Source organism: Gluconobacter sp. Dm-73, from assembly GCF_018256215.1.
Classification (GTDB): domain Bacteria; phylum Pseudomonadota; class Alphaproteobacteria; order Acetobacterales; family Acetobacteraceae; genus Gluconobacter; species Gluconobacter cadivus.
Genome location: NZ_JAERLW010000007.1, coordinates 56904 through 172246, shown reverse-complemented (window position 1 = coordinate 172246; position 115343 = coordinate 56904). Strand labels below are relative to the sequence as shown.

The following is a 115343-nucleotide window of genomic DNA, read 5'->3' as shown; positions in this document are numbered from 1 at the left end:
GAGGCCGAACTTTGGTGCACGCGATCTGTTCGCGGGTGAAGCGGATTTCAGAATTCCAAAGCAGGGTTGCACCCAGTGGATGGAAGCTGGTTTTGCGTGTGCTTATTTGGGGCTGCCATCGGCAGGTTCAGGCGAAAATGATATCTCGCTTGCAGGTGCGGGGGGCGCTCCGTCCTTTGCGACACATATCGCTATTGTTCTGGACAGCGAAAGTCTGCCTGCGACGACATATTACATTGGCGAATTCGGGGGTTCCGTCTTCTGATTTTTTTTGTTACAAAACCGAGATGAGCTTAAAAAAGTGACTACTTTAGAGACTTCATATTTTCCGCCTTTCTGAAGTTCAGTCCGGGTCGGAGGCAGGGAGCGATCAATCGTATCGTCCTCTTTGTCGACGACCCGGCATAGGGCGGCTCATAGGATCACGTTTCCACTGAAATAATATCATTCTACAAACAGCCAACTCATCACACTGGTTTCAGATCGCTTTGTTCAGCGGGAGACGTCGTTTTTCTCGCGGCTTGCTGTATGGCAGCCGCGATGCGTTCGAAATCGCCGGAGAGGTGAGAAATCGAGAAGCGGATATGAGAGGGTGCCAATAAGGAACATTGGTGGCCAGCCGAAACCCGGATGTTTTGCGAAGCAAGAGAAGCACAGGCGGCCTCATCATTCAGAACAGGAATCCAGAAACTGAAACCTTCTCCGGTAGGGATGTCGATGCCATTGTGGCGGAGAGCAGAGGTCATTTCATGGCGTTGTTCCTGATGATGGCGATAGTTTCCGTGGATGGTTTGGTGAGTTTTCTCATTCTCCAGAAGTCGGGCGGCGACAGTCTGCAACAGACGACTGGTCCAGACGGGACCAAAGCTGCGATAGGCTTGGATTTCACGAATAATCATGGATGACGCGTGGACCAAGCCATACTCCAATGCTTTCTGCCAGCACGTCCGAAAACCACGGAAAAGCGTCGTCTTCGATGATCCATGTCGAGGGAGATGTTCTGAGGATCTGGGCAAGTTCGTGCAGGCGCGCGCGCGACATACGCTGACCTGTAATAGCATTGATATTGGGCTGCAGATATAGTGCCGTCGGATTTCTAGCCAGAGCCTGTGCCAACGATGCGGGGAGAATGCCGTCGGTATCACTTTGCAGCGGGAGGATCGAGGTACTCAGGTAATCAAGAATATCGAGAATTCGCATGGGAGCAGGATCCTGAACCGCCACAGTGGATCCTGGAGGAATGAGCGCCTGCATGGTGTCGAACAAAGCGCTGTAGGCACCATTGGTCGCCATGAAATCCTCGGCCGGATAGGGCCAGTGCGCGGCACAGATCGCGCGAAGAGCCGGAGAAATCGTTTCGTCGTTATAAGTATTAAGGTTGGGAATAGAGGTCAGTGCCTCGAACGCATCGGAGAGATGGGGCAGGCGGCCAGGATCTGGCGTATAGGACGTCAGATTGAGGCTGACATTTTCAGAGCTGAGACTTGCCGTGCGCCTGACAGGGCGGGGCGAGAGAAACATATTGCACACATGCATTCCGCGTCGGCCACGCCCGGCAATAATTCCCCTTTTCCGCAGGTCGGTCCAAGCGATGGAGACGGTAGCGGGACTGATACCCAGACCGAAAGCCAGATCCCGGATTGAGGGCAGACGTGTCCCCACCGGCAGTGTTCCACTCTGTATCAGGGCGGAAATCTGCCGTGCGAGACCCCGGGCAGAGCGGTCATGCAGGCGGTTTACAAACCATTCTTGATTAAACTCTTCCATATCGTGATTCCAACAAATAAATGTCCAATAACGTAATATCATTTGCGCCAGAGGAGTGAAGACCCCTTAATCATTTCGTTGCCGACCCTTTTTAGAACACGGATCGAAACGACATGATGAGCATGCCTCCTTCATTCAGGCAGAGACGCCCCCTTTCGGCCGGAGCAGTTTTTCTCTGCGGAACCGCATGTCTCATTTACATGCCGACAGCGTTGGCGGAGACGGCGATCCCGCATACGAAGCGCTTCAAAGCCCATCTTGCGGGCAAAGCTGCTCCACTGGTAGTGCCAAAGAAAAGAACTGCGGTGCAGGCATCTCAGGCCGAAAGCCTTCAGGTGCAGGGACAGCATTTTTTTGCATTTGCCCAAGCGCAGCGTCAGCCTGATTCCAATACACGGATTTCGGCTCAAACCCTGCTGGAGCGCCGGGTTGTGTCCGTGACCGATCTTCAGAATTTGGCACCCAATCTCACGGTACAATCTCTGAAGGGGACGCAGAGCATCAACTATCATCTGCGGGGCGTTGGGATGGATGATTATTATGAGAACAACGTCTCATCCGTCATGGTTTATCTTGATGGAATAGCTTATCCGTTTTCGTCCATGACGGATGGCATGATGTTCGATATCGCAAATGTGGATATTGCGCCGGGCCCGATGGGCTTTACTCATGGCATGCCAGACACGGGTGGTGAGGTCTCGCTACAGTCGAATGATCCCACGTCTGACTGGCACGGGAATATTACCCAGGATATCGCCAGTTATGCGCGTTCGCGGACAAGTGGCTTTGTTTCCGGTCCTCTCGCCAAGAATCTATCGTTCAGAGTTGCAGCACAGACAACACAAGGCGGGGGATGGCAGTATAACCCGTTGAATGGGGCGCATCTCGGCGACCAGAACCAGACCTCGCTTCGCGCCAAACTGAAATGGACCCCTGACGATAAGACGGTCATTGCCTTGGGAGGACACTGGACACGGGATCTGTCTGAACTGGTCAATGGCAATCCGGTTATCAACCTTGCGCCAGCGTGGCAGAAATATCCGAAATTCTCCGGCTACCGCCAGACGGCCTGGGGAATTCAGCCCGGTTTTGCGAAACTTGTTGGGCGTCCCGAGAGTCTGAAACCGTCTGAAGATAACATTTTCTGGGGTGCGGATTTCCGGATCAGCCGGGAATTGGGTTTTGCACGTCTGGAATCCATTTCGGCGTTCGAAACAGAGCGTCAGGGCGAATACTCGGATGAGGATGGTACAGAACTTGCGACTGGCGACGTTTATCGAAATGTGAATGGCGACGTCTTTTCGCAGGAACTGAAACTGGTTTCCACCTTACCAGGAAAACTGCACTGGACAGTAGGCACCTATTACAATCGCTCCCGCATGCAACAGCAGTTTTATAACAATTTTAGCGATTATCAGGGGCGCGGATATATTTCAGAAAGTGCGTACGATCAGAACCAGCAGGCGTTTTCGCAGTATGTGAACGTGAACTACGATCTTACGAAAATCATTACGGTGTTTGGTGGCCTGAACCACATGTCAGACGACCGCCAGCTTCTGAATTTCAAAACGATCAAATACGGTGTGAACACTTTAGACTTCGCCCCTGAAGGGGCGCTAACGAACCAACTGGGTGGGTTACTTGGGATCCAGGCACAGCTGACAGAACATCTGCAAACCTATTTCAAGGTCAGCAAGGGGTTCAAGCCCGGTGGGTTTGCTGCCAACAACACGGTTGCGCAGGCGCAGCTTAAGGCGTTCAAGCCAGAATCCCTCGTGGCTTATGAAGTGGGTTTCAAAAGTGAACCCCTGCCAGGAAAATTGCGCCTCAACGGTGCAGCATTCTATTATGACTACCATAATCAGCAGGTCGTTTCGAGTTTCTTGCTGAACAATTACGGTCCGCTGGGGACGTATGTGAATGTTCCCCATTCGGCAATCTGGGGTATTGAACTCAGTGCCGAGGCGCATCCGGTATCCCACATCTATATCAATGGTAACATGGGATATGAGCGCGGTTCCTACACGTCCTTTTATGCGCTCAATACACCAGCCGTGAACGCCAACCGGGTCGCAACCGGAGTTTATAAGGCGTTTTATACGGATTATCGCGGCGCTGATCTCGGGATTCCGAAACTGACGCTGAGTGGCAGCATCGCCTATCGCGCTAATCTGCCCTACGGCCTGTCTACGGATCTGGGCGTAAATGGTAATTACCGGGATTCACAGGCGATGACGATCGGCGGGACGGGTGCCTACAGACTTCCGCCATATTTCCTGATGGGGACATATGCCACCATCGGGAACAAGAAACAGGGCTGGAATGCCACGATCTACGTCACGAATCTTCTCGACCGGCACTACAGCATCACGTCGTCATCGCAGAGCACGACATATCAGCATGTACCCGGAGCACCGCGTTTTATTGGCGGCCGTCTGAGTTACGGTTTTTAAGAGGGGACTGTGATCATGAAAGTCGCATTGGGACAATTTGCAGTGGCTGCGGACTGGGAAACCAATCAGAAGCAGTGTCTGGAACTGATCAGACGTTCAAAAACGGAAGGCGCCGACCTCCTGCTTCTGCCTGAGGGTATTCTGGCCCGCGATATCAACGATCCGGAAATCATGCCTCGGACCGCCCAGCCCCTTGATGGGCCCTTCATGGAAGGGGTGAAACAGGCAAGCTACGGAATCGCCGTAGCAGGATGCGTGAATGTTCCGGACGGGCAGGGACGTTTTTTCAATACGCATTTCGTTATGAAGGATGGTGCCTTTATTGCGCTGTATCGCAAGCTGCATCTTTACGATGCCTTTAACATGAAAGAGTCCCAAAGAACGTCTCCCGGCGTGGATCTGCCACCGGTTCTGGAAATTGCTGGAATGCGGGTGGGTCTGATGACCTGCTACGATGTCCGCTTCCCCGAGTTGGCCCGCCACTTGGTGCTGGAAGGTGCAGAGGTTCTCCTCCTACCGGCTGCCTGGGTGTGGGGGCCATCCAAGGAGCGTCACTGGGAAGTCATGGCCGTAGCGAGGGCGCTTGAAAATACCTGTTATGTCGTAGCTGTTGGAGAATGTGGTCCGCGCAATATTGGCGCCAGTATGGTGGTAGATCCGCTTGGTGTTGTAACACTGGCTTTGGGTGAGGAACCAGCGCTTGGTTTTGCGACATTGCACCGGGAGCGCATTGCTCATGCGCGTCGTATCCTGCCCGTTTTAGAGAACCTGCGGTTTACGGCGCCTGTACTGGCGCCCGTTTCGGCCGACGCATGACTTCAGAACTGACGTCCAAGCGAGATGGTCTGCGTCCCTGGTTGGCGTTGGTTGGTCTTGTGGTTCCGGTCAACCTGATGATGGCACTCGACAAGAACAGCTTCGCGCTCGCTGCTCCGCGTATCGGACAGACGTTGGGGCTTGATTATGTCCATATTTCTCTGGTGATTTCCGCTCTGTCCTGGAGCTATGCGGTCATGCAACTGCCTAGCGGATGGCTGGTACACCGGCTGGGGCCGCGCCGCGCGCTGGGGATGGCATGTCTGTTGTGGTCCGTAACAACGATGCTTATGCCGCTCTCAGCCGGTTTTGTATCTTTTCTGGTGCTACGCATGGCGATGGGGGCATTCCAGGCGCCGGACTGGAGCGCGAGTGTTGTGGCGGTGCATGACTGGTTTGCTCCTGAGCGGCGATCACGTGGCAATGCCGTATTACTTGGTGCCCTGTATCTGGGGTCCACTCTCGCCGGCCCCCTGACGACCGAAACGACGCTGATGTTCGGCTGGCAGCGGTGCCTGTTCGTTTTCGGATGCTTTGGCGCAGTCCTGAGCGTCGTGTGGCTGTTGCTGTTTCGCGATGGTCCGTACCGTCATCGGGAAGACACGCCAGCACTCCTTCCCGACAAACATATTGTATATCAACTTGCCACATCAGGAGGCTTCTGGGCTATCGGCGGCTTTTATTTGTGCATGCTGGCAGTTCAGTCCTTTTATCATGTGACATTACCTCAATATCTTCTCTCGGCACGTCATCTGTCTTACCGGGAGATGGGCTGGGTATTTAGTTTGCCCTGGTTCTGTCTTTACGGTTCGGTTGTCACCAGTGGCTTTGTCAGCGATCGGATCTATGCGCGAACAGGATCGGTTTTTCAGGCCAGGGTGCTGTTTGGTGCTGCAGGAGCCGTAACAAGTGCGCTGTCTTTGGAAGCTGCGGCCCTCTGTCACGGGACTATCGCCTCGGTAGTGTTGCTTTGCGCCGCGTTGGCAGGTCTTGGTCCGTGTCAGGTGTCGATCTGGACTCTGGCACAGGAACTGACCCGTCATCATGCTGCCGTGGTCGTTGGGTGGGCTGGATTCTGCGGGAATCTCGCTGCGGGTGTTGTGCCAGTTCTGACGGCTCATCTTCTTAAAACTGGGCTGAGCTGGCCCAATGCATTGCTTTTACCGTGTCTACTCGGTGTGCTCGGAGCAGTGTGCTGTCTGCTGACAGGATATTTCGGGCAGATCGATGAATGCCAGAATACATCTTCAAGTAATACTTCACGGGAATCGTATGATGTCTGAAATTTTCAATGGTGTATGGATGATTGAAAATGCCTCTTCTTCATGGAGCGATGGAAAATTTCCTCCTGATATGAGCTTACGCCTTTGGCTCAATTTTCAAGACGGGCGGCTGATTTATCACTCGGAAAACGATACTGACAAAAGCCAGCCTGTCAAAACGCTCGACTATGATACGCCCCTGACCGGAGAAAGCAGCCCATTGCGGGGGAGTGTGCGGTTTGACAGTGTACGTGTTCGCCAGATCTCGGAACGGGAATTCGAAATTTTGGAGATGCTTGGGGACGACGTTGTCGTAGCTGCCTATTGGCGTTTTTCAGACGATGCAAAAAATCTCTGGCGCTGGGGCGTCGGAAAATCTCCGGAAGGGCGCTCTCGATCTTATGAAGAACTGTTCATCCGCCAGAATTAAGCTTTATCGATTGGAGGAAAGATCGCATTTCCCAAAACTATGAAAGCATGCCAGAAAAGCAATTTCATAAGGGTTTGTGGCGCCCGGTAGGCGCGAAAGCGCAAGGATAGTATCAGAGAGCATGAAAAAACAATCTCCCCACGGATATTGCATATCTAATGCCGCTGCAAACGCAGAGTAAAAAGTCATTATCCAGAACCATCCATCAATCCAGTATACCCTAAAATCAGGGACCAAAGACACAATCAACGCTTCTTTAATCTCTTTGATTCAGAATCTTGAAAATTCTGTTATGTTATGAAAATCAAGTGTTTCTCATAAAGGTAATGCATTCACAGCTTCAAAAAGAAGATTTCGGAAAATTAATAAATATTATAGATAAATCGAAAAATAAAATATTTATGAATATGGAGACATCGAATTGATAAAACGCAAAAGAGGGACGTTTTTAATAGCTTCATTAACAATTGTTTTATCAGGATGCGCGACGTCAGAATTGGATACAGCACCCTCCGGTCCTGATCATCCATGGACCCCTAATGTCACGTCTGGAGGGGTCATTATTCCTGGAAAAGAGAAAAGGATCTCCGCTTTATCTCTACCTGGAAAATATATCCTTCCTTCCAATCCAAACGCGGCTATTGAGGGGAGTGCGCCATTAATCAATAACCAGAAAAAAACTCCCTATAATTTAGCGGAATTAATTGATATTTCGCAGTCTTCTAATCCTCAAACGAGGAAAGCATGGAATACCGCACGGGATGCTGCGCTGGCCGTTGGCATCATCAAGAGTACCTATCTTCCAACGTTGACGGCGACTGTTGTAGGAGGTTGGTCTCGGGCAAGAAGTCAGACTACAGAAGCCTCTCTGAATGCGGATGACTATGGATCCATCGGCATTAACGGCACCCCGAGGCGGGGAAGCTCAGGTACAGCTGAAGTACAAACTGTAGGCTTGCGCTGGTTGCTGTTTGACTTTGGTCGAAGAGAGGCATTGATTGGCGCCGCACGCCAAGCCCAGCTGGCCACAAATGTTTTATTCACAGGTGTACATCAAAAAATAATTTATAGTGTTACCACTGCCTTCTATACGCATGCAGCGGCATCCACCCGGGCGCAACTCTTGCAAACTGCTCTCGAAAACGCAGAGCATGTGCAGGCTGCAGCCGAAGCGAGACTGAAGCAGGGGCAGGGAACAATTATGGATGTCACTCAAGCACGGCAGGTTACGGCACAGGTTAATCTCCGTCTTGTGCAAGCTCAAGGTGAAGAACAGAATACCTATCTGGCGTTACTTAATAATATGGGTGTTTCAACAAACTCACACCTCGATCTTGAAGACGTATCGGGTCGTCCTTTATCGTTAGAAGACGTTCGTTTGAGCGATGAAGTGGTTAAGGCCGCGGTTGGACGTCGTCCTGATGTATTGGCTGCTTATGCTGCAACACGTTCTGCCAAAAGCCGAATTTCTGCAGCGCGAGCGGCATTTCTTCCAAGTATTTTTATGACCGGCAATGTGGCATATTCAACGGGAAGAACGAGCCTGACCTCCATCCCGAGTGCCAGCGATAGTGTTTCTCCTACTCTTAATCTTTCAGGAAATCGCTTTAGCACTTTAATTCTTGGCGGTATTAGCGTGCCTATTTTTGACGGCGGTCTGCGCTCTGCCATTGTCAAACGTGCACAAGACCAAGAAGATAGTGCAGAGGCCACTCTTCAGCAGACAGTTAATGGCGCAGTCCAGCAGATCGTTTTGGCGGAAAATGCTCTTCATACCAGCCTTCAGGCCTACGAAGCAGCCTCTAAACTCCGCGTGGCATCGCAAACGAATTTCGATGCAGCTTTATTGTCGTATCGCGCAGGGACAGGATCTGTGACGCAAGCGGAGTTAGCGCAAAATGGACTTCTTGATGCCAATATCAGTCGTTCAGACGCTTATTATGCGGCTCTGATTGCAGCTGCGGGGCTGGCTTTTGGAACAGGCTCGCTGGGCTAGCTCATGTTGACAAAACATCCGACCTAGAGCGCATTCCTGATTGTCTCCATCTGCAGATATGTGTCCGTGCCTTCGAGCGCACTCCGACGAAAGGACGCTGGAAGCCGCCTGAAGGCACTTTAGGCTTTATGACATGGGGAATGGTGGCTGGCCGTTTGATGCGGTCACGCCGCCATCCACGGGCATGATGAGACCTGTGATGTAGGACGCGTCGGCGCTCGCTAAAAATGTAATGGCGGCGGCCATATCTTCTGGTTCTCCCAAGCGCTGTAATGGCACCCGATCTTCCACACTTTTGACGAATCCCTTGTCCTTAACCGCTTCTGCCGTCATGGCCGTACGTGTGACGGAGGGACAGATTGCGTTGACGCGCACACCCTTTTTGCCGTGGTCCATGGCCATGACGCGGGTCAGGTTCACCACGCCTCCTTTTGCGACATCATAATACGCCGTATTCCAATCTCCTCGCATGCCAGAAACCGAAGCGGTGTTGACGATGTTGCCTTTCGCTTTGATCAGCATAGGGAGAAATGTACGGCTAACGTTGAGAGTGCCGGTGAGGGTTGTCGCGCAGACGGTGCTCCAGGTTGCCAAATCGCAATCCAGAACGGTGCCCATAGCAGTCACTCCAGCGTTATTCACCAGAACGTCAAGTGTTCCAAACTGCTTCTCGACAAATTTATAGAGATCCTCAACCTGTTCCGGAGCAGAAATATCCGTCAGGGATGGCACGGCATATTTTGGGTCCAGCACCTTTGTAACGTCATCAAGCTTTGCCTTGTCCCGATCAACGAGGATGACATGAGCGCCCTCGTCAAGAAACCGAAGCGCTGTGGCGTGGCCAATCCCTGAGGCCGCGCCCGTCACGAGAACCTTCTTATCCTTGAAACGCGATAATCCGTGAATAGACATGAATGCTTTCCCTGCACAGTTCAGGAGATAAAGCGCTGTCGTCCCGGATGGTTGCCACAATAAGACACTCGGCCTGCCTGACGACAAACCGTCATCCATCGTGGAGATGTGGTGTTGGCCATTGTCATTCTGACATCGTGCATTACCGTCGCTGCGTGTGTAGGGCTAATGCATGGTGTGGTGGCTGTCATTCGAGCACTGCGCTGGATCATCGCACACGCTTCCTTGTCGTTGGCTGGGCAGGGAGGGTATCGCTTACCTACACCGCAATCCGCTTCTTCAGTCGATCAATTCCACGTTTTCGGCAATCAATATACCTTCCAGCAGCCCCGTCACGCTTTCAGAATGATGATAGCTCTGCGCGTCTTTATTCGCCATGCGAGGCCGCGCATTTTTGCTGCAGTCGCTGCATAGCATCGGGCGACATTGGTGCAACCACCATGGCCCTGTAGCTCATGCAAGCAACCGTTTCCTGCTCTGGAGGCTGACTAGATCCGCCAGAACAGGCATTCAGAACGAAAGCCAGAGAGGCTATAGCGAACAGGCGCAAAACACTTCTCAAACCTGATAAAGTTCCAGAGGAAGACCGTCTGGGTCTGAGAAAAAAGTGAAAAGGCGGCCTGTATACGGATCTGTTCGAACAGGCTCCAATTCCACACCATGACGCTCAAGATGCTGCACCACTGCAGAGATGTCCTGAACACGAAAAGCCAAGTGTCGTAGGCCACAAGCTTCTGGCCGCGATATCCGAGGCGGAGCCGCCGGAAAGGAAAAGAGTTCGATTTGCGCGTCACCAACCTTGAGGTCGCACTTCCAGGAGTCGCGTTCGGCACGAAAATTTTCAGCGAGGACGGGAAAGCCCAGCACGTCAACGTAGAAATGTCGGGAACGCTGATAATCGGACGCTATGATCGCAACATGGTGGAAACCTAAGATGCCTCCTGAAGTCTGCTCCATTTGGTCTGTCCTCCACACAACATGATCAGATCAGTAGTAATGCCACGATCTTTCCATATCTACCATTTAGGCGGCAGTTTACCGGTCCGTGCTCTTCCGTCTAGATCGCGGAGGCCGATGTCACACCTGTCCAGCAAGAAGTCTGAGGACGGGCCGTAATCTCGCCTGCGAAAGCGTATTGATTAGCGGCCGAGTACATCACAAGCTTGGGGCATAGCACATAGTGCAAGTGGTGAAGGCAAGAAGCTGATAAATTCTGCTCACGCCTTCACCTCGGACATACAGGAAACTCACAGTGTTTTCTGCAAGCGCTCACTCGTTGCCAGTCACTATATTGTGGCTCACCCATAAATGCTCCGACTACGGGAATTCCTACAATGCAGCAACGACCACAATATCGAGAAGCATTTGCTCAGCCTATTATCAGTTGATGGCAGACGCCCTCAATCTGGCTGTTCGCACTCAGATAGCCTGGCCGCCGGAAACCTCGATCCGCTGTGCATTGACCCAACGATTGTCTTCGGACAGCAGCGAGGCAATCATCGGGCCGATATCATTCGGCACTCCAGGACGTCCAAGCGCAGTTGCTTCCGCGATATGCCGGGCCACCTCCGGATTGTCCCGTACTACACCGCCTGAAAAATCCGTCTGGATAGCGCCCGGGGCAACTGTATTGACGGCAATACGGCGTGGGCCGAGTTCCTTGGCCATGTAACGTGTCATAACTTCCACCGCCCCTTTCATAGAGGCGTAGGCGATCCGGCCAGGGTAAGAGAAACGGGTCAGCCCGGAAGAGATGTTCACAATCCGACCGCCATCCGCGATCAATGGCAGTAGCGCCTGCGTTAGGAAGAGAGGACCTTTCACGTGAACACGATAAGCGGCGTCAAGATCCTCCTCCGTCACCTCGCCGAACAGACCGTTATGCGACGTCCCTGCCATGTTGATGAGGTAGTCGAAACACTCAGCCCCCCAGTCACCCAACACGCGTTGAATCTCATTGGCAAAAGCCGGAAACGTATGAGCGTCGCCTGTATCGAGTTGTAAGGCCACAGCGCGAACCCCGTTGCGTTCTACGCTGGCGACAACCGTGTCAGCAGCAGCCTTGTTGGCGTGGTAAGTGAAGATCGACGAAACACCACGTCGGGCCAGCGCCTCGACCGTCGAACGCCCGAGGCCTCGGCTTCCGCCGGTGACGAGGGCAATTGTTTTGACTTCAGGCATGGGACTCTCCGTTTGGTGGGAGCCCCATATTGCTCATCCTATCGACCGTTCGATAAGATCGTCCTTTCCGAAAGCATTGTTTTGCATCATGAAACAATCTCATGGACAGGCTTGCCACGCTCGATCTTTTTATCCGTATTGTTGATCGCGGCAGTTTCAGTGCTGCGGCATCCGCCTGTGGTGTTTCGCGGCCGGTCGCGACTGCTGCGATCAAGACGCTGGAGAGCAGGCTTGGCACCCGATTGCTGCAACGTTCGACCCGACACGTCAGGCCCACGGTGGAAGGAACTGCCTATTACCGGCGCTGCATTGCGATCTTGGCCGATCTCGAGGGCGCGGATCGTGAAGCGGCTGGCACTGTTTCTGGGATTTTGCGCGTAGACGTCGTCGGCTACCTCGCGCGCACCATCCTGTTACCTGCGCTACCCGAATTCCTCGCGCGTCATCCTACCCTGACGGTCCATCTCGGGGAGGGCGAACGGTTTGTCGATCTGGTCCGGGAAGGCGTGGATTGCGTCGTGCGGGCCGGCGCTCTTGCCGATAGCGACATGGTGGCCCGCCCCCTGGGGGTGATGGAAGAAGTCACCGTAGCCAGCCCGGACTATCTGGAGCGGCATGGAATGCCCACGACACCGGAGGACCTTCAAGGCCATCAGATGATCGGTTTCGTATCGTCGCGCACCGGCCAGCCCCTGCCGCTGGAGTTCATGCGCGGAGAGGAAGTGATCGAGGTGATGCTGCCGACGCAGTTGTTGGTTAGTGGCGCTGAAACCAGTGCCGCGGCCGCGCGGCAAGGCTTCGGCCTTGTGCAGGCACCACGTTACCGCTTCATTGATGATCTCGCGAATGGCAGGTTGATTGAAGTTTTGCCCGACTTTCCCCCGACACCCACACCGCTCTCGGTGCTCTATCCGAGCAACAAACAGCTTTCTCCGCGTGTGCGTGTCTTCGTTGACTGGTTGGTGGAAATTATCGGCTCGGGGCTCCTTCCGAGCAGGTGAGGTGTGCCGCGAGAAGCCCCGCATTGACAGAAGCAAACCCGTTGTTTTCGAGTAATATTATGGCGGTTCGCTTCTCGGAAACATCAAGCACTGCTCTCCAAAGAGATCAGCCGTCTGTCGATAGGGTTAACTCTCCCCAGTCCGCAATTTCCTTTTCCAGACGAGAGAGACGGTCACGAACCAGTTGCAGAGCATCACCCCCCAAAAGGAGTTGAGGTGGAGGCGTGTCCGACGCGATGAGTTGAAGCACTGCTGCGGCGAGTTTCGCTGGATCGCCCAATTGTCTGCCGTTCTTCTCGTGTCGAGCGGCCCGGATAGGGTCGAACAGAGTATCATAGTCCTCGATCGAGCGCTCAGTCCGCACCATCGAACGCCCGGCCCAGTCTGTGCGGAATGATCCGGGGCACAGTGCGGTGACATGAACGCCAAACGGCGCCATTTCCGCGCGCATGACCTCTGAAATCCCCTGTAAAGCGAATTTGCTACCACAGTAAGACGCCAAGCCCGGCATGGTGATGAGACCACCCATCGATGTCACGTTCACGATATAGCCGCCACGGCGTTTGCGAAAGCGCGGCAGGAAGGCTTTGGCGACTGCAATGGCTCCGAAAACATTCACGTCGAACTGGTGCCGAATTTCCTCTAAAGGGGATTCCTCCAGAATACCTTCATGACCATACCCGGCATTGTTGATGAGCACGTCGATCGGACCGTGATCTTCTTCTGCCTGTGCGACAATGGCGGGAATACGATCGAACTCGGTGACGTCACACTGGACCACGTGAACATCCGGGAGTTGCTCCAGTAACGATGCTCTTGCGGTTGGCGAGCGGACTGTACCAATCACCCGATGACCGGCTTCAAGGGCAGCCCGGGCGATGGCCAACCCGAAGCCTGAATTTGCGCCTGTGATGAAAAAAGTCTGCTTTGTCATGGCGCTGCTCTGTCTGGTTGCATTCACTTCTTGACCAATAATATTGAACCGGCGCGTTATCTATTGCAGTTCCTCTAATATTCTTGCCTGATCCTATGATCCCTCATTCCACACCCTCTGCTCTCTTTGTACTAGCCGCCGCCCTTGCACCGCGCACTGGCTACAACGCCACGCTTTTGCCCGGTATTCGCATCCTGCGTTCCGAGACCGTCCTTGAAGATGTGCCGGTTCTTTATCGCCCTGGTGCGGTCTTTGTATTGCAAGGGGCCAAACAGGGGTTCCTCAATAGCGAGGTCTACCGCTATGACGCCGACCATTATCTTGCGGTTTCAGTCCCCGTACCTTTTCGGATGGCGTCGCAGGCCAGCGCCGACCAACCTCTGCTGGCTCTCTACTTTGATTTTAACCTGCATCTGGCCGCTGAAATTGTGACAGCACTGGAGGGACACATGGGTCATGACGAGGGAGTGCGAGCAAAAAGCATGGTTTCAAGCCGGATGACGCATTCCATTGTGGATGTGCTCCAGCGTCTGCTTCACGCTCTCCATCATCCGCAGGAACTTGCCATTCTTGGCCCGGGGCTACTCCGGGAATTGCATTATCGTGTCCTGATCGGTCCACAGGGGAACGCCCTGATGGCAGCGCTGCGTGGCCACGACACGACAGACAGGATTGTACATAGCCTGACGCTGATCCGCGAACGCTATAATGCTAGACTGTCGGTGCCAGAACTGGCTGCCGAGGCCGGTATGAGCGTTCCGTCCTATCACGCCGACTTTAAGGCCCTCACTGGAACGACCCCGATCCAATACATCAAGGCTTTGCGGCTACACGAAGCCCGGTTGATGGTTTCACGGCGTAAGGGTTCAATGGCCACGATTTCTGCCAAAGTCGGCTATGCCAGTCCCGCCCAGTTCAGCCGGGACTTCAAGCGCCACTTTCATCGCACCCCAAGCGAAGAGGCTAAATGGATGCAAGAACATCTGGGAGAGCCGACCTTACAAGTCGAATTGCTTGTGCCGCCTTGAAAAAGGTCGGGAGCACCGGCAGGCTGCGTAGATAGTCTTCAGATCGAACTGGCCATAAGGACGCTGATGTCAGCCCGCCAGACCCATTTTGACGCTGGCGGTTTCCATACGGGCATGGCGCACAATCTGTGCCCCGCCATGCAGGCCCAGTCCTCCCATGATGAAGGCCACGATGATATCCGGCCATCCCGTACCGGTGCCGAAAACGCCCAATGCCGCCAGTACAACCGCCAGATTGCCGATAGCGTCATTGCGCGAGCAGATCCAGACCGAGCGCATGTTCGCGTCCCCACTGCGGAAGCGGTACAGCATCAGAGCAACACCCCCATTGGCCAGCAGTGCCAGCGCGCCGATCAGGCCCATGGTTTCGGCATGTGGCACAGTGCCTGACCAAGCATGCCACAGCGTATTGCCCAGCACCCAGAGAGCGAAGACCAGCATGGTCACGCCCTTGAGCATTGCTGCTCGGCTACGCCACGCCAGCGCTATACCCGTGACGGTAAGGCTAATGGCGTAATTGGCGGTGTCTCCGAAGAAGTCGAGCGCATCCGCCTGCAGGGAGGCGGAACCCGCCATGACGCCGGCGATAATCTCGGTCAGGAAAAAACCGCCATTGACGATCAGAGCGATCCAGAGTGCTCGGTGCCAGTGGCGGTCATCGTGACCAGTCGAAGGAGAGACGGAACTCGGGCAGCAGGAGTCATGACAGCAGGGCATGGCGACACTCTCGCAAAAAAACGACGAGCACCCCATATCCACCCTGTAGTCACTACAGGGTCAAGAACTTCATGACGCAGACATATACGATCGGGCAGCTTGGCCGCCTGACGGATACGAAGGTCGAAACCGTCCGGTACTATGAACGCATCGGATTGCTGCCGCATCCGCCACGGAGCGCTGGCAATTACCGCGTTTATGATGGCACGGATCTGGCGCGTCTGGGTTTTATTCGTCGGGCACGTGAACTCGGCTTTCCGCTGGATCAGGTGCGGGAGCTGCTGGAATTGTCCGGGCAGGAGGCTCGGTCCTGTGAACAGGTGGACGAACTTGTCCAAGCTCATGTCACGGATATCGAACGCAGGATTCACGATCTGCAGACACTCCGACAGGAACTGACACAACTTCTTGCACAATGTCAGCATGGCAAGATTGCCGAATGCCGGATCATTGAGGCGATTCAGCCTCGTGTAACCGTGTAAACAATGGCCTAACGTCGGGGCTCCTCGTTATCCACGCCAAGCGTGGTTGACCGAACCTCCCTGAGATCGGAGAAGGCCGGTTTGCACGCATGACGCAGTATGGGGCGTAGTCCATAGTCGTACGGAACTGTTTTTCTGTCTCTGTCGTGTGCAAAGCCTGTACGACAAGTCCAGACGGCCCTCTACAGGTCTTACTGATACAAAAATCGCCTTGGTAGCCTGAAAGTGGTGTGTAATACCCGGCTGAGACCGTCCCAAACAGATGATGGAGCACCGGACGTGGTCATCATGCCGGATATCTTTTGAAGAAAAACCACCTAGATCATGGTGGTATGAAGCGAACGGCGGACCTGCCAGTTTGTCCGCCCCCGGTCGTAGGTTTTGCGGATCGTTATACAGACGGTTTCGTGGACACATACCATAGACATGACCGCGCCCAGCTTTCTCTGTTTCTTGGAGGAACGGTCACTGTCAGCGCTCTGGGCCAGAGTTTCGTAATGGGGGCCGGGCAGGGACTGTGGCTTCCCGCCAACACGCTCCATCAGGCGGAGTGCCGCACGGACCTTACATTTCAGGTGGTTTATGTCGATCCGGGTCTGACCGAGGTCACTGATCTTCCCTGCAAGATGTTTGATGTTTCGTCTCTCATGCGCGGGCTCGTGGATGAGATCATTGCCATGCAATACGAATTTGTCATGGATGAGCGCATGACTGCCATCGCACGGCTTCTGGTCGATGAAATCCGCCGCGCCGCTCCCATTATGAACAGGCTGATTTTTCCCGCCGATCAGCGTCTGTTGCGTGTGTGTATGGCCATTGTCGCCCAACCCGGAGACTGTCGGGACATCGACCACTGGGCACGCGAGGCTGGCATGGCCAGACGGACCTTTACACGACTGTTCCATCAGGAAATGGGTATGGGCTTTGCTGCCTGGCGCCGTCGTGTCCGGGTGATCGAGGCAGCATCCCGCATCGCTGCCGGGCAACCTGTCTCCGAAGTGGCATTTGAACTGGGGTACGAGAACGCTGGCAGTTTCAGCACCATGTTTCATCGGACGTTCGGAATGTCTCCCCGGGCCCTGCGGGCGACCACACTGACACCGGTTCCGTAACTTTCAACCGTCCTTCTGGCACCTTCCATTATCGTCGATCAGGCAGATTTTGTTTGCGTTCGGGCCAATGGCTTTCGCATCGGTTGATGACGCCTGCAAATATGACTAGGAGCGCAATTAAGAGTTATTCTCAAAAAAACAGACCGCCGACCCTCTGGGTGCAGAAGCCGGTGACGACACATGGGTGGGGTATGCAGCGTAACAGGATCATCTACACGGGCCTTTTTTTGATCGTCCTGAATGATACGGCTTTCGCAGCCGATCAGGAAAAAAATCCTGATCCAGGTCGGCGTTCAGGAGCAGCCGTAGCTGCGCAGACTTCTCCAAAAACCGCGGAAACACGCGCAAAGGATGTCGAGCAGATCAAGGTTCGCGCTCATCTCGCATCGACCGTCGCTTCATCGGCCACCAAATCGAACACACCGCTTGTCGAGACCGCCCAGTCCGTGACGGTCATCACCCGTGACGAGATGGATGCGCGTGGTGTGCTGAACCTCAATCAGGCCGTCCGCTATGCTGCGGGTGTGACTGCGGATACACGCGGTGGGGAAGGGACGCGCTATGATCTTTTTGATCTTCGCGGATTTACCGTTCCAACCTTCCTGGATGGCTTGAAATTTCAGGACAGTCCGACAGGTTTTGCGGTAGCCCAGACCGATACGTTCCGGCTGGATCGCGTCGAGCTTCTCAAAGGACCGGCCTCCGCACTTTACGGCCAGTCGAGCCCCGGTGGCCTGACGGCCATGTCCAGCAAACTCCCGACGGATCAGCGGTTCTATGGCGGCGTAAATGCGACGGGCGGGATGTTCGATCTTTATCGTGTTGATGCGGATGTGGGTGGTTTTGCGACGAATGACGGGATGGTCCGTTATCGCGTTTACGGGACGGTCAACGGACAGCACACACAGTTGAGCAGGACCGGCAGCCGGCGTTTCAGCATCAGTCCATCCTTTACGTTCGGTGGCGATGGCCCGACGACCCTGACTTTGCTTGGGAACTACCAATATGACCCGGAGAACGGCTCTTATGGTGGCGTTCCACTGATCGGCTCTCTCAAACGGGCCTCCTACGGGTATCTGCCGCGCAATTTCTATGATGGCGATGTATCAGCAGAAAAATTCAATCGTCGTCAGGGCGCCATTACTTACATTCTGAATCATCGCTTCAACGATGACTGGAGCTTCAGCACGCGCGGTCGGTATGATGACATCAGAACGATCTATCGCAGTGTTTATAACAACGGATATTACGATAGTGATGACGGTATCAGCGGCCAGATGCTGTCGCGTTCAGCCTATGGGACGCAGGAACATACCTATAATCTGGCCTTTGACAGTCAGTTCAAGGGGAAAGTCCGTACAGGGCCGTTACGTCATACGCTGATGTTCGGCTTTGACTACATGCAGCAGAAGGCGAACGATACGGAAGCCTCTGGCGATGCACCTGATCTGGACGTACTGCACCCGGACTATCATATGATTATTCCGGATCTGACGCCCTATCTGCACTATGTTACAAAGTCCCATCAGGCGGGCGTTTATGGTCAGGACGAGATCCGCTGGAAACGTCTGATCCTGACGGGCAGTCTCCGTAATGACTGGTACCGGTCAAGACAGGTCGAATATTTCGAGCAGTCGAATACCCGGCAGAGTGCAAGCCAGATCACCTGGCGTGCGTCTGGTCTGTATCATTTCGATTTTGGTCTTTCACCTTATATCAGCTACTCGACATCCTTTCAGCCACAGTCCGGTACGGTGTCGAATGACGGCGGGGCAACACTGCGTCAGGCTCATCCATCCATCGGAAAGCAGCTTGAAGGCGGCCTGAAATACCAGATCCCCGGCACGTCCGTCCTTTTGACTGCGGCGGGTTTTCATATCGAGCAGAGCAACGTGCTCGTCTCCGTTGCCAATACCGGATACAGCCTGCAAAGCGGGCTTGTTCATTCGGACGGTTTCGAATTTGAAGCACATGCCCAGCCATTCCGTAACCTGATGGTTACAGCGGCCGTCAGCTTCCAGAAGGTCAAGGATGATTCTACCGGCAAGCCACTGATCCAGTCCGGCAAGGGGAATGCCTCCCTGTTTGCTTTCTATACGATGCCCTCCGGCCTGCTCAAGGGCTTCGGCTTTGGCGGGGGTATGCGGTATTCGAACAAGGCTTATGGCGGCGAAGCGACCTATGGGAGTGTTTGGCTTCCGCAATATGCTCTTTTCGACGCATCCGTGGCTTATGATCTGAAAAACCTGTCTCACTCCCTGCACGGCTGGAAAGTGTCTGCAAGTGTGAGAAACCTGTTTGATAAAAACTATATTGCGAACTGCTTCGCCTACGGCGCTGATGGGCAATACTGCTACTATGGTGAACGCCGGAATGCTCAGGCCAGTATAGGATACAGCTGGTAAGTTTTATATCACGCTCATACTTTCTCTGGTGCCTGGGAAAATGGCACTTCATCGAATTCAGAGCTGGTCTCTCACGGGGCATGAACTTCAGCTATGGTCGGAATGAATATAGAATTCGACGGGAACGGTCAGGGTGATGGGATCACCCTCGACTGTATCAGGCGGTGGCGGCAAGGGCTGCGCGCGCTTGGGAAGGGCTACAGCTTCCTGATCCAGAAGCGGATGACCCGAACTGCTGGCGAGCGTTACTGAGAGAACATGCCCTTTGCGGTCCATCGAGAAAGTGACCGTCGGGGCGCCTTCTTCGTGATCAGCCATGGCGTCGGCGGGATAGCGTTTGAATTTCTCGAGTTGCGCCAGCAGCGCCCCCTGCCATGTGACAGGATCGTGTGAGGCACGGGACGAGGACGCTCCCGGTGCAGGTGTGGCCTGTGACGGGGCGGGGGGGGCCTCAGAGGAAGGCGGCGCGGTTGTCTGATCCGCTGGCGGTATCTTGTCCGGGATCGGCTTCCGGTGCAGGGCAACCGGGAGATGTTTCTTCACGATCCTGCGGGGTCTTTCCGGCTTGGGCACAGGAACAGGCGGGTGGGGCGCGGGGGATGGGGGCGCGGTAATCTTTGGTGGATCTACGGGTGCCGGATCGGGGATGGACTGTGTCTGCTGTGGACCGGGTGGAACATCCGTAGGCGGTGTCGGGATTGATACCGGTTCAGGAACCATGTCGATGGCAATGGCGGCAGGGGGCGGCGCGGGAACGGCCATAACCGGCGGCGGCAGCCGCATGACGTACCACAGAGTGCCGCTACTGATCGCAAGAACAGCCAGAAAGGACAGCCCCCAGCGGAGCGCGTCTTCGCGATGTTTCAGTCGGAACTGGTCTCGTTGCCATCTGCTGAAAGAGAAAAGATCCTCCGCGCGGTTGTCTAGTTCCCGCGGCCGCCCGGTCATCCCGATCACGGTGTACCTCCAGGAAGGGCAGCCGGGTTTGACGCTGTTTCGCCCCCTTCTTCCTGTCCTTGCAGGTTGACGAGCGCCACCTTGAGGTAGCCGGCCGAACGAAGTCTGTTCATCACTCCCATCAGCGTCCCGTAATCAACCGTCTTGTCTGCCCGCAGGAAGATGCGTTCGTCGTGATTTCCTTTTGTCGCCCGTTCCATCGCCGGGCCCAGTCCGCTGGTTTCCAGAGTGTCTTCTCCCAGAGCCAGAGTGTGATCCGCCTTGATCGTCAGGAATACGGGGTCCTCAGGTCGAGGTGTGGGTTTTTCGCTGGAGGACGGCAGGTCTACCGGCACATTCACGGTGGTCAGGGGGGCGGTCACCATGAAAATCACGAGGAGCACCAGCACCACATCTATGAACGGCGTGACGTTGATTTCACTGGCTTCGTGCGGGCTTTCGTCAGCGTGGCGGATGCGGATCATACGGTTTACTCCGCAGCAAGGGAGCGCGCCTCCCGCGAGACGTCAAAACGGACCACCTGTCCACTCCCGCCAGACGGCTGAATCCGGCTTAGATCACGTGAGACCAGCCGCATGACAAGGGACGTCAGGTCTGCGACCTGCGCCCGGCAGGCAGCGGACTGCCGGGCCAGATGATTGTAGATGACGACAGCCGGAATGGCCGCAACCAGACCCAGCGCTGTCGCCAGAAGGGCTTCGGCGATGCCCGGAGCGACGACGGCGAGACTGGTGGCCTTGCTGGCGGCAATGCCTGTAAACGAGGTCATGATACCCCAGACGGTGCCGAAGAGCCCGACGAACGGTGCCGTAGCTCCAATGGTTGCCAGAAGCCCGGTTCCGCGCATGAGATGCCGGCCTTCAGCCGCTTCCAGCCGTTCGAGATGCAGGACGATCCGTTCTTTCAGGCCATCGCGATCATCAAGGATATCGTGTGAACGCTGGCGCTCGGTTTCAGCCGCAAGAACCAGGACATGAGCGATGGATCTGTTGTCCCGTGTCCATTCCTCTCCCAGATCCAGCGTGTCCGCTTCAGCCAGAGCATTTTCCGCCTTCCGCAGCCTTTGGCGCATACGGAAAAATTCAACCGTTTTGGCGATGAAAACGGTCCATGTCAGTAGGCTGGCAAACGCCAGCAGACCCATCACGCACCGCACGACAGGACCAGCGTTGAGAAACATGTCCCAAGGGGAAAAGGACATCGAAGTGAGATCGGTCACAGGGGACCTCCTTTTGAAGACGGTCTGCCCCAGGCACGCCTCAGGCAGACAGTTATGACGACCAGAGGCATGGACAGGCTGATCCATGAAACGGCGAGCCAGACGCCGTGCTGGCCCAGCAGCGCCGACATAAGGCCGGACAGCGTGAGAGCTCCAAGCGATGCCGGCCATGTCCAGATGGCAGTTGAGGACATGGAGGAAGAAACGGCTTTAGCCTTCATCGCGCCGCATCCCCTGCATCGTGAGAAACGATGAGACCTGTATTGTCGTCGAATTCGTAGCCAAGAGTTCGCAGGCGCGTATCTGCGCTGACCCTGCGTTTTGCAGCCCACAGAACAAGCCCGCTGACCAGAACGCCGATCACCACGAGATCAAGAAGCGCCCAGAGAATGCGCAGCGGCATCCCGCCATAATCGCCGAAATGCAGAGGACGGGAAATTTCCAGAAAGCGGAGATACCAGGGCATAGGGTATGCGCCGGTCAGTTCCCCGGTTCGGGCGTCAACCAGCACCGGCGTGAAGAGACGTGCGCGTAGTGGCGTAGCCCCATGTGTCCAAAGAACGTAGTGAACCGGGCTGCCGAAGGAAGAGCCCGGAAAAGACAGTTCAGTGACCACATTCCCCGGAGCCGCTTTCGCCGCAGTTTCAAAAGCGGCCTGTACGGAAGAGAGATGGTTCTGAGCAGGGACTGCAAGATTGGCATAGGGTTTGAGAATCTGTCGGACATCCGTCACGCGCCACAGGCCGAACAGGGGTGTCTGGAGTTCGTTGATCAGTCCCGTAAATCCGACAACGCTTGCCCAGACAAGTGTCGCTACTCCCAGCAGATTGTGCAGATCCAGCCAGGTGAGGCGCCGCGCACGATCCCGTCGGACGGTCCCGAACGGAAGGCGCTTCATGAATCGGCCATACAGAATGGTCCCTGACACAAGCGACGCAACGAAGATGCCGCCCATCAGTCCCAGAAACAGGCGTCCCGGCAGATAGGCGAACAGGCTGACATGCAACCGGCTGCACGTCCCCATGATGACGCCGGTCCAGGTCCGGGGTGGCGGTGGGGCATCTGCAGGTCGTGACTGCTTTAGGACTCTGGTGGTTCGGGCATCGAATTTGATCCAATGTCCGGAATTCCGGTCCGGGTATTTTTCGTCGTCTTTCAAGGCCTGCCAGCTTGGCGCCATGGACACCAGAACGGCGGGTTCATCATCATCGGGAGCAATGTCCGTGACAATCTGGCCCGGGAACAGGCTGTGTGCCTTTGCCACGATCGTATCCAGACTGGCATTGGACGTTCCGGGAGGGAGTGTTTCGTAAGGAGGATCGTCGTCTCCGACAAAAGTGTCCCAGATCTGTTCGGAAAACAGAAGCGGCAGCCCGGTCACACAAACGATCAGAAGGAACAGGGTACAGATCAGACTTGTCCATTTATGCACCAGAAACCAGCGGCGAAGGGTCCGGGTAGTCATGACTGGCTGACCGTATCCAGAACTCTGATGCATACTATACAATGATACTCATTCGCATCTTCATTCCATGAAAAGAGCCACCTCTGTGTCATCTGAACCTTCTCGTCTTATCCGATAGAGGGTCTGCAATTTCGAGCCCGACCGGGCTGTGATGTTCCCCTGTTCTTTCAGACGTTCGGGCAAGGCATTTTTTCACAACTCAGCATAAAAAATAACGTGGACGTGATATCGCGCTTCCCCAGACAGTCGTGAATGCGGACGGGAGGGGCGCTGTAGCCAGACATCTTGCGAAATGAAGATCTGTGTGTCATCAGAATTGCAAGTCGTTCTCAACTGCCGTCTGTCGGTCTGGCATCGGGAAGCTGTCTCTTGAAGTCTGAATCACTGCCTGTGGATCTGTATGAAACCCATCGCGCGGGGCTGCTGGCGTATGCCAGACGTCTCTCAGGAGACGGCGTGCTGGCTGAAGATATCGTCCATGATGCGTGGCTGCTCTTTTCGCGGCAGCCGAGTGGCAGTGTGTTGTCCCCGGTCAGCTATCTGCGGACTATTATTCGCAATCTCCTGCTGGGCCGTCTGCGTCGTGCCGGGATTGAACGTGTCAGTACGGCTGATTTTGACATGACTGTTGCCGGTATTGTTGACAATACGGTGTCTCCAGAAGAAACCGTAGCCACACGGGAAATCGTCGTCAGGATCATGGACGCCATCGATGCGATGCCGGACCGTCAGGCTCAGGCGATCCGCATGTATCATTTTGAGGGTATGAAACTGCGCGAGGTTGCCAAGGTTCTGGGAGTTTCCGTCCCTCTGGTGCATGCTCTGATTGCTGAAGGTATGGCAATCTGTAATAAAATCCGCAGGGAAGGGCAGTAAGCCGCGGTGTGCACTACGCTTTTCATGAAAAAGACGCGGCCTCGCGCATCCTTCCGGTATGATCTCTCAGTGCGTGCGTTTTTGTCTCCGTCATGGCTGTGGAAGGCTGCGCCTGAGAAACTGTTGTGCGATGGGACCAGAATGGCTCATGGATAACACTCACAACGCTGATAAGGCAGCATCTGGCTGGTATATTGCACTGCGCGAAGACAGTGATGATCCGGAACTGAGAAGTGCTTTTGAGGCGTGGCTGGCACAGGACCCACAGCATCGCCAATCCTGGCAGGATATAAACGCTACAGCGCGAATCATGAAATCCGTTCCTGTCATGCAACGACGGAAAAGGCAGCGCGGTGTCCGGTATGGTGGCTATGTTGCTGCAATGGGCATGCTTGCCGCAGCCTGTCTGGCGACCGTTCTGCTCGTGCCTGATCTGATGCTTCGGCTTCGGGCAGACTATTACGCGCCGCCCGGCATGACGCGCGACATCCGCTTGGCAGACGGCAGCAGGATCGTCCTCGCTCCGCGCACAGCGCTTACGGTGCATGTCACGCCGCGAACACGTCAGATTGAGCTTCTGCGGGGCGAGGCCTATTTCATTGTCAGACATGATGAAGCCCGACCGTTTTTGGTCAATGCAGGTCCTGTTACAACGACGGATATTGGAACGGAATTTGATGCGCGGACGGACGGGTCAAAGACGGAAGTCGTTGTAAAAGAAGGGGAAGTCCATGTTTCAGCGCGGAGCGGGGTTCCTTTTGAAAAGGATCTTCGTGCTGGAAACTGGGCTGAGATAAGCCGAGCGCGCGCTGCAACGGGCAACCAAGGTCCAGACACAATCGCGCTGTGGCGCACAGGGACGCTTGTTGCCCAGGACAATACCATAGGTGAGATGGTGGAAGCCCTTCAGCCCTGGATACATGCACGCATTATGGTGATGCATGGAAGTCTGATGGAGAAGCGCGTGACAGGATCATACGATCTCCATCATCCAGAGGAGTCGCTTGCGCTCATCGTGAGGCCTTACGGTGGAGAGATAGCCTCTTTTTCTCCGTGGCTTGCAGTCGTGACGGGGCATTGAGTCCTATGGGCTTTTTATATCGAAAAAAATAATATTTATTTAAATCAATACCTTATAAGAAAATAGTTTCTGATGGATGTTTTTTTTCGAAAAACGGAAGACGTCAAACATCTCACTGTCATAGGCAAAAGATGCAAATGACTTGCATTATCAAAAAGCCGCAGAGACAGGAAATGCTGCGTCCATGTGTCCATCAGGATTTTTAAAGACCCCCCTTGTTGCATCGGTTCTTATACTTGGTGGCACAACTGCCCTGAGTGCGGCTGTGTGCGGAACGGCTCTGGCGCAGGTTGAAGCAGGGCAATCAAAATCACGTTTCGATATTTCAGCAGGCTCCCTGTCAGATGCGCTGGTTGCTTTCAGTGCGCAATCCCATCTTCAGATCACGTCACAGGCCCCTGCGCTGTCAGAGCATCGCACAAACGGTCTGCATGGCAGTTTTACGCCGGATGAAGCGCTGGGACATCTCCTGTTGGGAAGTGGTCTGTCCTGGCGGCCAGCAGGATCTTCCGCCGTACAGATCATTCCTGCGACTCGGTCGGCTTCGATCACACTGGGCCCCGTCCGGGTTGGAGGGACTGCTGCCCGGATGTCCAATCCTCAGGCAGCTTATGGTCCGGGCGAGGGATTTTTTGTAAGTCACTCGACTGCGGCCACTAAAACCGACACGCCCATCGTCGACATTCCTCAGTCCGTTTACGTGATTGGACGACAACAGATGGATGATCTTCAGCCGCTCAATGTGGCCGAAGTTCTACGTTACATGCCCGGAATTACAGACCCGATGGGAGGGAGCGGAATACCGTCGATCAATTCGCACGATATTTATCAGCGCGGATTTCAAAGTGATACATTCGTGGACGGTTTGATGACGGGCGTGTCGCCTTCTACCGTGGAGCCGTTCATGCTTGATCGGGTGGAAGCCATGAGCGGTCCTGCGTCAGTGATGTACGGTCAGGCAGCGCCGGGCGGGATCATCAATGAAGACCTCAAACGACCAACCGAACAGGCACAACATCAGTTCAATGTGGGTTTCGGTAGTTATGGACGCTATGAAGGTCAGTTTGATACCAGCGGCCCACTGACAAAAGACGGCCAACTCCTTTATCGTATCGTCGCTGTCGGAAATACACAGGGCGATCAGGTTCAGTACGTTAAATATCAGAGAATGGTCGTTCAGCCAGCTTTGACCTGGAATATCGATAAAAATACGAAACTCACACTGATTGGGCAGTATAATTATACACCTTCACTGAGATATGCCGCCGGCGGACCAGCAATCGGGTCTCTTTTTCCCCAGAAATATGGACGATACAGCCCAACGATTGATACTGGCGATCCGGGGTTCGACAGGTCTTATGACAAGAGCCATCTGTTCGAATATATTTTCTCGCATAAGTTCAACCGTCATTTGCAGTTCAGCCAGAATTTTCGGTACGAGTATGACGACAGTTACTTCGCCCAACTCTTCAGTAATGGACTGGTTGCTGGTACGTCCGACATGAAGCGTTATGCGCTCGTTGATCACTTTAAAGGATGGGCCGCTTTACTCGATTCACATCTTCAGGGTGATTATGATACGGGTCCGGTTCATCATACTCTTCTGGTTGGCGTTGATTACAGGGATCAGCCCGACTCAGGAACGTACGCGTTCGATTTTTCCACCGTTCCAACACTAAACCTGCTGAGTCCGAAATATTATCAATATAACTACAGCGATTTTATAAAACAGACTGGCAACAAATGGGATACCGAGAACGACTCCCTATCCCAGATAGGTGTCTATTTTCAGGACCAGATGAAATGGAAAGGCCTCAATGTCATGATTGGTGGCCGTCAGGACTGGGACGATTATTATAGTACGTTCAAGAAGGCTTTTACGTGGCATGTCGGTGTTTCGTACAAGACAGATTTCGGGCTTTCTCCCTATTTCTCTTATGCAACTTCATTCTTCCCACAAACGTCCAACGTCTATGGAAAGGGAATTGCTGATCCCCTTGAAGGCAAGCAGTGGGAGGTAGGTTTGAAATATCAGCCAACCAACACGAAAATGCTGTTCACTGCGGCTGCGTATGATCTGCGGGAAAACAATGTTCTGGAAAGTGATCCAGATCATCAGAACTTTTCTCTTGAAATCGGACAGGTCCGGGCGAGGGGCGTTGAACTTTCAGCAAACGTCAATATTACACAAGGGCTGAATCTGAACGCTAATTATACATATATGTCTATATATAACAGCCGTACGACACTGACTTCAACGGACATCAACGGAAAAACGGTTTCGCTGCAGGGTAAGGCCCCCACCGAACTTCCCCGCAATACCGTTAATCTCTTTGTCGATTATAAATTCCAAAAAAAATCCCTGAACGGCATTTTCGATGGCTTATCGTTGAATGCGGGCATGAGATATGTCGGCTTTTCCATGGGGGACGAAGCCAATTCCTTTCATGTTCCCGCCTACACGGTGTTTGATGGGGGCGTGAGTTACGATTTTGGGACGTTAAGCAGGCGTCTCAAAGGACTTAATATGCGGGCAAGTCTCGTCAATGGTTTCAACAAACAATATGTAGTGGAATGTTCGTCGAGCAAATCCTGTTCATGGGGGCAGCTTCGCCGGGTAACGGGGCAGATCGGATATCGTTGGTAACTCTGTAGTGTTTGAAAGCCCGCCACTCAGAGAGGCGGCGGGCGATAGTTTCAAGGCCAGCAGGGGCGAGGGCGATGGACTACCAACGATATCCTATGAGCCCGAAAATTCGGCGCTGTTCACCGTACTGGCAGGTATCTAAACCACCGCATGATGTATAGGTTTTGTTTGTGGAATTTGTCATACTCAGCCGGACATGCAACCCTTTAAGCGATGGGAATGTCTGGGCGAAATTATAATTCAGACCGCTATCGAATAAGACATAGGCTGGATTGCGGAAGGAGTTGGCTTCGTCGCCCCACGCAGAACCAATATAGCGCACACCGAAATTTATCGACAGCCCCGGTGCAAGAGATGTCGGAAAGCGATAGTCGATGAAGGCTGATGCAGTATGTTTCGGTTGATAAACAAGCGTCCTGTGGAGCAGTGATACTGTCTCACCCCCGATCGTATCAGCTGTCAGGTCTGTTTTTGAGTTGACTGGTCGCGAATAACTATAACTGGCTGTCAGATCCAGCCCTTCGGCCAGATTGGCATTTGCAGTAAGCTCGACACCGCGTGAACGGACCTGTCCGATTTCAAGATCGTAATTCGGAAAATCAGGATCGCTGACCAGAACATTATTTTCTTTTACGTCATAATAAGCCGCAGTGAAAAATGTCTGTATATGAGGGATCTGGTATTTCAGGCCAGCTTCCCATTGATGCCCGTTAAGCGGATCGGCCTGCCTGAGAACCTGATGGTTATAGATAGATCCTGTCTGCGGCATGAAGGATGTCGAATAGTTGAAATATGGTGCCAGGCCGATACTTGAAACATAGTTAATGCCAGCATTCCATGTGAATGGGCGATTAAATATATGTCTTGCTCCATAAGAATTCCAGTCCTGCCGCCCAGCCAGCGTGAGGTAGAATTTGCGCCATTTGATCTGGTCCTGAAAATATATGGCATATTGGGAATACTGATAATGATAATGTGTGAATTTTCCCTGTGTTGCTGAAATATAGTCGCTCATTGTGTATTGATTGTATTTCGGGTCCGTGATGCTGATGGATGGAACATTCCCGAAGGAAAATTTACTTCTCCCGTCTTCAGCCTGTGTCCGGTAGTCCACACCGACAAGCAGGTTGTGCCTTACCTGGCCCGTGGAAATTTTGTAGCTCAGGTTGCTGGTCATCTGGACGGAGCGTCCATTATTATTGTTGTTACAGGTTGCATAGCGACTGATCGTTTTATTTGCGAGATCAACAGTATCCAGCTGAAGATTGCAGTGACTGTCTGCCTGACCATCGTACCGGACAGTACTGTTGAATTGCATATTTTGGGAAAAATCGTGATGTAGGAGAACTTCTCCCAGATATTCTCTGTCCCAATTGCGATCAAAAGATGGGTCGCCATAATATCGGTTAACAGGAATATGTCCTAGAGGACTGCTGAGGGCACTTCCATAAGCAGGAACATAAGCACCAGAAATGGTCTGAGGAGAATAAGCGAACTGTCCAATCAGAGTGATGCTGGTTCTGTCATCGATTTTCCATTCCAGGTCACCCTGAATGGCAACGCGCTTGTAGTGCTGGTAATCGACCTGCGAGCCCTGTGTATTGCCGAGGGCGACAACTCGGTAGAGGACGTTGCGTTTTTTGTTAAGCGGGCCACCGAAATCGAGTTGTCCTTCATAGCGGCCATAATTGCCGAACCCGACATTAACCTCATGGCGGGCCGTGGTCGTCGGGCGTTTCAGGGTCATATTGATAAGACCCCCGGGTGTGGACTGGCCATACATGACTGAAGACGGTCCGCTCAGGGCTTCGATCCGATCGAGGAAAAACGGATCTGTAACGGAAGTACCGTTCAGGAGGCCATCTACGAAGGTATAGGATTCAAATCCGCGCTGATGCACGGGCTGGAATGTATCGCTTGAAGGGGAACTTGAGAGAACGTTCCCCGGAGAGGTAACGACGCCAGGTGTGTAGCGCAGGGCTTCGGCAATACTCTGTGGCTGAAGATCATCCATCTGTTTTCGGGTGACGACATAGATCGATTTTGGAGTTTCGATCATGGCAGTGTCGGTTCGGGTCGCTGATGCGCTTCGGGTTGCGACCAGCCCAACGCCCGGTCCATATGCTGACTGGGGATCAGAATTCCTGGAAACACGGCCGCCAACCCTGACGGGTCCGAGTCTGATGGCGGAAACAGCAGAAGCCTTTTGGATGACGATGGTGTCTTGCTGGGGGCGCCGGTAATTTAATCCACTTGCAGAGAGAAGCTGCTGCAGGGCAGCAGATGCGTCCACTGCCTCCGTAACGGGCTGTGACATTTTTCCGAAAGTCAGAGCAGGATCGTATGTGATCTGAAGCCCCGCTTTTTTACCCAGAACTTCCAGAGCCTTATCCAGAGGCATCGCCGGGATCGTGTATGACTGAGACTGGAAAAGCTGAAGCGGGGCGGCGAGTGTTGCGGTTGATACTCCCAGTGTTCCAGTCACGCCCGCAAATATCAGGATAGATCGGATGGAGAGAGATGAAGATTTTTCGAAACTCCGTTCAGTGAGCGGATTTTCACAGGGCTTCGTCGGTTTCAAGAGTGTGGCGTCCTTGTTAAGAATGCATCGCATTTACAATAAGGACGGATTACGGTAAGAATTTTTAAGAGGACGGCCGGAATTAATTCAGCAAATCATGTGCCGAAGTGGGCACGACAATCATAAAGTGGGTTCCGAGCCTGTGTACGGTTCCCCCTGCTGGCATCAGAACAGCGCGCAGGGCGGAAGGGATATCGTGGAGATTATAAAGCCCTCCAATCCGATGCAGTTTTCGTTCTGGGAACGGTGTAAGAATGAAGCCTGGATAATAGCGTCTCAGGGTGGCGATCACATGATCGCTGGTATCATTTTCAACAACCAGTGTTCCGTCCCGCCATGCCCCGATACGATCGGGATCGACTATTGTACAGGAGATTTTGCCGGTTTGCAGATCAAGCGCCAGTTCATCTCCCGGACCCAGTCGTGTCTCTGGAAGGCTTGGCTCCATTTGCCGGGAAACTCCAACACGTCCGTCCTGAACGTCAACCCGAATTTGTGTAGAATCCATTCGGATATCAAAGCGCGTACCGATGTCGCGGGCCTGCAGGATGCCGGCCTTTACCTGAAAAGGGCGACGAGGATCATGTCGGACATCGAATAAGGCTTCTCCGGCAAGGAGTGTGACATTCCGTCGTTCAGCGCTGTAATGAACGACAATTGCAGAGTGGCCTCCCAGTGTGACGACGCTGCCATCGGATAGAACGATCCGGCTGTTCTGGCCGACTGCTGTCCTATGATCGGCCATGGCCGCGGTCTGGATTGCAGGGAACCCGAGCCAGAGTCCTGCGCAGGCCGCAGCGGCAAGGGCGATGGGCAGGCTTTTGGCCAGCACTCTGCTGCGGTGGATTTTTTTGAGCGGTTTCCGGCTTTTTGCGGGCAGGGAAACGTGAGCAAAAGCTGGTGTGGTCTGTCCCGTCAGGCTCCAGGTGTGGAGTGTTTCGCGCCAGGCTTGGGCGTGAAGGGGGGAGGCCGCATACCAGGCGGCAAAATCCTGTTTCAGGAGGTCATTATCTGGGTCGTCCGTCAGAACAATCGCCCAGAGGTTGGCTTCTGATCTGATTTGCTCAGAAAGAGGGATATCCGGAATCTGTTTCATGGTTCGTCGGCTCTCCTCGTAGCTCGAATGGAAGTTATCGAGCATGGGGAGCGCATATTGATGTCAGTCATTCAGGTGCGGGGATCGGCAGAATCAAGAACATTCTGGCATGCAAGAAGAGCATCGTTGATAAGTTGGGAAGCACGTACAACGGAAATATCGAGTGCTATCGCGATTTCCCTCAGTTTGAGGCCTTCAAATCGCTTCATCTCAAAAGCGCGCCGTGTGCGCGCGGGCAGGGCAGCCAGAGCCTGTTCCACAGCATCCAGTTCTTCTCGTCCTGAAGTATGGAGTTCTGGTGTCAGAGGATCGGCAAGGAGGATTTCCAGCCCCTGATCCGCAATGTCGGAAGTTTTGCGGATATTGCGTTGGCGCATGGTATCGATGGCAAGACGGCGAACAACCTGAAGGAAGTAAGCCAAGGGATGTCGGATCTCCAGCTCCGGTCGGTGGGTCAGCGCAATTTTGACAAAAGCGTCGTGAACAAGATCTTCGGCCTGCGCCCTGCATCCAACAATGGACGCAGCAAGATCTACGGACCGGTGCCTGTAACTGAGATAGACATCTAGGACGCACTTGCTTTCATCTGCCGGCACGACACGGTCTTTCCTGTCCGATCCGCACAAGGCTGCTGATTCGGGTTTTATAGATAATGATAATTATTATCATTCAAAACAGTAAAAGAAAACCCCGTTCTTTTTATAGTGCATAGGTCCTGTTGCTGTGTCGGGTAACTGCTCTGACTGTTGCCGAGCATCGTAAAACATAAGCGATTTTCAACGTTTTCATGATTTTTGTGTTTTTTTCGGTCGGAAAAGAAAAACGGCGATACATCCTAGGAAGACGGCATAATAAACAGAAGCTACGACGTTTCCGGTCATGATATCGGGTTTGGTGAGCCCCAGCAGAAGGACGATGGCAGTTCCGCTGATGCAGCCTGCGGTCCAGCCGGGAGTCAGTCGAGCCAGAATGTTGGTAGGGAGGCTGTCCCGGGAGAGGCCTGCTGCCTTTTCGCGGCGGCGGCGGGCGTCGATCCAGAGCCGGTTGCCGGTATAGAACATGCCGGCCCCTGCAAGACCCAGAACGACATAGCCCCAGCGGATTGCGTTGCCGCCGAAACTGCCAAAATGCAGGGCGAAGAAAACCGTCAGGATGGCAAAGCCGGTTTTTTGATGGCCGGGGAGATAATCCGCAGACAGGATTTTGCCGCTGCGGGGATCGACCGTGGCGAAGCCTGCCGTTGGGCCGCGCATGCTGTAGCGGCTGTCCTGCCCGCTGACACGTAGCATTGTGCCACCATGGCCCTGACTATAGGCCAGTGTGGTGGGGACGAAGCCCCGGGCCTGTGTTCCGAGAGACGTCACGAGTTCGGTCGGGGTGAGGAGCGGTACGTCGGGGTGTTGGTCCGCAGTGATGGGATGAGGCCTTGTATGCGTCGGAAGATGCGGGGAGGCATGGGATGTGGCGAAAACCCGGCTTTGCACTGCGAAAATGGGGTCATGGAACGCGAAGACCACCGAGGTCAGGGCCATGACGATGTGAAAGGGCAGCGAAAAGAAGCCCAGCAGATTGTGCAGGTCCAGCCAGAGTTTGCGGGGCCCCTCGCGGAAGCGGAAGGCGAACAGGTTGCGGGCCAGTGTGGGCAGGAACAGCAGCACGCCTGAGATCAGGGCTATGCCATAGAGCAGCGCGATGATGCCCATGAACGGTCGGCTGATTGCATGGGGCAGGGGGATGCCCAGTTCCTGATGCAGCATGTCGATGAAATGCGCGACCGGGGTGATGGCCTGCTGACGGACGACCAGCGCGCCGTCTGGGGCCAGCGTTGCGACGAACATCGGCCCTGCGTCGTGGCCGTGGGGCGGGTGTACAGGCCATGCCACGCGGCCAGGAATGCTGCGGTCCGGGGCTAGCAGGATTGTGTAGGTCTGCCGCGCCTGCGGATAGGCGCTAAAGATTTTTTCGAGCAGGTCTGGTGTCTTGGACAAAGGCACCGGGGGCGGCATGTCGAGTTGGGGTGAGGTCAGGTTCTGGAGGGGCTGTTCGAACATGCTGATCGCACCGGCGAAGAACGCCACGAACAGAAGCAGTCCGGCACAGATCCCGACCCAGCTATGGACTTCGCGGTAGACGCGCAGGATATCGGAACGGATTTTCATCAGGATAATGCTCTCAGGAGCAAGAAGATGCACCAAAGGGCAACGCACCCCCCGCCCAGCACCCCCCAGGCCCTACGGCCGGTGGGGAACAGGAAGCAGGTTCCCAGAACCAGCACCCATAGAACGGCCGTCAGCCACATCAGGGCCTGAGCGGAGAGGCTTCTGGGGGCGCCATTGGCGCCGATGAGTCGTCCGAGGTCGGCCATGATGGCGAACGTCATTCCGCCGCCCGCAAGGATGGCGGCGGAGACTTTCGCGACCCAGTGCCGGTTGTCGAGGGTTTGGGGCAGCTTCGTCATGGCCGGGATCTGCCAGCGAGAAGAGATGCGCCCAGTGGCAGCAGGCACCAGACGATCATGAGCAGGGTCATGCCCATCAGGCAGGCGGTACAGAAGCTCGTTGTGGTTGTCAGGATGGCCGTTCCGGCAGGCAGAAACCCGACCCCGAGCAGAACCGGAATGTTGCCTTGCAGGGGGTGGTTCAGGAGTTTCTGGTTGGCGGAACATGCATAGAGCAGTGCTCCGCCCCCTGCGATGAACAGGGTTGCGAGAGCGTAGGACAGGGGCGGACTCACCAGCGGTATTCCAGCCGGGCGGTGAGATTTCTGCCCTGTCCGTAATAGCAGGCGGCCACCGCCGTACAGGTTGCGACGAAGCGCTTGTTGGCGACGTTGCGCATGTTGAGCGAGAGCATCAGGCCCTTATAGGCGGGATGGGCATCACCGACATCGTAGCGGAGGAAGGTGTCGAACAGCGTGTAGTCGGGGATGGCCAGTTTGTTGGCCGTGTCGCCGTAGCTTGTGCCGGTGTAGCGCACGCCGCCGCCGACCCCCAGACCGCGGAGAGCGCCGTAGCGGATGCGCTGGTCGATGAAGAGCGAGGCCATCCATTTCGGGGCCTGCGGCAGGTAGTTGCCGATCTGTCCTGCCGTGTTGGACTGCCGGATGCGGGCGTCGCTGCGCGTTCCGGTGAAGATCACGGCCATGTCCCATGGAAGGGTGGCGCGCCCTTCGAGTTCGAGGCCGCGGACGCGACCTTTGCCTGTCTGGATCAGGCAGGTCGCGGTGCCGCAGGTTTCGCCGTCGGGGTCGGGGGTCGTCATGTTTTTCTGGGTGATCTGATAACCGCCGAACGTGACATAGATGCTCTTGCCGTACTGGTAGCGGATGCCGGCTTCGTACTGGTCGCCAGTGGTCGGCTTGAAGGGCAGGCCGTTCTTGGCCGTGGACGGATCAGAGACGGTCGGCTGGAAGGACTGGGCATAGCTGAAATAAGGTGCCAGTCCGTTATCGAACAGATAGACTCCGCCCGCGCGCCAGGTGAAGGCTTGCGAGGGGGTGATGTACCGTTTGCGGGTCAGGATATTGTAGGTGTTGTCATTGGCCCAGTCCTGACGGCCGCCGATCGTAACGCGCAGGCGCTCGAATTTGAGCTGGTCCTGAAAATAGATTCCGTTCTGGCGGCTGACCGTGGACGTATAGACCTGCGGGGACAGGTTGTTTTCGTAGCCCGCGCTGCCGCGGCTGACGGGATCGAAAATGTTAAGAAGCGGCTTGACCAGTGTCGCGCTGACGAGGTCGCGGTCATGGTTCCAGTCCGTATAGAAGTAGTCCGTCCCCGCGAGGAAGAGGTGACGTACGGGGCCGGTGCGGACATGGCCTTCGAGCTGTGTGTCCATGGCGACGCCCTGCGACCGTCCCCGGCCTTCCACGGCACGGCGGTTGACCGTCTCTCCTGCTACGCATCCCGCAACGGTACTGGTGCATTTCGCAAGCGTATCGCCCGAGAGGACCGTGGAGCGGTAGAGCGTGTCGAGATAGGTATAGCGGACGTTGTTCCGTACCGTCAGGAAACGGTTGAAGCGATGTTCCAGAAACGATCCGAATAGTGCCTGATTGCGGTCGAATGTGTTCCAGTCGGGTTCGCCGATATTGGCATCATTGGCGATGTAACGGCCTTTGGAGGCGTAAAGCGTGCCTGTTGCGGGCAGGAACTGGAATGTCGAGCCGCCGACATCGCGCTGGTATTGCGCAAGTAGTGTCCATGTCGAATGGGGGGCGAATTTCCATGTCAGGCTGGGCGAGACGTAATAGCGGCCTGCCGTGACATCATTGACCTGTGTGCCGCCATATTTCGCCAGAGCGACCATCCGGCCCGTGAGACTGCCGCTATGGGTCAGTTTTCCCGACACATCGCCGGAAGCCTGTCCCTGCCAGTTTTCCAGATCTGTATATCCGCTGCTCTGGAGGAAGAACTCCCCTTCGCTTTTTTCCGTCGGACGTTTCGTCACCAGATTGACCACGCCGCCCGGTGCTGTCTGACCGTATAACGCTCCGGAGGGGCCTTTCAGGACATCGATCTGCTGGAGGGCGAACGGATCGAACGATGTGCGCGTCCACTGGCCCCCGGCGGGCAGGCGCAAGCCGTCCACGAAATTGTTGTTCGATGAAAAACCGCCCGCCCCAAAACCACGGACAGACACTTCGTCAACCCGGTTGTCGATGCCTTGCGGTTCGGCTTGGACGCCTGCGGTGTAGGCGAGTGCGTCGGCGATAGTGGGGGAGGAGCGCAGTTCGATTTCGTCGCGGCTGACGATCGAGATTGTCTGAGGGGATTCGATGATGGGTGTGCGGGTTTTGGTCGAGGCTCCGGCCTGCGACAGGCCCGTTGCGGTAACGGTGATGATTTCGGCAGGCGCACCCGTCGCTGCCGGTTTCGCAGACCCCGTGGTTTTCCCGGTGCGTTTGTCCTGCGAGTCAGAGGGGGTTGCGGATGCGATCTGTGCGCTCAGGGCGAGGCAGGACGCCGTACCGCAGATAAGCCGGGAGAAACTCATGGAGCGCCTTCATTAAAACTAAATTTACCCCTTTCTATTTCGATAATGAGAATCATTGTCAACTAGATGGTGTGGATAGATAGGAAAAATACTTATTGTTGCCAGAGGCGACACATACCCGATTAAAGTCCGCAGAGGGCAGGTGCCGCACGTGCAATAACGGAAAAAATGGCTGGATAAATTGACCCGGGAGCGTCGAAGACCGGCTTGTAGCAGTTAGGCTGCCATAGGGAATGTGGCCCATGGCGGCATAGAACTGCTGCACGGTCTTAGCCTACGCTATGTCTCTCAGTGCCACCGCGTGTGCTCAGATATAGGATTATTTTTCCATCAAATGGTGCGCGATGCCACTGAGGGTCTTTCGCCTTGCCTTCTGAGAATATAACGGCGCACCGATCAGGAGTTCATCAGGCCTGTACCGCTCTGCGAAAGCGGAAATGTTTTTTGTGACGTCTTCTGCGGTTCCTACGAAGGTATAACGTAGTGTGCTGTCAAGGAGACGCTGTTCCTGACTATTCCAGGACACTGATCGAGGTGCAGGAAAAGTCGACGGACGTCCCTGACGTAAAGCAACGAAATGCTGCTGTAGAGATGTTGCCGCCTGCTGCGCTTCGGTCTGCGTCTCCCCGATCACTGCGTTGATGCTCAGCATGGCATAAGGTGACTGTAGTCGCTCCGAAGGCTCAAACCGCTCACGGTACAGCGTCAGAGCCTCTTCCATCAGATCAGGAGCGAAATGGCTGGCGAATGCGAATGGCAGTCCCATGATGGCGGCCAGATGAGCGGAGAAGAGAGACGACCCCAGCAGCCAGACCGGTATAGTCAGCCCCGCGCCCGGAACGGCAAAGACTGCCTGACCCTGTTCCGGCTTTTCAAAGTAACGCAGCAGTTCGAACACGTCCTGTGGGAAGCGGTCAGCAGAGGCCGGATCACGACGCAGCGCGCGCATTGTGGCCTGATCGGAACCGGGCGCCCGTCCCAGCCCGAGATCGATCCGGCCCGGATAAAGGCTTTCCAGCGTGCCGAACGCCTCGGCAACAGCAAGCGGGGCATGGTTTGGCAGCATGATCCCGCCTGCACCCACCCGGATGGTTTTCGTAGCGCCTGCGACATAGCCGATTACTACCGCAGTCGCAGCGGAGGCAATGCCCGCCATTGAGTGATGTTCAGCCAGCCAGAAACGCTTGAAGCCCAGACTTTCCGCATGCTGCGCAAGATCCGCACTTCGATGAAGCGCCTCGGTCGCCGAACTGCCTTCGGTGATGAACGCGAGATCGAGAATTGAAAGTGGAATCATGTGCAACATCCTGTCACCAGTTTGTCCATATAGGTGGGGTGGACTGTGGGATGTGCCAAGCAGAAAGGGCGAACCTTCTAAAACTCGGGGGACATCCTGCTCCAACCTCAGAAAAGATGGCTACCGATGCATCCCCGCGATCCTGGATCTCCATACAACGTGATCTCCCCAAGAAGTCAGAGCAGAAAAAACACACAAATCACCTCTTACAAAACATTTTATATGTGATATTCGAGATAAATATAACGAACATAATGATGGAATGATGACCTCACGCCGAGGCGCCAGTTTTCATCTTTAGCGGTCAACAAATTCTACGAGGCAATCCGTGGCCAAGTCCGATCCCGTCGTCCAGCTTCCGGATGGCTTTTACCTGAACCGCACACCATTGCTCGCTTTCGGGCTGCTCTGCTGTCTGTTTTCATTATGGGGCTGCGCAATGAGCCTCAATGATGTGTTGATCGGGCAGTTCCGCAAAGCCTTCATGCTGTCGGACTTTCAGTCCGCGCTCGTACAGTTCTCGTTCTATATCAGCTATTTCGTGCTGGGCATTCCAGCCGGCATGATCATCAAACGCTTCAGCTACAAATGGTCGATCCAGCTGGGCTTGCTGCTTTATCTCATCGGCTGCTGCCTGTTCTTTCCCGCTGCCCATTTCGCGACGTATCAGATCTTCTTCGTAGCGCTGTTCGTCGTGGCGGCCGGGCTGGTCTTCATTGAAACTGCGGCCGATACCTATTGCACCCTGCTCGGCTCTCCGGGACGCGGTACCCAGCGTCTGAACTTTGCCAGTGCTTTCCAGCCAATCGGCGCCATTCTGGGATCCAGCATGGGAGCTTACCTGATTTTCAGGGATGGCGATCTTTCGCGTGAACAGCTCTCCGCCATGCCAGCGGCTCAGGCGTGGCAGCATCAACTCGGCATGATCCACGCCACTCTCGAGCCATATGTTTATATTCTCGGAGTGCTGCTGGTCGTCATGATCGGCATTGGCATCACGCATTATCCGGCCTGCAAGGGGCGGGATCAGCACAAGAAGCACGCCCTTGATACGACCGGTGCCCTCAAGCGCCTGTTCTCCAACAAACGCTTCGTCCTCGGTATCCTGACGCAGTTCCTGTATGTCGGCGCACAGGTGGGCGTCTGGAGCTTCATGATTCGTCTCTCCATGAGGCTGGGACACATCAACGAACGACAGGCCTCCGTATATCTGATCCTGTCATTCTGTGCGTTTTTTGCTGGCAAGCTGGTCGCCAACTTCTTCATGCGACATGCACGGCCTGCAAGAGTTCTGCTCGTCTATAGCTTGCTCTGCATTCTCGCACTGGGGTACGCAGTGATGGTGCACGACTTTACGGCTGTCTATGCGGCCATCCTCGTCAGCGGACTGCTTGGCCCCTGCTGGCCTACCATTTACGGCCTTACCGTTGATGAACTTGGTCATGACCGTGCTTACGGCGGATCCATTCTGGTAATGAGCATCAGCGGCGGCGGTATCCTTCCGCTTCTGCAAGGCTATATCTCAGACGCTACCGGCGGAAACATGCAGCTTGCATATATCGTTCCGATGGGATGCTTCGTTGTGATCGCGATGTTCGCAGCATACTGCATGAAAAGCACAGATGAAACGGCTGCAAATACCGTATTCGATGCCACGCTTTAATGACGTCATATGCCGGAAAACTTCCATACAGCGTTCGAACACGAAGCCATACCGCTTCGTGTTTGTGGCACCTTTGGTTCGTCTCTCTGGTTAAGTCCTGTCTAAGTTCGCCTGTGTAAATCCAGATCTTCTATTCTAGGTACAAAGCGATAATTGAAGAGAGGCAGGATCCGTTCGCGTGTCGAGCATGCCTTCGCCAAACAGAAGGTGTAGATGGAACTGTTCGTCCGGACCGTCGGCATTCCCCGGCCTCTATGAGGATCGGCTTGGTCACCTTTCTATAACATACGCCGATTCTTCTGATGCGGCCTTGCCTACGCACGGTGATGTTTGTCAGCAATGATACCCCCATCCGTGCTTTGTTTGCTATTTGTTCTTTTTTGTTAACAGACACAAACCAGATGGAGGAAAAGGGCAGATTTGGCCGCCCTTGGTCAATAACGATCACTAATGGTGGGGGTATCACTGGCGGAGAGAGTGGGATTCGAACCCACGGTACGCTATTAACGTACACACGCTTTCCAAGCGTGCGCCTTAAGCCGCTCGGCCATCTCTCCTGTCGAGCGAGGCGGTGTTTACGAAAGGTTTGACGTCAGATCAAGCCCCTTTCGGGCATTTGCGATAAATTTTTCAATCAGTTCAGCAGATTTGTAGCTGGGAGACGATTCAACCCCCGAAGAAACGTCCACTGCCGGGGCCTGACTTTCTCGAATTGCGTTCTGGATATTCTGGGGGGTCAGACCGCCTGCAAGCATCCAGAATGAGGGAGAGGTCCAGTTTTGCGTCAGAGACCAGTCAAATGTTCGGCCGAGCCCCCCCGGCCGACTGTCCTGTGCCTGTTTCGGGGCTTCGACAACATATCCTGACATTTGTGGATCTGTCGGCAGATCCGCCCTTGAGGCGATGCCACAGGCCCGCCAGACAGGACGTCCAAAGCGGGACTGGATTTCGAGCGCACGGTCAGCAGTATCGTAAATCTGCAGGATATCCAGCGGAACTGCCTTCAGAACCTGTTCTATCGATCTGTCATCTGCTTTAACAAAGAGGCCGACCCGAAGAGGGCCGTTTTCCTTCGCGGATGGTGCGCTATCGTGCAGCCGTGATGCCTTATCAGCCGTCACGACTCTAGGGGAGGTTTCGCAGAACACGAACCCGACCCAGTCCACTTTCAGGCGGGCACAGAGCGCCATCGTCTGAACGTCCCGAATGCCGCAGATCTTGACCCCCGTCATACGCTGGCGAGGTCTTCCATGATGGCTCTGGCAGCCAGAACAGGATCGGCGGCTTTCGTAATGGGTCTCCCGACGACGATCCAGTCTGCGCCCGCCCTGGCAGCCTGAGCAGGCGTCATGATCCGCTTCTGATCGTCAGCCGCACTCCCCGCAGGACGAATTCCTGGAACGACCAGAATGGGATCGTCACCCAGAGCATCTCGCAGAGGGGCTATTTCATGTGCAGAGCAGATCAGACCATCTGCACCGGCCTGAACAGCCAGTTTTCCTAGCCTGAGTACCTGCTCCTGAGGTGTTGCATTCACGCCAGTCTCAAGCAGACCTTCCGCATTCATACTGGTCAGAACGGTAACCGCCAGCAGTTTCGGGCGCTGTGTCTGTTCGGGAAAGGCCGCCTCAAGAGCTTCTCTGGAGCGCGCAATCATTTCAGCACCGCCGCTGGCATGGATGGTCGTCAGCGTCGGCTTCAACGGGGCGAGGGCGGCAAGACCCGATGCGACCGTATGGGGGATATCGTGCAGCTTCAGATCCAGAAACAGTCGATGCCCATCGGACACCGTTTTCACGGCATCCAGTCCGCAGGCATAAGTAAATTCAAGCCCGAGTTTGATGGCGTCGACGTCATTTCTCAGACTGTCTGCCCAATGCTGGGCCTGAGTACGCGAAGCGGTATCAAGAGCTACGATCAGTCGTGTGCGGCGCGACATGCTGGAAGTCAGACCTTTGTTTCTGGAGAAGCAACGGAAGAGGAGAGGGGGGCTGCCGGGTTTTGCAGGCGGTCGAGACGCTGGTGAAGGTCTACAAGCTGGCTCTCCAGCGTGCGGACATGCTGCTCGGCCCGACGTGCGCGTGAACGCTGTTGCATGTCACCGATCAGGCCGATCAGGAACCCGAGCAGGAGCGCAATCACGCCGACACCCAGAACAAGCGTGCCAATCGAAAGATGCCAGCCGAATGAGACCAGCCAGATGGGTTCCAGATCCGTATTGCTCAGGGCAAAAACGATCAGGACCGCAAGAAGAATAACAAGAATGAGCAATCTGAGCATGAACATGGTCCTATCGTGCTGTCTGCAGCGCAACAAGGCGTGCGGGCAGGAAGAATGTTTCCCTGTCAGCAGTCATGATGTTCGCAGGCGGGCGCATCATGCGCCCGTGCTGACCGTTTGCAGGAGGGCGATATCGTTGCCAGCATATCTCAGAAGATCCATGACTGCACGAGGGAGGGAATAAAGCGCTCCACTTTTCCCTGAAAACTGAGGAGCTTTTCCAGAAACAGGTCTGTTGGACGAAAGATGCATTGAAATCGCCCCGCTGGTCAAAACTGCGACATCGTGACAGAGTGCATGGCACCACATTTCATTGCATTTCAGTGCAATACGGAATGAAAAAGGTCATGACCGCATGAGGATGCTAGCCAATGGATCAGACATACACCGATACCGTGACAGGCAGTTCGGCCAGCCTTGATGTATCGGATTCCCTGCCTTCCTCCTCATCCCTGATTGTAGGGTCGCAGTATCTCCGTGCCTTGAACATTGACGTCCAGAATACTCCGGATGTCTATCGCGACCTTCCCTCGCAGCCTCATATTGGCATGACGGTGGATGTCACAGGGCGTCAGCTTGGAGATCAGCCGACATTCGAAGTCAATCTGGTCATCCGGGCACAGGGCTTCGAGAGCGCACCGACACAGGATGCGCCCACACCCCGGGTGCTATACGAAATCAGTCTCGCCTATGCGGGCCTGTTCGGTCTGACGGGACGCATTCCGCAGGAGGCGGTAGAGCCTCTGCTTCTGGTCGAAGCGCCGCGTTTTCTGTTCCCACCCGCACGAAGTGCTTTGCTGAATACAATCCGCGAGGCCGGATTTCCGTCCCCAAACATCCAGCCCATCGATTTTCATGCGCTCTGGCAGAGCCGACGCGCTCAGCAGCGGTAAAGGTGGAATAACGGTTCGGCCGCTCAGCAAATGGCTTCAGAGGGTTCAGCATCAATGAAAGATCATATCCTTGAATCCCCGGCTTTTGCTGGAGACCGTCCGCCTCTCTGGGCTGCATTTGACGCCGAATGGTATCGTACGCGCTATGGACAGCGGCTTCGCCAGGACGCCAAAGACGGAGCCGAGGCGTCCGAGCTTGATCTGAGCGACGACGGGCTGGAGCGTCACTGGAAACAGCATGGCGCCAGAGCCGGATTTTCTCCCAATCGGTTCTTCGATGAAGAATGGTATCTTCGCCAGAATCCTGACGTCAGGGAGGGGATCCGGCTTGGAATTTTTGACAGTGGCTTTCTGCATTATTGCGAAAGTGGCTTTCGGAGCCGCTCTCCGCACTGGCTGTTTTCCGAAGAGAACTATTTCAGCTGCAATCCCGACCTGAGCCCACACGTTCTCAAGTCCCAAGGTTTCTGTAATGGTTACGATCATTATCTTGCGATAGGCGATCAGGAACACCGCAAATCTCACGCGTTTTTTGATCCCGAGGTTTTCCGTGCTGCCAGCATGACCGAACGGCAGCATTATGATTTCGGCATGGGAGACTTCTTCCAGTTCATCAGATTTTCATCTGCCGGACGTCGACGCAGTTCGTGGTATTTCGATCCGCAATGGTATCTGGACCGTTATCCCGACGTGATCGAAGATCTGAAGAACAACCGTTACCAGAGCCCGCTTCATCACTATCTGACCAATGGAAACCCGATAGCCTACGACCCCAATCCCTGGTTCAGTGAAGCTTTTTATGCCGAGCAGTATCCTGATGTCCGCGAAGTCGTGGCTCAGGGAAGCTTCCGCAATGGTTATGAACACTTTATCCGGTTTGGGATTTCAGAAAAACGTCAGCCTCAGGCAGCTGTCGATCTCGCAGGCTTTCTGAGACAGAGCGGAATACAGCGCCTGCTGCGCCAGCCTCATATCCCCGACGTTTTTGCTCTGTGGGTTCAGTCTCAGGGCAGCCCTACGCAGGACGAAGCTCTGGAGGCCTCGGAAGAGCAATACCAGTTGCTTGATCTTCAGCGAGCGCAGACTCTCATTCCTTCTCTGGTTCGTGCACCGCTGGATTTTCAACCGCTCACAGCGCCGGACATGACGGTTATCCTGCCTGTTTCAAACCAGTTTCAGGAAACGCTCTCCACCCTTGCGGCACTCCACGCAAATAATGATCGCAACCTTCAGGTTATTCTGGTCGATGCGGGCTCCACCGATGAGACTGCCCAGATCGAAAGGTTCGTCCGCGGGGTACACATCGTCCGTCCTCCTTATCGCACGACCCATGCCGAACAGATGGGGCTCGGACTTGAACTTGCACGGGGGGAGATCATCCTGCTGCTTTCCGCCGGTGTCCAACCGTTCCCCGGTGCTCTGAAGATCGGGCTTGACGCCTTCGCAGATCCACAGGTCTGGGCCGTAGGCGGCCAGTCTCTGGGGCTGGACAGTAAAGTTCGGGAAGCTGGTAGCGTCGTCTGGAGGAATGCGAGTTTTACGCCTTTCGGGTTCGGAATGCGGGCCAACGAACCCGAAATTGCTTTCCGACGTTGGGTGGACGCTTTCACCGGCGGCCTCCTGTTCTGTCGCCGCTCCCCGCTGCGGGAGCATAATCGCCTCACTCTGGGATGCATTGGCCTCGAAGCTGAGTTGCTGGCGATCTGCCTCTCCCTGCGTCAGGCGGGCGGGAAAATCCTTTACGATCCGGATGTGATCGACAGATCACCCTCCGAACCTGCAATCGCGGCGGATCTGCGAGCGCGCAATGAATCCTGGCTGAAACGCCGTTTTGCAGGTCTACTCTCCAGACAGCCTTTGCCCGGAACCAGCCTCATGCGGGCACGCTCCACGTTTGGGACGTCAGCGATACTGTTCCTGTGTCAGCGACTGCCTCATCCTGTGCTGGGAACGACCTGTCTGCGTCATCGGGATATGATTGTCGGACTGAGCCAGCTTGGATATCGGGTCACGGTCTTTCCGCTGGAGGGCACGCTGCACGATTGCGTGGCAACAGCTCTGGATTTTCCGCCTGATATTGAGCTGATGGATGACTGTGATCTGTCCGAGCTTCCGGGCTTTCTGCGGGACCGCGCGGACTGTTTCGATGGCGTCTGGATTGGCGGATTACAGACACTCCAGCAGGCCGGCCCGATCCTGCAACAGCATTCCGGCTTTTTGCCCAAGCTTGGAATAGTCGCGGATATTCATGCAAGCCCGGCCAGAGAAACCCATCTGCGCAGGCGTGTCGGTGCTGTCAATGACCGGGAGCTGTTTCTGGACGATCTGGAACTTGATACCGATCAGGTCTGGCTGGCGCAGGCTGTCGCTGTCGGAAACGAGGACGAAAAAGCGGATCTGGAAGCGCTCGGCCTGACCAATGTGCGCGTCATCGGACATCCTCCAATTCCGTCAACGCCTTCTCCATCCTTTGAAAAACGTTCAGGCATCCTTCTGGCCCTTCCGGTCCATACCAGCGGCGATGCCGTGCATGATGGTTTGCATTTCTTCATTCATGATGTCCTTTCAAAACTGGACCGTGACCTTCCACCTGACGCAACCGTTCTTCTGGCAGGCTACCGCTCGGAGCAGATCGACCTCTCGGCCTTCACAAGATACCGCCGGCTAGAAGCTTTTCCGGAAGACGTCGATCTGGATACGCTCTACAGATCCCGTCGTATTCTCGTAGAACCTGCGCGTGTCCTCGCTGCCGCTCCACGCGAAGTTCTGGATGCCGCAGCAGCCGGATTGCCCGCAGTGCTCTCGGAGAGCGTCTGTCACACATTAGGCTGGGAGGATGGCCAAAACTGTCTGTCGGGCGGCTTCTGTGACCCGGAGAGGTTCGCCAAAGCTGTCATACGCCTGTATACCGACGTCGATCTGTGGAACGCGATAAGCCGACAGGCGCAGGCCAGAATGGACGAAGACGCCACTCATTCGAGTTTCTACAAAGACCTGAAGGACGTTCTTTCCGTCTCGGCGGGTATTACCCCCCTCACACCGTCGACCGTGACTTTGCGTCCACAGAAAAATCCCGAAACCCAGATCGCTTTTGCTCCGGCTCCGATCCGGCTGCAACCGCGTCGACTGACGACGGATGACGCCTAAACGAACGACGCTCCCGCCTGACTTTGTGGATCTTAACCAGCCTGAATTATGGACAATACAATGACTGCCTATTCCGAGAAACTTGATGCCGTTCTCCAGAATGTCGACACCCATCTGGAGGCGTCGGTATCACGTCTTTTCGAGATCCTGCGTATTCCAAGCATTTCAACCCAGCCCACACATGCCGCCGATTGCCGCAAGGCCGCCAAGTGGATGCAGAACGAACTCGAAAATCTGGGCATGACGGCGGATGTTCGCAACGTTCACTGGGCAGCCCCCGGTCATCCGATGGTTGTCGGGCACGATCAGGGCTCAGTCGAAGACGACAATCGCCCGCATGTTCTGTTCTATGGACACTATGATGTTCAGCCGACAGATCCGGAATCGCTCTGGACGGCCCCTCCCTTTGAGCCTCGCCTGATCGAAGAACCGTCAGGCCGCAAGGTGATCGTTGCCCGTGGCGCCAGCGACGACAAAGGACAGGTCATGACCTTCCTTGAAGCGTGCCGGGCATGGAAGCAGGTTACGGGATCACTGCCAGTCCGGGTCAGTGTTCTGCTGGAAGGCGAAGAGGAGTGTGGCGGTGCCAACCTGTTCCCGTTCCTCAAGGAAAACGCCGCAGAACTGAAAGCGGATGTCGCACTCGTCTGTGATACGTCCATGGCCGACCGCAAAACACCGGGGATCACCACGTCCCTGCGCGGCATGATGGCGGATGAAGTGGTTATCCAGTGCGCCAGCCATGATCTGCATTCCGGTCTGTACGGCAACGCTGCGGCCAATCCGATTGCCGTTCTGTGTCAGGCTCTGGCCACATTGCGGAACGCGGATGGCGGGGTGACCCTTGCGGGGTTCTATGACGGCATTCAGGATCCGGCGCCCGCAACCCGCGCGCAGTGGAGCAAGCTCTTTCCCGACGATAGCTCCCTGCTCGACGAAGCAGGTCTGTCGGTTGCGGCTGGCGAAAAGAACTACAGCGCGATCGAACAGACATGGTGCCGTCCGAGTTGCGAGATCAACGGGATTTCGGGAGGCTATGAAGGCGAGGGCTTCAAAACCGTCTTGCCTGCTAAAGCCATGGCAAAAGTCTCGTTCCGTCTGGTTCCGGGACAGAACCCGGACCGCATCCGCGAGGCCTTTCGCGCGCATATCCGCGCGGCCCTGCCAGCAGACGCCCGCGTAACCTTTACGGCGCATGGCGGCTCTCCGGGTTTTGAAGTTTCCCGTGATAGCCGCTTCCTGACGCCGGCGCTTCAGGCCCTGACGGATGAGTGGGGCGTTCCGGCCGCCATGGTTGGATCGGGTGGCTCCATTCCCGTGGCCGGAGAAGTCCGGGATGCCCTGGGGCTGGATGCGCTCATGATCGGCTTTGCCCAGAACGACGACCGGATCCATTCTCCGAACGAACAATACGGGCTGGACTCCTTCCACAAGGGAATTCGCTCCTGGGTTCGGGTGCTCGCAGCTCTCGCTGAAGCAGGCTGATGGTGCCCCCCTCCAGACCATTGGCACTGACGCTGGGAGATCCTGCGGGTATCGGCCCGCAGCTTACGGCGGAAGCATGGCACAAGCTGCGGCATTCAGGGGAGGGCGCGTTCTTCTGGCTGGGCGATCCGCGTCTGGTCAAAGCCGCAGTGCCCATCACTCTGATCAAAACACCGGAAGAAGCAGGTGCGGTTTTCGCCGACAGCCTGCCCATCCTGCCAGTTCTCTGTGAAGCCGACGTGATTCCGGGACAGCCTGACCCGCGTAATGCCGCAGCCACGATCATCAGCATCCGTCTGGCCGTTGAATACGCACTTGCGGGCCGGGCTGGCGGCGTCGTCACCAACCCAATCGCCAAACATGTTCTGACGGCGGCAGGTTTTCCGTATCCGGGGCATACGGAGTTTCTGGCAGCACTCTGTGCAATGACAGGGGAGGAGATCATGATGCTGGTCTCACCCCAACTCAGGGTCGTGCCGGTGACGGTGCATGTTTCGCTGCGAAAGGCGCTGGAAACGCTGACCACCGATCGCATCGTGAGCGTTGCGAAAACGGCAAATGCAGCCCTGAAACGCGATTTCGGAATTGAAACTCCGCGTCTTGCGATTGCGGGGCTCAACCCTCATGCCGGTGAACAGGGATTGATGGGCGAGGAGGAAATCACGATCATCCGCCCTGCGATCGAGCGCCTGCGCGCACAGGGGATCGACTGTCAGGGGCCATTCCCCCCGGATACGATGTTCAGCGCCACGGCCCGACCAAACTATGATGCTGCCATCTGCATGTACCACGATCAGGCTCTCATCCCACTCAAAACGCTCGATATGGCTGAGGGCGTGAACGTGACGCTGGGACTGCCCATTATCCGCACATCGCCCGATCACGGCACAGCCTTCGATATCGCAGGTACTGTGACGGAGACATGCCGCGCCGACGTCTCAAGTCTTCTGGCCGCCATCCGTCTGGCAGACGGGATGAGCGCTTATCGGGAAGGAAAAAGATCATGATCCGTCTTGGTGTAAACATTGATCACGTCGCCACGTTGCGGAATGCCAGAGGCGGCACGTTTCCCGATCCGGTCGCCGCAGCGGAACTGGCGATTGTCTCAGGAGCGGACGGAATCACGGCGCATCTGCGTGAAGACCGTCGCCATATCCGCGACGCTGACATGCCGCGTCTGAAGGCGCTTTCCGCGCCGTTGAACTTCGAGATGGCCGCAACGGACGAAATGGTCCGGCTCGCCTGTGAGCTTCGTCCGCATGCCTGCTGTCTGGTTCCGGAAAAACGGCAGGAAGTCACAACCGAGGGCGGGCTTGATGTCGTCGGGCAGCGTGAAGCCCTGAGTTCCAAAATCAACCGCCTGAAAGACGCAGGAATACGGGTTTCCCTGTTCATCGATCCCGATACACGACAGATCGAAACGGCTGCAGCTTTGGGCGCACCCGTCGTGGAGCTTCATACGGGCGCCTATGCGCTGGGGGGTGAGCATGAGCTGGAGCGTCTGCAAAAGGCCGCACACACGGCTTTAGCCTGTGGGTTGGAACTCCATGCGGGGCACGGGCTGACCTATGATAATGTTGAAGCAATTGCCGCCCTGAAAGGTCTTGCCGAACTCAATATCGGCCATTTCCTGATCGGACAGGCCATTTTCGACGGTCTGGGACCAACGGTTCAGAAAATGAAGCGTCTCATAAACTCCTGAACAAAAAAAGGACCGGGACAGAGTTGTCCCGGCCCTTTTTTCAAACTCACTTGACCGGCTGGATAACCGGCTGGGTGTCGTCCTTGCTGAACTTGGGAACATATTTTCCGGACTGATCGGAATAGGTGGCCGTAGCGCTCTGGGGCGGTGTGCGCGGCGGATGGAAAGCCGACACAGGACCGAACGGGCCCGCATTTACGCGGCGCATTGTCGATTCACGCTGACGGGCACAGCCTCGCGTGATGATGGAGCAGATACCGTCCGTTCCAATATATTCATCGTCATTGCCGGTATAATGAACTTCCGAAACCCGGTCATGATCCACGCGGACCAGCATCCGGCAGGTCGTGCCACCGCCACCCAGAGCGGACTGGTAAATGCTGATTGCGGACTGGACGGGAATGAAGCCTGAATCAGCCGGCATGGTCGGCAGCGCCATGCTTCCGTCATACTGCCAGAGCTCGGTCGTATCGTTCAGCTTCTTCGTGCTGGCCGGAATACCCGCGCAGGACTGAAGATCGTAGCTGGTCATCCCGATCATTTCGTACTGCGCCTTATGCGCATTCCGGGAATCAAAATATCCACATCCCGAGAGGGCGGCGGTGGAGGTCAGGGCAACGATCATTCGGAGGAAAACCGGGCGCATCATGTCTCCTTTGCGCGGAAGGGGAAGCAGACTGCGGACCCTGAACGATTCATGGCGAACAGGACACAATCACATGTGAAGTGCCCGGTTTCTACAACAGCATCCCTGACGGGGATAGAGGAGGCGGGTTCCTTTGTACGTGTCGATGGGTTACAGGGCAGTTCCCTTGCAGCACAGGAATGCCACCAATGGCCGATATGACCCTATCCGAGGTGACACGCCTCCAGACCACGCTCCAGCGCCTGCTGGGCTCTCCGAAACTGACCGTCAACAAGCCCAGCCGCAAGGGCATGAGCGTTGAACTGGCCGTGTCGGGAGAAGTGATCGGAACGGTTCACCGTGACGAAGACGAAGGTGAAGTTTCCTACGCCATTCACATCACCGTTCTGGAAGAAGACCTTCCCGCAGCCTGAGTTTTCAGGCTGCGTGCGCCGGAGCAGGCATCTCGAATCGTGTGATCTTCCAGCCCCAGTGCTCGAATTTCATATGCAGGACGAACGGTGTCTGCCCCGGCTGATCCAGACTGGCCTCGAACTTTCCCGCGCTTACGAAATGGGCATGCACGCCATGCCATACCCCGAGCCAGCCGGAGGTTGATACGTCATGCGGCATGACCTGATGGGCTGTGCTCATCAGCGTCGCAGGCGTCAGATGGGTGTCGATCGCGTTGGACACGACCTGTCCGGCGAAAGAACTGCCAAAGCCCGGTAGATCATCATCGGCGGGAGCTGCCGGTGTGAACTGTTCCTTCAGACAATGGCTCAGCGACGACCAGTCCACATGGGGCGCCAGACGCGACGCATTATTACCGTGCAAGGCCCGATCAATGTCCCACAGGGCAAGATAAGGGGAGACGGCATAGGCGGCCAGAACGGCACCGGCCGTAACGCCCAGACCCTGCCATGCACGGGGCATGGCTCTGCGAAATCCTTTTCTCATGACATTTCCCTGCCTCGGGTCCCGCTAATGCAACCCCACGGTGACTGACGATTATCACGCTAACGTCTTTCAAGAGCGAAAGTCAGCAATTATCATCGTTCCATGGACATGAAATTTTCCGACCAGGAACTGGAACGGTATTCCCGCCACATCCTGCTGCCTCAGGTGGGCGCGACCGGACAGGCGCAGCTTCGACAGGCTTCCGTGCTCGTCGTCGGCGCAGGCGGTCTCGGAGCGCCTCTGCTCCAGCAGCTTGCGGCTTCGGGCATTGGACATATCGGGATTATGGATCATGACCATCTGGAACTCAGCAACCTCCAGCGGCAGGTTCTTTATGGAACAGACGATCTTGGACTGCTCAAGGTCGAAGCCGCAGCCCGACGCCTGAAAGCGCTTAACCCACTGGTCAAAATCAGTCCCTACGCGGTTCGCGCAACGGAGACGACGCTGGACGATCTTGTACCGCAATACGATCTCGTCTGTGACGGCACCGATAATTTTCCGACCCGGCTTGCAGTTTCCGATGCCTGCGTCCGGTACGGACGCTCTCTGGTTTCTGGCGCTGTACAAGGATTTTCGGGGCAACTCGCCGTCTTTCGGTCTCAGAAGGGCGGTCCCTGTTATCGCTGTATGTTCCCCGAAGCCGAACAGACAGCGGCACCGGACTGCGGAATGTCGGGTGTGCTGGGCGCCGCCACAGGCGTTATGGGAAGTCTGATGGCCGTCGAAGTCATGCGTGAAATCATCGGCCTCGAAGGGCGTGACGAAACGCGGGTGAGTATGTGGGACGCGCTGTCGGGAACGATGACCGGTTTTACGCTCAGACGCGATCCCCGCTGTCCGGCACATCATGAGGACACCGTCAAACCATGAGCCGTCCCCTGTTTCTGACGCTGGCAGATGATTCGTGGCAACGCGCCCATTATGCGATGGTGGTGGCGGCAGGGGCGCTCTCGCTCGGGCGTGACGTCACAATTTTCGCAGGCGGACGCAGTGTTCTTGCCCTGACGCCGGATTGGTCAGGACTTCAAGACATCCTTGCCGATAGCCTGCTTGAGGCCCGGGGGGTCGCAGGGTTCGGCGAATTGCGAGCGGCGGTGCTCGATTTTGGCGCAACCGTCATGGCCTGCGAAACCGGTCTGACGATGGCAGGGCTGGTTCCGGAAAATCTTCTGGAAGGCGTGATGGTGAAAGGAATTGTCAGCTTTCTCGAACTGGCGGGAGACAATCCGCTCCTTGCGTTGTAAGTTTTCCTTAAAGATTACGGGTTCAGGATGCCTTTCCCCGTTTTGATGACTTGCCCAAACCGTCGGCCCTTGGCAGGGATGCGCTCATGAGAATGTCAGTCTTCCTTCCGCGTTCCGCCATAGGCCCATCCGCTTTTCTGCGTGCGCTTCTGGCAGGCACGATCCTGCTGGCCGCTCACGGCGCGCAGGCGGCCCACCATCATAAGAAACATACAGAAAGCGCCGCAAAACCCGCGGACAAACACGCTTCTGCGAAAAAACACCACAAGGCCGACGCGGCAAAGCCGACATCTCCGGCGCCGCACCACAAGGCAGCCCATCATGCCGCGCTGAAACATGCGGCTCCCGTAGTCGCCGGGGCGGCTGTAGCAGGAGCCGCGGCTTCAACGGCAGCCGCTGCGGATCAGGCGGCCACCGCCGCCGTTCCTCCCGCCCCCGAAAATGCAGACAAGGGCAGCAATACCGGTCTGCCCCTGCCGCGTTACGCCGCGCTCCGGGCTGACAAAGTCTATATGCGTCGCGGACCCGGAGACCGTTATCCGATCGACTGGGTCTATCATCGTCGCGGGCTTCCGGTGCAGATCGAGCGTGAGTTCGATGTCTGGCGTCTTGTGGAGGACTCCGATGGCCAGAAGGGCTGGGTCCATCAGGCAACGCTGTATGGAAGCCGCACATTCGTAATTCCGGGCCTTCCTCCCGAAGGTGTGAAAGCCCAGACGGGCGAGGCGAGCGCGCAGGAAGGCGACCATATCGGCAAGGCCGACGCCCGCATCCTTGCCCGCGTCGCAACGCAGGATGAGGCGAGGGCACATAAAAATGATGTGCTTCTCATGAGCCATCCGGAAGAAGATAGCACCGTGGTTGCGGTTCTGGAGCAGGGAACGGTGGGCAACATCAAGCTGTGCCCGCAGAACTCCCAATGGTGCCATGTTAGCGTGAAGGGCTACGACGGCTGGCTGCCACGCCGTCTTTTCTGGGGCCTGCTCCCGGGCGAGACGATTCAACCAAACTGATTTTTTCCGATCGAGGACGCCGTATATGACATCGAGTTCCCATCACCGCCGCACGCGGATCGTCGCCACACTGGGGCCGGCTTCATCGTCCCCCGAGATGATCCTTTCTCTGGCGCAGGCCGGTGTGAATGTCTTCCGGCTCAATTTCTCTCACGGTGCGCATGCAGATCATGGCGAGCGTCATGCCGCCATCCGTGCCGCCGAGGAGAAAGTCGGGCACCCGCTGGCGATCCTTGCAGATCTGCAGGGCCCCAAACTGCGCGTTGGCGTGTTTGAAAACGGCCCCGTGATTCTGGAGGAAGGCAAACCGTTCCGTCTGGATCTGGACCGTACGCCGGGTACGATTGCGCGGGTCTGTCTGCCGCATCCGGAAATTATTTCCGCTGCGAAGCCGGGAAGCCACCTTCTGCTGGATGACGGCAAGCTCAAGCTGCGTGTCGTCACAGTCGGGGAGGGCTTTCTCGAAACGGTTGTGGTGGTCGGCGGCAAACTGTCCGAGCGCAAGGGCGTCAACGTTCCCGACGTGACGCTTCCCATTCCAGCACTGACCGAAAAAGACCGCCGCGACTTCGACTTCGCCCTGTCGCTTGGTGTCGATTTCGTGGCTCTGTCTTTTGTGCAGCGTCCAGAAGACGTCCAGGAAGCGCGCGATATTGCGAGCGGCCGCGCAGCGATCGTGACCAAGCTCGAAAAGCCTCAGGCGATGGATAACCTTGAAGCCATCGTACATCTTTCGGATGCGCTCATGGTGGCGCGCGGTGATCTCGGCGTCGAACTTCCGCCCGAGGAAGTTCCGGTTGCCCAGAAGCGCGCAATTGCCGAAGCACGCAGACAGTGCCGTCCGGTGATTGTGGCGACGCAGATGCTCGAGAGCATGATTGAAAGCCCGACCCCGACACGCGCCGAAGTCTCTGACGTCTCCAATGCCGTTTATGACGGTGCGGATGCAGTCATGCTGTCTGCGGAAAGTGCTGCCGGCAAATATCCACTCGAGGCCGTATCAATGATGGTACGGATCGCCGAGCGGGTCGAGCAGGACCATGAATGGCGGGTCCGCATGGACCGTCTGCGCCCCACGCCGGACGAGAGCGTTCAGTGTGCGATTGTTCAGGCAGCTTGGCAGGTCAGCCGTACGCTGCATGCCGGTGTGATTGCTTCCCATACCCGTGGCGGCGGCGGCGCAATGCGCATGGCGCGTGAGCGGCCGCATTGCCCAATCATTGCCCTGACGCCGGAACTAGACGTTGCGCGTCGCCTCTGCATCGTGTGGGGGACATTCCCGCATGTCGTGGACCGCGAACAAACCGCTCACGGCATTGAGGATCTCGCTGGCCCTGCCGCAGAACTCGCCCGCAGCATGAACTTCTGCAAGGCCGGAGACCGGGTTCTGGTTCTGGCTGGACTGCCTTACGGCCATTCCGGCAGCACGAATACCCTGCGTGTTGTCACTGCCTGAAGAAACGATCTGCTGCCGGGGCATAGCCCGGCAGCAGATTCATGCATCTTAAAAAATCTCAGGCCTGACGGTTTTCGATCAGGGTTCGGCGGATCGAGCGTCCACGTTCGATCTTGCTGGTTATAGTTGCTTCGTCACCATGACGGATCGCATCCGCCATGGCCTGCGTATCGGCTAAGAACCTGTCGAGGGTACCCAGCAAGGCCTCACGATTGGCGAGAAAAATATCCCGCCACATAACCGGATCTGAGGCTGCAATTCGGGTGAAATCCCGAAATCCCGAAGCCGCGTAGTCCAGTACCGCTGCGCGAATTTCGTCCGACAGATTATCGGCGCTATCGCAGATCGTGAAAGCCAGAAGGTGCGGCAGGTGACTCACCATGGCGCAGATCTGGTCGTGCTGTTCGTCAGACAGGATTTTCGTTCGGGCACCACACAGATTCCAGAGTGCCTCGATTTTGGCGATCGCATCCGGATCAGACCCTTCAGGTGGCACGAGAAGCGCCCATCGATCTTCGAACAGGGTTGAAAACCCGGCGTCCGGCCCGGAATGCTCGGTTCCTGCCATGGGATGACCCGGAATATAGGATATGCCTTCGGGAAGGATCGCCTGAATCGTCGGCCCAAGCTGGCCCCGCACCGACGCCACGTCGGTGAGAATACAGCCGGGCTTCATATATGGAAGAACTTGTCGTGCGACGTCTTCCACCGCACCGACAGGAACACAGATCATGACACAGTCCGCCTGTGCCGCAACGGCTAAATCAGACGTCGTAACATCCGCAATCCCCAGTTCCTGAACCCGTTCGAGAACATGCGGCTTCGAGTCCGCTGCGATCAGGGTTCCAGCAATCGTGCCCGCTTCTCTGGCACGCCGTAAAATGGACGAGCCAATCAGTCCCGGACCGATGACACAAAGGGAACTGAAAAGCGGCGTCATAACACGCGCCTTGCTGTCGCGAAGGAGCTGTCTTCGGGCGTTTTTCCGTCTCGGGACACTGCTTCTTTCTTGATATTCCCGGTAAGGGCCGTCACAGCTGGCGCAATGACCTTTTTGCGAAGAGAGGCAGCGGCTGGTTCGTTTTCCAGCTTTGCCGCAGAACGTTCATGACGAAGACGCCGCATCTCAACGAACTGCCAGATGAGAAGCACAGGAATGCCAATCAGGATATCCCGTCCACGCCGCAGGAGCGAAAGGCTGAGGGATACCTCCGCATCCACGCCGAAAATCATCCCAAGCGCGACATAAGCGGCTTCCTGAACCCCAAGCGCGCCCGGAACCAGAAAACCTGCCGACATAATGCCGCAGACTACGCCTTCAATGGCGACGGACGAGAAAAATCCGACATGCGCGCCAAGAAGCTGAAGTCCCAGCCACGTCATGGCAGCACTGCCCGTCCAGCATATCAGATGACAGAGTGCGCCCAGAGAAATTCGGTCCGGACGGCTCCAGAGTTCTTCCAAGCGAGACTGGAAAGCAGCGGTATTTCCGATCAGCGAGTCACGCCATTCGGCAGCGATGTGACGCCCCAGAAATGTCGCAACCTTACTGACCGTCGCTCCACCGCGCTGCTGGGTCCAGATGAAACCGGCAATTCCGAGGCTAAGCAGCGCCATTCCGCCAATGAGCGGCCAGACAAATCTGGCAGCGTCATGATGACCGATAAGGCAGAGCAGTGCGATCAGCACGAAAGCAATCTGCCCCAGAACTTCTGTTGTGATGTCCACAAGATTGGCAGCGACGGCTTCGGGCCAGTGCAGTTCTTCGCCCTGTTCAGTTCTTGGATCCACACCCGCCATTGTTGCACGAACACCAATAACCATTCCGCCAAGCTGGGAGAAGGGCAGGCAGGCTCCCGCACTGTCCCGAACAAGACGTGCGGCCATCAGGCGTTTGACGCTGAGAATAGGAACGGCTGCATGCCAGGCAATCCCGAGGCCCACATCCACCACAAGCTGACAGGCCGCAAGGAGCAGGAAGCCGCCAAGCCCGACTTTGGAGAGCGCTTCCATGACAGGATGGATACCGGCTCTGGCCGCAATGAAGGTGAACAGGGCCACCCCGAGAAGGGAAAGGAGAACAGGGAGAGTTTTTTTCAACGTCTTCGTCACATGCCGTTTGCACACGATCTATCGCAGGTATCGTTAATATTCCACCCTCACAGACGCTTTCCCCGAAAAGCCGGGAGGATTATGCTGTCATAAATTGCAACCATCTGCTGATGACCCAAGGAGACACTGCCACCATGAACGATGTCACACTCGTGACGGGGGCTACCGGGTTTGTCGGCTCTGCCGTCGCCCGCGTCCTTGAAGAACGCGGACACCGCCTGAGACTTTTCGTCCGCCCGACATCCGACCGTTCAAATATTGCGGAGCTTGACGCGGAAATCGTTGTCGGAGATCTCGCCGATCCGGACACGCTCGCTCCGGCACTGAAAAACGTCAAAACCCTTTTCCACGTCGCTGCCGATTACCGGCTCTGGGTTCCGGATCCGGAAATCATGATGAAGGCCAATGTGGAGGGCACGCGCAACCTGATGCTGGCCGCTCTGGAGGCCGGGGTAGAAAAAATCATCTACTGTTCCTCAGTGGCTGCACTCGGCCTATGCAAAAATGGCGAATCAGCTGACGAGAACACTCCGGTGACGGAAAGTCAGGTCATCGGGATCTACAAGCTCTCGAAATATCGTGCGGAACAGGAAGTCCTGCGGCTGATCCGCGAAAAGAATCTGCCCGCGATTATCGTTAATCCGTCCACCCCCGTTGGCCCCCGGGATATCAAGCCAACACCGACCGGGCAGATGGTTCTCGACTGCGCCAGCGGAAAGATGCCGGCCTATGTGGAGACGGGTCTGAATATCGTCCATGTCGATGATGTCGCGGAAGGCCATGCTCTGGCTCTGGAGCGGGGCAAGATCGGCGAGAAATACATCCTTGGCGGCGAGAACATCATGCTGGGAGATCTTTTCCACATGGTGAGCCAGATTGCCGGGGTGAAGCCGCCGAGAATCAAACTCAAGCAATCCTGGCTCTACCCCGTAGCCCTCGTATCCGAATGGCTGGCGCGCGGGTTCGGCATTGAACCTCGGGTGACGCGTGAAACACTGGCCATGTCGAAGAAGCTGATGTTCTTCTCATCGGACAAGGCCAAAAGAGAACTCGGATACACCCCACGCCCGGCCCGCGATGCCGTGACAGACGCGATCGTCTGGTTCCGTCAGCATGGACGGATGAAATAATGCTGTTCGGAACTGCACTGACCAGCCTGGGAGCCTGGATCTATCTTTCGCTGTTTCATGGGAATTTCTGGCAGAAAGGCCCCATTCTGGACCAGAAGCCCGCTCCAGCTTCGGCGCCTGATGTTGCGGTTGTCATCCCAGCGCGTGATGAAGCCGAGTCCATCGGAGCCTGTCTGACGTCTCTTCTCGAACAGGATTATGATGGCAAATTGTCCATTATCCTGATCGATGACGAGAGCACGGATGGAACGGCCGATATTGCCCGTACCCTGCCTGATCCGCATGAGCGCCTGACGGTCATCACAGGCGCTAAACGTCCGGCAGGATGGAGCGGCAAACTCTGGGCCGTCCATCAGGGAGAACAGGAAGCGCTGACGCGGATTGGTCCTTATGGATACGTCCTCCTGACCGATGCCGATATCATGCACGCGCCGGAGCATCTGGCCTCTCTGGTTGCCAAGGCGCGGGAAGATGATCTGGATCTTGTCTCGGAAATGGTGGCGCTGAACTGCGAGAGTCATGCGGAGCGCTTTCTGGTTCCGGCGTTCGTCTATTTCTTTGCCATGCTCTACCCGTTTTCGCGGATCGCCAGCGAACGCTCCCGCATTGCCGGGGCTGCGGGGGGAACCATTCTGCTGCGTCGTCGGGCCTTGGAGCGGATCGGCGGGATCAAGGCACTACGCGGCGCCCTGATCGACGACTGCACTCTGGCTGCTCATGTCAAACGGTCCGGTGGGCGGCTCTATCTGGGGCACAGTGCGCTGGCATGGTCGATCAGGCCATATCGCGGCATGAAAGATGTCTGGCACATGATTGCCCGCACGGCCTATGTGCAACTCCGGCACTCGCCGCTCCTTTTGTTCGCGACGATCTTGGGAATGGCCATGATCTGGCTGCTTCCCATCGGACTCACATTGTTTGGCAAGGGGCGGGAACGGCGGATCGGGCTTTTGACTTATCTCGTGTCATGCCTGACATTCGTACCCACACTCCGCCGTTTCGGCCTGCCGCTGTGGCGCGCCATTCCTCTTCCACTTGTTGCGGCTTTTTACATGGCCGCAACCATCGGCTCGGCCATCGACCACCATCGTGGCGTTGGTGTGCGGTGGAAAAATCGTTCCTACACGGATGAAACATCGTGACAGACACCATCTGGGGGACGAAAGACGTCACCTCCGCCAAAGGCAAATCCGACGAAAATTTTCCCGTTGGATCATTTCTGATCGCCCCGCGTCTGCGGCCTTACGTTCATACCTATTATAATTTCGCGCGTGTCGCGGATGATATGGTGGACACGACTGAGCTGACGCCGTCTGAAAAGATTGCACGCCTCAAGGGCATGGCAGCCGTTATCCGGGGTGAGATCACAGCTCCTCAGCGCGCGGACGCACAAACAGCGGTCAAACTTCGCGACGTCCTGCTCCAGACAGGCGTCCCGCTTGAAACGGCAACGGATCTTCTCGAAGCGTTCTGCATGGATGCCGAAAAGAACCGCTACGAAAGCTGGGACGAACTGCTGCATTACTGCAAATATTCCGCCAACCCTGTAGGGCGCTTTCTGCTCCTGTTACACGGCGAGGCCGAAGAAACGCTCGCCCCATCCGATGCGCTCTGTTCCGCACTTCAGGTCATCAATCATCTTCAGGATGTCGCGGGCGATCTGAAGGATCTGGACCGCTGCTATGTCCCGCTACCGTGGCTGGAAGAAGAAGGCGTCTGCCTGGATGATCTGCGTCTGGTCCGGAGCAAACCGGGCGTGCGTCGCGTGTTCGATCGGATGCTGGATGGTGTGGATGTTCTTAACAGGAACGCGAGGACCCTGCCGCTGCTCGTCCGGGATCGTCGGATGCGACTGGAAGCTGCCGTAATCGTGGAACTCTGCCACATCCTCACCGCTCGCCTGCGCCGTCAAGACCCGCTTTTGGAACGCGTGGCCCTGACAAAAGCAGATGGGGCAAAAGCTCTGCTCAGGGCCCTGCGCTATTTCCCTGCCGTCGGCTGAATCGCAACGGCAGGGGTATCTGGACCAGATCAGGTGTAGATCTGGTCCAGTGCGGTACAGAAGGTCTTCATTTCATCCATGGAGCCGACCGTAATTCGCGAAGCATTCGGCCAGATGGGCCATGAACGCCCGATCAGAACATTCTGCTTCAGGAAGGCATCCTGAATGGGCTTTGCCGGCTTCTTCCAGTCGATGATGAACATGTTTGCATCAGACGGAATGAAATGAATGCCCCGCTTGCGAAGATGCTGGAACGTCATGTTGCGCGCCGCAATCATCTCCTCCTTGCGGGCCGCGATAGCGGACTTCATGGTGAGGCTCATCGTACCGCAGGCCATAGCCGGAACCGGAAGCATCGAAGTGGCGCTTTTGCCATCATAGCGCATCATGCTCTCATGCAGGTCAGGTCTGGCGAATGAAAGGCCAAGACGCATCCCAGCCATGGCAAACATCTTCGAGAACGTCCTGAGAACAACGACGTCCTTGTTCTTCGCGACCAGTTCCACGGCACTCGGCGCATTCGAAAAATGGATGTAAGCCTCATCCACCAGCACGACCGAACCCTTGGGCTTGTTCTCGACCAGCCATGCGATATCGCGCAGCGGCGTCAGCGTTCCCGTCGGATTGTTGGGAGAGCAGATATAATAAACACCAGCATTGGGATCAGCAGCCAGCATGGCCCGGACATCTGTCTTGTATCCGTTTTTCGCCGTCAGTGGCACACGGGCCAGAGGAATTTTCAGCCAGTCTGCCGCGACCCATCCGGCCTCATAGCTGGGGTCAGCCGTCACAAGGCCGCGGGTGGGTGAGCAGAACGTCACGATGGCACGGGCGAGGGGATCGGACGAGCCACACCACGTCATGACATGGGTCTGGGGAAGTCCTTCGACATCGGAAGCCGTCTTGATAAGGTCATCGCGCATATGACCGGTCGGATCGTAACGGTTGCTCTGAAAAACCGAGGATGCGCCAGCCTGTGCAGCTTCCGGGAAGGGACCAGTCCAGCATTCATTGCTACCAAGACGGGTAACACCCTCGAAATTGATCCCCGACGGAAGAATATCCGCGCGGGCTGAGTTTGTCAGGACCTTTACGGTCGCACCTGCGGCCAGAAGTGTGGCAATTCGCCCGAAGCTGCGCCGGGAATATCCCCGGGCAAGAAGGTCGCTACGGGCGGCGGAAGAGAGGGGACTGGTCATTGTGGGCCATACTCCAGACTAGGGCCGGAACATGTTAGTTCCGAAACGTTTTGCCTGTCAAAGCACACCCGAAGATATTTTCAGTATTCTTTCTGCTGGCCGGGCAGAGGGATGGACGTCGGCTTTCCGGGCGAACCGGCATAAGTCAACAAAAGAACCGTCTCGCCGTCGCCCGTCACGCCACGATGAACATCATTGACTGATTCCGCAAAGGCTTCGCCCTGATGAAACGTCCGCTTTTTGCCGCTCTGCCGATCTTCGATCGTGAGCGTTCCTTCCAGCACATAACCCGCATTCGGATACGGATGAACATGCCACGGAAGGGCGGAATGCGCAGGAATGGTCAGCTTAATCATGCTGAGCATCGGTCGCGTCGTCGGATAGTGGTCGTAGGGCGTGCCATTCCAGGAATGATCGTCCGCAAGGAGATGCTCCGCGTGCCCACTGGCCGTTGTGGGAGGCGCTGTCTGGGCAGAGGCGAGGGGGGCGATCAGCATTGCGGCAAGAAAGGCAGCGTTTTTCAGAGAGAGAAGACGCATGACGAAAGACTCCTTTTCAGGTGTTGCCTTTTGGCATCATATTAACACAGGGCAGCCCTTTCGGTTCAGGTCATCTTTGTCTCGCCGGGATTTGGGTCTAGAACCCTGATCTTCTGAAACGAGACAGGGGACAGACATGGTTTTCAGCAGGATGCGCGCTTCTTCAGGTCTTCCCTGCGCGCAGGCCGATCTGGATCATGTCGAAAGGATCGTAACCGCCTCGGGAACATCCTTTGCCCGTGGAATGCGTATCCTTCCGGCGGACCGCCGTCAGGCGATGTTCGCGGTCTATGCGTTCTGTCGTCAGGTGGACGATATCGCCGATGGTGATGCAGGCGTTGCAGACCCTACGGCCGCCCTTCAGGACTGGCATCGTCGCGTCGACGGCCTCTATGAAGGGATCGCGACGGATGCGCTCGACCGGGTTCTGATCGTGGCAATCCATCGTTACCAGCTTCAGCCTCAGGACTTCCACGACGTCATTGACGGCATGGCCATGGATTGCGGAGCGCCAATCGTGGCGCCGGATGAGACGACGCTGGATCTGTACTGCGATCGTGTGGCGTCTGCTGTCGGACGCCTGTCGGTCTGTGTGTTCGGAGATTCGTCCGAAAATGCCCGGCGCGTTGCCTATCATCTGGGGCGCGCGCTTCAGCTGACCAACATCTTGCGCGATATCGCCGAAGATGCGGGCCGTGACCGGCTTTACCTTCCCTCCGAGCTCCTGACCCGCTTTGACGTTCCGAAAAACCCACAGGAAGCGCTTTACGCTCACGGTCTGGATCAGGTGGGGCGCATCCTTGCCCAACGTGCACGGGACCATTTCCGGGAAGCGCGGAAGGCCATGCAACTGTGTGACAGCACCGCAATGCGCCCCGCACGCATGATGGCCGCGTCCTACGCGCCCATCCTTTCAGCCCTGCAAAAGCGCGGCTGGAAAACACCCGACATCGCCCCGAAAGTCTCCAAACCCTTGAGACAGCTTCGTACCCTCGCAGCGTATGTGAAGTAACCCATGAGCCACGTCCACATCATCGGCGGTGGTCTGGCAGGCCTCTCCGCCGCAATCGAGCTTGCGGCACAGGCCCGCGTCACCGTTTACGAAGCAGGCCCGGCCTGCGGCGGCCGGGCGCGTTCCTTTCACGACCGCTCCCTCGACGCCCGGATCGATAACGGTAACCACCTGATCCTGTCCTCGAACGATCTGACCTTCCGCTATTTGGACATTATCGGCGCGCGTCACACCCTGACGGGGCCGGGATTACCGATCTTCCCCTATTACGATCTGGAAGACAGCCTCGCCTGGACGCTGCGCCTGTCGAAGGGAAAGCTCCCTTTCTGGGCGCTTCCGGGCGGACGGCGCGTTCCGGGCATGAAGTTGTCCGAACTGGCCTCTCTCGGACATTTCCTGCGCGCAGGGGACAGAACGACCGTGGAGAGCTGTCTCAGCTCCGGCCAGTTGAGCCGCAGACTGCTGATCCCGTTCGCCATCTCGGTTCTCAATACAGACATCCATACGGGCAGCGCCAAACTCCTTGGCAACGTGATCCGCAAGTCTCTTGCCAAGGGAGGCATGGCCTGCTGTCCGTGGTTTCCAGCCGTCGGTCTGTCCGAAACCCTGATCGACCCGGCCGTCGCCTATCTCAAACGCTTTCATGGCGACGTGCGCACAGGCGTCCGTGTGAGCGCTATCGAACAGCAGAACGGCCGCGCCACGGCATTGGAAACCGGGGCAGGGCGAGTGGAACTCGGCCCTGAAGATCAGGTCATTCTGGCCGTTCCAGGACCAGTGGCACAGTCCCTGCTGCCGGGACTGACAGCGCCTGACGCCTTTGAAAGCATTGCCAACGCGCATTTCCGTCTTCCTGAGAAAGTTCAGGCCCGTGGCGTTGTGGCTCAGGCCGGTTTCGTAGGACTGGTCGGGGGTATTTCGGAATGGATTTTCCTGAAGGGGGATATCCTCTCCGTGACAGTCAGCGCGGCCAACCGATACGCAGATCGCAGCAACAGCGAACTTCTGGCCACGATCTGGTCAGAAATTCGACGCGCGCTCGACCCCGTTCTGTCGCAGCCACTGCCAGTCGCCATCCCACCGTCGCGTCTGGTTTGGGAAAAACGGGCGACGTTTGCTGCAACGCCCGAACAGAACCTCCTGCGTCCGGGAGCCAGAACCGATCTTGTCAATCTGGCACTGGCCGGAGACTGGACGGAGACCGGACTGCCCTCCACAATCGAAGGCTCCATCCAGTCCGGACTTCAGGCCGTCGCTGCTCTGGGCTTCCGGTCCGCCGTAGAGAACACAGGATCGTGATGAGCGGTCGTCCTGTCATGATTGTAACACAGCTCCCGCCTTTGAGGACTGCCTGTGTCGGAAGAGTCGAACAATGCTGATCTATTCTGATATTCTGGAAAAGGAGGATCGCGTGAGCGAAACCTTGTCCCGTCAATCGGTCGAACCCGATGAGATCAACCATGCCATCGAAGGCGCACAGGACGCGCTGGGCGGGAAACAGAAATCAGACGGTCACTGGGTTTACGAACTCGAAGCCGACGCGACCATCCCAGCAGAATATGTCCTGCTCGAACACTATCTCGACCGGATCGATCCGGAAAAACAGGCCAAGATCGGCGTCTATCTGCGTCGGATTCAGGGCGATCATGGGGGGTGGCCGCTTTATCATGATGGCGGCTTTGATCTGTCGGCGAGCGTAAAGGCTTACTTTGCCCTCAAGGCGATCGGGGATGACATCAATGCGCCCCACATGCGTATTGCCCGGGAGGCCATTCTCGATCACGGCGGGGCCGCACGCACCAACGTGTTCACGCGGATCCAGCTTGCCCTGTTCGGGGAAGTCCCCTGGAATGCAACGCCCGTGATGCCGGTTGAGCTGATGCTTCTGCCGCGCAAGGCGTTCTTCTCGGTCTGGAACATGTCTTACTGGTCGCGGGCTGTGATCGCACCCTTGCTGGTCCTAAATGCACTCCGCCCCAAAGCCATCAATCCGCATGGCATCCATGTGCAGGAACTGTTCGTCAAGCCGCCTTCCGAAGTCACGGACTGGATCCGCGGCCCATACCGCTCGGTCTGGGGGCGCTTTTTCAAGCATCTTGATTCCGCCCTGCGCCCCGTCCTGCCGCTCATTCCACAGAGCGTGCACAAAAAAGCCCTGAAAGCCGCCAGCGATTTCATAGAGCCGCGTCTGAGCCGGGGAGGGCTGGGTGCCATTTATCCCGCAATGGCGAATGTCGTGATGATGTATCGCGCGCAGGGCGTCCCCGATAGCGACCCACGCGCCCAGACTGCATGGGAGGCCGTTCAGGACCTGCTGGTTGATCATGGCGATGAAATCTATTGCCAGCCCTGCGTCTCGCCGGTTTGGGATACTGGCCTGTCCGGTCTTGCGATGATCGAAGCCGCGTCCGGCCCCGCTGGCACCAAGCATGAAGAAACGCTCGCTTCCCTGAAAAAGAGCGCCGAATGGCTTCGGGAACGCCAGATCCTGAACGTCAAGGGCGACTGGGCCATCAACACACCGGACCTGCGTCCTGGTGGTTGGGCGTTCCAGTACGAAAATGACTACTACCCGGACGTCGATGATACCGCCGTCGTCGGCATGCTGCTGCATCGTGTTGATCCCGAAGGCAGCCGCGAGGCGATCGCACGTGCGCGGGAATGGATCATTGGCATGCAGAGCACCAATGGTGGCTGGGGTGCGTTCGATATCGACAACGATCTCGAACTGCTCAACCACATCCCGTTCTCTGATCATGGCGCGCTTCTGGACCCGCCGACGGCCGACGTTTCGGCCCGCTGCATTTCTTTTCTGGCCCAGCTTGGCGATCCGGACGACCGTCCTGTCATTCTCAAGGCACTGGAGTATCTGCGCTCCGAGCAGGAGCCGGAAGGCTGCTGGTTTGGTCGTTGGGGCACCAACTACATCTATGGCACCTGGTCTGTCCTGTGCGCGCTGAACATCGCTGGTGTGCCGCATGACGATCCGATGGTTCTGCGCGCTGTAAACTGGCTCGAAGGCGTCCAGCGTCCTGATGGTGGCTGGGGTGAAGACTGTGCGACCTATGAAGGGGGCACGGCAGGCGAATACAACAAGAGTCTGCCCTCTCAGACGGCCTGGGCTGTTCTGGCCCTCATGGCCGTCGGGCGCCGCGAGAGCGACGCCGTCAAGCGCGGCGTTGCGTATCTGGTCACTCAACAGAACGACAAGGGGGAGTGGCAGGAAGACGCCTATAATGCCGTTGGTTTCCCGAAAGTCTTTTACCTGCGCTACCACGGCTATAAGCAGTTCTTCCCGCTGACCGCACTGGCCCGCTATCGCAACCTTGGCGCAAGCAACAGTGGCAAGGTGGAGTACGGGTTCTGATGCTGGGTATTCTCGCAGGTCTGAAACAGGAAGCCCGTCTGATCCGGCGCTTTCTGCCGGATGCCCCCCTTGCCCTGAGCCATGCGACGCCTGAGGGCGCACGACAGGGCGTGGAGCGCCTGCTTCGCGCGGGTGCCACGGAACTCCTGTCTTTCGGATGCGCGGGAAGTCTTTCGCCAGAAGCGTCTCCCGGTACGGTCATCGTGGCCGATCATGTACATCATGAGAACCGGAATATTCCCTGCGATCCCGCTCTGAGTCAAAGGTTTGGCTCTGCCTTCGCACGCCGGGGCGGCATTCTGCATAGCGATGCGTTGGTTGAATTCGCCTCTGAAAAGGCACGCTATTTTACCGAAACGCACTGTCTTGCAGTGGATATGGAAAGCGGCGTCGTGGCGCAGAGTGGCGTCCCGTTTGCTGTCCTCAGGGTTGTTTGCGACGATGCCACACAGGACCTGCCTCATGCTGTGAAGACCAGCGTGAAGGACGGTGCGGTATATATCCCCGGACTGATCGGCTCGCTCGTCCGGCACCCGTTGCAGATCGGCGGTTTGATCCGCCTCGGCAAAGAAGCTGCCCTCGCGCAGCGCGCGATGGCGTCATTTCTTCAGGCCAATTCGCCGCAAACCTGAAAAGACCTTCGCTCCAGCGAACGTGGCCGTAACTCCCGCAGGAACGAGCCAGGGAAAAGCGATGGCATGTCCTTCGATCCTGACAAAGGACATGAGACCCAGCGCGCCAACAGCCGAGACAAAGCCGAAAATTGCCGCCTTCTCATCCCGCGAACGGCCAATCATCGCCAGCAGGAATACCCCAAGCGTCGCACCATAGCTGTAGGATGCGATGGAAAGTCCAAAGACGACAGCCGATCCATTGGGCCGTGAAAACAGCAGCGCGGTCAATACAAGAAGGCCGGCCCAGATAACCGTCAGACCCCGCAGGGAAAATTTCGCGCGCGACAGGAAATCGGCCTTGGTCGCCGCCGCCATGGCATTCATCGCGCTCGACAGAGATCCCATGGTCGCAGCCAGAATACCCGCAACCAGCAAACCGCTCAGAACGGGAGGCAGCGTCAGGATAAACTGCGGAAACAGAGCATCCGGCCTCGCACCCTGACCCGGCATGAGATCACGCAGCGCAACCCCGATGCATGACAGCAGAGCGAACAGCAGCCCCACGATAAAGACACTGCCGATCATCGCCGCCCGCGCGCCGTTGAGTGTTTTTGCCGCAAGACAGCGTTGCAGCATCAACTGATCCGTTCCATGCGATGCCAGAGCCAGAATAGCGCCCCCGATCACAGCGCCAGCTATGGAAAACGGATCCGTAAAAGGCGGCATCCCATGGCTGAAAACAGGCGCCCAGTGAAAAGGGGCCACGCCTGCACGAGACCAGATCACAGCCAGACAGGCGATGCTTCCGCCCAGATAAAGTCCCAGTTGCAGACTGTCAGACCAGACAACCGCCCTCAACCCACCTGCCACGGTATAGGCCAGCGTCAACAAAACAATCAGAACTAACAGAAGCAGATCCGGGACGGCGTAGCCCATGCTGACAAACAGCATCGATACGGGAATCATCCCGGCGTAAAGTCGAACACCTTCGGCGACGAGACGGGTTGCAAGGAATGTTCCGGAAAGAATTTTCTGAAGTTTCGTGCCAAATCTCTGACCGATATAGCGATAGATCGACGTTGCACCGCGTTCGTGCAACGGCAGGAACCAGAGCGCAACCGCGATACGCCCAACGAGATAACCCGCGGCCAGACCAACGAAAACATACCCTTTAAGGTAAGCAACCCCCGGAACACTGACGATAGTCAGGGTGGATGTTTCGGTCGCGACAAGCGATAGACAGATCGCCCAGGGAGGAAGATCCTTACGCGGCTGACGGGCCAGCGTAATCGAAATGACAGGTAGCAGGCAGAAATACAGGAGAATAACGAGCAAACTTACAGTCATTGAAAATTATTACTTTTCCGGAATGGTGTTCCTGTAAGAAAAGGGAGGCAAATACCTCCCCTTTTCTTCTTCTCATATTCAGCCCGTCAGGAAGGATTAGTCAGGCGTTCAGGCCGAAACCCTGTTGCCACGACGTAAAGCTCACTTGATTCCTTGCGGGACGCAGGCGGTTTAACGTGCCTGACACTGGCAAATGCGGTTTTCATCGTCGCCAGCATGTCTTTTTCCGAACCGCCCTGAAAAACCTTGGCGATAAAGCTGCCACCTTCGGCCAGAACCTGAAACGCAAAATCCAACGCCCCCTCAGCAAGACCCATGATCCGCATATGATCGGTTGCGGCGTGCCCTGTTGTATTGGGCGCCATGTCGGACATGACCAGATCAGCAGGACCGCCCAGCATCTCTTTCAGCCGATCAGGCATCTCGGGATCCGTAAAGTCTCCCTCAATAATTTCTGCTCCGGCAACAGGATCAACCGGAAGCAGATCAAGCCCGACAACATGCTTTGCCCCCCGCTTGACCGCAACCTGCGTCCAGCCGCCCGGAGCAGCACCCAGATCGATGATGCGGGTCCCTTCTTCAATCAGCTTGAAGCGATCATCGATCTCAATCAGCTTAAAAGCCGCACGAGACCGCCAACCCTGCTTGCGGGCCGCCGCGACATAAGGATCGTTGAGCTGACGGTTCAGCCAGCGTTGCTGGGCCGTCGTCCGTCCACGAGCCGTTTTGAGTGAAACAGTCTTGTTGCGGGCCGTTTTTGACGTTGCGGAATCACGTGTTGCGTCGTTTTCCCCGGGATTGGAAGCACTTTTCAGAGCCTTTCCCGGAATACGCTTCGGTCCCGTATCCTTACTGGAACCGGAACGGGATCTTGGCGACTTCATAGTGTAGCATATGTCCCGAATGGGCCCCTTGAACGGGGCGTGGCATGACGACTGGTCGTGTGGCGCCCCTTGCCGGAACGCTGACCATGATCGCGGGCCATACGCAGCAACATCCCATCGCGCAACCCCCGGTCTGCAATCGTGACGTCTTCGACCGGCCATAAACGATGGATGGCTTCGAAGATTGCGCAGCCCGGCAAGACGAACTTCATACGCTCAGATCCCACGCAGGGATGATCCGCCAGTTCTTGATTATTGAGACGCCGCAGACTTCCAATGGCATCCACCATGCTCGACCCCGGAAGCGTCAGTCCATCAATCGCCGCACGATTATAGCGGGGCAGGGAGAGGGCCACTCCGGCCAGCGTCGTTACGGTTCCAGACGTCCCGATCAGACGCGTCTTTCCGTGTGTAACCTCACGCCGGATGCGATGTACGTTCTCAAAGCCGTTCAGATACTCCTGAACATGGCTGACCATCGTCTCATAAGAAGGGCCATGACCTTCACCAAACATTTCCTGAAGCGTAATCACGCCTACAGGAACGCTCGTCGTGCCAATGAGTGTCTGCGTCTCCCGTTCGGGGTCAATCCGCACCCATGCGACTTCGGTAGACCCACCACCAATATCGAAAAGAACGCCCCGATCGGCGCGAACAGGTCGGTGTTCCGGCTGACGGAAAAGGGGAGAACAACTCTCAAGAGCCAGCTCCGCTTCTTCACGGGCGGTGATGATATCGATCGTCAGACCCGTCTCATGCTGCACACGCGCCAGAAACTCGCGGCCATTGGCAGCCTGACGACAGGCTTCCGTCGCAACCGCACGAACATGAACCAGCGGCCACTGCCTCATGCGCTCCGCACAGACGCGCAGGGCATCGAGCGCGCGCTTCATGGAATCTTCGGCAAGCCGCCCGCTGGCACGCAGGCCTTCCCCAAGCCGGACAGAGCGGTTGAAACTGTCCACGACACGAAAACCGGTCGGCGTTCCAGCAGCAATCATGAGACGGCAGTTGTTGGTGCCAAGATCGATGGCGCCAAAGAACGGACCCGTACGTCTTGCAGACGCATGAACAGGCATCGGGCCTGACAGGTTATGATCCGTTCCGTACCTCATCATGTGTTTCGGCTCCCGCTTGCCCGTGATCTGGGACCTTGGAAATGCAGCATGGGGCGCGGGGGACCCTGCTCGCAAGAAAAATATGTGTTTTTTCAAAAAAATGTCCTGATCGCTCTTGCGCCCCACGGGGTCGGTTGATAAACACCCTCTCACCGCTTGGGAGATAGTTTAGCGGTAGAACTACCGGCTCTGACCCGGTCAGCCCTGGTTCGAATCCAGGTCTCCCAGCCAAGAAAATCCTCAGAAAATACCGCAAAAAAAGAGACTTCCCCTCGGGGGGCAAAGTGCTCTATGAGGACCCGCCAACGGCCGGTCGGCCTTCTGGCCTCCGGTTCACACACATCGCGTCTTTCACGACGCATGACGTAACGGGGGCACGCGGCTCATGACTTCATCTTCCCACACAACAAATCTGAATGAGCGCATCCGCGAAGCGCTGGCTTTCGACGACGTTCTCGTCGAACCGGCAGAATCGTCGGTCCTTCCAGCCCAGACCTCGACGCGCACACGCCTGACACGCTCCATCGAGTTGAACATCCCCTTGATGTCTTCCGCAATGGACACCGTGACTGAAGACGGCATGGCCATTGCCATGGCGCAGCAGGGCGGCATGGGCGTCATTCATAAAAACCTCTCGATTGAAGAACAGGCCGAGCAGGTCCGTCGCGTCAAGCGCTTCGAATCAGGCATGGTCGTCAATCCCGTCACGGTCGGCCCCGACCAGACGCTGGCAGAAGTTCAGGCCATCATGGCGCGTCACGGCGTCTCCGGCCTTCCAGTCATTGAAGACGGCAGCAGCGTTCTGGTCGGTATCCTAACGAACCGCGACATGCGTTTCACCACAGATCCGAACACGCGCGTCCGCGACCTGATGACGCATGAAAACCTCGTGACGGTCCTCAACGGCGCAGCACCGGACGAAGCCCGCATGCTTCTGCACCGCCACCGCATCGAAAAACTGCTGGTGGTCGACGAGGCACAGCGCTGCATCGGGCTCATCACCGTCAAGGACATGGACAAGGCCATCGCCCATCCACTGGCCATCAAGGACTCGCAGGGGCGCCTGCGCTGCGCGGCGGCTGTCGGTGTGGGCGAAGATGGCTTCCGCCGCGCCGCCGCACTCGCTGAGGCGGGGGTTGACGTTATCGTCGTGGATACGGCTCACGGCCATTCACACGGCGTTCTGAGTGCCGTCGAAACCCTCAAGAGCCGTCATGGCGGGTTGCAGGTCATTGCGGGCAACGTTGCCACCCCACAGGCCGCCCGCGCCCTGATCGCCGCCGGCGCCGACTGCGTAAAAATTGGCATCGGACCGGGGTCCATCTGCACCACGCGCGTCGTCGCCGGTGTGGGTGTGCCGCAGTTCTCAGCCGTCATGGAAACAGCCGCAGCCTGTCATGAACTGGACATCCCCGCCATTGCAGATGGTGGCGTCCGGACATCGGGCGATATCGTGAAGGCCCTCGGCGCAGGCGCGGATGTGGTCATGGTCGGCTCGCTACTGGCTGGCACGGATGAGAGCCCGGGCGAGACGTTCCTGTATCAGGGCCGCTCCTATAAGGCCTATCGCGGCATGGGATCGCTGGGTGCCATGGCCCGCGGTTCCGCAGACCGGTATTTTCAGGCGGAAGTCCGCGATACGCTCAAACTGGTCCCGGAAGGTATCGAAGGCCAGGTTCCCTACAAGGGGGGCATGTCCGCCGTCATTCACCAGCTCGTCGGTGGTCTGAAAGCAGGGATGGGTTACACGGGATCGGCCACCATCGCCGATCTTCAGGTCCGCACCATGTTCCGTCGCATCACGAATGCAGGCCTGCGTGAGAGCCATGTCCATGACGTGACGATCACCCGCGAAGCCCCGAACTACCGCCGGGACTGAACGTCCCTGCATCAAAGTCTCTCGCATTGAGAGGCTAAACGGGCTACGGGGGCGCTATGACCCCCGCAGCCCGTCTTTCAGGCGCCATCGATCTGCTCTGTGCGATCCAGAATGCGCCCCGCCGTCCCGCCGACGCCACAGCCAACGCCTTTTTCCGCGAACGCCGTTATATTGGTGGCGGCGACCGTCGGGCCATTTCCACGATCGTCTGGGATGTCCTGCGTGGCTGGAGACGGCTGCAATGGAATCTCAGGGATATTTCCGGTGATATTTCCCCACGACTGATCTGTGCGGCATCGCTCCTGCTTGGCGGAGAGACGATGGAGAATGTCCGTCGGCTTTTCTCCGGGGAGCGTTACGCGCAGAACCCTCTGACCTCCCGTGAGGATGTGGCACTCAAGGGTTTGGAAGGAAAAGAACTTTCCACCCAGAAGCAGCCGCTGGCCGTGCGGCTTGAATACCCGGACTGGCTGGACAGCGCGCTCCGGGAAACGTTCGGCAACCGGCTGCCAGACGAAATGGAAGCAATGCTGGGCACGCCGACGCTCGATCTTCGGGTCAACCTGCTCAAGGGCAGTCGGGAGCAGGCCGCGCGCGAACTTCGGCGCGAATCGCTTCCTGCAGAAATGACGAAACTGTCTCCGTGGGGTCTGCGTCTCGATGGGCGCCAGCCTGTCACGGCAACGCAGGTTTTCAAAGACGGTCTGGTTGAGATTCAGGATGAAGGTAGCCAGCTTGTGGTCGCGGCCGCCGATGCACGTGGTGAGCACCGGGTTCTGGATTATTGCGCCGGGGCAGGCGGCAAGACGCTGGCACTGGCGATGACCATGGAAAACCGTGGACATATCGTGGCCTGTGACGTGCATGAAAAACGTCTGGACGGAGCGGTCAAGCGGCTGCGTCGGGCTGGTGTTCATAACGTAGAACGGCATCTGCTGGTGTCCGGAGACAAATGGGCGAAGCGTCGGGCTGGAAGCTTTGATCGTGTTCTTGTCGATGCGCCTTGCTCGGGAACCGGAACATGGCGACGTAACCCGGATGCACGTCTGCGCCTGACACCCGAAGACATTCAGGAACTCGTCATCAAACAGGCGCAGATCCTTGATCGTGCGGCATCTTTGGTGAAGCCAGGCGGACGTATGATTTACGCAACGTGCTCACTTCTGGCCTGTGAGAACGGCCAGCAGATCGATGCCTTCCTCAAGCGTCGCGATGACTTCAGACGCCTGCCGAAAGAGCAGATGTCCGAACTTCTGCCTGCCGAGTTGCGGAGCAAGGCCCAGTTCTCGCTAACGCCGTTACGGGATGGCACGGATGGATTCTTCGCTTGCGTTCTTGAGCGGGTCATAACGGATGCGAAGACGCAAGCGGAAGACGTGGCCGTTACGGTCCCGGTGGCAGAAGATCCTTCCACATAACAAGCGCGTCCACATATCCTTCCGAAGGGTGATCGAAGGCGCCCGGCAGCGTTCCGATCACCCGAAACCCCAGTGATGTCCACAACTCTACGGCGCGCAGATTGGTGGTGACGACGAAATTGAACTGCATGGCGCGAAAGCCGAGTTTCGTCGCTTCAGCAAGTGCCTCTTCGGCCATTGCCCGACCTGCACCGAAACCGGGACGTGCAACGAATCCCGCATTGGCGATGTGACTTCCACCGCCTTTCTGGTTGGCCTGAAGATAGAATGTGCCCACGATTTCATAATCGTGGGTTTGAGCGACATAAACACGGTGCTCGACAGCCATCCAGTATGCCAGAGCCTGCTGCCGCCCCCAGTGTCGGGGCAGTGCGTAAGTTTCGCCTTTACGCAATACAGGAGACAGCAGGCGCCAGATTTCTTCCCGATCCAGAGACTGGGCGGGACGAATCAGGAGACCGCTTCCGGTTTGAGCTGAAGACGATGGCATAACAGGGCTTTCTTCCATGCTTTAGGTGCGCGACGGCATTTGAGGTATGATACCGCTTCATATCCATCATGCGGAGCCCGTGCCGAACATCCATGCAGTATGACATTCTTATCGGCATTGCCTCGACGTTTGGCGCAGGAATGCTGGCCCAGTGGGTCGCCTGGCGCTTTCGGCTTCCGGCCATTGTCCTTCTCTTCTCGCTGGGTCTGATTTTCGGGCCGGGGTTGGGTATTCTTCATCCCTCCGAAACGATGGGATGGATGTTCCGACCATTGGTGTCACTACTTGTGGCGCTTGTCGTGTTCGAAGGCGGCATGGCGCTCGATTTCCGCCAGTTGCGCGAAGCCGGGGAGGGTGTCGCACGCCTGACGATGCTCGCCCTACCCATCAACTGGGTTCTGGGGTCTCTGGCCGCGCATTATGTCGCGCATCTGGAATGGGGCACGTCCATGCTGTTCGGGGCAATCGTCGTCGTGACGGGCCCGACAGTCGTGTTGCCGCTTCTGCGAAGTGCCAAACTGCAACCGCGTGTGGCGGCGTTCCTGCGGTGGGAAGCTATCGTCAACGATCCGCTAGGCGCCATTCTGGCCGCAGTCGTGCTTCAACTCATGCTGTTGCATGCGGACGTACATGCAGGCGTCTTCTTCACCCACACACTGCCTGATCTGCTGGGCGCGATTGCCGTCGCGCTCTCTGCAGGCATCCTGCCAGCCTATCTGATCCGGTATCTGTTCACCCGTGATCTGATGCCGGAAATTCTCAAGACGCCCATGCTGATTTCGATGGCATTGGTGATCTTCTCGCTGTGCAATCTGGAAATGGGGGGCGCAGGGCTGATGGCGGTCACGATCTTCGGCATGGCGCTGGCCAATCTTCATATTCCGGGTGTGACAGAGCTCCGGCGTATGAAGGAATCACTGGTGGTTCTGGTCGTATCGGTGCTGTTCATCATGCTAACAGCCGATCTGCAGCGGAATGTTCTGGCGCAACTCTCGATTCCGATTTTCGCACTGACGGTAGTGGTTTTATTTGTCGTGCGTCCGTTGGGTATTTTCCTTTCAACTCTGGGGACAAGCATGCCCTGGAAGGAAAAGCTGTTTGTCGGCTGGATTGCGCCACGCGGTATTGTCGCAGCTGCTGTGGCGGGTGAGGCGGGTGTCAGCCTGAAGGAAGCGGGCTATCATTCTGCCGATCTGATTATGCCCGCTGTATTCGCCGTGATTGCCGTTACGATGATCCTGCATGGCTTTTCACTTGGCCCGATTGCGCGGCGCCTCAAACTCACACTCTCCAATGATCCGGCAATCGCAATTCTGGGATCAAGCGGATGGTCCATCAACTTTGCGTCCTGTCTGCGCAAGGCAGGGGTGCCAGTTTTGCTGGTCGATAACCGCTCCAGCGCACTTCTGCCCGCCACCCGGCAGGACATTCCAGTACTGCGCGCAGAACTCCTGTCACAACACGGACAGGAGTCTCTTGAAGAGCGCCCTGCCGACTATCTGATCGCAACAACGGCTGACGGCATTTATAACGGCATGGTCTGCGGGCATCTGGCCCCGACCATGGGACGGCAGCGCGTCTACCAGATCAGCCCAGGTGTGGCGCGGCTCGACTTCTATCACGGCCTGTCACGCGATGCGCGCGGCAAGGTTCTGGGCGAGCCGGCGTGGAATTATACGCTGTTCGATACGCTATTCGATCAAGGCTGGCGTTTCAGCGCTACAGAAGCCACCGAAGAGAGCGCCTCAATGTTCGGAAATGACGAAAACAGGCTTGATATTCTCGTCGTGCGCCGTGACGGAGGCATCCTGATCCGTTCAGCTGAAGACCATGACAAAGCCGTACCCCAACCAGGAGATTACATGATCTCCATGGTCCCGCCGGATGTCGAATAAATATGAAGATACATCTCAAAAATGACGTCTAATTTTTTACAATAGAATTTCCTCTTCCCTTGCCCGCATGGCGCCGCCATCATACAGAAAACGGAGAACTCGCATGGACGTACAGACTTGCGTTTGTTACTGCACTGATCGATCATATCTTTTTCCAACTCTCGTCAGTGCACTTCAGGCGCGCGCCCATGCGGCATCACACATTGCAGACATTATTATTGTCTGTTTTGACGTCGATGCAGAGACAATTTCCGTTGCTCAATCAATATGCAATAAAAATAATATCACTCTCTTCTCAAGATCCGGAAAAGACATAGATGGCGCGCCAGCTATGCTTGGAAGACTGTATCTGGATGAAATTCTACCTGGAAATTATAAAAATATCCTTTATGTCGATGGCGACACGCAGATCAAATCGTCGCTGAACGAATTTTTGGCCTGCGTACCGCCTGAAGGACGCTTTTTCGCTTCAGCCGATCCTATGGTTTTCCTGCTTGAAGATCAGTCGAAAGAAGGAGAGTCAGTCCGGAAGCATTTTCAGGAAATCGGCCTCAATCCTGAGCAATCCAGGCAATATTTCAATACAGGAGTGCTCTACTTCAATCGCTCAGCCTGGGCTGTCATTGCGGAGAAGGCGCGGACAATTATTCGGTCTCAGAACACAATGTCCAGATTTCCGGATCAAGATATTCTTAATATTGTCGGCATTGAGCGTGCATTGCCAATGTCGCTATCGTGGAATTTTCCCGTCTTTCTGTACAATGCCAGACTTGAGAGCACGGTTCAGCCAAAAATTGTCCACTATATGTCTCAGCCAAAGCCATGGGACGGGGTTTTTCAGCCGTGGCAGGCAGGTGATTATGCTCCATACCCCGCATTCGTTGCAGCTTATCCCGAAATTTCCGGACTATGGAAAAGAAGCTCGCGCCTTCGAAAATTACGATATTTCGCGCAGCAGCATTACAAACGCTTCTGCGAGACCCGGAAATGGGGGCATGGTGCTGTGCATGCCCTTGTTCTGGATTACGAAGCCAAATGCCGTAATGACGCGAAACAGGCCTAACGACTATACTCTCAATAGAGGGCCTCGGACGGCTCTTCGACTGTAATATGCGATAAACCGGCTTCAAGAAGCGCACGGAGGTCCTTTTCCTCAACGGCAATACAGCCCTCCGTGTATCCACTGACAGGCGGTAGGTGCAGGAAAATCGCCGATCCGTATCCCGACTTGGCTGGCGCATCATTCCACCCCAGAACGATGCAAAGATCGTAAACATGATCGTCACGCCACAGGTTTTCGCATGAGGCCGGGTGAGGAAGCGTTACGGCGCGATTGTAATCAGAATGAGCGGGATCGTCGCACCAGCCATCATTAGGGGCGATAGGCTCGATGGGGAGTCCTACTGCGCAGACCGGATGCGATAGGCGGTCCGCACGGTAGAAGACGCGCCGGAATGGGAGTTCCCCGACGGGAGTACGAAGGTCTCCCTCCGTTTTGTCAAGAGACAGGCCGCGTTGTCCGATCAAAACCGGAATGATTTTTCCCTGAAAGTGAAGAAAAGCGCGGTCTCCAGCGGTTCTCAAAATAGCTTTAGCCATAATGCTGTTTCCTTTTCCAGCTGTACTTGCCATAGTCTGATGCGAAAGCATGCTGCTTTCTTCCCGTTTACCGGGAATGGTAAGTCCGGATGTGCAAGTTACGAACACCGAATTTTTGCGGATGTGTCGTTTCTTCCGTCACGAGAGAACGAGACAGGTTATTATGGCAGGTCCACGCCCCATCCTGGTTGTTGACGATGATGATACGCTCCGTCGTCTTCTGGCGGAGCAGCTTCAGCACGGCGGCGAACTGGAAGCGGTTGAGGCGACGTCCGTTGCCGCAGCACGCGAACTCCTCGCCAAGCCTGGTGCCCGATATGACGCCATGCTGCTGGACATTACCCTTCCCGATGGCGATGGGCGCGATTTCTGCGCGGAACTGCGGCGCGCTGGCGTCCGCATGCCAATCATCATTCTGACAGGCTCCGACGACGAACATGACGTGGTGCGCGGCCTTGATGCAGGGGCCAACGACTACGTTGCCAAGCCCTTCCGGATTGGTGAGCTTCTGGCCCGTCTGCGTGCCCAGTTGCGGATTTTCGAGAATAGCGAAGACGCCGTATTTGAAATCGGCCCCTATGCGTTCCGCCCGTCCGCAAAACTGCTGGTCGAAACTGCCCGCAACCGCCGGATCCGTCTAACGGAGAAGGAAGCGGCGATCCTGAAATATCTCTATCGTGCGGGTCAGCGTCCGGTGGCGCGTCAGGTTCTTCTGAACGAAGTCTGGGGTTATAACGCCGCCGTCACCACCCATACGCTTGAGACGCATATCTATCGCCTGCGTCAGAAAATTGAGCCCGATCCGACACGCACATCGCTTCTGATTACAGAAGGCGGCGGATACCGTCTTGATCCTGAAGGACGTGGCGTTATTGGCTCCGACAGCCTGTCAGCCTAAAGGCTGACAGGCGTGGTGAGGGGTCAGGCTGGATCGAAGTCCAGCACGACCGGGACGTGATCGGAGGGGCTTTCCCAGTCCCGTACGTCCTGTAAGACCCTGATATCCCGCAGGCCCGGCATAAGATCGGGCGTCATCCAGACATGGTCCAGCCGCCGTCCGCGGTTGGATTTTTTCCAGTCCTTGTTGCGGTATGACCACCATGTGTAGAGCTTTTCCGGCTCTGGTGTGATCTTCCGCATGGCATCCTGAAATCCTGTCGCCATCCAGGCCTTCAGACGTTCGATTTCGGGCGGTGTGTGGCTGACGATTTTCAGGAGTTGCTTGTGGCTCCAGACGTCATGCTCCAGCGGCGCGATATTGAGGTCTCCGACCAGAATGCTGCGGGCAGGGGGCGTATTGCTGAACCAGCCCGTGGCTTCATCCACAAAAGCGAGTTTGTGGGCAAATTTTTCGTTTTCCACCGGGTCGGGAATATCGCCACCTGCCGGCACGTAAAAATCATGCAGTAGGATCGGACCGGCCGGGGTTGCAATGCTGGCTGCCACATGTCGGCAATCGGAGCGGGTACACCAGTCGGGAGTACCCGCCACACTCTGCAGCGGATGTCGCGACAGGATCGCCACACCATTATAGCTCTTCATGCCTTTATAGACCTGATGAGGCAGGCCCATTTCAGCCAGAGCCTGAGCGGGAAAGAGCGGATCCGGGACTTTCGTTTCCTGTAGACAGACGATGTCCGGATTTTCCTGTTCGACGATCTGCTTCAGCAAAGGCAGTCTGAGTCGAAGAGAATTGATGTTCCAGGTGATGAGACGCATGACGACTGGATCGACCGGATCAGGCGTTTTGACAAGCACCCTCTTGCACACAAAGCCTTCCCGTCCGATCTAGAACGAACCATGACTGATCTGCACAACACGCTCCTGACGCTTGATTCCCATATCGATATTCCCTGGCCGGACCGGCAGGATGCCTGGGCGGAAGATACGCCGAGGCAGGTAAATGTCCCCAAGACACGCAAAGGTGGCCTGAAAGCCGTATGCCTTGCGGCCTATATTCCGCAGGGTTCGCGTGATGAGGCGGGACATACTGAGGCCTGGGAGCGGGTTCAGGGCATGCTGGACGTAATTTCCGGGATCGAAGGACGTCAGGGCGATCACAGCGCACGCGTCTGTCGGACGGCTGCGGATGTGCGTGCAGCCCATAAAGCAGGCGACCTTGCCGTCATTCCCGCGATCGAAAACGGCCATGGGCTGGGCGGTCAGCCAGAGCGTATCGCGGAACTCGCCCGTCGCTATGGTGTGCGCTACATGACGCTGACCCATAACGGGCATAATGCGCTCGCGGATGCGGCCATTCCGCGCAAGGATCTGGCGGACAGCGAAACACTTCACGGCGGGCTGTCAGATCTCGGGCGTGAGGCAATCGCACACATGAATCGCTCCGGCGTTCTGGTGGACGTCTCCCATGCCGCAAAATCGACCATGATGCAGGCCAGTGAAGTCTCCGCCACGCCGGTGTTCGCAAGCCATTCCTGTGCCCGTGCTCTGTGCGACCACCCACGCAATCTGGACGATGAACAGCTAGACCGCTTGAAAGAAACGAGCGGCCTGATTCAGGTAACGGCCATGGGGTCATTCCTGAAGAAAGGTGGCGGCGGGACGGTCGAAGATCTGGTGCGCCACGTTTCGTATATTGCGAACCGGATCGGTGTCGAACATGTGGGCATCTCCTCGGACTTCGATGGCGGCGGCGGCATTCCGGGATGGAAAGATGCAACCGAAACCGCAAATGTGACGCATGCCCTTCAGGCAGCTGGGTTCAGTGATGCGGACATTTCTGCCATCTGGGGTGGCAACATGCTGCGCCTTCTGGAGACTGCTGAAAAAGCAACAACGGCACCCTGAACCCAGCATTGAAAACTCGCTTCGACAGACCGAAAAAGAACAGAACATGATCATGGCGGGCAAAACAGGCACCGCTTCGTCCACCATGATCTGTTGAGGCCCTCGCAAGCCTCATGTCGATCCTTTCCTCCCTTCCAAAAATGCTTCTTGGAAGGGAGGAAGAAAGTAAGAAGCGATTGTTTTCAATAACTTACAAAATATGATTAAAAATTAGGCAATCTGAAGGCAGGTCTGGCAAACCGTGGCTTTCATGATTCTGTCACAGACCAGCCCACAGACTTTTCCACAGGTTCAGTGGATGACTGAAGAAGCCCGATGACCGACCTCCCTCCCCAAAACTCCGACCGCCCCGACGACCATGACGAACCCACTGTTTCTTCGGAAAAAAGACAAGGTGTGGAGGCGATCCGCGAGGCCCTGAAGACCATTCCCTACAGCCCTGGCGTGTATCGCATGCTGAGTGCGAAAGGGGAGGTGCTGTATGTCGGCAAGGCGCTGAGCCTGAAAAAACGCGTCTCATCCTATACCCGCATCAATCAGCTTCCGGAGCGGCTGAGGCGCATGGTGTCGATGACGGTTTCGATGGAAATTGTCATCACGAAAACAGAAGCAGACGCCCTGCTTCTGGAAGCGAATTACATCAAGCGCATGAAGCCGCGCTTCAACATCCTGCTGCGTGACGACAAGAGCTATCCGTGGCTGATGCTGACTGAAAGCCACGAGTTTCCACAAATCACCAAACAGCGCGGCAAACCCGTAAAGGGCGCGACCTACTGGGGGCCGTTTGCCAATGCCTGGGCCGTCAACCAGACGCTCAATCTGGTGCAGCGCAGCTTTCTGCTCCGCTCCTGTTCGGATGCCGTGCTGAACAGCAGGACGCGGCCCTGCCTGCTGTACCAGATCAAACGCTGTTCGGCGCCCTGTGTGGATCGTATTTCCGGGCCTGACTACGCAAAACTGGTTGACGAGGCCCGGCAGTTCCTTTCCGGACACAGCACGGACCTGCAACAGCGCCTGGCTGCCGAGATGGAGCAGGCCTCGCAGGATATGGATTACGAGCGGGCCGCGTCGATCCGGGACAGGATCCGCGGCTTCGCCAGCATTCAGGGCTCCAGCACCGTCAATCCGGCATCGATCAATGATGCCGATATCATGACGATCTGGCAGGAAGCCGGTCAGAGCTGCATTCAGGTGTTCTTCATCCGGGGCAGCCGCAATAACGGCAACCGGGCATTCTATCCGGCTCATGCAGAGGAAGAGACCGCAGCAGACGTGCTGTCGGCGTTCATGATTCAGTTCTACGACAACAAACCGCCCCCGCCCACAATTCTGGTGAACTGCGAGATTCCCGAACTGAATCTGGTCGAAGAAGCCCTCAGCATCCGGCGCGGACAGAAGGTCGAAATCCTCAGGCCACAACGGGGGGAGAAAAAAGACGTCGTCGAACACGCGGCTCTAAACGCGAGGGAGGCGCTGGAGCGCAAGCTGGCCGAGAATACCGGACAGCGCAAACTTCTCGAAGGGGTAGCGGAGGTCTTCGGTCTTCCGGAAACGCCACAGCGCATCGAAACCTATGACAACTCCCACATCATGGGACAGGCGCCTTATGGCGTGATGGTTGTCGGTGGCCCTGAAGGCTTCAACAAACGCGCTTACCGCAAATACGGGATCAAAGGTCCGGTCGCGCCGGGAGATGATTTCGGCATGATGCGTGAAGTCATGGAACGCCGGTTCGGGAAACGACCGGAAAACGGAGAGCGGCCGGAGGACTGGCCGGATCTGCTTCTCATCGACGGCGGCCTTGGACAGTTCAATGCCGTGCGGAAGGTATTGGCCGATATTGGCGTTACCGGAATTCCGATCGTGGCCATCGCCAAAGGGCCGGATCGGGATGCCGGACGGGAGTGGTTTTTCACTGAGACAAAACCGCCCTTCCAGCTCCCTCCAAGAGACCCGGTTCTCTATTATCTGCAAAGACTGCGTGACGAGGCGCATAGATTCGCGATCACCACCCACCGGGCAGGACGCTCGAAAGGCTTACGCAGCTCCGAACTGGATAATGTGCCGGGAATCGGCGCCGCGCGGAAAAAGGCTCTTCTCAATCACTTCGGCTCGGCGAAATCGGTCAGACAGGCGAGTCTTGAGGAGCTGGAAAGCGCGCCCGGCATCAGTTCGAGCACGGCAACTGCCATATATGGGCATTTCCATCCCGAATGGGTCCAGAAAGCCTCAGTCAATCATCGCGCCCCCTGAAACCCGTTCGACGATTTACACGAAAAATACATCTTTCGCGGACACATTGGCGCATACCGGTATAAGGGAAACTGTTCTAGACTGATCGCGATGCTGACAGATCTGCCAAACATTCTGACACTGCTGCGTATCGCGTCCATTCCCGTACTGGTCGCGCTGCTCTCCGTGCATTCACCGACCGCGAATGTGATCGCCTGCGTGGTCTATACGGCCGCATGCATCACAGACTATCTGGACGGCGCACTGGCCCGTCGCTGGCAACAGTTGTCCGAGCTGGGTCGGATGATGGACCCAATCGCGGACAAGCTTCTGGTCGGATCACTTCTGCTGGCTCTGGCAGGACTGACGCAACTGCCTGTCTACTCGCTCTATGCAGCGATCATCATCATGATCCGGGAAATTCTGGTCAGCGGCCTGCGGGAATATATGGCATCCCAACGCGAAACACTGCCATCGACCCGGCTGGCGAAATGGAAGACCGGCATCCAGATGGTGGCGATCGGTTTTCTGATCGGTGGGGATGGAGCCGCAGGAATGCTGGGGCTTTCGTTTCTGCCCGCAACGCTGATTGGCGGAATCCTCCTTTGGTTCTCGGTCATTCCGACCGTCATCAGCGGATGGGGATATCTGACCGCAGGGTTAGCCCGCATCATGGCGGGGCAATCCCGTAAATCCTCCAAAATCGGCTTCTGAGGTCATAAGGCGAAAGAATTGTAGCGTTCTTCGACTGTCTTCATCTGGCGCTCCGTTACAAGGACCGCTAAAGGTCATGGATTGACCTCGTGGGAGTAAGAAATGCGGAAGACCGCTCTGCTGGCACTACCTCTCGCTCTGAGCGGCTGTTCAGGCATGGGCAAGTATATCCGCGACACGATGGTCTGGACGGCGCTCGATAATCCGAACGGCCCTCATGGTGACAGCGAGAATATTCATCGCGCCCGCGGTGAGAAATACTCCGAAACTCCAATTCTTCCTGAAAGCGGAAATATCTGGCCCGGAGCCCCACAACCGCTCCCGACACTCAAGGATGTCGAGAACCCCAACAGTACGTTCAGCCACGCTCTCGGCGATCCGGCGACCTACTTTGGCGGTGCTGCACTTGACGAAAACTTCATGGGCGGAATCGCCGGCAAGGGCGCTCTTGGAGCCTCCGGCGCGCAACTCATGCAGGGCCAGAGCCTGTCAGTCGGTGAGGGTGCCGATACGCATCAAGGTGTGTCCCGAGACCATACCCACCTTATTCCGACACTTCCTTCATCAGTTCCCGACAGTGCGGCCCGCTTTCTGAACAAAAGCCCCAGCAAGGCCATCATCATTCCTAACGGAGATGGCACCAGCACAGTTATCGGCCCGGACGGAAGTGTGAAGGTCATTCACGGAACAACCTTACCACCCACACAATGAGGGTCTGCTGACGGACCAGAGCCGTCAGCATTTTACCATTCAGGCGTCCGTCTTTAATACTGACGGAAAAGGGCGATCAGCCGTCCCTGAATGTTCACACGTTCTGCTGGGAAGATGCGCGTTTCGTAATCCCGGTTCGCAGCTTCCAGTGCGATCATTGATCCACGACGGCGCAGCTTCTTGAGCGTCACTTCCTGTCCGTCAATGAGGGCAACGATAATCTGTCCATTTTCGGCCGTCTCACGTCGCCGGATAATGGCGATGTCTCCATCCAGAATTCCAGCCTCGATCATCGAATCGCCAGCCACCGTGAGGGCGTAATGTTCTCCGGTGCCCAGAAGCGAAATGGGGACTTCGATCCTGTCGCTGTCGTCCTGCATAGCTTCAATCGGCAGACCCGCTGCGATACGTCCATAAAGAGGAATGCTGACGGTCTGACGATCATTGGCGACACTGGCTTCGGAGAAGGCTCCATCAAGGCCCGTCTCACCTTGGGTCAGGACAGCCGGGACAAAACCGGTTTCCGGGGCGGGGACGGCTATAGGAGCTTCCGTACCCATATGCGGCAGACGCAGCACTTCGAGCGCTCGTGCGCGATGATGGTGACGACGAAGAAAGCCACGTTCTTCCAAAGCGGAAATCAGACGATGAATGCCCGATTTGGAACGTAGTTCGAGGGCATCTTTCATCTCATCGAAAGAGGGCGAATATCCCGTGCGGCGGAGATGGTCGTCGATATACAGCAAAAGCTGGTGCTGCTTACGGGTCAGCATACAGGCGCTCCCATGCGCCTCGGCGGAGGCAGGTCAGAACAGGACAGGACACAGAATGACGGGCATCCTGCATTTGTTCCTTATAGGTTCCCACCTGTTGCCCTTCAAGCAAAGAGACGCCCGGCCAGAGATATCCAGAAGAATTTTTGCTCCTCAAACTCTTTGAAACCACAGGAAAACCGCTAAATCGTGCGCAAAGGTCTTGACCTGCGGGCCACAAATCAGCATGGTGCACCAAATCTAGAGATCAACATGCTGCATCGACACCTTCGAGCGGCATAAGTTATGGCGAAAGCCCGAGGGTATCATGGGAAAGAGCAACGTTATTCAGATCCGGCTCGTTTCGTCAGCTGAAACCGGCTACTTCTACGTCACGAAGAAGAATGCCCGTTCCGCTACGGGAAAGATGGAAGTGCGCAAGTACGATCCGGTCGCACGCAAGCACGTCGTGTTCCGCGAAGCCAAGATCAAGTAAGGCTGCTCCAACAGTCTTTATAAAAAAAGCGGCCTTCGGGCCGCTTTTTTTATGCTCTGAGAGCTGTTCGTTTTAACTATTGCTTAGAACAGCTTGTCATGCGGTCCGTAGGGAACAACCAGATCGCCACTGCGTGTCAGGTTCATCGTGGCACGGGCACGCTCATCCAGCATGTCAGCGTCCAGCGCTTTTTCCTTGAGAGCAACGACACGGCGGCGCCAGACATTCTGCTCGTCATCAGCGTCCTGCCGGGCCTGAAGCGCATCCTTTTGAAGCTGGGTTTGCTCTTGATAGGCGTGAATCCCGTGCGCCCCATGCAGAGCGTTCCAGCCGAAATAGGCGGTAAGCGACAGGAAAAAAGCCGGAGGAGCTACGGCGCGGACACCACGCTTGATAAGTCGGATCAGTGTCACGTCGTGAAAACTCCGTTCTGAGAGACTGTATCAGTCTATATCAGTCATTTGTGACCAGACAATGAATGATACGGACATCAATCATATTCAGGCACAAAAAAGGCCTCATTCCGGGGAGGAATGAGGCCTGGCTCAGTCTCAGGAGTTTCTGAGAATGTTGCGACCGGCATAACGGGCTGCACTGCCGAGCTGCTGCTCGATACGAATAAGCTGGTTGTACTTGGCCGTACGGTCAGAGCGGGAGAGGGAGCCTGTCTTGATCTGGCCGCAGTTCGTAGCAACCGCGAGATCGGCGATGACGGAGTCTTCCGTCTCGCCCGAACGATGGCTCATGACGCAGGCATAGCCAGCCTTGTGGGCGGTTTCCACAGCTTCCAGAGTCTCGGTCAGCGTGCCAATCTGGTTGACCTTCACAAGCAGTGCGTTACCGGTTCCGGCCTTGATGCCACGACGCAGACGCTCGGGGTTGGTGACGAACAGATCGTCTCCAACCAGCTGGAGCTTCTTGCCCAGACGGGTCGTCAGTTCGGCCCAGCCTTCCCAGTCATCTTCCGCCAGACCGTCTTCGATGGAGACGATCGGATAGCGGTTGGCCAGATCTTCAAGGTAGGAAATCATGCCCGAGGCATCAAATTCCTTACCTTCGCCCTTCAGATTGTAGCGTCCATCCGCATAGAACTCGGTCGCGGCACAGTCGAGAGCGAAGGTCACGTCTTCACCCAGTCGATAGCCGGCGGCTTCAACAGATTTTGCAATGAAACCAAGAGCTTCATCCGCAGACTTCAGATTCGGCGCGAAGCCACCTTCATCGCCGACATTGGTGTTGTGACCGGCTTCAGACAGACCTTTCTTCAGGCGTGCGAAGATTTCGGAGCCCATACGGATGGCATCCGCAATCGTCGGCGCGCCGACCGGCTGGATCATGAATTCCTGAATGTCGATCGGATTATCGGCATGCTCTCCACCATTGACGATGTTCATCATCGGCACGGGAAGAAGGTGGGAATAGGCGCCACCGACATAGCGGTACAGCGGCAGTTCCAGTTCCTCGGCGGTCGCCTTGGCAACAGCAAGCGAGACGCCGAGAATGGCATTGGCACCCAGACGGGACTTGTTGGACGTTCCGTCCAGATCGATCATCGCATTGTCGATGGCGATCTGATCTTCGGATTCGGCCCCCTGAAGCACTTCAAGAATGTCGTTTTCGACGTGACTACAGGCCTTCAGGACGCCTTTGCCGCCATAGCGGGACTTGTCACCATCACGCAGTTCCACGGCTTCATGTGCGCCTGTGGAAGCACCAGACGGGACGGCTGCACGGCCGCGGGCACCGGAGGACAGCTCGACTTCGACCTCGACAGTGGGATTGCCGCGGCTGTCCAGGATTTCGCGGGCGATGATATCAACGATGGCGCTCAATGGAAGCTCTCCTGGGATGCGTGAACCGGGTTGGCTCGTGACCGTTCTGAATGGAACAGCTATTTCAAGTCTCAAAATCACGCCGTGAGGTCAACGACGACATGCGCCTTCCTTTTCCCATTTTCGTGCTTGGCATTGCCGGACTGATCCCTTTCATGACGCTTGGAGGGTGGATCTTCCTTGCTGGACTGTTTACGCCGCTGCCGCATCTGAAGATCATTCTGCTGGCGTATGGTGCCTGCATCCTGTCATTTCTGGGGGCCGTACACTGGGGGCTGGCCATGGAGCGACCGGACATCATTACGGTCGGTGGCACCTCACAGCAGGACCGGCAGCGCCTCGTGCTGGGTGTCTGCCCTGCGCTCTGGGCATGGCTAGCCCTCTGCATCGGCGTTCTCGGTCATGTCCGGGCCGGGTTCGGGCTGGAAATCATCGGTTTTGTCGGGACGTTCCTAGTGGAACGGGAAGCCTGGAGAAAGGGTGCGCTTCCCCCAGGCTATCTGCCACTGAGAGCCGGACTGACGACTATCGCGGTACTGAGCCTGTTTCTGGCTGCTCTGGCTCCGTCCGGGAGTTAGGCCGGAAAGGATTTCGCCAGAGCGTCAAAGGCTTTCAGGCGCGTCAGAAGGCTACGCATTTCATGAAGCGGCACCATGGTCGGACCATCGCTTGGAGCATGGTCCGGGTCCTGATGCGTTTCAATGAAAACAGCCGCCACACCGATCGAGAGCGCCGCACGGGCGAGGGGTTCCACGAATTCACGCTGCCCCCCCGTTGATGCCCCAAGGCCACCCGGCTGCTGCACGGAATGCGTCGCATCGAACACGACAGGATAGCCCGTCTGCGCCATGATCGGCAGACCGCGCATATCGCTGACAAGCGTGTTGTAGCCGAAGCTCGTTCCACGATCGCATAGCATGATGCGCTTATTGCCGGTCGAGGCAATCTTGGCAGCGACGTTGGCCATGTCCCACGGTGCGAGGAACTGGCCCTTCTTGATGTTGATGGCACGACCGGTTTCGCCCGCCGCCAACAACAGGTCCGTCTGGCGGCACAGGAATGCCGGGATCTGCAGGACATCCACGGCTTGAGCGGCGGGTGCGCACTGCTCGGCAGTATGCACATCCGTCAGGGCGGGAACGCCGAATCGTTCACGGATGCTGGCAAGGATCTCCAGACCGGCATCCATGCCCACACCACGCGCAGCGTTGACCGAACTCCGATTGGCCTTGTCGAAGCTGCTTTTATAGATTAGCCCGATTCCGAGTTCGCGGCAGATGGCGGAGATGGCATCGGCCATCTCCGTTGCATGCTCGCGGGATTCGATCTGGCAGGGGCCAGCGATCAACGTGAAAGGCTGATCCTGACCGACCGTGAGGTCTCCAATTCGGAAGCTCACTTGCTGTGAGCCTCCTTGACGGCGGCACCAATAAAGCCCGCGAACAGGGGATGCGGGTCGAAGGGTTTGGACAGCAGTTCCGGATGGTACTGCACGGCCACGAACCATGCGTGATCCGGGTATTCGACCACTTCCGGCAGCACGCCGTCGGGGGAAAGGCCAGAGAACCGCAGACCTGTCTTTTCCAGACGACCCTTGTAATGCGCGTTGACTTCCCAGCGATGACGATGGCGCTCACGGATTTCCGTACGGCCATAAATCTCGGCCACGCGGGAACCCGGAACCAGCTTTGCCGGATAGGCGCCAAGACGCATCGTGCCGCCCAGATCGCCACCCTCACGACGACGGAGCAGCTCGCCCCCACGCGCCCATTCCGTCATCAGACCGACCACAGGCTCGTCCGTCGGGCCGAACTCGGTGGAGGATGCTTTGGGGAGCCCCGCAAGTGAGCGCGCGCACTCGACCACAGCCATTTGCATGCCAAAGCAGATCCCGAGGAACGGAATGTTGTTCTCGCGGGCATAACGGACAGCCTGAATTTTGCCCTCGGCACCGCGTTCACCAAAGCCGCCGGGAACGAGGATCGCGTCTGCATCCTTCAGGCGCTCGGCGATATTGCCGTTCTTTTCGAACTCTTCCGATTCGATCCAGTCCAGATTGACCTTCACATGATTGGCGATGCCACCATGCAGCAAGGCTTCAGCGAGCGATTTATAGCTATCGAGCAGAGCTGTGTACTTACCGACAACAGCCACACGGACTTCGGCTTCGGGTTCGCGAATCGCATGGACGATCTTTTCCCAACGCGAGAGGTCGGGCTTGCTGTCATAGGGCAGGCCGAAATAGCGCAGGACTTCCTGATCCATTCCTTCATTGTGGTAGGAAATGGGGCAAGCATAGATCGTGTCCACATCCAGCGCCGCAATGACGGCTTCCGGGCGGACGTTACAGAAATTGGCGATCTTGCGACGCTCGTTGTCCGGAATGGGACGGTCCGAGCGGCACAGGAGCATCTGCGGCTGGATACCGACATTCTGCAGTTCCTTGACGGAATGCTGCGTCGGCTTGGTCTTGAGTTCGCCCGCTGCCGGAATGTAGGGCAGAAGCGTCAGATGCACACACATGGTCTGGGCGTGGCCCAGATCATTGCGGAGCTGACGGATGGCTTCAAGGAAGGGCAGACTCTCGATATCGCCGACCGTGCCGCCGATCTCCACCAGCACGAAATCGTAATCGTCCGTGCCCGTGACCACCACGTCCTTGATCGCGTCCGTGATATGCGGAATGACCTGCACGGTCCCGCCCAGATAGTCGCCGCGACGTTCGCGCGCAATCACATCCGAATAGATCCGGCCCGTCGTGGTATTGTCAGCCCGAGAGGCATGAACGCCCGTAAAGCGTTCATAATGACCGAGATCGAGGTCGGTTTCCGCCCCGTCATCGGTAATGAACACCTCGCCGTGCTGGTACGGGCTCATGGTGCCCGGATCCACGTTGAGATAGGGGTCCAGTTTGCGCATGCGGACCTTGTATCCGCGCGCCTGGAGGAGAGCAGCGAGGGCCGCAGAAGCGATGCCCTTGCCGAGAGAAGATACCACACCGCCGGTGATGAATACGAAACGCGTCATGGGCGGTCTTCATACACTGCCGACATGGGGCAGGGGAAGCGAAGAGACGCGTCTGTGTGAAAGATCCCCGTTAAAAAATCTGAACGGGGATCTTCAGGCCCGATTAGTGAGCAGGCGTGGACGCCGGAGCGGCGGGAGCTGCCGGGGTTGTGGTCGCGGGTGTCGTCTGAGCAGCGGGTGGCTGGGCCAGAATGTCGCGGGAGCCAACGCCGGAGGAGGCACCACGGTTCATGACGGCCAGCACCAGGCACAACAGCATGAAAATTCCGGCGAGGACGGACGTGGCCCGCGTGAGCAGCGTTGCCGTTCCGCGGCCACTCATGAACGAGCCCATCCCCTGGCCACTGCCGATACCGAGGCCGCCGCCTTCGCTGCGCTGGATGAGGATCACCCCGATCAGCGCCAGTGTGACCAGCAGGTTGAGAGCAAGCAGAAGAGTGGTCATGAACGATAGGGTCCGGACAATGGTTGGGCAGACAGGCGGAGAGAGGCTGATTCGGCAATGCGCAGAAAGCTCTTCGCTTCCAGACTGGCACTGCCCACCAGCACCCCTCCGAGCGACCCGATGGAAAAAATGGTCGGCGCCTGAGCCGGTGTTACGGAGCCGCCATACAGGATCGGGACACGAATGTCATCCATCTTGAGACGCGACTGCAACAGTCCGTGAAGCAAAGAGAGGGTCCGTTCAAGCTCCTCAATCGGCGGAACGGAGCCACTGCCGATGGCCCAGACGGGTTCATAGGCCAGTACACCATTGAAATTGTCCGTCAGCGACCCTTCGACCTGCGTTGCCAGAACGGTGGTCGTCCGCCCTTCGAGGCGCTCCTCCATCGTCTCGCCGATACAGACGATGGGAATAAGCCCGGCAGCCTCGGCCGCCTCGACCTTCCGGCGGATCAGCGCATCGGTTTCGCCATGGGCCTGACGACGCTCGGAATGACCGAGGATGACATACTGTACCCCCAGATCGGACAGCATATCCGCCGAGATATCGCCGGTATGTGGACCGGACGAAGTCGTATGGCAGTCCTGCGCGCCAAGGTGCAGTAGCGTATTTGGGCCTGCGGCATTGATGATGCCGTGAACGCTCGCAAGCTGGGTGAAGGGCGGGCAAAGGACGAGCCGCACATCATCAGGAAGGGCCTCTGCGCCCTCGGCGACGGCACGGGCCAGACGGGTGGACTGCTCACGCAGCCCGTGCATCTTCCAGTTACCAACGACAAGTCTTGGGGATGGGATCACTCTTCCTCCTTCGTGGCGATAGTAGCGGGATAACCGCTCAATCGGGGCTTAAGGACCGGACGGGGGCTAAAAGCATGCTTTCCGTTCCGGTCTGCTTCTGGTCAAGCCGTTCTCACGACATTATGGTGCGGCAAGTTTAGCGGTCCTACCGTGTCCGCACCATCCCGTCATCCGGATCTGCCCTGACCCCATGATTATCTCGCTCCGCCACCTGTTTGTTGACTCCTGGATTGGCCGTGCCGCCGCTCTTCTGATCTTTCTGGCCTTTATCGGCTGGGGCGTGGGAGATGTTTACTCCAATCTGGGCGCGACAGGGTCCAACGAAATCGTGCGCATCTATGATCGCAGCATCACTCCGGACGATTTCAGCCGAGCACTTTCAGCCCAGCTTCCCGCCGTCGCCAAGCAGATCGGACTTGCCGATCCCTCCAAGCTACCCAAGAGCGAAGTGGAGCAGATCGCCCGACAGACGCTTCAAAATCTCGTGATGCAGAACGAGATCCAGCTTGCGGCCGAGCGCGCAGGCATGATGGTGCCCGACGATCTGGTTCGGCAGGATATTTTCGCGATCCCCGCTTTCCATGACGCGGCCGGAAAGTTTGACCGAAGCATCTTTAACGACCGTCTGACCCGGATGGGTCTGACTGAAGGCAAACTGATTCAGGTCGTTCGCGAGGATATTGCGTCCCGTGGTCTGTTGCAGGGGATCGGTCAGGCCGTAGTCGCGCCCCCGTCATTGACGGGGCGCATGCTGTCTTTCGATGCGAACCAGCGCGTTTTCGATATGGTGGAAATTCCGTTTGCGAGCGGCACTGTGACTGCGCCTCCCACAGACGAACAGCTTCACCGCTTTTATGACAACCACCCACAGATGTTCCGCACGACAGAATATCGTCATGCCAAGATGGTCGTCATGACGGCGGACAGCGTTGCCAAGACAATCGAGGTTCCGGACGATGTTCTTCATCGTCTCTACGATTTTCAGGCGCGCACCTATGACATGCCCGAGACCCGGACGCTTCAGGTTCTGACTTTTACGGATCAGGCGAAAGCCGCTGCGGCAGCGACCGCATGGAAAGGCGGACTTTCCTGGGACGATATCCAGAAGAAGTTTCCCGAAGCCGCTGCCGTGGCCCTGCCATCGGTTCGGCAGAGCGATATTCCCAACCCCGAACTCGCCAAGGCCGCTTTCGCTGCACAGCCTGACCGCATTTCCGGCCCGGAAAAGACCGGAATGGGATGGGTCGTTTTCAACATCACGGCCGTCGTGGCGCCTCACAAAACAACATTCGAGCAGGCAAAAGGCGATCTGAAAAAGCAGGTCCAGACGCAGGAATCTGCCGAGGCTCTTCAGGCACGCCAGAAGCAGTTTCAGGACGCGGTTGCCGGTTCTTCGACGCTGGAACAGATCCCGGGCGATCTCGGCGCGGTTCCGGCTGCGGGAACGCTGGACTCCAATGGCATGACGCAGGACGGTCTGCCCGCGCCCATTCCGGGCGATGAGGCTCTGCGTCAGGCCATCGTTCATCAGGTCTTCACGCAGTCCAAAGGTGCCCAGCCGACAGTGGTCAACGGCCCGAATGGCACCTTCTTTTCGGTGCTGGTTGACGAGGTCCACCCCGGAACCCTCAAGCCATTCGACAGCGTGCGCGATCAAGTCGTTCAGGCGTGGACGGCAGAACAGAAGCGCCGCGCCGCCAATCTGCGCGCAACAGCCCTGTTCGGTACCGCAAAGTCCGGCACGCTTCGTAAGGCCATGGACGGACAGCCGGAAGCTTCGGCCCTGCGTCAGGACATGAGCGTCTCGCGTGTTCATCCCGATCAAAGCCTGCCTCAAAACATCCTGCGCGGGATCTTTGATCTCAAGCCGGGTACGACCGGGATGTTTGAAACGCCGGATGCGTTCTGGCTCGTTAACGTGACGGCCGATCGCCCTGCTTCGGCAGAAGACCTGAAATCCCTCGGCACCCGTCTTGTGGACGATTATCGTCAGTCCATGCAGTCCGATATTCCGATGGTCCTGAGTGCTGCGATGGAAAAGGCTTTTCCGCCCTCGCATATCAATATGGCGCTCTACAATCAGGTCGTAGCGGCCGCGGCTCCGGCCAGCGCACCTGCAGCAGAGAACGGGGCACACTGATGGGCATCGTCTACAGCATCGAGGCCGCCGATCTCCTGACGCCCGTTTCGGCGTTTCTCAGGCTGTCGAACCTGTCGGATGATCCGTATCGGCTTCTGTTTGAGAGCGTCGAAGGTGGTGCTGCACGCGGGCGTTATTCCGTCATAGCTCTACTGCCGGATCTGGTCTGGAAGTCCCGGGACGGGAAGGTCACGCTCGACGGCAAACCCATCGACGGAATACCGCTCGAGACACTCAAGGCCATCGTGGACGAAAGCCAGATGGATCTTCCGAGCGGAATGCCTCCCATGATCGGTGGCGTGTTCGGCGTGCTGGGCTACGACATGGTGCGTCAGATGGAGCGTCTGCCGAATGCTCCGGTCAACGATCTGGGGCTGCCGGAAGGGATCATGATCCGTCCGCGCCTGTTCGCAGTCTTTGATTCCGTGCGAGACGAACTGACGCTGGCCGTGCCAGTCCGTGGAGACACGACGGATGCGGAAGCTCACGCACTTCTGGACAAGGCGCGGGCTGCTCTGGCCGCTCCGTTAGGAGATGCGCGCGAGACACTGCCTGCCGGTACGGAACTGGAAGCTCCGGTCTCCAACATGACGCAGCAGCAGTTCGAAGACCATGTCCGCAAGGCGCAGGACTATATTGCGGCGGGCGATGCCTTCCAGATCGTGCCGAGCCAGCGCTTCACGACACCATTCCCACTTTCACCTCTTTCGCTCTATCGCAGCCTGCGGCGGGTCAATCCGGCGCCGTTCCTGTTCGTGATGGAGCTTGAGGACTACGCTCTCGTGGGTTCCTCGCCGGAAATTCTAGTACGACTGCGGGACGGCGAAGTCACGGTGCGGCCGCTGGCGGGCACCCGTCCGCGCGGTGCAGACCGCGATGAGGATCTGGCTCTGGAAAAAGAGCTTCTGGCAGACCGCAAGGAACTGGCCGAGCATCTGATGCTGATCGATCTGGGACGCAATGACGTAGGCCGCGTCTCGAAGCTCGGGACTGTCGCGGTGCCGGAGCAGTTCGTCGTCGAGCGCTACAGCCATGTGATGCATATTTCCTCGACCGTCACGGGCCAGATCAAGAATGGCAGCACGGCGATGGATGCGCTTGTGGCTGCGTTCCCCGCAGGAACCCTGACAGGCGCCCCCAAGATCCGCGCCATGGAGATCATCGACGAACTGGAGCCGACACGACGCGGGCCATATTCCGGCTGCGTCGGATATTTCGGCGCGGACGGCGAGATGGACACCTGCATCGGGCTGCGCATGGCCGTTCTCAAGGACGGCAACATGTATGTGCAGGCCGGATGCGGCGTCGTTGCGGACAGTGATCCGAATGCTGAGTTCCGCGAAACTCAGGCCAAGGCCCGAGCCCTTTTCCGCGCTGCTGAAATCGCGGTTGCGACCGCGGCCAAAGCCTGACGGAGGACAGCTCACGATGTGTTGTTTGACGAAAAGAGACGTGAAGGTCATTCTGTTGCCATGATCCTTCTCATCGACAATTACGACAGCTTCACGTTCAACATCGTCCATCATCTGGGCGCGCTTGGAGCAGCATGTGACGTGCGTCGCAACGATGCGCTGAGCGTTGACGAGGCTCTGGCGCTCAATCCGGCTGCCATCGTAATCTCGCCCGGTCCCGGTGCCCCTGCGGAAGCGGGGATCTGCTGTGATCTGATCCGCGCGGCCGCAGGACGAGTGCCGGTTTTCGGTGTCTGCCTCGGCCATCAGGCCATCGGGCAGGTCTTCGGTGCAGAAGTCGTGCGGGCGCCCGTGCCGATGCACGGCAAGATCAGCGCCGTGCATCATGACGGAACGGGGGTTTTTGCCGGACTGCCTGATCCCGTAGATGTTGTCCGTTATCACAGCCTGACGCTTCGGCCCGACAGCATTCCCGAGACTCTGGTCGTCAATGCGCGGACGGAAGACGGGGTCATCATGGGGGTGCGCCATCGCGACTATCCCATACATGGCGTTCAGTTCCATCCTGAGAGCATCGCTTCCGTCGCCGGACGCGAACTGCTGGCCAATTTCCTGACAATTGCCGGGATTCCGGTCGTGACCTCGCAGGCTGCCTGACAGTGGAGGTTGATTTTACAGAACTTCTACACAAAGCAGCTTCGGGACAGGTTCTCAGCAATCAGGAGGCAGAGACTGCTTTCCACGCCATCATGGCAGGAACGGTTGATCCGGTTCATCTCTCGGCTTTTCTGACGGCGCTGAAACTCCGTGGAGAGACTCTGGGCGAACTGACGGGTGCCGTGAAAGCTGTCCGGCATCACATGACCCTCCTGCCGGATGTTCCGGCTGGGGCGATTGATGTTTGCGGAACCGGCGGGGATGGCCTGAAGACGCTGAACGTCTCGACGGCTGTGGCCTTCGTGCTGGCCGGTCTGGGCGTTCCCGTCGCCAAACATGGCAACCGCGCGCTCTCGTCAGCCACCGGCGCAACGGATGTTCTGGAAGTTCTGGGCATTCCACCAACCGATGATCTGGCCCTGCAAGGCAGGCGCCTGCGCGAAGACGGTCTGGTCTTTCTGGCAGCCCCCCAGCACCATCCTGCGATGCGTCATGCGGCACCAGTGCGCAAGGCGCTGGGTTTTCGGACATTGTTCAATCTGCTCGGGCCACTCTGCAATCCCGCTCAGGTGCGCCACCAGTTGATCGGCATGTTTGATGGACGCTGGTGCGAGCCGGTTGCAAAAGCCCTTGGCGCATTGGGGAGCCTGTCTGTCTGGGTTGTGCATGGCGCGACCCCGGAAGGTGGCAGTGACGAACTGACCCTCGCTGGCCCCTCTCAGGTCTCAGCATGGGAGAAAGACGCTCTTTTTTCGTTTGAGATCGAACCGGATATGACGGGTCTAAAAGCTGCTCCGATCTCCGCCATCCGGGGCGGCGATGCGCAGACCAACGCGGCTGCGCTGCTTTCCTTGCTGGAAGGCGCCGGTGGCGCTTACCGTGATACGGTTCTTCTCAACGCCGCCGCGGCCCTGCATGTGGCAGGACGCGGCGATATCGTGAAGGGCGGGACGATTGACGTTCCGGCTTTCCGTCGCAATGTAGGTCTGGCGGCAGAGTCTATCGACCGTGGGCTCGCCCGCGCCGCGCTTGAGCGGGCGCGTCTGTCAGCTCATTCCCCGACCCATTCCATTGCTTCCACAGACGCAGGACGATCATGACATTCATGCACCATCGACCGGCGATGACATATTCGCCCGAGGGAACAGAACAGTTTCCGGACCCGGAAGTTCCGGAAACGACGACCCCTCCCATCAAAAATCCGGAAGCGGAAACCGCTGCCGACCGGAGTGATGTTCTGGCACGCATCTGCGCGCGTACGCGGGTGGACATCGAACAGCGCTCGCAGATCATGTCTCTCAAGGACATCACGGCGCGGGCGCGGGAAGTCACCACTCCCACACGGGGGTTCGGGCAAGCGCTTCAGCATCTGACGGCAGACCGTCAGGTCGGACTGATTGCCGAAATTAAGAAAGCATCTCCCTCCGCGGGAATCCTGCGTCCGGACTATGATCCGGTGAAAATTGCGCAGGACTATCAGGCCGCTGGCGCCACCTGCTTGTCCGTTCTGACGGAAGGCTCGTGCTTTCATGGCAGCACGGAAGATATCCGCGTTGTTCGCGAAGCCTGCAGTCTGCCGATTTTGCGCAAGGACTTTATCCTTGACCCTTGGCAGGTCCATGAAAGCCGTCTGATCGGGGCCGACTGCATTCTGCTGATCATGGCAGTGCTTACGGAAACGCAGGCCGCCGAACTGATCGCGATTGCACGTGGACTAGATATGGATGTCCTGCTGGAAGTCCATGATGAAGCCGAACTGAACCGGGCGCTGGCACTCGATACATTCCTGATCGGGATCAACAACCGTAACCTGCGCACTCTGAAAACCGATATCCAGACGACGATCGATCTGGCGCCGATGGTGCCGCCGGATCGTCTGGTCGTCTCTGAAAGTGGCATCCGGACGCAGGATGACATGATGAAGGTTGGCGCAGTTGGTGCGAGCGCCGTGCTGGTCGGTGAGAGCCTGCTGCGTGAGCCCGATCCGGGCGTGGCGGCACGTCGACTTCTCGGTTTTATTTAAACTCCGGCCGCCTTTCGGGGCGGTCAGGGCCGTTTTTTCACGGCATATCCCCCAGATCGAGGCGTTTCGCGCAAGCGGAACGTGGTCTGGCTTTTGGTGGCTTCTGCCGCTAAGAGCATGCGGGATTTTATGCATTTCCATCAGGAGACCGTCATGGACGAGACACCGTCCGCTTCAGGCCGGAGCAACGGTCCGGCCCTTTCGCCGGAGACCATGAAGCGCGCTTACAGGGACATGCTTCTTGTCCGGCGCTTCGAGGAAAAAGCCGGACAGCTTTACGGCATGGGTCTGATCGGCGGCTTCTGCCATCTTTATATCGGGCAGGAAGCCGTTGTGGTCGGGATCGGCCTCAACATGAAGCAGGGCGACAAGTCCATCACGTCCTATCGTGACCACGGACAGATGCTCGTGGCAGGTATGACGCCGCGCGGTGTCATGGCGGAGTTGACGGGCCGTTCCGGCGGGTATTCCCGCGGTAAGGGCGGCTCCATGCACATGTTCTCCCGTGAAAAGGAGTTCTACGGTGGTCATGGTATCGTCGGCGCGCAGGTCGCACTGGGTACGGGTCTGGCGTTCGCGAACAAGTATCGCGGTACGGATGAAGTCTCGATCGTGTATTTCGGCGAAGGCGCATCGGCACAGGGCCAGGTCTATGAGAGCTTCAATCTCGCGGCCCTGCACAAGCTGCCCTGCATCTATGTGATCGAGAACAACCGCTACGGCATGGGCACGTCCATTGAGCGCGCCTCGGCTTCCAAAGATCTGTCGCGCAATGGCGAGCCCTGGGGCATTGCCAGCCGCAAGGTCGACGGCATGGACATTTTCGCAGTTCATGAAGCCGCGCAGGAAGCTGTGGAATACTGCCGTGCGGGCAAGGGGCCGTTCCTGCTGGAAATGGAAACCTATCGCTATCGTGGGCACTCCATGTCGGACCCGGCGAAGTATCGCCAGCGTTCGGAAGTCGAGGAAATGCGCCGGACGCGCGACCCGATCGAGACGCTGAAGGCCGAGATGCTGCGCAGCGGGATCGAAGAGAGCGTGTTCAAGGACATTGAGACGGACGTGAAAGCCATTGTCGCTGACGCGGCCGAATTTGCGCAGACGAGCCCCGAGCCGGATCATTCCGAACTCTGGACTGACATTCTGGTGGAGGCCTGATCCATGGCATCTCTGATTCTGATGCCGGCTCTCTCGCCGACCATGACCGAAGGGACGCTTGCGCGCTGGGTCAAGACGGCAGGTGAGACCGTTTCCGCCGGAGACGTGATTGCCGAGATCGAGACCGACAAGGCGACCATGGAAGTGGAAGCCGTGGACGAAGGCGTGATTGGCAAGACGCTGGTTGCCGAAGGCACGCAGAACATTGCAGTCAACACGCCGATCGCCGTGCTTCTGGCAGAAGGCGAGGACGCTTCGGCTGCGGACACCGTGACCCGTTCTGCTGATCCGGCTGCTGGCGCTTCTGTTGCGATTGAAACACCGGCTGATCCGGGGATCGTGGAAGCACCGGAAGTCGCACAAGCCGAGAATGACCGGGACTGGGGCGAGACCAGCGAAATCACCGTCCGTCAGGCCCTGCGTGATGCGATGGCAGCCGAACTTCATCGTGATGAGGACGTGTTCCTGATCGGCGAGGAAGTGGCGCAATATCAGGGCGCCTACAAGGTCAGTCAGGGCTTGCTGGATGAGTTCGGCGAGAAGCGCGTCATCGATACGCCGATCACGGAACATGGTTTCACGGGTATGGCCGTGGGTGCGGCGCTGACGGGACTGAAGCCGATCGTCGAGTTCATGACCATGAACTTCTCGCTTCAAGCCGTTGATCATATTATTAATTCTGCTGCCAAGACGCTCTACATGTCCGGCGGTCAGATGGGCTGCCCCATCGTGTTCCGTGGCCCGAATGGTGCAGCGGCGCGCGTGGGGGCACAGCACTCGCAGTGTTTCGCAAGCTGGTTTGCCCATATTCCGGGCCTGAAAGTGGTCGCTCCCTGGTCGTCTGCGGATGCGAAAGGACTGCTGCGGGCGGCCATTCGCGATCCGAACCCGGTCATCGTTCTGGAAAACGAGATCCTCTACGGCCAGAAGTTTCCGTGCCCCGTGGATGAAGACTTCATCCTGCCGATCGGTCGCGCGAAGATCGAACGGGAAGGGACGGACGTAACGCTCGTGGCCTTCTCCATCATGGTCGGCGTGGCGCTGGAAGCCGCAGCCCTTCTGGCAGAAGAAGGCATTTCGGCCGAAGTCATCAACCTGCGCTCGATCCGTCCTCTGGATACCGAGACAATCGTACGCAGTGTGAAGAAGACGAACCGCATCGTCTCCGTCGAAGAAGGCTGGCCGGTCGCGGGCATCGGGGCGGAAATCTGCACCGTGGCCGTCGAGCAGGCTTTTGACTGGCTCGACGCTCCGCCAGCGCGTGTCTGCGGGCTTGACCTGCCGATGCCCTATGCGGCCAATCTCGAAAAACTGGCGCTTCCGAAACCTGAATGGGTTGTGGATGCGGTTCGCAAGCAGCTGCGGGACTGACAACGATGGCTACCGATATTCTGATGCCGGCGCTGTCGCCGACCATGACCGAGGGCAAACTGGCCCGCTGGCTCAAAGCCGAAGGCGATACCGTCGCTGCGGGTGACGTGATTGCTGAAATCGAGACCGACAAGGCAACCATGGAAGTGGAAGCCGTGGACGAAGGCATCCTCGGTCGCATCCTGATTCAGGAAGGCGTCGAGGGGATACCTGTTAACACGCCGATCGCGCTTCTTGTGGAAAACGGCGAGGCCCTGCCTGACGTCTCTTCCGCGCAGGCCGCAGCGCCTCCCAAGGCTGAGACGGCAACCGCAAAAACAACGCCTGCTGCTCCGGCTGAGGACAAAGGAGAGCGGATTTTCGTCTCTCCGCTCGCCAAGCGTATGGCGCGTGAGCGAGGCATTGCCCTTGACGCCCTGACAGGAAGTGGTCCGAACGGACGCATTCTCAAGCGCGACGTTGAAAAAGGCCCAACTGCGCCCAAGACAGCTCCGAAAGCTGCTTCTACGCCCGTCATCACCGCATCGGAAGAGACGGTCCGTCGGGTGCCGAACTCGACGATGCGGAAAGTGATCGCGCGTCGCCTAACGGAATCCAAGACGCAGGTTCCGCATTTCTATGTCTCGGTGGATATCGAGCTGGATGCGCTGCTGGCCCTGCGTTCGAAACTGAATGCGACGGCGCAGGAAAACAGCTTCAAGATCTCGGTCAATGACATGATGATCAAAGCCGTGGCGCTGGCACTGAAGAAAGTTCCGGGCGTGAACGTTCAGTTCACGGATGCCGAGACATTGCATTTCGAGAATGTTGACATCTCGATGGCCGTCTCAATTCCGGACGGGCTGATTACTCCGATCATCCGCAATGCCGATCGCAAATCCCTGCGCGACATCAGCGTCGAAGCCAAGGATCTAGCCAAGCGCGCGCGTGCCGGAAAGCTCAAGCCTGAGGAGTTCCAGGGCGGGACGTTCTCCGTTTCCAATATGGGGATGTTCGGCGTGCGTGACTTCGCTGCGATCATCAATCCGCCCCAGGCCGGAATTCTGGCAATTGCGTCCGGCGAAAAGCGGGCCGTGGTCCGTGGTTCGGAGATTGCGATTGCGACCGTGATGACGGCGACGCTGTCGGTCGATCATCGTGCGGTTGATGGTGCTCTAGGCGCCGAGTGGCTGAATGCGCTGCGCGATATCGTGCAGAACCCTTACTTTCTGGTGGTCTGAACCATGTCCGAGACTTTCGATCTGATTGTTGTTGGTGGCGGCCCCGGCGGCTATGTGGCTGCTCTGCGGGCCAGCCAGCTCGGCATGAGCGTGGCGCTCGTGGAAAGCACGCATTTTGGTGGTGTTTGCCTGAACTGGGGCTGTATTCCGACCAAGGCGCTTCTGCGTTCCTCGGAAATCCATCATCTTCTGCATGAACTGGGTACGTTCGGCCTGTCCGCAGACAATATCTCGTTCGACCTGTCCAAGATCGTGGGCCGCTCACGCAGCATTGCGCGCCGGATGGGGGGAGGGATTGCCCATCTTCTGAAGAAAGCCAAGGTCACGACCTTTGACGGCCGCGCCAAACTGGCCGGTCGTTCGGGCGAGGCGCATCAGGTTGCCATCACGAAGGATGGCGCGGCGGTTGCGACCATCAAAGCCCCGCATGTCATTCTGGCAACGGGTGCGCGGGGGCGTCAGCTTCCGGGACTGGAAACGGATGGCACCCTGATCTGGGGGGCACGCGAGGCCATGACGCCGAAGGAGTTGCCGAAGCGTCTTCTAGTCATCGGATCGGGTGCGATCGGTATCGAATTTGCGTCGTTCTACCGGAACATGGGCAGTGAGGTCACGATCGCCGAAGTGGCAGATCGGATCCTGATCGCCGAAGATCCAGAAATCAGTGCAGCAGCCCGCAAGGCTTTCGAAAAGCAGGGGATGACGATCATCACCAGCGCGAAGGTCGGGCCGCTAAATAAGACTGAAAACGAGGTTTCCACGACGATCGAAAGTCCGACGGGCAAGATCGATCTGACGGTGGACCGCGTCATCTGTGCTGTTGGCATCGTGGGCAATGTCGAGGATCTGGGGCTTGAAGGCACCAAGGTTCAGGTGGACCGCACCCATATCGTCACGGACGGCTTCTGCCGGACAGGCGAGCCGGGTGTCTATGCGATCGGTGATGTGGCCGGAGCGCCGTGGCTGGCCCATAAGGCGAGCCACGAAGCCATCCTGTGCGTTGAAAAAATTGCCGGACGTTCGCCGCAGCCCTTGCATCCGCTGAACATTCCGGGCTGCACCTATTCGCGTCCACAGATCGCGTCTGTCGGGCTCAGTGAAGAGAAGGCCATTGCCGCAGGACACAAGGTCAAGGTTGGCCGTTTCCCGTTCATCGCCAACGGCAAGGCTGTTGCGATGGGTGAGACGGACGGCATGGTCAAGACCGTGTTCGACGCGACGAGTGGCGAACTTCTGGGTGCGCACATGATCGGCGCGGAAGTAACGGAAATGATTCAGGGTTATGTCATTGCCCGGACCGGGGAACTGACAGAGGCGGAACTGATCGAAACGGTCTTCCCGCATCCGACCATTTCCGAGACCATGCACGAGGCAACACTGGCGGCCTTCGACGGCCCGCTGCATATCTGAGCACCATGTCCCAGCGCATCACCATCGACCACCGCGCAGCACCAGCGCTCCGTCACCCGGAAAAGGCGCATCGGCCTGACAATCCGATCCAGCGCAAGCCGTCCTGGATCCGGGTCAAGGCGCCGAACCATCCCGTGTATCACGAGACGCGGGCGCTGATGCGCGATGCAGGCCTCGTGACGGTCTGCGAAGAAGCAGCATGCCCCAATATCGGGGAATGCTGGTCGCAACGTCATGCCACGATGATGATCATGGGCGAGATCTGCACCCGGGCCTGTGCGTTCTGCAACGTCACGACCGGGATGCCAAAGCATCTTGATGCGGACGAACCCCGGCGTGTTGGCGAGGCTGTGGCGAAGCTTGGACTACGACATGTCGTCATCACGTCCGTGGATCGCGACGATCTGGCAGATGGTGGCGCGGAGCATTTCGCACAGGTCATCCGTTCGATCCGGCAGACCTCTCCAGAGACTACGATTGAAATCCTCACTCCTGATTTCCTTCGCAAAGATGGAGCGCTGGAGGTCGTCGTGGCTGCACGTCCCGACGTGTTCAATCACAATATCGAGACCGTACCCCGACTTTATCCCACCATCCGGCCGGGTGCGCGTTACTATCAGTCCGTTCGATTGCTGGACGGAGTAAAGAAACTCGATCCTTCCATTTTTACCAAGTCCGGCCTGATGCTTGGGCTGGGCGAGGAGCGTATGGAAGTGGCTCAGGTCATGGATGATTTCAGGATCGCGGACGTCGATTTCCTGACACTTGGGCAATATCTCCAGCCTTCAGCAAAACATGCAGCCGTTGAAAAGTTTATTACCCCCGACGAGTTTGACGGCTATGCTGCGGCTGCCCGTTCAAAAGGATTTCTTCAGGTCAGTGCCAGTCCGCTGACCCGGTCCTCCTATCATGCGGACAGCGACTTCGCGAAGCTTCAGGCTGCGCGGAAAAGCCGTCTGAAAGAAAGTCTCTGATGCCGACACATGCCGAGCAAAGGTTGATCGCCTACACTCCGGACCAGCTCTTTGATCTTGTGGCGGATGTCGAGAAATATCCGCAGTTTCTGCCCTGGTGCGTGAAGGCGAGCATCCGCACCCAGACGGAACAGGAGCTTGTGGCGGATCTGACGATCGGATTTGGCCCCTTCCGCGAGACCTTCACGAGCCGTGTGACGCTGGAGAGGCCGTCGCGCATCCGGGTGCGTTATGAAAAAGGGCCTTTCCGTTATCTGAACAATGTGTGGACTTTCAGCCCGGACCCTCGTGGCTGTCTGGTCGATTTCTTCGTGGATTTCGAGTTCAAGTCGCGCTTGTTGCAAAACGCGATGGGCGTGGTGTTCAATGAAGGTGTGCGCCTTATGGTGTCCGCCTTCATCAAGCGCGCACGGGATATTTACGGTGCGCATGGGGCAAAGGCTGTTCCTCCGACGCCCGGTCTTTCCCAAAGGACATAAAATTTCATAGTGTTGCCAGAACCATTTGCGGGTTGAGTCGTTACACAGTCAAACACCGCGATGGTGACAGGAAAGGATTACGTTATGAAAAAGATTTCTTTTGGCGCATTCGCTCTGACTGCACTGGTCGCTGCGGCCTCTCCGGCCATGGCCGCGCATCATCACGGCAAGCATCATGACAAGGGCGAGCATGCTGCAAAAGCCAGCGGCTCCCCCACGACGGAAGATCTGAACGCACGTTCGCTGCAGCAGGCCCAGACGCCGGTTTCTCCGGCGGCTCCGACGGCAGCAATCCCGCCCGCTGCTCCGACCGCGATCCCGACCGCCCCCAGCCTTCAGGCAGCTCCGGCAGCCTCGACGATGCCAGCTCCGACGCAGGGCAACTAAGGCTGTAAACAGACCGGTGATCTGTTGCAGGTTTGCAGAAAAGGGCGGCTCCGTTCATTCGGAGCCGCTTTTTTACGTCAGGCGCTCAGAAGCATCTGAAGCGCTTGCTGCACAGCCTGAGAGCGAATGCTGCTGCGATCTCCGACGAAGTGACACTGAACGACCGAGGACAATCCGGTGCGAACAGCCAATCCGAAACACACAGTCCCAACCGGTTTGGCAACGCTACCACCGCCCGGGCCTGCGATTCCTGTCACGGAAACGGCAATATCAGCATCCACGGCGTTCATAAGGCCGCCTTCCGCCATGGCCTGAGCCGTCTGGAGGCTGACGGCTCCGTATTGTGCGAGAACCGTTTCTGGAACGCTCACGGCGCTCATTTTCAAGGCATTGGAGTAGGTGATGAAACCGCCTTCCAAGACGTCTGACGAACCGGGAATATCACTGAGAGCCGCACCGATCAGGCCGCCTGTGCAGCTTTCCACTGTCACCAGTCTGCGACCGGACCGGCGGAGATGCTCCAGAACCTGTCCAGCGAGGGCTGCAATATCATTATCCGGCATGAAGATTCCTGACGCGATAGACCATCATTCCTGCCTCAATATTCTCGATATAAAGGCGGGTTTCCCTGTAGGGTAGGCGTTCGATCCAGTCCAGAACGCCGTCTTCTGACAGCGGGTCCGAAGGTGGGTTTGCTTTGAGCCAGAGGTCCACCCGATGCGGGCCTGCGTTATAGGCAGCCAGCGCATAGGGGATCACATTTCCGAAGCGTTCGAGAAGCTGCGAGACATAGGCATTGCCGATTTTCAGGTTTATCTGCGGATCGGTCAGGGACGCGGGAGAGACGTTGATCGGCCCCAGATGCCCTTTGCGCACCACGTCTCGGGCTGCGGCGGGCAGGAGTTGCAGCAGGCCCACGGCCTTGGCGCCGCTTAGTGCGTTCGGATCGAAACCACTTTCCTGTCGGATGATGGCGGGAAGCAGGCCGTCCGGAACAGTTGAGGCTGCCGGGTAGGGATCGGGGAAACCCTGCGGGTAAAGGGCGATGCCCTTGCGTGCCAGAGCATAGGAGGCAAAGACTTCCGGCGCAGGCAACCCAAGGCGGGACGCAGCATCGGCGACGGCTTTCTGACCTTCCGGAGACGGATTGACGACTTCCAGCATCATAAGAAAATCCCGTGCATGATCGGGATCACCTGCCTGCACGAGATCCGTGGCGGCTTCGAGCAGATCAGGTCGGCTGAGCGTTCCAGCGGGTGGAGTGGGCAGAGACTGAAGGGCCTGTAACAGGGCGTCGTCAAAGGCCGATGACGACTGACCTGAGACCAGAATGGCGTTGTTCTGCGTCAGGGATGCCAGAGCGAGCTGACCCGGAAACGTCGTGGGGAAGGTCGCGGCTTTCTGAAAGGCGGCTTCGGCATCCTGATGTTTTTCAGCGGCCTGAAGGGCGCGGCCTGTCCAGTAATAGCCGCGAGCCTGCATCTGAAGCGAGGTTGCGCTCTGGAGAAGGGCAAAGAACTGTTCCGCGCGCGCCGGGTCATGAAGCTCTCTGAGCGCAATGAAGCCACTGAGAAGAGCCGCCTCCTGACGGTCTGTGGTGTCGGGGGGCAGGGTGGTGTCATCTGCAAGATCGGCCGCCTCTTTCGGACGACCGGCCAGAAGCAGGGCGCGGGCGAGGCTGATCCGCTCTGAAGACCAGTCATGGGATGGGTTCGCCCGCTGCAGAGCCGCGCCCTGCGTGGTCCAGAGAGACAGCGCTTCATCCAGCCGGTCCCCGCGACGCAGCGCACGCAGACGATAGCGGATCAGGGTTGGGTCGGATTGCAGGTCCGAGGGTAGGGAGGCGAACAGAGAATCGGCATCGGGAGAGGCGAGACGTTCGGCCAGTCTGGCGCGGGCAAGAAGCTGCTGATTGGCCGAAAGACGCTCGATCTGCCTGGACGCTGCCGAAAACTGTCCCCGCAGTTCAAGCGCTTCATAGCGGCTCCACTGATCGGCAGGCGTGAAGGCCTGACCAAACCGCGTGAGCAGGGTCTGCTCTTCGTCAGCGGTCAGGGTGCTGCCAGACAGCCAGAGACGGCGCGCTGTGGAGGCAGGGTCCGGGAGATGGTCTACACAGGCTGTAAACGCCGCTGGCAATGTGAGCGGATAAATCGGGCAAAGAGCATTCAGGGTCTGCGGATCGGATGTCTGGGACAGGGCGTTCTGAAAGCGCCACAGGATACGCATTCTCTGCGGCCATTGGGGCGTCTGTGCCAGGAAACTGGCGTAACGCTGCGCCGGGAAACTGCTTCCTTCTGGCCCGCCAAGGATCAGCCATTCCGCCAACCGTTCCTGAACGGGCGAGGGGGCAGTGTCCATCGAGGGTGCTGCGAGGGCTGATGACGTAACAAGCAGCGTCACCAGTCCCGCAAAAAGAGTTGTGTCAGCTCGGAAGAACATGCGTCCAGACCTCCCCGCCGCCGCGGATGATGAGTTCGATTGCAACACCCAGAACCACCAGCAGGCCGATCCATGCAATCCAGCGGTATCTGGCCAGAAGATTGGCGACGACCGATGCAGCAAGCCCCATCAGCAGCACCGACAGCACAAGCCCTGCAACAAGAATCCACGGATGACCGACAGCCGCTCCGGCAACCGCCAGCACGTTGTCGAGGCTCATGGACAGATCAGCCACGACAATTTTGAGCACGGCAGGGCCGAGCCGGGGCGGGGCGGCTTCGACGTCTTCATGATGTTCGCCGCCTCGAAGCTCACGATACATCTTCCAGCAGACCCACAGAAGCAGAAACCCACCCGCCAGCGTCAGACCGACTACGGCGAGCAGCGTGGTCGCCAGCAGGGCCAGCCCTACGCGTAGAATGGCGGCGAACCCCGTTCCGAACAGAATGGCGAGACGGCGCTGCCGACCCTCGAGATTGCGAACAGCCATTCCGATAACGACCGCATTGTCACCGGCAAGGGTGATGTCGATCAGGGTGATCTGGCCGAGGGCGATGAGGGCGTGAAGCAGAGAGTCAGGGGCCAAGGTGTCATTCTTCCGAAAAGGGGTCCGTGCAATGTCTTCGTATTTGGTCTAAGGAGCCTCCGTAAAGCCCCACCTCGCATCCGGAGTTCCCATGGTACCCCGTTACAGCCGTCCGCAGATGACTGCCATCTGGTCTCCCGCCAACCGTTTTCGCATCTGGTTCGAGATCGAAGCCCTTGCCTGCGAAGCCATGGCACAACGGGGTGACATTCCCGCCGAATCAGCAAAGACCATCCGCGAAAAGGGTGACGTCGCCATGGCGGCCTTTTCCGACGCGGATCTGGCCCGCATCGACGAGATCGAAGCCGAAACGCGCCATGACGTCATCGCGTTCCTGACCTGGCTTGCGGAAAAGGTCGGTCCGGACAGCCGTTTCGTGCATCTGGGCATGACGTCTTCGGATGTGCTGGACACCTGCCTGTCCGTTCAGATGACGCAGGCCGCCGATCTTCTGCTGGAAGATCTGGACCGCGTTCTGGCCGCACTCAAAGAGCGCGCCTACGAGCATCGCAACACGGTGACGATCGGCCGCAGCCATGCGATCCATGCCGAGCCGACCAGCTTTGGCCTGAAGATCGCGGGCCATTACGCCGAGTTCGCCCGTAATCGCGAGCGTCTGGTGCAGGCCCGCAAGGAAATTGCGGTCTGCGCGATTTCCGGCGCTGTCGGGACCTATGCGCATATCGACCCGGAAATCGAGGAATACGTCGCCAATAAGCTGGGGCTGGCCGTCGAGAGCGTGTCGACGCAGGTCATTCCGCGTGACCGCCATGCCGCCTTCTTCTGCACGCTCGGCGTGATCGCCAGCGGTATCGAGCGTCTGGCGATTGAAGTCCGTCATCTTCAGCGTTCGGAAGTCCGGGAAGCGGAAGAGTTCTTCCACAAGGGACAGAAGGGCAGTTCGGCCATGCCGCACAAGCGCAACCCTGTCCTGTCGGAAAACCTGACCGGTCTGGCGCGCCTGATCCGCTCGCATGTCGTCCCCGCGCTGGAAAACGTCGCATTGTGGCATGAGCGGGACATCAGCCACTCCGCCGTCGAGCGCAACATCTGCCCCGATGCGACGATCGGTCTGGATTTTGCACTGATGCGTCTGGCCGGGATGATGGAAAAGCTGGTCGTTTATCCCGAGCAGATGATCGCGAACATGGAAAGCCTCGGCGGCGTCGTCCATTCCGGCGAAGTCCTGCTGACGCTGGCGCGCGCCGGAATTTCCCGCGAGGACGCCTATCGGATCGTACAGCGTAACGCCATGGAAACATGGACGAAGCTGAACAAACCGGGCTTCAAGACCTTCCGTGAAAACCTTGAATCCGATCCGGAAGTGGCCGGTCGTGTCAGCAAGGACATTCTCGATCAGGCGTTCGACCCGGCACAGCATCTGCGCGCCGTGGATCGCATCTTCGCCCGTATCTTCGACTAAGAGGCGTGCGGAACGCAGACTTCCTGCGATTTCCTGCGTTCCGCATACTCGCAGTTCCGGTTCCGCAATGCTATGGAACCACAATTCGTCGCTGCTCCAGCCGTCCGCATTTTCTGTCAGGACGGCGCAACGCTAAGGATTGCTCATGGCTCGCCGCCGCCAGCTCTATGAGGGCAAAGCCAAGGTTCTTTTTGAAGGCCCAGAACCCGGCACACTCGTTCAGTACTTCAAGGATGATGCCACCGCCGGAAACGGCGCGAAGAGCGGCATCATCACCGGTAAGGGTGTCCTGAACAACCGCATCAGCGAATACCTGATGCTCAAGCTTCACGAGATCAACATCCCGACCCACTTCATCCGCCGGCTGAACATGCGCGAGCAGCTCATCCGCGAAGTGGAGATCATCCCGCTTGAAGTTGTGATACGCAATGTGGCGGCGGGCTCGCTGGCCAAGCGGCTTGGCATCCCCGAGGGGACGCGCCTGCCGCGCACGATCATCGAATACTACTACAAGAACGACGCGCTCAACGACCCGATGGTGTCGGAAGAGCATATCGCAGCGTTCAACTGGGCCGCACCGCAGGACATGGACGACATGAACCAGCTTGCGCTCAGAACAAATGATTTCCTGATGGGCATGTTCACGGCTGTCGGCATCACGCTTGTCGATTTCAAGCTGGAATTCGGACGGATCTGGGAAGGCGAGGAGATGCGTATCCTTCTGGCCGACGAGATCTCGCCGGATAACTGCCGTCTGTGGGATTCCAAGACGAACGAGAAGTTGGACAAGGACCGTTTCCGCCGCGACATGGGTCGCGTCGAGGAAGCGTATCAGGAAGTGGCAAAGCGTCTCGGGATTCTGCCCGAGTCCGGGAATGGTGACCTCAAGGGTCCGGAGGCAGTTCAGTGAAAATCCGTGTTTTTGTTTCCCTGAAAGACGGCGTTCTCGATCCGCAGGGCAAGGCCGTGGGCCATGCTCTCGCAACCCTTGGCTTCAAGGGTCTGGGCGAAGTCCGCATCAATCGCGTCGTTGAACTTGATGTTCCGGCCGACAATGCCGCCGACGCACTGGCGCAGGGCGAAGCCATGGCGCGCGCGCTTCTGGCCAATGAGGTCATTGAGGATTTCAGCGTCGAGGTGGCCGGATGACCCGTCTTTCCACGATCTTCCTGCTGGCCGGTCTCGCGGCGGCTCCGGTTCTTGTTTCAGCCCCGGCTCACGCACAGCGCGTGTCCAAGGTCTCGGGCAAGGCTCTGGGCCAGATGTGCTCCAGCAAGTCCTCCATCGGCATGTGCGATGCCTATCTGTCCGGCCTGATGGACGGCGAGGCATGGGCGAAGAAGTACGACAGCTTTGCCCATGACGAGTCCGCTCCGGTGGCATTCTGCGTTCCGGCCCAGCAGACAGCCCCGCAAATCCGCGGGCTGGTCGTCGCCTGGCTGCATGCCCACAACGACGCGCTGACGGAGCCTGCGGGCAAGGCTGTCTATCGCGCCCTGCATGACACTTATCCGTGCCATGCGTCCGCTCCGGCGGAGGGCCAGAAATGAAGGCAGGTATCGTCGTATTTCCCGGCACGAACCGGGAGCGCGACATGGTCCATGCCCTGAAGCTGGTGACGGGGCAGACGCCGCGTCTGATCTGGCACGGGGAAACCTCTTTGGGTGATCTGGACCTCGTGGTGCTGCCGGGCGGTTTCAGTTTCGGGGACTATCTGCGCAGCGGGGCCATGGCCGCGCATTCGCCGATCATGCGTGACGTCAAGGCGTTCGCAGGCAAGGGCGGTCATGTTCTGGGTGTCTGCAATGGCTTCCAGATCCTGACGGAATCCCATCTGCTGCCGGGCGCACTGCTTCGCAATGCCGGGTTGCGTTTCCTGTCGCAGGATTGCCACCTGAAGGTTGAAAACGCGTCGTCGCCCTATACGCAGGGCTGGACGCGCGGCGACGTGTTCCGCGCGCCGCTCGCTCATGGTGACGGGAACTACACGGCCTCTCCCGAGACGCTGAAGCGTCTTGAAGGCGAAGGCCGCGTGGCCTTCCGCTATTGCGGTGCGGATGGTGTGGTTTCGGATAATGACCGCGCGACCAACCCCAACGGGAGCACGCGCTCCATCGCCGGGATCCTGAGCGAAAACGGCCGTGTCTGTGGCCTGATGCCGCACCCGGAGAACCTGACTGACCCCGAAATCGGCGCAACCGACGGCGTGCCGCTTTTCAAAGGCCTTGTGGAGGCTCTTGTCGGATGAGTGTGACGATTGATGCCCAGCTTGCCCAGTCTTTCGGACTGACCGGCGAGGAATACAACAAGCTTGTCACGATCATGGGACGGACACCGAGCTTTACGGAGCTTGGAATTTTCTCCGTCATGTGGTCCGAGCACTGCTCCTACAAATCGTCCCGCATTCATCTCAAGACGCTGCCGACCAAGGCACCGTGGGTCATCCATGGGCCGGGCGAGAACGCAGGCGTCGTGGATATCGGCGAAGGTCTGGCGGCCGTCTTCAAGATGGAAAGCCACAACCACCCGTCCTTCATCGAGCCCTATCAGGGCGCGGCGACGGGCGTGGGCGGCATTCTGCGTGACGTCTTCACGATGGGCGCACGTCCAGTTGCGAACCTCAACGCCCTGCGTTTCGGTGATCCGAAACATGCAGGAACGCGTCGTATCGTCGATGGCGTCGTGCGTGGTGTTGGCGGTTATGGCAACTGCGTCGGTGTTCCGACCGTGGGTGGTGAGGTCAACTTCCACAAAGCGTATGACGGCAATCCGCTCGTCAACGCCATGACGGTGGGTGTGGCCAAGCAGGACAAGATCTTTCTGTCAGCTGCTGCGGGCGTGGGTAATCCGGTCGTGTATGTCGGTTCCAAGACGGGACGTGACGGCATTCATGGCGCGACCATGTCTTCGGCGGAGTTCGACGAGGAAGCAGCCTCCAAGCGTCCGACCGTTCAGGTTGGCGATCCGTTCATCGAAAAGCTGCTGATCGAGGCCTGCCTCGAACTGATGGCCACCGATGCAATCGTCGCTATTCAGGACATGGGTGCAGCCGGTCTGACGTCTTCTGCCGTTGAAATGGCGGGCAAGGGCGGCGTTGGCATCGAGCTGAACCTTGATGCCGTTCCGCAGCGCGAGCCGAACATGTCGGCTTACGAGATGATGCTCTCCGAGAGCCAGGAGCGTATGCTCATGGTCCTCAAGCCCGAGCGGACCGAAGTCGCGCGCGCGATCTTCGCGAAGTGGGAGCTGGATTTCGCCATCATCGGTGTGCTGACCGATACGGGCCGCATCACGATCCGTCATCATGGCGAAATCGAAGCCGATATTCCGCTGGCCCCGCTGGCAGATGAAGCTCCGCTCTATAACCGTCCGACCGTGCCGCTGACGGCACCTGCACGGATTGAAACGCCTGCTGACCCGGAAGGGATCGAGAAGGCGCTGCTGACGTTGATCGGCTGTCCGGATCTGGCGTCCCGCGCCTGGGTCTGGAACCAGTATGACGGCTCGGTCGGTGGCAACACGGCGCGTCGTCCGGGTGCAGCCGATGCGGCAGTCGTCCGCGTTGACGATACGCGTCTGGGTCTTGCCCTGACGACGGACTGCACGCCGCGTTACTGTCAGGCCGATCCCAAGACGGGTGGCGCGCAGGCCGTGGCCGAAGCCTGGCGGAATCTGACAGCAACGGGTGCCACACCGCTGGCCGTGACGGACAACCTGAACTTCGGCAATCCGGAACGGCCGGAAATCATGGCGCAGTTCGCCGATGCCATCAAAGGCATGGGCGATGCCTGTCGCGCGCTCGACTTCCCGGTCGTAAGCGGCAACGTCTCGCTTTATAACGAGACTCGCTCGCCGTCCGGTGAAGCTCAGGCAATTCTGCCGACGCCCGCGATCGGTGCGCTTGGCGTGCTCGCGGATGCGTCCAAGTCCATCGGGCTTGCGATGCCGGATGCCCATGATCTGGTGCTGGTCGGCTCTATCCGGGGCGAACTCGGACAGTCCTTGTGGCTTCGCGAAATCTGCCAGCGTGAAGACGGAGCGCCGCCGGTCGTCGATCTTGCGGTGGAGCGTCGTAACGGAGACTTCGTACGCAGCCAGATTACGGCAGGCGAGGTTGCGGCCTGTCATGACATCGCCGATGGCGGTCTGCTGGTGACGGTCGCGGAAATGGTCATGGCGAGCGGCGTCGGCTGCACGCTTGAAGCCGCTCCGACGGACATTGCCGCTCATGCCTTCTGGTTCGGTGAGGATCAGGGCTGCTACGTGGTTGCAACTCCCGATGGTGAGGCCCTTGTCGCAGCGGCGGAGAAGGCCAATGTACCGGCAATCCGTCTGGGACGTTCGGGCGGCAGTGATCTGGTCGTGCCGGGAACCGTCAGCGTCAGCGCGGAGCGTCTCAGCGAGATCAATGCCGCGTTCTTCCCGCGGTTCATGGGTGAGGGAGCCTGATTTTTATGCCAATGGCAGCTTCTGAAATCGAACGCACGATTCTCGCCGCCATCCCTGATGCCCAGATCGAGATCGAAGATCTCGCCGGGGACGGGGATCATTACGCCTGTCAGGTTACAAGCGAAGCCTTCCGCGGGCTTTCGCGTGTACGCCAGCACAAACTGGTTTATGATGCATTCGGAACCCGCATGGGCACTGAACTGCATGCGATGGCCCTCAAGACGCTCACCCCTTAAGAGCCGGGGCTGACGTCTCTTTTTTCCAGACGAGCACTGACAGCAGGAGCGGACGTTCTGTCCGCCCTGCCGAACCAAGGAAAATCCAATGTCCGAAACCGTGTTCCAGCATATCCAGACCCTGATCGACGCCAATCCGGTCATGCTGTTCATGAAGGGTGACAAGCTCTTCCCGCAGTGCGGCTTTTCCGCGCGCGTGGTCCAGATTCTCAACCATCTTGGCGTCCCGTTTGCGACCTGCAACATCCTTGAGAGCGCCGAACTGCGTCAGGGCATCAAGGACTTCTCGCAGTGGCCGACCGTGCCGCAGCTTTACATCAAGGGCGAGTTCGTGGGCGGCTGCGATATCGTGACCGACATGTATCAGAGCGGCGAGCTTGAGACTCTGCTGACCGAAAAGGGCATCACGACAGCCAACGCCTGACCGACACGCGCCTGATTCGGGCGCGATTGTGACAAAAAGTGCTGAATTCAGCACTTTTTAAGCATTGCTCCTGCCACAATTCAGCCATGAAGCGACGAAAAGTGGCAGGACCTTGATTTTTTCGGAAACTTTCCCATCAGGGGTTGCCGGACCCCGAGTTCAGCGCATAGGCTGTTTCCATCAGAACGGGATGGGACACAACGTCAATGGCGCGCAACTGGGTCGGCAGAATTGCTCTGGGTATCATGGGTGTCGGTATCTGCATGGGGGCAGGCAAGGCCTATGCCCGTCCGGCCATCACCGATTATGAAGCCAGCAAGCTGACCTTTGACGCGCTGACTGCCACGCCGGTCTATCACCGTGCCGTTTTCCATCATGCGCTTGCACGTCGCGCAACCTCGCACAACACAGCCGTTGCCTGGAGCAGCTCACACGCTGTCATCCGCAACGTCGCTTACCGCCCGCATGCAACCGCTCATGCCCATATCGCAGTGGCGTCCGCTCATCACCACGCCCGCGTCCGTCGCACCTGATTTTTCAGAATTGGCGCAGCGCATCCTGAATACGCCGCGCCTGACCTGACGGGTCCACGATGATCAGATCAAACCGTGTGTTGGGTCGCTGCCACTCCGGCTTCGTCAGCAGAATATACTCGAAGGCTTCCATCAGCCTTTGAGACTGTCTGACAGTCAGGCATGACGCGCTTTCCCGCAAAGTTCGTCTCTGTTTGACCTCAACGGCAATCAGCCATTCCGAATCTGCTGCCACAAGATCAAGCTCGCCGTAAGGCGTGCGCAATCTACGCGCCATAATTGTCAGCCCGCGCTCCTCGAGGAGGCGGGCTGAAATGTTTTCGGCGTTCAGCCCCGTATAATAGGACTGAACGCCGCGTGTTTGGGGGCTCTTCAGTGTTCGTCCCGCAGAAGACGGGCAGCGTCCAGAGCAAAATAGGTGAGAATACCGTTACAGCCGGCACGCTTGAAAGCGATCAGGCTTTCCATGATCGTGCGGTCACGGTCAAGCCAGCCGTTCTGGATGGCACCCATGAGCATCGCATACTCGCCCGACACCTGATAGGCGAAGGTCGGCACCTCGAAACGTTCACGGACGCGACGGATGATGTCGAGATACGGCATGCCCGGCTTGACCATGATCATGTCCGCACCCTCGCGCAGATCCTGTTCGACTTCACGCATGGCTTCGTCGGAATTGGCCGGGTCCATCTGGTAAGTTTTCTTGTCCCCGTGCAGCAGGCTGCCGGACCCCAGAGCATCGCGGAACGGACCGTAGAAGGCGGACGCATATTTTGCCGTGTAGGCCATGATGCGCGTCGTGTCGTAGCCATTGCCGTCGAGCGTTTCGCGAATGGCTTTCACGCGGCCATCCATCATGTCAGATGGGGCGATGATGTCATTGCCAGCACGGGCCTGATTGAGGGCCTGCTGGCGGAGAATTTCCACGGAGGCGTCGTTCAGGATCCGGCCATTCTCGATCACGCCGTCATGGCCATGATCGGTGTACGGATCCAGCGCCACGTCTCCGATAATGCCCAGATCGGGGAAGGCGTCCTTGATGGTGCGCGAAGCGCGACACATCAGGTTATCCGGATTCAGGGCCTCTGTGCCCGTGGCGTCGCGGACGCTCATGGGCGTTACGGGGAAAATGGCAACGGCCGGGATACCGAGATCCACGGCCTGACGGACATGTTCGACGATATTGTCCACACTGACGCGTTCGGCGCCTGGCATGGAGTCGACCTTCTGGCGCTGGTTTTCACCTTCGCAGACGAAGATCGGCCAGATCAGGTTGTCGACATGCAGGCGATGTTCCTGCACCAGACGACGGGTGAAAGCATCGTGGCGATTACGCCGCGGACGGGAGAGGGGGTATGCTGCATTGCTCATACCCCCGATCATGCTCCTAACTTCAGTCCCTGCAAAGTCGACTGTTGCG

Annotated in this window: 111 protein-coding genes and 2 tRNA genes (2 of these 113 cut by a window edge); 65 read left to right on the top strand and 48 right to left on the bottom strand. The window is 57.4% G+C overall.

What is annotated here, in order from left to right; translation table 11 throughout:
* Positions 1–265, top strand: partial view of a hypothetical protein gene (locus JK176_RS09670; protein WP_211587617.1) — the 3' portion only. The gene continues 2579 nt to the left of window position 1, outside the view; the window shows 265 of its 2844 coding nt (coding positions 2580–2844); its start codon lies beyond the left edge, outside the window; it ends in the stop codon at positions 263–265.
* Between the two features lie 202 nt (positions 266–467).
* Here JK176_RS09670 and JK176_RS09665 read toward each other — a convergent pair whose 3' ends face one another.
* Positions 468–899, bottom strand: coding sequence for an aminotransferase class I/II-fold pyridoxal phosphate-dependent enzyme (locus JK176_RS09665; RefSeq protein WP_211587616.1), 432 nt, complete (start codon positions 897–899; stop codon positions 468–470).
* Positions 886–1767 (bottom strand): GntR family transcriptional regulator, encoded by an 882-nt coding sequence (locus JK176_RS09660; RefSeq protein ID WP_211587615.1) that lies wholly within the window; start codon positions 1765–1767, stop codon positions 886–888. The genes JK176_RS09665 and JK176_RS09660 overlap by 14 nt, the downstream gene beginning before the upstream one ends.
* Before the next feature lie 200 nt (positions 1768–1967).
* Here JK176_RS09660 and JK176_RS09655 point away from each other — a divergent pair, with 200 nt between their 5' ends.
* The 5 genes from JK176_RS09655 (at position 1968) to JK176_RS09635 (ending at position 8724) form a co-directional block, all read left to right on the top strand.
* Positions 1968–4220, top strand: coding sequence for a TonB-dependent receptor (locus JK176_RS09655; RefSeq protein ID WP_211587614.1), 2253 nt, complete (start codon positions 1968–1970; stop codon positions 4218–4220).
* Positions 4221–4235: 15 nt separating this feature from the next.
* On the top strand, positions 4236–5036 hold the full coding sequence (locus JK176_RS09650) for a deaminated glutathione amidase (RefSeq protein ID WP_211587613.1): 801 nt from the start codon (positions 4236–4238) through the stop codon (positions 5034–5036).
* Positions 5033–6319, top strand: coding sequence for an MFS transporter (locus JK176_RS09645; protein ID WP_211587612.1), 1287 nt, complete (start codon positions 5033–5035; stop codon positions 6317–6319). Before JK176_RS09650 ends, JK176_RS09645 begins: the two co-directional genes overlap by 4 nt.
* Positions 6309–6728 carry a hypothetical protein gene (locus JK176_RS09640; RefSeq protein ID WP_194263325.1) on the top strand — a complete coding sequence of 140 codons (420 nt, stop codon included), beginning with the start codon at positions 6309–6311 and terminating at the stop codon, positions 6726–6728. The genes JK176_RS09645 and JK176_RS09640 overlap by 11 nt, the downstream gene beginning before the upstream one ends.
* Before the next feature lie 424 nt (positions 6729–7152).
* Positions 7153–8724 (top strand): TolC family protein, encoded by a 1572-nt coding sequence (locus JK176_RS09635; protein WP_211587633.1) that lies wholly within the window; start codon positions 7153–7155, stop codon positions 8722–8724.
* Positions 8725–8850: 126 nt separating this feature from the next.
* On the opposite strand, the gene JK176_RS09630 is transcribed toward JK176_RS09635, so the two are convergent.
* From JK176_RS09630 to JK176_RS09620, 3 genes are all read right to left on the bottom strand, one after another.
* The gene (locus JK176_RS09630; protein WP_211587611.1) at positions 8851–9636 is read right to left on the bottom strand and encodes an SDR family NAD(P)-dependent oxidoreductase; all 786 of its coding nucleotides are present in this window, start codon (positions 9634–9636) and stop codon (positions 8851–8853) included.
* A gap of 558 nt (positions 9637–10194) precedes the next feature.
* Positions 10195–10593: a VOC family protein gene (locus tag JK176_RS09625; RefSeq protein ID WP_211587610.1), complete on the bottom strand. Its 399-nt coding sequence runs from the start codon at positions 10591–10593 to the stop codon at positions 10195–10197.
* A 462-nt stretch (positions 10594–11055) separates the two neighbouring features.
* Entirely contained in the window at positions 11056–11817 is a 762-nt protein-coding gene (locus JK176_RS09620) for an SDR family NAD(P)-dependent oxidoreductase (RefSeq protein ID WP_211587609.1), read from the bottom strand.
* A gap of 101 nt (positions 11818–11918) precedes the next feature.
* Here JK176_RS09620 and JK176_RS09615 point away from each other — a divergent pair, with 101 nt between their 5' ends.
* Complete coding sequence (locus JK176_RS09615) at positions 11919–12818, top strand: LysR family transcriptional regulator (RefSeq protein ID WP_211587608.1); 900 nt, start codon at positions 11919–11921, stop codon at positions 12816–12818.
* Positions 12819–12924: 106 nt separating this feature from the next.
* Here the strand turns inward: JK176_RS09615 and JK176_RS09610 are convergent, their stop codons facing one another.
* Positions 12925–13752 carry an oxidoreductase gene (locus JK176_RS09610; protein WP_211587607.1) on the bottom strand — a complete coding sequence of 276 codons (828 nt, stop codon included), beginning with the start codon at positions 13750–13752 and terminating at the stop codon, positions 12925–12927.
* A gap of 95 nt (positions 13753–13847) precedes the next feature.
* Between JK176_RS09610 and JK176_RS09605 the strand changes: the two genes are divergently transcribed.
* Complete coding sequence (locus JK176_RS09605) at positions 13848–14780, top strand: AraC family transcriptional regulator (protein ID WP_211587606.1); 933 nt, start codon at positions 13848–13850, stop codon at positions 14778–14780.
* 69 nt (positions 14781–14849) lie between these two features.
* Here JK176_RS09605 and JK176_RS09600 read toward each other — a convergent pair whose 3' ends face one another.
* Positions 14850–15497, bottom strand: coding sequence for a cation transporter (locus tag JK176_RS09600; protein ID WP_211587605.1), 648 nt, complete (start codon positions 15495–15497; stop codon positions 14850–14852).
* Positions 15498–15568: 71 nt separating this feature from the next.
* Between JK176_RS09600 and JK176_RS09595 the strand changes: the two genes are divergently transcribed.
* From JK176_RS09595 to JK176_RS09585, 3 genes are all read left to right on the top strand, one after another.
* Complete coding sequence (locus JK176_RS09595; protein WP_211587604.1) at positions 15569–15979, top strand: helix-turn-helix domain-containing protein; 411 nt, start codon at positions 15569–15571, stop codon at positions 15977–15979.
* Between the two features lie 332 nt (positions 15980–16311).
* On the top strand, positions 16312–17091 hold the full coding sequence (locus JK176_RS09590; protein ID WP_211587603.1) for a helix-turn-helix domain-containing protein: 780 nt from the start codon (positions 16312–16314) through the stop codon (positions 17089–17091).
* 191 nt (positions 17092–17282) lie between these two features.
* Positions 17283–19496, top strand: a complete 2214-nt coding sequence (locus JK176_RS09585) for a TonB-dependent siderophore receptor (protein WP_211587632.1) — start codon at positions 17283–17285, stop codon at positions 19494–19496.
* A gap of 87 nt (positions 19497–19583) precedes the next feature.
* On the opposite strand, the gene JK176_RS09580 is transcribed toward JK176_RS09585, so the two are convergent.
* From JK176_RS09580 to JK176_RS09565, 4 genes are all read right to left on the bottom strand, one after another.
* Positions 19584–20444, bottom strand: coding sequence for an energy transducer TonB (locus JK176_RS09580; protein WP_211587631.1), 861 nt, complete (start codon positions 20442–20444; stop codon positions 19584–19586).
* Between the two features lie 5 nt (positions 20445–20449).
* Positions 20450–20917: a TonB system transport protein ExbD gene (exbD, locus tag JK176_RS09575; RefSeq protein WP_211587602.1), complete on the bottom strand. Its 468-nt coding sequence runs from the start codon at positions 20915–20917 to the stop codon at positions 20450–20452.
* A gap of 5 nt (positions 20918–20922) precedes the next feature.
* Positions 20923–21672: a tonB-system energizer ExbB gene (gene exbB, locus JK176_RS09570; RefSeq protein ID WP_349291922.1), complete on the bottom strand. Its 750-nt coding sequence runs from the start codon at positions 21670–21672 to the stop codon at positions 20923–20925.
* A 217-nt stretch (positions 21673–21889) separates the two neighbouring features.
* Positions 21890–23137, bottom strand: a complete 1248-nt coding sequence (locus JK176_RS09565) for a PepSY domain-containing protein (protein WP_211587601.1) — start codon at positions 23135–23137, stop codon at positions 21890–21892.
* Positions 23138–23506: 369 nt separating this feature from the next.
* On the opposite strand from JK176_RS09565, the gene JK176_RS09560 reads away from it, so the two are divergent.
* From JK176_RS09560 to JK176_RS09550, 3 genes are all read left to right on the top strand, one after another.
* The gene (locus tag JK176_RS09560; protein ID WP_228125648.1) at positions 23507–24013 is read left to right on the top strand and encodes an RNA polymerase sigma factor; all 507 of its coding nucleotides are present in this window, start codon (positions 23507–23509) and stop codon (positions 24011–24013) included.
* A 148-nt stretch (positions 24014–24161) separates the two neighbouring features.
* Positions 24162–25094: a FecR domain-containing protein gene (locus JK176_RS09555; RefSeq protein WP_211587600.1), complete on the top strand. Its 933-nt coding sequence runs from the start codon at positions 24162–24164 to the stop codon at positions 25092–25094.
* A 142-nt stretch (positions 25095–25236) separates the two neighbouring features.
* Positions 25237–27741, top strand: coding sequence for a TonB-dependent siderophore receptor (locus JK176_RS09550; RefSeq protein ID WP_211587599.1), 2505 nt, complete (start codon positions 25237–25239; stop codon positions 27739–27741).
* 79 nt (positions 27742–27820) lie between these two features.
* Here JK176_RS09550 and JK176_RS09545 read toward each other — a convergent pair whose 3' ends face one another.
* The 8 genes from JK176_RS09545 to JK176_RS09510 all read right to left on the bottom strand — a co-directional run bounded on the left by JK176_RS09545 (position 27821) and on the right by JK176_RS09510 (position 37709).
* Positions 27821–30322 carry a TonB-dependent siderophore receptor gene (locus tag JK176_RS09545; RefSeq protein WP_249194395.1) on the bottom strand — a complete coding sequence of 834 codons (2502 nt, stop codon included), beginning with the start codon at positions 30320–30322 and terminating at the stop codon, positions 27821–27823.
* Between the two features lie 82 nt (positions 30323–30404).
* Positions 30405–31418 carry a FecR domain-containing protein gene (locus JK176_RS09540; RefSeq protein WP_211587597.1) on the bottom strand — a complete coding sequence of 338 codons (1014 nt, stop codon included), beginning with the start codon at positions 31416–31418 and terminating at the stop codon, positions 30405–30407.
* Positions 31419–31489: 71 nt separating this feature from the next.
* Positions 31490–32014 (bottom strand): sigma-70 family RNA polymerase sigma factor, encoded by a 525-nt coding sequence (locus JK176_RS09535; protein ID WP_211587596.1) that lies wholly within the window; start codon positions 32012–32014, stop codon positions 31490–31492.
* Between the two features lie 189 nt (positions 32015–32203).
* Complete coding sequence (locus tag JK176_RS09530; RefSeq protein WP_211587595.1) at positions 32204–33577, bottom strand: PepSY domain-containing protein; 1374 nt, start codon at positions 33575–33577, stop codon at positions 32204–32206.
* Positions 33577–33876, bottom strand: coding sequence for a hypothetical protein (locus JK176_RS09525; protein ID WP_211587594.1), 300 nt, complete (start codon positions 33874–33876; stop codon positions 33577–33579). The genes JK176_RS09530 and JK176_RS09525 overlap by 1 nt, the downstream gene beginning before the upstream one ends.
* A complete protein-coding gene (locus JK176_RS09520; protein ID WP_211587593.1) occupies positions 33873–34151 on the bottom strand; it encodes a hypothetical protein in 279 nt (92 codons plus the stop codon). Before JK176_RS09520 ends, JK176_RS09525 begins: the two co-directional genes overlap by 4 nt.
* Positions 34148–36412 carry a TonB-dependent siderophore receptor gene (locus JK176_RS09515; protein WP_211587592.1) on the bottom strand — a complete coding sequence of 755 codons (2265 nt, stop codon included), beginning with the start codon at positions 36410–36412 and terminating at the stop codon, positions 34148–34150. Before JK176_RS09515 ends, JK176_RS09520 begins: the two co-directional genes overlap by 4 nt.
* Positions 36413–36731: 319 nt before the next feature.
* Positions 36732–37709: an LLM class flavin-dependent oxidoreductase gene (locus JK176_RS09510; RefSeq protein WP_211587591.1), complete on the bottom strand. Its 978-nt coding sequence runs from the start codon at positions 37707–37709 to the stop codon at positions 36732–36734.
* A gap of 328 nt (positions 37710–38037) precedes the next feature.
* On the opposite strand from JK176_RS09510, the gene fucP reads away from it, so the two are divergent.
* A complete protein-coding gene (fucP, locus tag JK176_RS09505) occupies positions 38038–39372 on the top strand; it encodes an L-fucose:H+ symporter permease (protein ID WP_211587590.1) in 1335 nt (444 codons plus the stop codon).
* Between the two features lie 466 nt (positions 39373–39838).
* Here the strand turns inward: fucP and JK176_RS09500 are convergent.
* The 4 genes from JK176_RS09500 to JK176_RS09485 all read right to left on the bottom strand — a co-directional run bounded on the left by JK176_RS09500 (position 39839) and on the right by JK176_RS09485 (position 41652).
* Positions 39839–39929, bottom strand: a tRNA-Ser gene (locus tag JK176_RS09500).
* A gap of 18 nt (positions 39930–39947) precedes the next feature.
* The gene (locus JK176_RS09495) at positions 39948–40604 is read right to left on the bottom strand and encodes a phosphoribosylanthranilate isomerase (protein WP_211587589.1); all 657 of its coding nucleotides are present in this window, start codon (positions 40602–40604) and stop codon (positions 39948–39950) included.
* A complete protein-coding gene (pyrF, locus tag JK176_RS09490) occupies positions 40601–41311 on the bottom strand; it encodes an orotidine-5'-phosphate decarboxylase (protein WP_211587588.1) in 711 nt (236 codons plus the stop codon). Before pyrF ends, JK176_RS09495 begins: the two co-directional genes overlap by 4 nt.
* Positions 41312–41319: 8 nt before the next feature.
* A complete protein-coding gene (locus JK176_RS09485; RefSeq protein ID WP_211587587.1) occupies positions 41320–41652 on the bottom strand; it encodes a lipopolysaccharide assembly protein LapA domain-containing protein in 333 nt (110 codons plus the stop codon).
* A gap of 371 nt (positions 41653–42023) precedes the next feature.
* On the opposite strand from JK176_RS09485, the gene JK176_RS09480 reads away from it, so the two are divergent.
* The 5 genes from JK176_RS09480 to JK176_RS09460 are packed head-to-tail and all read left to right on the top strand — an operon-like array spanning position 42024 to position 48879.
* Positions 42024–42545 carry a protein-export chaperone SecB gene (locus tag JK176_RS09480; RefSeq protein ID WP_194263075.1) on the top strand — a complete coding sequence of 174 codons (522 nt, stop codon included), beginning with the start codon at positions 42024–42026 and terminating at the stop codon, positions 42543–42545.
* A gap of 54 nt (positions 42546–42599) precedes the next feature.
* On the top strand, positions 42600–45692 hold the full coding sequence (locus tag JK176_RS09475; RefSeq protein WP_211587586.1) for a glycosyltransferase: 3093 nt from the start codon (positions 42600–42602) through the stop codon (positions 45690–45692).
* 60 nt (positions 45693–45752) lie between these two features.
* Complete coding sequence (locus JK176_RS09470) at positions 45753–47177, top strand: M20/M25/M40 family metallo-hydrolase (protein WP_249194392.1); 1425 nt, start codon at positions 45753–45755, stop codon at positions 47175–47177.
* Positions 47177–48184: a 4-hydroxythreonine-4-phosphate dehydrogenase PdxA gene (gene pdxA, locus JK176_RS09465; RefSeq protein WP_211587584.1), complete on the top strand. Its 1008-nt coding sequence runs from the start codon at positions 47177–47179 to the stop codon at positions 48182–48184. The genes JK176_RS09470 and pdxA overlap by 1 nt, the downstream gene beginning before the upstream one ends.
* The gene (locus JK176_RS09460) at positions 48181–48879 is read left to right on the top strand and encodes a pyridoxine 5'-phosphate synthase (protein WP_211587583.1); all 699 of its coding nucleotides are present in this window, start codon (positions 48181–48183) and stop codon (positions 48877–48879) included. Before pdxA ends, JK176_RS09460 begins: the two co-directional genes overlap by 4 nt.
* A gap of 46 nt (positions 48880–48925) precedes the next feature.
* Here JK176_RS09460 and JK176_RS09455 read toward each other — a convergent pair whose 3' ends face one another.
* Positions 48926–49525 carry a hypothetical protein gene (locus tag JK176_RS09455; RefSeq protein ID WP_194263084.1) on the bottom strand — a complete coding sequence of 200 codons (600 nt, stop codon included), beginning with the start codon at positions 49523–49525 and terminating at the stop codon, positions 48926–48928.
* Positions 49526–49713: 188 nt separating this feature from the next.
* Between JK176_RS09455 and JK176_RS09450 the strand changes: the two genes are divergently transcribed.
* A complete protein-coding gene (locus JK176_RS09450) occupies positions 49714–49938 on the top strand; it encodes a DUF3126 family protein (RefSeq protein ID WP_062107861.1) in 225 nt (74 codons plus the stop codon).
* A gap of 4 nt (positions 49939–49942) precedes the next feature.
* Here JK176_RS09450 and JK176_RS09445 read toward each other — a convergent pair whose 3' ends face one another.
* Entirely contained in the window at positions 49943–50464 is a 522-nt protein-coding gene (locus JK176_RS09445) for a DUF2939 domain-containing protein (protein ID WP_211587582.1), read from the bottom strand.
* A gap of 102 nt (positions 50465–50566) precedes the next feature.
* On the opposite strand from JK176_RS09445, the gene JK176_RS09440 reads away from it, so the two are divergent.
* The 4 genes from JK176_RS09440 to pyk all read left to right on the top strand — a co-directional run bounded on the left by JK176_RS09440 (position 50567) and on the right by pyk (position 54180).
* Positions 50567–51337, top strand: coding sequence for a HesA/MoeB/ThiF family protein (locus tag JK176_RS09440; protein ID WP_211587581.1), 771 nt, complete (start codon positions 50567–50569; stop codon positions 51335–51337).
* A complete protein-coding gene (locus JK176_RS09435) occupies positions 51334–51711 on the top strand; it encodes a DsrE family protein (RefSeq protein WP_211587580.1) in 378 nt (125 codons plus the stop codon). Before JK176_RS09440 ends, JK176_RS09435 begins: the two co-directional genes overlap by 4 nt.
* Positions 51712–51797: 86 nt before the next feature.
* Positions 51798–52724 carry an SH3 domain-containing protein gene (locus JK176_RS09430; RefSeq protein WP_211587579.1) on the top strand — a complete coding sequence of 309 codons (927 nt, stop codon included), beginning with the start codon at positions 51798–51800 and terminating at the stop codon, positions 52722–52724.
* Positions 52725–52749: 25 nt separating this feature from the next.
* On the top strand, positions 52750–54180 hold the full coding sequence (pyk, locus tag JK176_RS09425; RefSeq protein ID WP_211587578.1) for a pyruvate kinase: 1431 nt from the start codon (positions 52750–52752) through the stop codon (positions 54178–54180).
* A 58-nt stretch (positions 54181–54238) separates the two neighbouring features.
* On the opposite strand, the gene JK176_RS09420 is transcribed toward pyk, so the two are convergent.
* Positions 54239–55120, bottom strand: coding sequence for a prephenate dehydrogenase/arogenate dehydrogenase family protein (locus tag JK176_RS09420; RefSeq protein ID WP_211587577.1), 882 nt, complete (start codon positions 55118–55120; stop codon positions 54239–54241).
* On the bottom strand, positions 55117–56292 hold the full coding sequence (locus tag JK176_RS09415) for an HpnL family protein (protein WP_211587576.1): 1176 nt from the start codon (positions 56290–56292) through the stop codon (positions 55117–55119). Before JK176_RS09415 ends, JK176_RS09420 begins: the two co-directional genes overlap by 4 nt.
* 134 nt (positions 56293–56426) lie before the next feature.
* Between JK176_RS09415 and hpnA the strand changes: the two genes are divergently transcribed.
* From hpnA to hpnC, 3 genes are read left to right on the top strand one after another with little or no spacing between them, the layout of a single operon-like run.
* A complete protein-coding gene (gene hpnA / locus JK176_RS09410; RefSeq protein ID WP_211587575.1) occupies positions 56427–57422 on the top strand; it encodes a hopanoid-associated sugar epimerase in 996 nt (331 codons plus the stop codon).
* On the top strand, positions 57422–58564 hold the full coding sequence (locus JK176_RS09405) for a glycosyltransferase (protein WP_211587574.1): 1143 nt from the start codon (positions 57422–57424) through the stop codon (positions 58562–58564). Before hpnA ends, JK176_RS09405 begins: the two co-directional genes overlap by 1 nt.
* Complete coding sequence (gene hpnC / locus JK176_RS09400) at positions 58561–59424, top strand: squalene synthase HpnC (RefSeq protein ID WP_211587573.1); 864 nt, start codon at positions 58561–58563, stop codon at positions 59422–59424. Before JK176_RS09405 ends, hpnC begins: the two co-directional genes overlap by 4 nt.
* A gap of 29 nt (positions 59425–59453) precedes the next feature.
* On the opposite strand, the gene JK176_RS09395 is transcribed toward hpnC, so the two are convergent.
* Positions 59454–60623: a pyridoxal phosphate-dependent aminotransferase gene (locus JK176_RS09395; protein WP_211587572.1), complete on the bottom strand. Its 1170-nt coding sequence runs from the start codon at positions 60621–60623 to the stop codon at positions 59454–59456.
* Positions 60624–60703: 80 nt separating this feature from the next.
* Entirely contained in the window at positions 60704–61162 is a 459-nt protein-coding gene (locus tag JK176_RS09390; RefSeq protein WP_211587571.1) for a cupin domain-containing protein, read from the bottom strand.
* A 136-nt stretch (positions 61163–61298) separates the two neighbouring features.
* Between JK176_RS09390 and hpnD the strand changes: the two genes are divergently transcribed.
* From hpnD to JK176_RS09370, 4 genes are all read left to right on the top strand, one after another.
* Positions 61299–62174 carry a presqualene diphosphate synthase HpnD gene (hpnD, locus tag JK176_RS09385; protein WP_211587570.1) on the top strand — a complete coding sequence of 292 codons (876 nt, stop codon included), beginning with the start codon at positions 61299–61301 and terminating at the stop codon, positions 62172–62174.
* A gap of 3 nt (positions 62175–62177) precedes the next feature.
* Entirely contained in the window at positions 62178–63473 is a 1296-nt protein-coding gene (hpnE, locus tag JK176_RS09380; protein WP_211587569.1) for a hydroxysqualene dehydroxylase HpnE, read from the top strand.
* 73 nt (positions 63474–63546) lie between these two features.
* Complete coding sequence (gene shc / locus JK176_RS09375) at positions 63547–65541, top strand: squalene--hopene cyclase (protein ID WP_211587568.1); 1995 nt, start codon at positions 63547–63549, stop codon at positions 65539–65541.
* A complete protein-coding gene (locus tag JK176_RS09370; RefSeq protein ID WP_211587567.1) occupies positions 65541–66173 on the top strand; it encodes a hypothetical protein in 633 nt (210 codons plus the stop codon). Before shc ends, JK176_RS09370 begins: the two co-directional genes overlap by 1 nt.
* On the opposite strand, the gene JK176_RS09365 is transcribed toward JK176_RS09370, so the two are convergent.
* The 3 genes from JK176_RS09365 to JK176_RS09355 all read right to left on the bottom strand — a co-directional run bounded on the left by JK176_RS09365 (position 66141) and on the right by JK176_RS09355 (position 69504).
* Positions 66141–67502: a sodium:solute symporter family transporter gene (locus tag JK176_RS09365; RefSeq protein ID WP_211587566.1), complete on the bottom strand. Its 1362-nt coding sequence runs from the start codon at positions 67500–67502 to the stop codon at positions 66141–66143. The genes JK176_RS09370 and JK176_RS09365 overlap by 33 nt on opposite strands.
* Positions 67503–67588: 86 nt before the next feature.
* Entirely contained in the window at positions 67589–68386 is a 798-nt protein-coding gene (locus tag JK176_RS09360) for an RlmE family RNA methyltransferase (protein ID WP_194263053.1), read from the bottom strand.
* On the bottom strand, positions 68383–69504 hold the full coding sequence (locus JK176_RS09355; protein WP_194268423.1) for a Ppx/GppA phosphatase family protein: 1122 nt from the start codon (positions 69502–69504) through the stop codon (positions 68383–68385). The genes JK176_RS09360 and JK176_RS09355 overlap by 4 nt, the downstream gene beginning before the upstream one ends.
* Positions 69505–69661: 157 nt before the next feature.
* Here JK176_RS09355 and JK176_RS09350 point away from each other — a divergent pair.
* The 3 genes from JK176_RS09350 (at position 69662) to JK176_RS09340 (ending at position 72801) form a co-directional block, all read left to right on the top strand.
* Positions 69662–69735, top strand: a tRNA-Gln gene (locus JK176_RS09350).
* Positions 69736–69889: 154 nt separating this feature from the next.
* The gene (guaB, locus tag JK176_RS09345; RefSeq protein WP_211587565.1) at positions 69890–71383 is read left to right on the top strand and encodes an IMP dehydrogenase; all 1494 of its coding nucleotides are present in this window, start codon (positions 69890–69892) and stop codon (positions 71381–71383) included.
* 56 nt (positions 71384–71439) lie between these two features.
* Positions 71440–72801, top strand: coding sequence for an RsmB/NOP family class I SAM-dependent RNA methyltransferase (locus JK176_RS09340; RefSeq protein ID WP_211587564.1), 1362 nt, complete (start codon positions 71440–71442; stop codon positions 72799–72801).
* Here the strand turns inward: JK176_RS09340 and JK176_RS09335 are convergent.
* On the bottom strand, positions 72767–73291 hold the full coding sequence (locus JK176_RS09335; RefSeq protein WP_211587563.1) for a GNAT family N-acetyltransferase: 525 nt from the start codon (positions 73289–73291) through the stop codon (positions 72767–72769). The genes JK176_RS09340 and JK176_RS09335 overlap by 35 nt on opposite strands.
* A gap of 92 nt (positions 73292–73383) precedes the next feature.
* On the opposite strand from JK176_RS09335, the gene JK176_RS09330 reads away from it, so the two are divergent.
* Both JK176_RS09330 and JK176_RS09325 read left to right on the top strand, forming a co-directional pair.
* Positions 73384–75186: a sodium:proton antiporter gene (locus tag JK176_RS09330; RefSeq protein ID WP_211587562.1), complete on the top strand. Its 1803-nt coding sequence runs from the start codon at positions 73384–73386 to the stop codon at positions 75184–75186.
* Positions 75187–75289: 103 nt separating this feature from the next.
* Positions 75290–76249 carry a glycosyltransferase gene (locus tag JK176_RS09325; RefSeq protein ID WP_211587561.1) on the top strand — a complete coding sequence of 320 codons (960 nt, stop codon included), beginning with the start codon at positions 75290–75292 and terminating at the stop codon, positions 76247–76249.
* A gap of 11 nt (positions 76250–76260) precedes the next feature.
* Here the strand turns inward: JK176_RS09325 and JK176_RS09320 are convergent, their stop codons facing one another.
* Positions 76261–76785: a L,D-transpeptidase gene (locus JK176_RS09320; RefSeq protein WP_211587560.1), complete on the bottom strand. Its 525-nt coding sequence runs from the start codon at positions 76783–76785 to the stop codon at positions 76261–76263.
* A gap of 163 nt (positions 76786–76948) precedes the next feature.
* Between JK176_RS09320 and JK176_RS09315 the strand changes: the two genes are divergently transcribed.
* Positions 76949–77683 carry a response regulator transcription factor gene (locus tag JK176_RS09315; RefSeq protein ID WP_194255901.1) on the top strand — a complete coding sequence of 245 codons (735 nt, stop codon included), beginning with the start codon at positions 76949–76951 and terminating at the stop codon, positions 77681–77683.
* Between the two features lie 23 nt (positions 77684–77706).
* Here JK176_RS09315 and xth read toward each other — a convergent pair whose 3' ends face one another.
* Complete coding sequence (gene xth, locus JK176_RS09310; protein WP_211587629.1) at positions 77707–78504, bottom strand: exodeoxyribonuclease III; 798 nt, start codon at positions 78502–78504, stop codon at positions 77707–77709.
* An 81-nt stretch (positions 78505–78585) separates the two neighbouring features.
* On the opposite strand from xth, the gene JK176_RS09305 reads away from it, so the two are divergent.
* The 4 genes from JK176_RS09305 (at position 78586) to JK176_RS09290 (ending at position 83250) form a co-directional block, all read left to right on the top strand.
* Positions 78586–79593, top strand: a complete 1008-nt coding sequence (locus tag JK176_RS09305) for a dipeptidase (protein ID WP_211587559.1) — start codon at positions 78586–78588, stop codon at positions 79591–79593.
* A 315-nt stretch (positions 79594–79908) separates the two neighbouring features.
* Entirely contained in the window at positions 79909–81846 is a 1938-nt protein-coding gene (uvrC, locus tag JK176_RS09300) for an excinuclease ABC subunit UvrC (protein ID WP_211587558.1), read from the top strand.
* A gap of 90 nt (positions 81847–81936) precedes the next feature.
* The gene (gene pgsA, locus JK176_RS09295) at positions 81937–82539 is read left to right on the top strand and encodes a CDP-diacylglycerol--glycerol-3-phosphate 3-phosphatidyltransferase (RefSeq protein ID WP_211587557.1); all 603 of its coding nucleotides are present in this window, start codon (positions 81937–81939) and stop codon (positions 82537–82539) included.
* 102 nt (positions 82540–82641) lie between these two features.
* Positions 82642–83250, top strand: coding sequence for a hypothetical protein (locus tag JK176_RS09290; RefSeq protein WP_211587556.1), 609 nt, complete (start codon positions 82642–82644; stop codon positions 83248–83250).
* A 53-nt stretch (positions 83251–83303) separates the two neighbouring features.
* Here the strand turns inward: JK176_RS09290 and lexA are convergent, their stop codons facing one another.
* A complete protein-coding gene (gene lexA / locus JK176_RS09285; protein WP_211587555.1) occupies positions 83304–84023 on the bottom strand; it encodes a transcriptional repressor LexA in 720 nt (239 codons plus the stop codon).
* Between the two features lie 307 nt (positions 84024–84330).
* On the opposite strand from lexA, the gene rpmG reads away from it, so the two are divergent.
* A complete protein-coding gene (rpmG, locus tag JK176_RS09280; RefSeq protein ID WP_011253780.1) occupies positions 84331–84498 on the top strand; it encodes a 50S ribosomal protein L33 in 168 nt (55 codons plus the stop codon).
* Positions 84499–84581: 83 nt separating this feature from the next.
* Here rpmG and JK176_RS09275 read toward each other — a convergent pair whose 3' ends face one another.
* Positions 84582–84911, bottom strand: a complete 330-nt coding sequence (locus JK176_RS09275) for a septum formation initiator family protein (protein ID WP_099286734.1) — start codon at positions 84909–84911, stop codon at positions 84582–84584.
* Between the two features lie 138 nt (positions 84912–85049).
* Positions 85050–86330, bottom strand: coding sequence for a phosphopyruvate hydratase (eno, locus tag JK176_RS09270; RefSeq protein ID WP_194268451.1), 1281 nt, complete (start codon positions 86328–86330; stop codon positions 85050–85052).
* A gap of 101 nt (positions 86331–86431) precedes the next feature.
* Here eno and JK176_RS09265 point away from each other — a divergent pair, with 101 nt between their 5' ends.
* Complete coding sequence (locus JK176_RS09265; RefSeq protein ID WP_249194390.1) at positions 86432–86908, top strand: DUF3429 domain-containing protein; 477 nt, start codon at positions 86432–86434, stop codon at positions 86906–86908.
* Here the strand turns inward: JK176_RS09265 and kdsA are convergent.
* The 4 genes from kdsA to tpiA form a co-directional block, all read right to left on the bottom strand.
* On the bottom strand, positions 86905–87729 hold the full coding sequence (gene kdsA, locus JK176_RS09260) for a 3-deoxy-8-phosphooctulonate synthase (protein ID WP_211587553.1): 825 nt from the start codon (positions 87727–87729) through the stop codon (positions 86905–86907). The genes JK176_RS09265 and kdsA overlap by 4 nt on opposite strands.
* The gene (locus tag JK176_RS09255) at positions 87726–89357 is read right to left on the bottom strand and encodes a CTP synthase (RefSeq protein ID WP_211587552.1); all 1632 of its coding nucleotides are present in this window, start codon (positions 89355–89357) and stop codon (positions 87726–87728) included. Before JK176_RS09255 ends, kdsA begins: the two co-directional genes overlap by 4 nt.
* A 103-nt stretch (positions 89358–89460) precedes the next feature.
* Positions 89461–89802: a preprotein translocase subunit SecG gene (secG, locus tag JK176_RS09250; RefSeq protein ID WP_194263037.1), complete on the bottom strand. Its 342-nt coding sequence runs from the start codon at positions 89800–89802 to the stop codon at positions 89461–89463.
* On the bottom strand, positions 89799–90599 hold the full coding sequence (tpiA, locus tag JK176_RS09245; protein ID WP_194263036.1) for a triose-phosphate isomerase: 801 nt from the start codon (positions 90597–90599) through the stop codon (positions 89799–89801). Before tpiA ends, secG begins: the two co-directional genes overlap by 4 nt.
* A gap of 190 nt (positions 90600–90789) precedes the next feature.
* Between tpiA and JK176_RS09240 the strand changes: the two genes are divergently transcribed.
* The 12 genes from JK176_RS09240 (at position 90790) to JK176_RS09185 (ending at position 103830) form a co-directional block, all read left to right on the top strand.
* Complete coding sequence (locus tag JK176_RS09240) at positions 90790–92739, top strand: peptidyl-prolyl cis-trans isomerase (RefSeq protein ID WP_211587551.1); 1950 nt, start codon at positions 90790–90792, stop codon at positions 92737–92739.
* Positions 92739–94151 carry an anthranilate synthase component I gene (gene trpE / locus JK176_RS09235; protein WP_211587550.1) on the top strand — a complete coding sequence of 471 codons (1413 nt, stop codon included), beginning with the start codon at positions 92739–92741 and terminating at the stop codon, positions 94149–94151. Before JK176_RS09240 ends, trpE begins: the two co-directional genes overlap by 1 nt.
* A gap of 60 nt (positions 94152–94211) precedes the next feature.
* Positions 94212–94808 (top strand): aminodeoxychorismate/anthranilate synthase component II, encoded by a 597-nt coding sequence (locus tag JK176_RS09230; RefSeq protein WP_211587549.1) that lies wholly within the window; start codon positions 94212–94214, stop codon positions 94806–94808.
* Positions 94805–95908 carry an anthranilate phosphoribosyltransferase gene (gene trpD, locus JK176_RS09225; protein ID WP_211587628.1) on the top strand — a complete coding sequence of 368 codons (1104 nt, stop codon included), beginning with the start codon at positions 94805–94807 and terminating at the stop codon, positions 95906–95908. The genes JK176_RS09230 and trpD overlap by 4 nt, the downstream gene beginning before the upstream one ends.
* Positions 95905–96831 (top strand): indole-3-glycerol phosphate synthase TrpC, encoded by a 927-nt coding sequence (gene trpC, locus JK176_RS09220; RefSeq protein ID WP_099286724.1) that lies wholly within the window; start codon positions 95905–95907, stop codon positions 96829–96831. The genes trpD and trpC overlap by 4 nt, the downstream gene beginning before the upstream one ends.
* A gap of 153 nt (positions 96832–96984) precedes the next feature.
* Positions 96985–97989 (top strand): pyruvate dehydrogenase (acetyl-transferring) E1 component subunit alpha, encoded by a 1005-nt coding sequence (gene pdhA, locus JK176_RS09215; protein WP_099286723.1) that lies wholly within the window; start codon positions 96985–96987, stop codon positions 97987–97989.
* Between the two features lie 3 nt (positions 97990–97992).
* Positions 97993–99360: a pyruvate dehydrogenase complex E1 component subunit beta gene (locus tag JK176_RS09210; RefSeq protein ID WP_211587548.1), complete on the top strand. Its 1368-nt coding sequence runs from the start codon at positions 97993–97995 to the stop codon at positions 99358–99360.
* Between the two features lie 5 nt (positions 99361–99365).
* Positions 99366–100580, top strand: coding sequence for a 2-oxo acid dehydrogenase subunit E2 (locus JK176_RS09205; RefSeq protein ID WP_211587547.1), 1215 nt, complete (start codon positions 99366–99368; stop codon positions 100578–100580).
* A gap of 3 nt (positions 100581–100583) precedes the next feature.
* Positions 100584–101990, top strand: coding sequence for a dihydrolipoyl dehydrogenase (gene lpdA, locus JK176_RS09200; RefSeq protein ID WP_211587546.1), 1407 nt, complete (start codon positions 100584–100586; stop codon positions 101988–101990).
* A 5-nt stretch (positions 101991–101995) separates the two neighbouring features.
* Complete coding sequence (gene lipA, locus JK176_RS09195) at positions 101996–102964, top strand: lipoyl synthase (protein ID WP_194263029.1); 969 nt, start codon at positions 101996–101998, stop codon at positions 102962–102964.
* Positions 102964–103443 carry a type II toxin-antitoxin system RatA family toxin gene (locus tag JK176_RS09190; protein WP_211587545.1) on the top strand — a complete coding sequence of 160 codons (480 nt, stop codon included), beginning with the start codon at positions 102964–102966 and terminating at the stop codon, positions 103441–103443. Before lipA ends, JK176_RS09190 begins: the two co-directional genes overlap by 1 nt.
* An 84-nt stretch (positions 103444–103527) precedes the next feature.
* Complete coding sequence (locus JK176_RS09185) at positions 103528–103830, top strand: hypothetical protein (protein WP_211587544.1); 303 nt, start codon at positions 103528–103530, stop codon at positions 103828–103830.
* A gap of 77 nt (positions 103831–103907) precedes the next feature.
* On the opposite strand, the gene JK176_RS09180 is transcribed toward JK176_RS09185, so the two are convergent.
* The 3 genes from JK176_RS09180 to JK176_RS09170 are packed head-to-tail and all read right to left on the bottom strand — an operon-like array spanning position 103908 to position 106858.
* The gene (locus tag JK176_RS09180; protein WP_211587543.1) at positions 103908–104393 is read right to left on the bottom strand and encodes a CinA family protein; all 486 of its coding nucleotides are present in this window, start codon (positions 104391–104393) and stop codon (positions 103908–103910) included.
* The gene (locus JK176_RS09175; RefSeq protein ID WP_211587542.1) at positions 104383–106272 is read right to left on the bottom strand and encodes a lytic transglycosylase domain-containing protein; all 1890 of its coding nucleotides are present in this window, start codon (positions 106270–106272) and stop codon (positions 104383–104385) included. The genes JK176_RS09180 and JK176_RS09175 overlap by 11 nt, the downstream gene beginning before the upstream one ends.
* Positions 106256–106858, bottom strand: coding sequence for a YjbE family putative metal transport protein (locus JK176_RS09170; RefSeq protein ID WP_099286714.1), 603 nt, complete (start codon positions 106856–106858; stop codon positions 106256–106258). The genes JK176_RS09175 and JK176_RS09170 overlap by 17 nt, the downstream gene beginning before the upstream one ends.
* Positions 106859–106949: 91 nt before the next feature.
* On the opposite strand from JK176_RS09170, the gene purB reads away from it, so the two are divergent.
* The 9 genes from purB to JK176_RS09125 all read left to right on the top strand — a co-directional run bounded on the left by purB (position 106950) and on the right by JK176_RS09125 (position 113923).
* A complete protein-coding gene (gene purB, locus JK176_RS09165) occupies positions 106950–108281 on the top strand; it encodes an adenylosuccinate lyase (RefSeq protein WP_211587541.1) in 1332 nt (443 codons plus the stop codon).
* A 145-nt stretch (positions 108282–108426) separates the two neighbouring features.
* Complete coding sequence (gene purC, locus JK176_RS09160) at positions 108427–109191, top strand: phosphoribosylaminoimidazolesuccinocarboxamide synthase (RefSeq protein WP_194263023.1); 765 nt, start codon at positions 108427–108429, stop codon at positions 109189–109191.
* On the top strand, positions 109188–109430 hold the full coding sequence (gene purS, locus JK176_RS09155; protein ID WP_211587540.1) for a phosphoribosylformylglycinamidine synthase subunit PurS: 243 nt from the start codon (positions 109188–109190) through the stop codon (positions 109428–109430). Before purC ends, purS begins: the two co-directional genes overlap by 4 nt.
* On the top strand, positions 109427–109831 hold the full coding sequence (locus JK176_RS09150; RefSeq protein WP_211587539.1) for a Rap1a/Tai family immunity protein: 405 nt from the start codon (positions 109427–109429) through the stop codon (positions 109829–109831). The genes purS and JK176_RS09150 overlap by 4 nt, the downstream gene beginning before the upstream one ends.
* On the top strand, positions 109828–110529 hold the full coding sequence (gene purQ / locus JK176_RS09145) for a phosphoribosylformylglycinamidine synthase subunit PurQ (RefSeq protein ID WP_211587538.1): 702 nt from the start codon (positions 109828–109830) through the stop codon (positions 110527–110529). Before JK176_RS09150 ends, purQ begins: the two co-directional genes overlap by 4 nt.
* The gene (gene purL / locus JK176_RS09140) at positions 110526–112730 is read left to right on the top strand and encodes a phosphoribosylformylglycinamidine synthase subunit PurL (protein ID WP_211587537.1); all 2205 of its coding nucleotides are present in this window, start codon (positions 110526–110528) and stop codon (positions 112728–112730) included. The genes purQ and purL overlap by 4 nt, the downstream gene beginning before the upstream one ends.
* 5 nt (positions 112731–112735) lie before the next feature.
* Positions 112736–112966, top strand: a complete 231-nt coding sequence (locus JK176_RS09135; RefSeq protein ID WP_194263019.1) for a BolA/IbaG family iron-sulfur metabolism protein — start codon at positions 112736–112738, stop codon at positions 112964–112966.
* An 88-nt stretch (positions 112967–113054) separates the two neighbouring features.
* The gene (gene grxD / locus JK176_RS09130) at positions 113055–113390 is read left to right on the top strand and encodes a Grx4 family monothiol glutaredoxin (RefSeq protein WP_099286707.1); all 336 of its coding nucleotides are present in this window, start codon (positions 113055–113057) and stop codon (positions 113388–113390) included.
* A 206-nt stretch (positions 113391–113596) separates the two neighbouring features.
* Positions 113597–113923, top strand: a complete 327-nt coding sequence (locus tag JK176_RS09125) for a hypothetical protein (RefSeq protein WP_194268504.1) — start codon at positions 113597–113599, stop codon at positions 113921–113923.
* Between the two features lie 4 nt (positions 113924–113927).
* On the opposite strand, the gene JK176_RS09120 is transcribed toward JK176_RS09125, so the two are convergent.
* The 3 genes in view from JK176_RS09120 to JK176_RS09110 are tightly spaced (at most 56 nt apart) and all read right to left on the bottom strand, a layout consistent with a single transcriptional unit that may run on beyond the window.
* Positions 113928–114239 carry a YraN family protein gene (locus JK176_RS09120; protein ID WP_211587627.1) on the bottom strand — a complete coding sequence of 104 codons (312 nt, stop codon included), beginning with the start codon at positions 114237–114239 and terminating at the stop codon, positions 113928–113930.
* Positions 114240–114295: 56 nt separating this feature from the next.
* Positions 114296–115306 (bottom strand): porphobilinogen synthase, encoded by a 1011-nt coding sequence (gene hemB, locus JK176_RS09115; RefSeq protein WP_408874189.1) that lies wholly within the window; start codon positions 115304–115306, stop codon positions 114296–114298.
* A 10-nt stretch (positions 115307–115316) separates the two neighbouring features.
* Positions 115317–115343, bottom strand: partial view of an amino acid permease gene (locus tag JK176_RS09110; protein WP_211587535.1) — the 3' portion only. 1410 nt of this gene lie beyond the right edge of the window; only the last 27 of its 1437 coding nucleotides appear in the window; its start codon lies off the right edge, out of view; the stop codon is at positions 115317–115319.

Coding starts and splice junctions, on each gene's coding strand:
- JK176_RS09395 (WP_211587572.1), bottom strand. CDS start 60,623: ATGACCAGTCCCCTCTCTTCCGCCGCCCGTAGCGACCTTCTTGCCCGG.
- JK176_RS09445 (WP_211587582.1), bottom strand. CDS start 50,464: ATGAGAAAAGGATTTCGCAGAGCCATGCCCCGTGCATGGCAGGGTCTG.
- lexA (WP_211587555.1), bottom strand. CDS start 84,023: ATGCTGACCCGTAAGCAGCACCAGCTTTTGCTGTATATCGACGACCAT.
- JK176_RS09240 (WP_211587551.1), top strand. CDS start 90,790: ATGATTATCTCGCTCCGCCACCTGTTTGTTGACTCCTGGATTGGCCGT.
- JK176_RS09335 (WP_211587563.1), bottom strand. CDS start 73,291: ATGCCATCGTCTTCAGCTCAAACCGGAAGCGGTCTCCTGATTCGTCCC.
- shc (WP_211587568.1), top strand. CDS start 63,547: ATGCTGATCTATTCTGATATTCTGGAAAAGGAGGATCGCGTGAGCGAA.
- JK176_RS09630 (WP_211587611.1), bottom strand. CDS start 9,636: ATGTCTATTCACGGATTATCGCGTTTCAAGGATAAGAAGGTTCTCGTG.
- JK176_RS09365 (WP_211587566.1), bottom strand. CDS start 67,502: ATGACTGTAAGTTTGCTCGTTATTCTCCTGTATTTCTGCCTGCTACCT.
- JK176_RS09615 (WP_211587608.1), top strand. CDS start 11,919: ATGGACAGGCTTGCCACGCTCGATCTTTTTATCCGTATTGTTGATCGC.
- lipA (WP_194263029.1), top strand. CDS start 101,996: ATGTCCCAGCGCATCACCATCGACCACCGCGCAGCACCAGCGCTCCGT.
- pdxA (WP_211587584.1), top strand. CDS start 47,177: ATGGTGCCCCCCTCCAGACCATTGGCACTGACGCTGGGAGATCCTGCG.
- JK176_RS09650 (WP_211587613.1), top strand. CDS start 4,236: ATGAAAGTCGCATTGGGACAATTTGCAGTGGCTGCGGACTGGGAAACC.
- JK176_RS09325 (WP_211587561.1), top strand. CDS start 75,290: ATGGACGTACAGACTTGCGTTTGTTACTGCACTGATCGATCATATCTT.
- JK176_RS09495 (WP_211587589.1), bottom strand. CDS start 40,604: ATGACGGGGGTCAAGATCTGCGGCATTCGGGACGTTCAGACGATGGCG.
- JK176_RS09660 (WP_211587615.1), bottom strand. CDS start 1,767: ATGGAAGAGTTTAATCAAGAATGGTTTGTAAACCGCCTGCATGACCGC.
- JK176_RS09330 (WP_211587562.1), top strand. CDS start 73,384: ATGCAGTATGACATTCTTATCGGCATTGCCTCGACGTTTGGCGCAGGA.
- JK176_RS09460 (WP_211587583.1), top strand. CDS start 48,181: ATGATCCGTCTTGGTGTAAACATTGATCACGTCGCCACGTTGCGGAAT.
- JK176_RS09265 (WP_249194390.1), top strand. CDS start 86,432: ATGCGCCTTCCTTTTCCCATTTTCGTGCTTGGCATTGCCGGACTGATC.
- JK176_RS09485 (WP_211587587.1), bottom strand. CDS start 41,652: ATGCTCAGATTGCTCATTCTTGTTATTCTTCTTGCGGTCCTGATCGTT.
- pyk (WP_211587578.1), top strand. CDS start 52,750: ATGACATCGAGTTCCCATCACCGCCGCACGCGGATCGTCGCCACACTG.
- guaB (WP_211587565.1), top strand. CDS start 69,890: ATGACTTCATCTTCCCACACAACAAATCTGAATGAGCGCATCCGCGAA.
- JK176_RS09420 (WP_211587577.1), bottom strand. CDS start 55,120: ATGACGCCGCTTTTCAGTTCCCTTTGTGTCATCGGTCCGGGACTGATT.
- JK176_RS09555 (WP_211587600.1), top strand. CDS start 24,162: ATGGATAACACTCACAACGCTGATAAGGCAGCATCTGGCTGGTATATT.
- JK176_RS09620 (WP_211587609.1), bottom strand. CDS start 11,817: ATGCCTGAAGTCAAAACAATTGCCCTCGTCACCGGCGGAAGCCGAGGC.
- uvrC (WP_211587558.1), top strand. CDS start 79,909: ATGACCGACCTCCCTCCCCAAAACTCCGACCGCCCCGACGACCATGAC.
- JK176_RS09655 (WP_211587614.1), top strand. CDS start 1,968: ATGCCGACAGCGTTGGCGGAGACGGCGATCCCGCATACGAAGCGCTTC.
- JK176_RS09565 (WP_211587601.1), bottom strand. CDS start 23,137: ATGACTACCCGGACCCTTCGCCGCTGGTTTCTGGTGCATAAATGGACA.
- JK176_RS09175 (WP_211587542.1), bottom strand. CDS start 106,272: ATGTTCTTCCGAGCTGACACAACTCTTTTTGCGGGACTGGTGACGCTG.
- JK176_RS09450 (WP_062107861.1), top strand. CDS start 49,714: ATGGCCGATATGACCCTATCCGAGGTGACACGCCTCCAGACCACGCTC.
- JK176_RS09405 (WP_211587574.1), top strand. CDS start 57,422: ATGCTGTTCGGAACTGCACTGACCAGCCTGGGAGCCTGGATCTATCTT.
- JK176_RS09470 (WP_249194392.1), top strand. CDS start 45,753: ATGACTGCCTATTCCGAGAAACTTGATGCCGTTCTCCAGAATGTCGAC.
- JK176_RS09665 (WP_211587616.1), bottom strand. CDS start 899: ATGATTATTCGTGAAATCCAAGCCTATCGCAGCTTTGGTCCCGTCTGG.
- JK176_RS09150 (WP_211587539.1), top strand. CDS start 109,427: ATGACCCGTCTTTCCACGATCTTCCTGCTGGCCGGTCTCGCGGCGGCT.
- pdhA (WP_099286723.1), top strand. CDS start 96,985: ATGGACGAGACACCGTCCGCTTCAGGCCGGAGCAACGGTCCGGCCCTT.
- JK176_RS09475 (WP_211587586.1), top strand. CDS start 42,600: ATGAAAGATCATATCCTTGAATCCCCGGCTTTTGCTGGAGACCGTCCG.
- JK176_RS09645 (WP_211587612.1), top strand. CDS start 5,033: ATGACTTCAGAACTGACGTCCAAGCGAGATGGTCTGCGTCCCTGGTTG.
- JK176_RS09180 (WP_211587543.1), bottom strand. CDS start 104,393: ATGCCGGATAATGATATTGCAGCCCTCGCTGGACAGGTTCTGGAGCAT.
- JK176_RS09440 (WP_211587581.1), top strand. CDS start 50,567: ATGGACATGAAATTTTCCGACCAGGAACTGGAACGGTATTCCCGCCAC.
- grxD (WP_099286707.1), top strand. CDS start 113,055: ATGTCCGAAACCGTGTTCCAGCATATCCAGACCCTGATCGACGCCAAT.
- JK176_RS09480 (WP_194263075.1), top strand. CDS start 42,024: ATGGATCAGACATACACCGATACCGTGACAGGCAGTTCGGCCAGCCTT.
- JK176_RS09590 (WP_211587603.1), top strand. CDS start 16,312: ATGAAGCGAACGGCGGACCTGCCAGTTTGTCCGCCCCCGGTCGTAGGT.
- hemB (WP_408874189.1), bottom strand. CDS start 115,306: ATGATCGGGGGTATGAGCAATGCAGCATACCCCCTCTCCCGTCCGCGG.
- JK176_RS09355 (WP_194268423.1), bottom strand. CDS start 69,504: ATGATGAGGTACGGAACGGATCATAACCTGTCAGGCCCGATGCCTGTT.
- JK176_RS09430 (WP_211587579.1), top strand. CDS start 51,798: ATGAGAATGTCAGTCTTCCTTCCGCGTTCCGCCATAGGCCCATCCGCT.
- JK176_RS09540 (WP_211587597.1), bottom strand. CDS start 31,418: ATGAAACAGATTCCGGATATCCCTCTTTCTGAGCAAATCAGATCAGAA.
- trpC (WP_099286724.1), top strand. CDS start 95,905: ATGACATTCATGCACCATCGACCGGCGATGACATATTCGCCCGAGGGA.
- JK176_RS09515 (WP_211587592.1), bottom strand. CDS start 36,412: ATGAGTTTCTCCCGGCTTATCTGCGGTACGGCGTCCTGCCTCGCCCTG.
- JK176_RS09580 (WP_211587631.1), bottom strand. CDS start 20,444: ATGACCGGGCGGCCGCGGGAACTAGACAACCGCGCGGAGGATCTTTTC.
- JK176_RS09315 (WP_194255901.1), top strand. CDS start 76,949: ATGGCAGGTCCACGCCCCATCCTGGTTGTTGACGATGATGATACGCTC.
- purL (WP_211587537.1), top strand. CDS start 110,526: ATGAGTGTGACGATTGATGCCCAGCTTGCCCAGTCTTTCGGACTGACC.
- JK176_RS09625 (WP_211587610.1), bottom strand. CDS start 10,593: ATGGAGCAGACTTCAGGAGGCATCTTAGGTTTCCACCATGTTGCGATC.
- JK176_RS09340 (WP_211587564.1), top strand. CDS start 71,440: ATGACCCCCGCAGCCCGTCTTTCAGGCGCCATCGATCTGCTCTGTGCG.
- JK176_RS09190 (WP_211587545.1), top strand. CDS start 102,964: ATGCCGACACATGCCGAGCAAAGGTTGATCGCCTACACTCCGGACCAG.
- pyrF (WP_211587588.1), bottom strand. CDS start 41,311: ATGTCGCGCCGCACACGACTGATCGTAGCTCTTGATACCGCTTCGCGT.
- JK176_RS09125 (WP_194268504.1), top strand. CDS start 113,597: ATGGCGCGCAACTGGGTCGGCAGAATTGCTCTGGGTATCATGGGTGTC.
- hpnE (WP_211587569.1), top strand. CDS start 62,178: ATGAGCCACGTCCACATCATCGGCGGTGGTCTGGCAGGCCTCTCCGCC.
- JK176_RS09390 (WP_211587571.1), bottom strand. CDS start 61,162: ATGCGTCTTCTCTCTCTGAAAAACGCTGCCTTTCTTGCCGCAATGCTG.
- JK176_RS09370 (WP_211587567.1), top strand. CDS start 65,541: ATGCTGGGTATTCTCGCAGGTCTGAAACAGGAAGCCCGTCTGATCCGG.
- JK176_RS09595 (WP_211587604.1), top strand. CDS start 15,569: ATGACGCAGACATATACGATCGGGCAGCTTGGCCGCCTGACGGATACG.
- JK176_RS09305 (WP_211587559.1), top strand. CDS start 78,586: ATGACTGATCTGCACAACACGCTCCTGACGCTTGATTCCCATATCGAT.
- purB (WP_211587541.1), top strand. CDS start 106,950: ATGGTACCCCGTTACAGCCGTCCGCAGATGACTGCCATCTGGTCTCCC.
- hpnD (WP_211587570.1), top strand. CDS start 61,299: ATGGTTTTCAGCAGGATGCGCGCTTCTTCAGGTCTTCCCTGCGCGCAG.
- JK176_RS09600 (WP_211587605.1), bottom strand. CDS start 15,497: ATGCCCTGCTGTCATGACTCCTGCTGCCCGAGTTCCGTCTCTCCTTCG.
- JK176_RS09525 (WP_211587594.1), bottom strand. CDS start 33,876: ATGACGAAGCTGCCCCAAACCCTCGACAACCGGCACTGGGTCGCGAAA.
- JK176_RS09255 (WP_211587552.1), bottom strand. CDS start 89,357: ATGACGCGTTTCGTATTCATCACCGGCGGTGTGGTATCTTCTCTCGGC.
- trpE (WP_211587550.1), top strand. CDS start 92,739: ATGGGCATCGTCTACAGCATCGAGGCCGCCGATCTCCTGACGCCCGTT.
- JK176_RS09135 (WP_194263019.1), top strand. CDS start 112,736: ATGCCAATGGCAGCTTCTGAAATCGAACGCACGATTCTCGCCGCCATC.
- JK176_RS09435 (WP_211587580.1), top strand. CDS start 51,334: ATGAGCCGTCCCCTGTTTCTGACGCTGGCAGATGATTCGTGGCAACGC.
- secG (WP_194263037.1), bottom strand. CDS start 89,802: ATGACCACTCTTCTGCTTGCTCTCAACCTGCTGGTCACACTGGCGCTG.
- lpdA (WP_211587546.1), top strand. CDS start 100,584: ATGTCCGAGACTTTCGATCTGATTGTTGTTGGTGGCGGCCCCGGCGGC.
- JK176_RS09605 (WP_211587606.1), top strand. CDS start 13,848: ATGATCCCTCATTCCACACCCTCTGCTCTCTTTGTACTAGCCGCCGCC.
- JK176_RS09455 (WP_194263084.1), bottom strand. CDS start 49,525: ATGCGCCCGGTTTTCCTCCGAATGATCGTTGCCCTGACCTCCACCGCC.
- purC (WP_194263023.1), top strand. CDS start 108,427: ATGGCTCGCCGCCGCCAGCTCTATGAGGGCAAAGCCAAGGTTCTTTTT.
- xth (WP_211587629.1), bottom strand. CDS start 78,504: ATGCGTCTCATCACCTGGAACATCAATTCTCTTCGACTCAGACTGCCT.
- JK176_RS09185 (WP_211587544.1), top strand. CDS start 103,528: ATGAAAAAGATTTCTTTTGGCGCATTCGCTCTGACTGCACTGGTCGCT.
- JK176_RS09205 (WP_211587547.1), top strand. CDS start 99,366: ATGGCTACCGATATTCTGATGCCGGCGCTGTCGCCGACCATGACCGAG.
- JK176_RS09610 (WP_211587607.1), bottom strand. CDS start 13,752: ATGACAAAGCAGACTTTTTTCATCACAGGCGCAAATTCAGGCTTCGGG.
- JK176_RS09530 (WP_211587595.1), bottom strand. CDS start 33,577: ATGAAAATCCGTTCCGATATCCTGCGCGTCTACCGCGAAGTCCATAGC.
- JK176_RS09230 (WP_211587549.1), top strand. CDS start 94,212: ATGATCCTTCTCATCGACAATTACGACAGCTTCACGTTCAACATCGTC.
- purQ (WP_211587538.1), top strand. CDS start 109,828: ATGAAGGCAGGTATCGTCGTATTTCCCGGCACGAACCGGGAGCGCGAC.
- rpmG (WP_011253780.1), top strand. CDS start 84,331: ATGGGAAAGAGCAACGTTATTCAGATCCGGCTCGTTTCGTCAGCTGAA.
- JK176_RS09210 (WP_211587548.1), top strand. CDS start 97,993: ATGGCATCTCTGATTCTGATGCCGGCTCTCTCGCCGACCATGACCGAA.
- hpnA (WP_211587575.1), top strand. CDS start 56,427: ATGAACGATGTCACACTCGTGACGGGGGCTACCGGGTTTGTCGGCTCT.
- JK176_RS09290 (WP_211587556.1), top strand. CDS start 82,642: ATGCGGAAGACCGCTCTGCTGGCACTACCTCTCGCTCTGAGCGGCTGT.
- JK176_RS09320 (WP_211587560.1), bottom strand. CDS start 76,785: ATGGCTAAAGCTATTTTGAGAACCGCTGGAGACCGCGCTTTTCTTCAC.
- JK176_RS09585 (WP_211587632.1), top strand. CDS start 17,283: ATGCAGCGTAACAGGATCATCTACACGGGCCTTTTTTTGATCGTCCTG.
- JK176_RS09640 (WP_194263325.1), top strand. CDS start 6,309: ATGATGTCTGAAATTTTCAATGGTGTATGGATGATTGAAAATGCCTCT.
- exbD (WP_211587602.1), bottom strand. CDS start 20,917: ATGATCCGCATCCGCCACGCTGACGAAAGCCCGCACGAAGCCAGTGAA.
- JK176_RS09360 (WP_194263053.1), bottom strand. CDS start 68,386: ATGAAGTCGCCAAGATCCCGTTCCGGTTCCAGTAAGGATACGGGACCG.
- pgsA (WP_211587557.1), top strand. CDS start 81,937: ATGCTGACAGATCTGCCAAACATTCTGACACTGCTGCGTATCGCGTCC.
- JK176_RS09510 (WP_211587591.1), bottom strand. CDS start 37,709: ATGATTCCACTTTCAATTCTCGATCTCGCGTTCATCACCGAAGGCAGT.